At 50.7% G+C, this 115,343-nt stretch carries 98 protein-coding genes, 2 tRNA genes, 1 riboswitch and 2 other annotated features (1 of these 103 running past the window's edge); of the genes, 82 read left to right on the top strand and 18 right to left on the bottom strand.

Annotated elements, in window-relative coordinates; all coding sequences use genetic code 11:
* The 13 genes from nifH to AC0MA3_RS15120 form a co-directional block, all read left to right on the top strand.
* Positions 1 to 477, top strand: partial view of a nitrogenase iron protein gene (gene nifH, locus AC0MA3_RS15180; protein WP_474656776.1) — the 3' portion only. Its footprint begins 393 nt before the window's first position; only the last 477 of its 870 coding nucleotides appear in the window; its start codon lies off the left edge, out of view; the stop codon is at positions 475 to 477.
* Between the two features lie 134 nt (positions 478 to 611).
* Positions 612 to 2,069 (top strand): nitrogenase molybdenum-iron protein alpha chain, encoded by a 1,458-nt coding sequence (gene nifD / locus AC0MA3_RS15175; protein WP_474656775.1) that lies wholly within the window; start codon positions 612 to 614, stop codon positions 2,067 to 2,069.
* Positions 2,066 to 3,625 carry a nitrogenase molybdenum-iron protein subunit beta gene (gene nifK / locus AC0MA3_RS15170; RefSeq protein ID WP_474656774.1) on the top strand — a complete coding sequence of 520 codons (1,560 nt, stop codon included), beginning with the start codon at positions 2,066 to 2,068 and terminating at the stop codon, positions 3,623 to 3,625. The genes nifD and nifK overlap by 4 nt, the downstream gene beginning before the upstream one ends.
* A 59-nt stretch (positions 3,626 to 3,684) precedes the next feature.
* The gene (gene nifE / locus AC0MA3_RS15165; protein ID WP_474656773.1) at positions 3,685 to 5,049 is read left to right on the top strand and encodes a nitrogenase iron-molybdenum cofactor biosynthesis protein NifE; all 1,365 of its coding nucleotides are present in this window, start codon (positions 3,685 to 3,687) and stop codon (positions 5,047 to 5,049) included.
* Positions 5,039 to 6,367 (top strand): nitrogenase iron-molybdenum cofactor biosynthesis protein NifN, encoded by a 1,329-nt coding sequence (gene nifN / locus AC0MA3_RS15160; protein ID WP_474656772.1) that lies wholly within the window; start codon positions 5,039 to 5,041, stop codon positions 6,365 to 6,367. The genes nifE and nifN overlap by 11 nt, the downstream gene beginning before the upstream one ends.
* Complete coding sequence (gene nifX, locus AC0MA3_RS15155; protein WP_379159596.1) at positions 6,342 to 6,752, top strand: nitrogen fixation protein NifX; 411 nt, start codon at positions 6,342 to 6,344, stop codon at positions 6,750 to 6,752. Before nifN ends, nifX begins: the two co-directional genes overlap by 26 nt.
* The gene (locus AC0MA3_RS15150) at positions 6,736 to 7,311 is read left to right on the top strand and encodes a DUF269 domain-containing protein (protein WP_379159599.1); all 576 of its coding nucleotides are present in this window, start codon (positions 6,736 to 6,738) and stop codon (positions 7,309 to 7,311) included. Before nifX ends, AC0MA3_RS15150 begins: the two co-directional genes overlap by 17 nt.
* A 39-nt stretch (positions 7,312 to 7,350) precedes the next feature.
* Positions 7,351 to 8,103: a HesA/MoeB/ThiF family protein gene (locus tag AC0MA3_RS15145; protein WP_474656771.1), complete on the top strand. Its 753-nt coding sequence runs from the start codon at positions 7,351 to 7,353 to the stop codon at positions 8,101 to 8,103.
* Positions 8,100 to 9,242, top strand: a complete 1,143-nt coding sequence (locus tag AC0MA3_RS15140) for a homocitrate synthase/isopropylmalate synthase family protein (protein WP_474656770.1) — start codon at positions 8,100 to 8,102, stop codon at positions 9,240 to 9,242. The genes AC0MA3_RS15145 and AC0MA3_RS15140 overlap by 4 nt, the downstream gene beginning before the upstream one ends.
* Positions 9,243 to 9,461: 219 nt before the next feature.
* Positions 9,462 to 10,235 (top strand): Cof-type HAD-IIB family hydrolase, encoded by a 774-nt coding sequence (locus tag AC0MA3_RS15135; RefSeq protein ID WP_474656769.1) that lies wholly within the window; start codon positions 9,462 to 9,464, stop codon positions 10,233 to 10,235.
* Between the two features lie 190 nt (positions 10,236 to 10,425).
* Complete coding sequence (locus tag AC0MA3_RS15130) at positions 10,426 to 12,129, top strand: glycoside hydrolase family 13 protein (RefSeq protein ID WP_474656768.1); 1,704 nt, start codon at positions 10,426 to 10,428, stop codon at positions 12,127 to 12,129.
* 215 nt (positions 12,130 to 12,344) lie between these two features.
* The gene (locus AC0MA3_RS15125) at positions 12,345 to 13,091 is read left to right on the top strand and encodes a class I SAM-dependent methyltransferase (RefSeq protein WP_474656767.1); all 747 of its coding nucleotides are present in this window, start codon (positions 12,345 to 12,347) and stop codon (positions 13,089 to 13,091) included.
* Between the two features lie 41 nt (positions 13,092 to 13,132).
* Complete coding sequence (locus AC0MA3_RS15120; RefSeq protein ID WP_474656766.1) at positions 13,133 to 14,263, top strand: MBL fold metallo-hydrolase; 1,131 nt, start codon at positions 13,133 to 13,135, stop codon at positions 14,261 to 14,263.
* A 230-nt stretch (positions 14,264 to 14,493) separates the two neighbouring features.
* Here AC0MA3_RS15120 and AC0MA3_RS15115 read toward each other — a convergent pair whose 3' ends face one another.
* Entirely contained in the window at positions 14,494 to 15,297 is an 804-nt protein-coding gene (locus AC0MA3_RS15115; RefSeq protein WP_474656765.1) for a hypothetical protein, read from the bottom strand.
* 95 nt (positions 15,298 to 15,392) lie between these two features.
* Complete coding sequence (locus tag AC0MA3_RS15110; RefSeq protein ID WP_379159620.1) at positions 15,393 to 15,998, bottom strand: phosphatidylglycerophosphatase A family protein; 606 nt, start codon at positions 15,996 to 15,998, stop codon at positions 15,393 to 15,395.
* A 175-nt stretch (positions 15,999 to 16,173) separates the two neighbouring features.
* Between AC0MA3_RS15110 and AC0MA3_RS15105 the strand changes: the two genes are divergently transcribed.
* The 8 genes from AC0MA3_RS15105 to AC0MA3_RS15070 all read left to right on the top strand — a co-directional run bounded on the left by AC0MA3_RS15105 (position 16,174) and on the right by AC0MA3_RS15070 (position 24,538).
* Complete coding sequence (locus AC0MA3_RS15105) at positions 16,174 to 17,298, top strand: GerMN domain-containing protein (RefSeq protein WP_474656764.1); 1,125 nt, start codon at positions 16,174 to 16,176, stop codon at positions 17,296 to 17,298.
* A gap of 311 nt (positions 17,299 to 17,609) precedes the next feature.
* A complete protein-coding gene (gene rph / locus AC0MA3_RS15100) occupies positions 17,610 to 18,368 on the top strand; it encodes a ribonuclease PH (protein ID WP_379159626.1) in 759 nt (252 codons plus the stop codon).
* Between the two features lies 1 nt (position 18,369).
* Positions 18,370 to 19,014, top strand: a complete 645-nt coding sequence (locus AC0MA3_RS15095; protein WP_474656763.1) for an XTP/dITP diphosphatase — start codon at positions 18,370 to 18,372, stop codon at positions 19,012 to 19,014.
* 506 nt (positions 19,015 to 19,520) lie between these two features.
* Positions 19,521 to 21,179: a glycosyl hydrolase family 18 protein gene (locus AC0MA3_RS15090; protein ID WP_474656762.1), complete on the top strand. Its 1,659-nt coding sequence runs from the start codon at positions 19,521 to 19,523 to the stop codon at positions 21,177 to 21,179.
* A 281-nt stretch (positions 21,180 to 21,460) separates the two neighbouring features.
* Complete coding sequence (locus AC0MA3_RS15085; RefSeq protein WP_474656761.1) at positions 21,461 to 21,895, top strand: NfeD family protein; 435 nt, start codon at positions 21,461 to 21,463, stop codon at positions 21,893 to 21,895.
* Complete coding sequence (locus AC0MA3_RS15080) at positions 21,895 to 22,830, top strand: SPFH domain-containing protein (protein ID WP_379159638.1); 936 nt, start codon at positions 21,895 to 21,897, stop codon at positions 22,828 to 22,830. Before AC0MA3_RS15085 ends, AC0MA3_RS15080 begins: the two co-directional genes overlap by 1 nt.
* A 140-nt stretch (positions 22,831 to 22,970) precedes the next feature.
* Positions 22,971 to 23,429: a cupin domain-containing protein gene (locus AC0MA3_RS15075; protein ID WP_379159641.1), complete on the top strand. Its 459-nt coding sequence runs from the start codon at positions 22,971 to 22,973 to the stop codon at positions 23,427 to 23,429.
* A 272-nt stretch (positions 23,430 to 23,701) separates the two neighbouring features.
* The gene (locus AC0MA3_RS15070) at positions 23,702 to 24,538 is read left to right on the top strand and encodes an aldo/keto reductase (RefSeq protein ID WP_474656760.1); all 837 of its coding nucleotides are present in this window, start codon (positions 23,702 to 23,704) and stop codon (positions 24,536 to 24,538) included.
* Positions 24,539 to 24,725: 187 nt separating this feature from the next.
* On the opposite strand, the gene AC0MA3_RS15065 is transcribed toward AC0MA3_RS15070, so the two are convergent.
* Positions 24,726 to 25,553: a CPBP family intramembrane glutamic endopeptidase gene (locus AC0MA3_RS15065; protein ID WP_379159647.1), complete on the bottom strand. Its 828-nt coding sequence runs from the start codon at positions 25,551 to 25,553 to the stop codon at positions 24,726 to 24,728.
* Positions 25,554 to 25,689: 136 nt separating this feature from the next.
* Positions 25,690 to 27,534 (bottom strand): asparagine synthase (glutamine-hydrolyzing), encoded by a 1,845-nt coding sequence (gene asnB / locus AC0MA3_RS15060; RefSeq protein ID WP_474656759.1) that lies wholly within the window; start codon positions 27,532 to 27,534, stop codon positions 25,690 to 25,692.
* Positions 27,535 to 27,677: 143 nt separating this feature from the next.
* On the opposite strand from asnB, the gene AC0MA3_RS15055 reads away from it, so the two are divergent.
* Both AC0MA3_RS15055 and AC0MA3_RS15050 read left to right on the top strand, forming a co-directional pair.
* Positions 27,678 to 28,034: a hypothetical protein gene (locus AC0MA3_RS15055; RefSeq protein ID WP_379159653.1), complete on the top strand. Its 357-nt coding sequence runs from the start codon at positions 27,678 to 27,680 to the stop codon at positions 28,032 to 28,034.
* A gap of 240 nt (positions 28,035 to 28,274) precedes the next feature.
* Positions 28,275 to 28,348 (top strand) — tRNA-Arg (locus tag AC0MA3_RS15050).
* Between the two features lie 448 nt (positions 28,349 to 28,796).
* Here the strand turns inward: AC0MA3_RS15050 and AC0MA3_RS15045 are convergent.
* The 7 genes from AC0MA3_RS15045 to AC0MA3_RS15015 form a co-directional block, all read right to left on the bottom strand.
* Positions 28,797 to 30,650, bottom strand: coding sequence for an arginine--tRNA ligase (locus tag AC0MA3_RS15045; protein WP_474656758.1), 1,854 nt, complete (start codon positions 30,648 to 30,650; stop codon positions 28,797 to 28,799).
* Positions 30,651 to 30,726: 76 nt separating this feature from the next.
* Positions 30,727 to 30,946, bottom strand: a binding site (T-box leader).
* A gap of 252 nt (positions 30,947 to 31,198) precedes the next feature.
* Positions 31,199 to 31,537 carry a hypothetical protein gene (locus tag AC0MA3_RS15040; protein WP_474656757.1) on the bottom strand — a complete coding sequence of 113 codons (339 nt, stop codon included), beginning with the start codon at positions 31,535 to 31,537 and terminating at the stop codon, positions 31,199 to 31,201.
* A gap of 130 nt (positions 31,538 to 31,667) precedes the next feature.
* The gene (locus AC0MA3_RS15035) at positions 31,668 to 35,021 is read right to left on the bottom strand and encodes a DEAD/DEAH box helicase (RefSeq protein WP_474656756.1); all 3,354 of its coding nucleotides are present in this window, start codon (positions 35,019 to 35,021) and stop codon (positions 31,668 to 31,670) included.
* 154 nt (positions 35,022 to 35,175) lie between these two features.
* On the bottom strand, positions 35,176 to 38,634 hold the full coding sequence (locus AC0MA3_RS15030) for a cadherin-like beta sandwich domain-containing protein (RefSeq protein WP_474656755.1): 3,459 nt from the start codon (positions 38,632 to 38,634) through the stop codon (positions 35,176 to 35,178).
* 203 nt (positions 38,635 to 38,837) lie between these two features.
* Positions 38,838 to 39,539: a TetR/AcrR family transcriptional regulator gene (locus AC0MA3_RS15025; protein ID WP_474656754.1), complete on the bottom strand. Its 702-nt coding sequence runs from the start codon at positions 39,537 to 39,539 to the stop codon at positions 38,838 to 38,840.
* Between the two features lie 65 nt (positions 39,540 to 39,604).
* Positions 39,605 to 40,642: an ABC transporter permease gene (locus AC0MA3_RS15020; RefSeq protein ID WP_379159671.1), complete on the bottom strand. Its 1,038-nt coding sequence runs from the start codon at positions 40,640 to 40,642 to the stop codon at positions 39,605 to 39,607.
* Positions 40,639 to 41,370: an ABC transporter ATP-binding protein gene (locus AC0MA3_RS15015; protein ID WP_474656753.1), complete on the bottom strand. Its 732-nt coding sequence runs from the start codon at positions 41,368 to 41,370 to the stop codon at positions 40,639 to 40,641. The genes AC0MA3_RS15020 and AC0MA3_RS15015 overlap by 4 nt, the downstream gene beginning before the upstream one ends.
* A 197-nt stretch (positions 41,371 to 41,567) precedes the next feature.
* Between AC0MA3_RS15015 and AC0MA3_RS15010 the strand changes: the two genes are divergently transcribed.
* The 5 genes from AC0MA3_RS15010 to pstA all read left to right on the top strand — a co-directional run bounded on the left by AC0MA3_RS15010 (position 41,568) and on the right by pstA (position 46,472).
* Positions 41,568 to 42,011 carry a hypothetical protein gene (locus AC0MA3_RS15010; protein ID WP_474656752.1) on the top strand — a complete coding sequence of 148 codons (444 nt, stop codon included), beginning with the start codon at positions 41,568 to 41,570 and terminating at the stop codon, positions 42,009 to 42,011.
* 203 nt (positions 42,012 to 42,214) lie between these two features.
* Positions 42,215 to 43,633 (top strand): TolB family protein, encoded by a 1,419-nt coding sequence (locus tag AC0MA3_RS15005; RefSeq protein WP_474656751.1) that lies wholly within the window; start codon positions 42,215 to 42,217, stop codon positions 43,631 to 43,633.
* Positions 43,634 to 43,692: 59 nt separating this feature from the next.
* Positions 43,693 to 44,556: a phosphate ABC transporter substrate-binding protein gene (locus tag AC0MA3_RS15000; RefSeq protein ID WP_379159683.1), complete on the top strand. Its 864-nt coding sequence runs from the start codon at positions 43,693 to 43,695 to the stop codon at positions 44,554 to 44,556.
* A 93-nt stretch (positions 44,557 to 44,649) separates the two neighbouring features.
* Entirely contained in the window at positions 44,650 to 45,600 is a 951-nt protein-coding gene (pstC, locus tag AC0MA3_RS14995; protein WP_379159686.1) for a phosphate ABC transporter permease subunit PstC, read from the top strand.
* Complete coding sequence (gene pstA / locus AC0MA3_RS14990) at positions 45,597 to 46,472, top strand: phosphate ABC transporter permease PstA (protein WP_474656750.1); 876 nt, start codon at positions 45,597 to 45,599, stop codon at positions 46,470 to 46,472. Before pstC ends, pstA begins: the two co-directional genes overlap by 4 nt.
* Before the next feature lie 451 nt (positions 46,473 to 46,923).
* Here the strand turns inward: pstA and AC0MA3_RS14985 are convergent.
* Positions 46,924 to 46,997: transfer RNA gene (locus AC0MA3_RS14985), tRNA-Arg, on the bottom strand.
* A gap of 109 nt (positions 46,998 to 47,106) precedes the next feature.
* Between AC0MA3_RS14985 and AC0MA3_RS14980 the strand changes: the two genes are divergently transcribed.
* From AC0MA3_RS14980 to AC0MA3_RS14935, 10 genes are all read left to right on the top strand, one after another.
* On the top strand, positions 47,107 to 48,063 hold the full coding sequence (locus AC0MA3_RS14980) for a hypothetical protein (RefSeq protein ID WP_474656749.1): 957 nt from the start codon (positions 47,107 to 47,109) through the stop codon (positions 48,061 to 48,063).
* Between the two features lie 97 nt (positions 48,064 to 48,160).
* Positions 48,161 to 49,498 carry a trigger factor gene (tig, locus tag AC0MA3_RS14975; RefSeq protein WP_379159698.1) on the top strand — a complete coding sequence of 446 codons (1,338 nt, stop codon included), beginning with the start codon at positions 48,161 to 48,163 and terminating at the stop codon, positions 49,496 to 49,498.
* Positions 49,499 to 49,786: 288 nt separating this feature from the next.
* Entirely contained in the window at positions 49,787 to 50,377 is a 591-nt protein-coding gene (gene clpP / locus AC0MA3_RS14970) for an ATP-dependent Clp endopeptidase proteolytic subunit ClpP (RefSeq protein WP_379159702.1), read from the top strand.
* A gap of 12 nt (positions 50,378 to 50,389) precedes the next feature.
* Positions 50,390 to 51,646, top strand: coding sequence for an ATP-dependent protease ATP-binding subunit ClpX (clpX, locus tag AC0MA3_RS14965; RefSeq protein WP_379159705.1), 1,257 nt, complete (start codon positions 50,390 to 50,392; stop codon positions 51,644 to 51,646).
* Positions 51,647 to 51,758: 112 nt separating this feature from the next.
* On the top strand, positions 51,759 to 52,886 hold the full coding sequence (ispG, locus tag AC0MA3_RS14960) for a flavodoxin-dependent (E)-4-hydroxy-3-methylbut-2-enyl-diphosphate synthase (RefSeq protein WP_379159889.1): 1,128 nt from the start codon (positions 51,759 to 51,761) through the stop codon (positions 52,884 to 52,886).
* Between the two features lie 234 nt (positions 52,887 to 53,120).
* A complete protein-coding gene (locus AC0MA3_RS14955; protein WP_474656748.1) occupies positions 53,121 to 53,681 on the top strand; it encodes a hypothetical protein in 561 nt (186 codons plus the stop codon).
* 774 nt (positions 53,682 to 54,455) lie between these two features.
* Positions 54,456 to 56,165 carry an ATP-dependent protease LonB gene (gene lonB, locus AC0MA3_RS14950; RefSeq protein WP_474656747.1) on the top strand — a complete coding sequence of 570 codons (1,710 nt, stop codon included), beginning with the start codon at positions 54,456 to 54,458 and terminating at the stop codon, positions 56,163 to 56,165.
* A 286-nt stretch (positions 56,166 to 56,451) separates the two neighbouring features.
* Positions 56,452 to 58,815 carry an endopeptidase La gene (lon, locus tag AC0MA3_RS14945; protein WP_474656746.1) on the top strand — a complete coding sequence of 788 codons (2,364 nt, stop codon included), beginning with the start codon at positions 56,452 to 56,454 and terminating at the stop codon, positions 58,813 to 58,815.
* A 12-nt stretch (positions 58,816 to 58,827) separates the two neighbouring features.
* A complete protein-coding gene (gene yihA / locus AC0MA3_RS14940; RefSeq protein ID WP_474656745.1) occupies positions 58,828 to 59,493 on the top strand; it encodes a ribosome biogenesis GTP-binding protein YihA/YsxC in 666 nt (221 codons plus the stop codon).
* Positions 59,494 to 59,700: 207 nt separating this feature from the next.
* Positions 59,701 to 60,288, top strand: coding sequence for a non-ribosomal peptide synthetase module (locus tag AC0MA3_RS14935; RefSeq protein WP_379159722.1), 588 nt, complete (start codon positions 59,701 to 59,703; stop codon positions 60,286 to 60,288).
* 99 nt (positions 60,289 to 60,387) lie between these two features.
* Here the strand turns inward: AC0MA3_RS14935 and AC0MA3_RS14930 are convergent, their stop codons facing one another.
* Positions 60,388 to 61,500 carry an acyltransferase family protein gene (locus AC0MA3_RS14930; protein WP_474656744.1) on the bottom strand — a complete coding sequence of 371 codons (1,113 nt, stop codon included), beginning with the start codon at positions 61,498 to 61,500 and terminating at the stop codon, positions 60,388 to 60,390.
* Positions 61,501 to 61,740: 240 nt separating this feature from the next.
* Between AC0MA3_RS14930 and AC0MA3_RS14925 the strand changes: the two genes are divergently transcribed.
* From AC0MA3_RS14925 to AC0MA3_RS14910, 4 genes are all read left to right on the top strand, one after another.
* Entirely contained in the window at positions 61,741 to 62,844 is a 1,104-nt protein-coding gene (locus tag AC0MA3_RS14925) for a hypothetical protein (RefSeq protein ID WP_474656743.1), read from the top strand.
* On the top strand, positions 62,831 to 63,871 hold the full coding sequence (locus AC0MA3_RS14920; RefSeq protein WP_474656742.1) for an acyltransferase family protein: 1,041 nt from the start codon (positions 62,831 to 62,833) through the stop codon (positions 63,869 to 63,871). Before AC0MA3_RS14925 ends, AC0MA3_RS14920 begins: the two co-directional genes overlap by 14 nt.
* A gap of 38 nt (positions 63,872 to 63,909) precedes the next feature.
* Complete coding sequence (locus AC0MA3_RS14915) at positions 63,910 to 65,088, top strand: WD40/YVTN/BNR-like repeat-containing protein (RefSeq protein WP_474656741.1); 1,179 nt, start codon at positions 63,910 to 63,912, stop codon at positions 65,086 to 65,088.
* Between the two features lie 95 nt (positions 65,089 to 65,183).
* Entirely contained in the window at positions 65,184 to 65,747 is a 564-nt protein-coding gene (locus AC0MA3_RS14910; RefSeq protein WP_474656740.1) for a CueP family metal-binding protein, read from the top strand.
* A 163-nt stretch (positions 65,748 to 65,910) separates the two neighbouring features.
* Here the strand turns inward: AC0MA3_RS14910 and hpt are convergent, their stop codons facing one another.
* The 3 genes from hpt to AC0MA3_RS14895 are packed head-to-tail and all read right to left on the bottom strand — an operon-like array spanning position 65,911 to position 68,565.
* Positions 65,911 to 66,438: a hypoxanthine phosphoribosyltransferase gene (gene hpt / locus AC0MA3_RS14905; protein ID WP_474656739.1), complete on the bottom strand. Its 528-nt coding sequence runs from the start codon at positions 66,436 to 66,438 to the stop codon at positions 65,911 to 65,913.
* 19 nt (positions 66,439 to 66,457) lie between these two features.
* Positions 66,458 to 67,972, bottom strand: a complete 1,515-nt coding sequence (locus AC0MA3_RS14900) for an IMP dehydrogenase (protein WP_379159742.1) — start codon at positions 67,970 to 67,972, stop codon at positions 66,458 to 66,460.
* Between the two features lie 32 nt (positions 67,973 to 68,004).
* Complete coding sequence (locus AC0MA3_RS14895) at positions 68,005 to 68,565, bottom strand: phosphoribosyltransferase (RefSeq protein WP_379159744.1); 561 nt, start codon at positions 68,563 to 68,565, stop codon at positions 68,005 to 68,007.
* A 155-nt stretch (positions 68,566 to 68,720) separates the two neighbouring features.
* Positions 68,721 to 68,823: riboswitch (purine riboswitch) on the bottom strand.
* Between the two features lie 169 nt (positions 68,824 to 68,992).
* Between AC0MA3_RS14895 and AC0MA3_RS14890 the strand changes: the two genes are divergently transcribed.
* From AC0MA3_RS14890 to AC0MA3_RS14850, 9 genes are all read left to right on the top strand, one after another.
* Positions 68,993 to 69,835, top strand: a complete 843-nt coding sequence (locus AC0MA3_RS14890) for a protein phosphatase 2C domain-containing protein (RefSeq protein WP_474656738.1) — start codon at positions 68,993 to 68,995, stop codon at positions 69,833 to 69,835.
* A 227-nt stretch (positions 69,836 to 70,062) separates the two neighbouring features.
* Complete coding sequence (hemA, locus tag AC0MA3_RS14885) at positions 70,063 to 71,454, top strand: glutamyl-tRNA reductase (RefSeq protein WP_474656737.1); 1,392 nt, start codon at positions 70,063 to 70,065, stop codon at positions 71,452 to 71,454.
* Between the two features lie 5 nt (positions 71,455 to 71,459).
* Positions 71,460 to 72,284, top strand: a complete 825-nt coding sequence (ccsA, locus tag AC0MA3_RS14880) for a cytochrome c biogenesis protein CcsA (RefSeq protein ID WP_379159752.1) — start codon at positions 71,460 to 71,462, stop codon at positions 72,282 to 72,284.
* Between the two features lie 250 nt (positions 72,285 to 72,534).
* A complete protein-coding gene (locus AC0MA3_RS14875) occupies positions 72,535 to 73,182 on the top strand; it encodes a precorrin-2 dehydrogenase/sirohydrochlorin ferrochelatase family protein (RefSeq protein WP_474656736.1) in 648 nt (215 codons plus the stop codon).
* 166 nt (positions 73,183 to 73,348) lie between these two features.
* Positions 73,349 to 74,299, top strand: coding sequence for a hydroxymethylbilane synthase (hemC, locus tag AC0MA3_RS14870; protein WP_474656735.1), 951 nt, complete (start codon positions 73,349 to 73,351; stop codon positions 74,297 to 74,299).
* A 5-nt stretch (positions 74,300 to 74,304) separates the two neighbouring features.
* Positions 74,305 to 75,852, top strand: coding sequence for a uroporphyrinogen-III C-methyltransferase (gene cobA, locus AC0MA3_RS14865; protein ID WP_474656734.1), 1,548 nt, complete (start codon positions 74,305 to 74,307; stop codon positions 75,850 to 75,852).
* 203 nt (positions 75,853 to 76,055) lie between these two features.
* Positions 76,056 to 77,054, top strand: coding sequence for a porphobilinogen synthase (gene hemB / locus AC0MA3_RS14860; RefSeq protein WP_474656733.1), 999 nt, complete (start codon positions 76,056 to 76,058; stop codon positions 77,052 to 77,054).
* Between the two features lie 149 nt (positions 77,055 to 77,203).
* Positions 77,204 to 78,505, top strand: coding sequence for a glutamate-1-semialdehyde 2,1-aminomutase (gene hemL, locus AC0MA3_RS14855; RefSeq protein ID WP_474656732.1), 1,302 nt, complete (start codon positions 77,204 to 77,206; stop codon positions 78,503 to 78,505).
* Positions 78,506 to 78,525: 20 nt separating this feature from the next.
* A complete protein-coding gene (locus AC0MA3_RS14850; RefSeq protein ID WP_474656731.1) occupies positions 78,526 to 79,464 on the top strand; it encodes an RluA family pseudouridine synthase in 939 nt (312 codons plus the stop codon).
* A 181-nt stretch (positions 79,465 to 79,645) separates the two neighbouring features.
* On the opposite strand, the gene AC0MA3_RS14845 is transcribed toward AC0MA3_RS14850, so the two are convergent.
* Complete coding sequence (locus tag AC0MA3_RS14845; RefSeq protein WP_474656730.1) at positions 79,646 to 79,879, bottom strand: hypothetical protein; 234 nt, start codon at positions 79,877 to 79,879, stop codon at positions 79,646 to 79,648.
* Between the two features lie 263 nt (positions 79,880 to 80,142).
* Here AC0MA3_RS14845 and ypfJ point away from each other — a divergent pair, with 263 nt between their 5' ends.
* Positions 80,143 to 80,991, top strand: a complete 849-nt coding sequence (gene ypfJ, locus AC0MA3_RS14840) for a KPN_02809 family neutral zinc metallopeptidase (protein ID WP_379159774.1) — start codon at positions 80,143 to 80,145, stop codon at positions 80,989 to 80,991.
* Between the two features lie 126 nt (positions 80,992 to 81,117).
* On the opposite strand, the gene AC0MA3_RS14835 is transcribed toward ypfJ, so the two are convergent.
* Positions 81,118 to 82,359 (bottom strand): GGDEF domain-containing protein, encoded by a 1,242-nt coding sequence (locus AC0MA3_RS14835; RefSeq protein ID WP_379159777.1) that lies wholly within the window; start codon positions 82,357 to 82,359, stop codon positions 81,118 to 81,120.
* 316 nt (positions 82,360 to 82,675) lie between these two features.
* Here AC0MA3_RS14835 and AC0MA3_RS14830 point away from each other — a divergent pair, with 316 nt between their 5' ends.
* The 30 genes from AC0MA3_RS14830 to AC0MA3_RS14685 all read left to right on the top strand — a co-directional run bounded on the left by AC0MA3_RS14830 (position 82,676) and on the right by AC0MA3_RS14685 (position 114,955).
* Positions 82,676 to 83,962, top strand: coding sequence for a LysM peptidoglycan-binding domain-containing protein (locus tag AC0MA3_RS14830; RefSeq protein WP_474656729.1), 1,287 nt, complete (start codon positions 82,676 to 82,678; stop codon positions 83,960 to 83,962).
* 659 nt (positions 83,963 to 84,621) lie between these two features.
* Entirely contained in the window at positions 84,622 to 87,258 is a 2,637-nt protein-coding gene (locus tag AC0MA3_RS14825) for a valine--tRNA ligase (protein ID WP_474656857.1), read from the top strand.
* 6 nt (positions 87,259 to 87,264) lie between these two features.
* Positions 87,265 to 88,641: a bifunctional folylpolyglutamate synthase/dihydrofolate synthase gene (locus AC0MA3_RS14820; protein WP_474656728.1), complete on the top strand. Its 1,377-nt coding sequence runs from the start codon at positions 87,265 to 87,267 to the stop codon at positions 88,639 to 88,641.
* 7 nt (positions 88,642 to 88,648) lie between these two features.
* Complete coding sequence (gene murC, locus AC0MA3_RS14815) at positions 88,649 to 90,025, top strand: UDP-N-acetylmuramate--L-alanine ligase (protein WP_474656727.1); 1,377 nt, start codon at positions 88,649 to 88,651, stop codon at positions 90,023 to 90,025.
* A gap of 139 nt (positions 90,026 to 90,164) precedes the next feature.
* Positions 90,165 to 91,325: a GGDEF domain-containing protein gene (locus AC0MA3_RS14810; protein ID WP_474656726.1), complete on the top strand. Its 1,161-nt coding sequence runs from the start codon at positions 90,165 to 90,167 to the stop codon at positions 91,323 to 91,325.
* 169 nt (positions 91,326 to 91,494) lie between these two features.
* On the top strand, positions 91,495 to 92,553 hold the full coding sequence (locus AC0MA3_RS14805; protein ID WP_474656725.1) for a GGDEF domain-containing protein: 1,059 nt from the start codon (positions 91,495 to 91,497) through the stop codon (positions 92,551 to 92,553).
* A 192-nt stretch (positions 92,554 to 92,745) separates the two neighbouring features.
* Positions 92,746 to 93,927 (top strand): glycosyltransferase family 4 protein, encoded by a 1,182-nt coding sequence (locus AC0MA3_RS14800; RefSeq protein WP_474656724.1) that lies wholly within the window; start codon positions 92,746 to 92,748, stop codon positions 93,925 to 93,927.
* Between the two features lie 102 nt (positions 93,928 to 94,029).
* Positions 94,030 to 95,205: an SPOR domain-containing protein gene (locus tag AC0MA3_RS14795; protein WP_474656723.1), complete on the top strand. Its 1,176-nt coding sequence runs from the start codon at positions 94,030 to 94,032 to the stop codon at positions 95,203 to 95,205.
* Between the two features lie 330 nt (positions 95,206 to 95,535).
* Positions 95,536 to 95,781: a DUF4321 domain-containing protein gene (locus AC0MA3_RS14790; protein ID WP_074086580.1), complete on the top strand. Its 246-nt coding sequence runs from the start codon at positions 95,536 to 95,538 to the stop codon at positions 95,779 to 95,781.
* 35 nt (positions 95,782 to 95,816) lie between these two features.
* On the top strand, positions 95,817 to 96,431 hold the full coding sequence (locus AC0MA3_RS14785) for a Maf family protein (RefSeq protein ID WP_474656856.1): 615 nt from the start codon (positions 95,817 to 95,819) through the stop codon (positions 96,429 to 96,431).
* A gap of 15 nt (positions 96,432 to 96,446) precedes the next feature.
* Positions 96,447 to 97,136 carry a RadC family protein gene (gene radC, locus AC0MA3_RS14780; RefSeq protein WP_379159799.1) on the top strand — a complete coding sequence of 230 codons (690 nt, stop codon included), beginning with the start codon at positions 96,447 to 96,449 and terminating at the stop codon, positions 97,134 to 97,136.
* A gap of 40 nt (positions 97,137 to 97,176) precedes the next feature.
* Positions 97,177 to 98,211 carry a rod shape-determining protein gene (locus AC0MA3_RS14775; protein ID WP_379159803.1) on the top strand — a complete coding sequence of 345 codons (1,035 nt, stop codon included), beginning with the start codon at positions 97,177 to 97,179 and terminating at the stop codon, positions 98,209 to 98,211.
* 56 nt (positions 98,212 to 98,267) lie between these two features.
* Positions 98,268 to 99,146 (top strand): rod shape-determining protein MreC, encoded by an 879-nt coding sequence (mreC, locus tag AC0MA3_RS14770; protein WP_474656722.1) that lies wholly within the window; start codon positions 98,268 to 98,270, stop codon positions 99,144 to 99,146.
* Entirely contained in the window at positions 99,146 to 99,676 is a 531-nt protein-coding gene (gene mreD / locus AC0MA3_RS14765; RefSeq protein WP_379159809.1) for a rod shape-determining protein MreD, read from the top strand. Before mreC ends, mreD begins: the two co-directional genes overlap by 1 nt.
* An 81-nt stretch (positions 99,677 to 99,757) precedes the next feature.
* Positions 99,758 to 100,417, top strand: a complete 660-nt coding sequence (gene minC, locus AC0MA3_RS14760; RefSeq protein WP_474656721.1) for a septum site-determining protein MinC — start codon at positions 99,758 to 99,760, stop codon at positions 100,415 to 100,417.
* Positions 100,418 to 100,422: 5 nt separating this feature from the next.
* Positions 100,423 to 101,217: a septum site-determining protein MinD gene (minD, locus tag AC0MA3_RS14755; protein WP_474656720.1), complete on the top strand. Its 795-nt coding sequence runs from the start codon at positions 100,423 to 100,425 to the stop codon at positions 101,215 to 101,217.
* 255 nt (positions 101,218 to 101,472) lie between these two features.
* Positions 101,473 to 102,336 (top strand): peptidoglycan DD-metalloendopeptidase family protein, encoded by an 864-nt coding sequence (locus AC0MA3_RS14750; RefSeq protein ID WP_474656719.1) that lies wholly within the window; start codon positions 101,473 to 101,475, stop codon positions 102,334 to 102,336.
* Positions 102,329 to 103,171 carry a M50 family metallopeptidase gene (locus AC0MA3_RS14745; protein ID WP_474656718.1) on the top strand — a complete coding sequence of 281 codons (843 nt, stop codon included), beginning with the start codon at positions 102,329 to 102,331 and terminating at the stop codon, positions 103,169 to 103,171. Before AC0MA3_RS14750 ends, AC0MA3_RS14745 begins: the two co-directional genes overlap by 8 nt.
* A gap of 65 nt (positions 103,172 to 103,236) precedes the next feature.
* A complete protein-coding gene (locus tag AC0MA3_RS14740) occupies positions 103,237 to 104,478 on the top strand; it encodes an Rne/Rng family ribonuclease (RefSeq protein ID WP_474656717.1) in 1,242 nt (413 codons plus the stop codon).
* A 105-nt stretch (positions 104,479 to 104,583) separates the two neighbouring features.
* Positions 104,584 to 104,669, top strand: a sequence feature (ribosomal protein L21 leader region).
* 14 nt (positions 104,670 to 104,683) lie between these two features.
* Entirely contained in the window at positions 104,684 to 104,995 is a 312-nt protein-coding gene (gene rplU / locus AC0MA3_RS14735) for a 50S ribosomal protein L21 (protein ID WP_074086590.1), read from the top strand.
* A gap of 12 nt (positions 104,996 to 105,007) precedes the next feature.
* Positions 105,008 to 105,343, top strand: a complete 336-nt coding sequence (locus AC0MA3_RS14730; RefSeq protein ID WP_474656716.1) for a ribosomal-processing cysteine protease Prp — start codon at positions 105,008 to 105,010, stop codon at positions 105,341 to 105,343.
* Positions 105,344 to 105,361: 18 nt separating this feature from the next.
* On the top strand, positions 105,362 to 105,673 hold the full coding sequence (gene rpmA, locus AC0MA3_RS14725; protein WP_020429282.1) for a 50S ribosomal protein L27: 312 nt from the start codon (positions 105,362 to 105,364) through the stop codon (positions 105,671 to 105,673).
* A gap of 193 nt (positions 105,674 to 105,866) precedes the next feature.
* Positions 105,867 to 106,607: a Spo0B domain-containing protein gene (locus AC0MA3_RS14720; protein WP_379159829.1), complete on the top strand. Its 741-nt coding sequence runs from the start codon at positions 105,867 to 105,869 to the stop codon at positions 106,605 to 106,607.
* Between the two features lie 15 nt (positions 106,608 to 106,622).
* Positions 106,623 to 107,933 carry a GTPase ObgE gene (gene obgE, locus AC0MA3_RS14715; protein WP_379159832.1) on the top strand — a complete coding sequence of 437 codons (1,311 nt, stop codon included), beginning with the start codon at positions 106,623 to 106,625 and terminating at the stop codon, positions 107,931 to 107,933.
* Positions 107,934 to 108,266: 333 nt separating this feature from the next.
* Positions 108,267 to 108,704: an ACT domain-containing protein gene (locus AC0MA3_RS14710; RefSeq protein ID WP_020429271.1), complete on the top strand. Its 438-nt coding sequence runs from the start codon at positions 108,267 to 108,269 to the stop codon at positions 108,702 to 108,704.
* Positions 108,705 to 108,861: 157 nt separating this feature from the next.
* Entirely contained in the window at positions 108,862 to 110,148 is a 1,287-nt protein-coding gene (locus AC0MA3_RS14705) for a homoserine dehydrogenase (protein ID WP_379159835.1), read from the top strand.
* A 58-nt stretch (positions 110,149 to 110,206) separates the two neighbouring features.
* Complete coding sequence (thrB, locus tag AC0MA3_RS14700) at positions 110,207 to 111,187, top strand: homoserine kinase (RefSeq protein ID WP_474656715.1); 981 nt, start codon at positions 110,207 to 110,209, stop codon at positions 111,185 to 111,187.
* Positions 111,184 to 112,071: a prephenate dehydratase gene (pheA, locus tag AC0MA3_RS14695; RefSeq protein ID WP_379159841.1), complete on the top strand. Its 888-nt coding sequence runs from the start codon at positions 111,184 to 111,186 to the stop codon at positions 112,069 to 112,071. Before thrB ends, pheA begins: the two co-directional genes overlap by 4 nt.
* A 4-nt stretch (positions 112,072 to 112,075) precedes the next feature.
* Positions 112,076 to 112,957 carry a branched-chain-amino-acid transaminase gene (gene ilvE, locus AC0MA3_RS14690; RefSeq protein WP_379159844.1) on the top strand — a complete coding sequence of 294 codons (882 nt, stop codon included), beginning with the start codon at positions 112,076 to 112,078 and terminating at the stop codon, positions 112,955 to 112,957.
* A gap of 393 nt (positions 112,958 to 113,350) precedes the next feature.
* Entirely contained in the window at positions 113,351 to 114,955 is a 1,605-nt protein-coding gene (locus AC0MA3_RS14685; protein ID WP_474656714.1) for a LysM peptidoglycan-binding domain-containing protein, read from the top strand.
* The last annotated feature ends 388 nt before the right edge of the window (positions 114,956 to 115,343 follow it).

The raw sequence follows: 115,343 nt of genomic DNA, 5'->3' as shown, positions 1-115,343 counted from the left end.
TGCGGCGGTTTTGCAATGCCAATCCGTGAAGGCAAGGCACAAGAGATCTACATCGTGTGTTCCGGTGAGATGATGGCCATGTACGCTGCCAACAACATTGCACGCGGTATCCTCAAATATGCAACTAGCGGCGGTGTGAGATTGGGCGGGCTGATCTGCAACAGCCGTAACACTGACCGTGAAGATGAACTGATCATGGAGCTTGCCCGCCGCCTGAACACACAAATGATTCATTTCGTACCCCGTGATAATATCGTTCAGCATGCCGAGCTGCGCAGAATGACAGTAGCCCAATACAACCCTGCTCATCAACAAGCCAAGGAATATGAGATCCTGGCTGAAAAAATCCTCAACAACAAAATGCTGACGATCCCTACTCCAATTTCCATGGAAGAGCTGGAAGAGCTGCTGATGGAATTCGGTATCATCGAAGATGAAGAAGCAGCAATCAAGAAGCTGCAAGCTTCCGGCCAATAAGACTGCCAAGCCGTGAATACCCGGTCATCCGGTGAACGGGAGTGGAGAGGCGGCCTTCACCGGATGAACTTTCAGTGGCTAATGGCCACGCAGGCGGCTTAAGCGTCCTGCACCACGAAAAGGAGGGTCAATATATGGGACTGAATATCGAAGAGAATAAGCAAATCGTAGAAGAGGTTCTGGAAGCCTATCCCAAAAAGGCGAAGAAAGACCGCGAAAAGCATTTTCAGATTAATACCGAAGAAGCGCAATCCTGTGGCACCTGTGCCCTGAAATCTAATATTAAATCCCGACCGGGTGTAATGACGCCCCGCGGATGCTCCTATGCAGGCTCCAAAGGTGTGGTATGGGGCCCCATCAAGGATATGGTGCATATCAGCCACGGTCCCATCGGCTGCGGACAGTACAGCTGGGGTACACGCCGCAACTATGCCAACGGGACGCTGGGAATCGATAATTTTACGGCTATGCAGATCACTAGTGATTTTCAGGAGACGGATATCGTCTTCGGCGGTGATAAGAAACTGGAAGTTATTATGCGCGAGATCACGGAAATGTTCCCGCTGGCCAAAGGGATCTCCGTACAATCCGAATGTCCGGTGGGTCTGATCGGCGACGATATTGAAGCAGTATCCAAAAAAATGTCCAAAGAGCTGGAAATGCCGATTGTTCCGGTGCGCTGTGAAGGATTCCGCGGCGTCAGCCAATCGCTGGGTCATCATATTGCCAATGATGCCATCCGCGATTTCGTGCTCGGCAAAGCCGAGCTGGCAGAAACCGGCCCTTACGATGTTAATATTATCGGCGATTATAATATCGGCGGTGATGCATGGGCTTCCCGGATTCTACTGGAGGAAATGGGGCTTCGCGTCATTGCCCAGTGGTCTGGCGACGGTACTCTGAACGAACTGGAAATTGCCCATAAGGCCAAGCTGAACCTGATCCACTGCCACCGCTCGATGAACTATATGGTAGAGCATATGGAGAAGGCTTACGATATTCCGTGGATGGAGTACAACTTCTTTGGCCCAACCAAGACCTATGAGAGCCTTCGTGCGATTGCCGCCCGGTTCGATGAGACGATCCAGGAGAATTGCGAGAAGATGATCGCCAGACACCAACCGGAAATGGATAAAATCATTAAGAAATTCAAACCGCGGCTGGAGAACAAAAAGGTCCTGCTGATGATCGGCGGCCTGCGTTCCCGCCATACGATCGGCGCTTATGAAGATCTGGGCATGGATATCGTAGCCTCCGGTTATGAATTTGCCCATAAGGACGACTATGAAAAGACCTTCCCGATGATGAAGGAAGGAACCATCATTATGGATGACCCGACTGCCTATGAGCTGGAAGAGCTCGCCCAGAAACTGAATGTCGATCTGGTAGGCTCGGGCGTCAAGGAAAAGTACGTGTATCACAAGATGGGCGTACCCTTCCGCCAAATGCATTCCTGGGATTACAGCGGCCCGTATCATGGATTTGACGGGTTTAAGATTTTTGCCAAAGATATGGATATGACTGTGAACAGTCCGGTATGGAATCTGATCACCAAGAAGGAAAAAGTGCAAAAAGAGGGGGCGGGCGTATGAGTAAGGACAGACTGATTCTCCCGGACTATAACTCCTTGTTCTCGGAAGAACGCTACGTGCAGCAGCGGGAAAACAAAAAACAATTCGAGGCTCCCTGCAGCGATCAGGATACGGCAGAAGCACTCGCCTATTCCAAATCCGCTGAATATATGGAAAAGAACTTTGACCGCAAAGCTGTGGTCATCAATCCGCATAAAGCCTGCCAGCCGCTAGGTTCAGTAATGGCCGCACTCGGATTCGAGAAGACACTGCCTTTCGTTCATGGATCGCAGGGCTGCAACTCGTATTTCCGCAGCCATCTCAGCCGCCACTTCAAGGAACCTACGCCTGCGGTTTCTTCTTCGATGACTGAGGACGCTGCAGTGTTCGGCGGTATGAACAATCTGATCGACGGATTGGAGAACAGTATTGCCCTTTACAAACCGGAGATGGTAGCCCTCTGTACAACTTGTATGGCTGAAGTCATCGGAGATGATCTTTCCTCTTTTATCGGCAATGCCCGCATTAAAGGGGTGATCACGGAAGAATTCCCTGTAGCCTTTTGTAATACACCGAGCTTTGTGGGCTCGCATATCACGGGCTATGATTCCATGCTGAAGGGGATATTGAGCTACCTGTATGAACGCTCCGGAATGAAGGCTAACCCTGGAAGCGGGGAAGAGTCAGGGGAGAAGCTGAATGTAATGCTGGGTTTTGAGCCTTACACCGGCAACTTTGCGGAAATCCGTAAAATCCTTGATGCCTTCGATACCAAATATACGATCCTTGGAGATCACAGCGGTAACTATGACTCTCCTGCAACTGGCGAGTATGAATATTATTACGGGGGTACAAAGCTTGCTGATGTGCCTTTAGCAGCCAATGCACTAGGCTCGCTGTCTCTTCAGAAATATACACTGAAGAAGACCCAGGACTTCATCAGCGGAACCTGGAACCAGCAGATCACGGCAATGTCTACGCCTCTGGGAATCACCGGTACCGATAAGCTGCTGGAAGCAATCAGCGAACTGACAGGTCTTAAGGTTCCGGCTTCACTTACCGAAGAACGGGGCCGTGTGGTAGATGCCTTGACGGACAGTCATCCTTACCTGCATGGCAAACGGGTTGCACTCGTAGGAGATCCTGATCTGTTGATCGGACTGATTGGATTCTGCCTCGAAGTGGGCATGGAACCCGTGCATATCGTGTGCTCGAACGGTGATGTGGATTTCAATGAAGTGAAGTTCAAGGACGAAGCCCAGGCGCTTCTGGATTCAAGCCCCTATGGTTCAGAAGCTACCCTGTACATCGGCAATGACCTCTGGCATATGCGCTCACTGCTCTTGAATGATCCGGTTGATCTGGCTATCGGCAGCTCGCATCTGAAGTTTGCCGCCAAGGATGCAGGTGTGCCGCTAATCCGGGTAGGATTCCCGATTCTCGACCGTCATCACATGCACCGTTATCCGATTATCGGCTATCAGGGGACTCTGAACCTGCTGAGCCTGATTGTGAATACTGTACTGGATGAGCTTGACCGTAACAACTCCGGCTTTAACTATGATCTGGTCCGGTAATCCATTCATTTAAATCATCTACGTGAAGCCAGCGACTTTAGCGAAGGAGATGAAGAGCCATGGAACCTGTTCGAAAAGACGAATTTGACTCCGAGGCTTGCGGGAGCCTAGCCCCGAAAGTAAAGCCCTGTCCACGGCCCAAACCGGGTGAAGCGGCTGGAGGCTGCTCCTTCGACGGAGCCCAAATTACTTTGCTGCCGATAATGGACGCCGCACATCTTGTTCATGGTCCGATTGCTTGCGCCGGGAACAGCTGGGAGAGCAGGGGAACCCTCTCCAGCGGATCCTCAATGTCTCAATATGGATTTTCTACGGATCTAACCGATTCCGATATTATTTTTGGTGGAGAAAAGAAACTGAAGGATAGTATTGACTATATTGCCGGGCGCTTTGCGCCTCCGGCAATATTTGTATATTCAACCTGTGTGACTGCTCTGACCGGTGAAGACATGGATGCCGTCTGCAAGGCGGCTTCAGAACGGCTCGGTATACCGGTCATCCCTGTGAACAGTCCAGGGTTTGTCGGCAGCAAGAATCTCGGCAACCGTCTCGCCGGAGATGCGCTGCTGCAGTACGTGATCGGCACCGGGGAACCGGACCCTGGAATGTCTATGGGCATTAATCTTATAGGGGAGTACAATATCGCAGGCGAGATGTGGGATATCGAGAAGCTGATGAGCAGTGCCGGTATTTCGGTAACCTCACGTATTACAGGAGATGCCCGCTATAAGGAGATTACCTGGGCGCATCGGGCGAAGGTGAACATGGTTGTCTGCAGCCGCGCCTTGCTGGGACTCGCCAAGGAGATGGAGTCGAGATACGATATTCCTTATTTCGAGGGCTCCTTCTATGGTGCCAAGGAAACGACCTATTCGCTAAGGCAAATGGCTTATTTGATGAATGACCGCGAAATGGAACGCCGGGTAGACCGCCTGACCGAACGTGAAGAGGCCCGTCTCAGCCAGGAATTGCGTCCTTACCGTAAGATCTTGAAAGGAAAAAAGGCGGTGCTCTATACCGGCGGCGTTAAAAGCTGGTCGGTTATTTCTGCACTAAAAGAGCTTGGTGTTCAAGTAGTAGGCGTGGGTACGAACAAAAGCACGGAGGATGACGTCCGGCGGATTGCCGATCGTGTGGGGGATGATACCGAATATATTCCGGAAGGCGGAGCCAGCCGCATCCTCAAAACGGTTCGGGAACGCAAAGCAGATATTATGATCGCAGGCGGCCGCAACATGTATGTAGCCATGAAGGAACAGATTCCGTTCATTGATATTAATCAGGAGAGACATAAGGCATATGCGGGATATGAAGGACTCCTGCGGCTTGCCAAGGAGCTGACTTATTCCCTGGCTAATCCGATCTGGAAGCTGGCAGCAAGTCCGGCTCCATGGGATAAGGAGGCGCCTCCCTATGACCGTTAACAGAAGAAAGAAACCGGCTTCGGTCAATCCGATCAAGATCGGCCAGTCGCTCGGTGCCGTGCTAGCACTGCAGGGCTGTTACCGCGCCATGCCGATAATACACGGTTCGCAAGGCTGCTCTGCTTTTCCGAAGGCGCTGCTGACCCGCCACTTTCGCGAACCGATCGCCGTGCAGACCTCCGCGCTGCAGGAGATGGATGTGATCTTTGACGCCAACCGCAACCTGGAGGATGCCCTGAACGTGGTGCTTAGCAAGCACCGGCCTGACATTGTCGGGATCATCGGAACGGAATTGACCGATGTCGCCGGAGTGGATTATCAGAGCATGCTCAAGTCTTACAAACGGGAACGGAATATGCGCGGTGGGCTTGCTTTCTCCGTGGTATTGCCGGATTTCCGCGGTTCACTTGAATCCGGCTTCAGCGCTACCGTGGAATCCATGATCGATGAGATGATCCAGCAGGTAGGGCATAAGGGCCCGCGGAGCGTTAATACCCGGCAGATTACCCTGCTGCCCGGCTCATTTTTGACCCCTGCAGATGTAATGGAACTGAAGGAGATGATATCTTCCTTCGGGTTCGAGGTTATTGCGCTACCCGATATCTCAACCTCCTTGTCAGGGCATTTGCTGACCGGGTTCTCCCCGCTGACCCGTGGCGGTGTACCACTGGATTCCATGCTGCAGAGCCTGCAGTCCGGGCTAACGATCGCTATAGGCGGCAGTATGGAGCGTCCGGCAAGGAGACTCCATAATGCGCTCGGTACGCCGTACAAGGTATTCGAACGCGCGATGGGGCTTAAGGCTTCTGATGAACTGCTGCATTTTCTGCATCAGATCAGCGGAGAACCGGTGCCGCTACGGTATTGCTGGCAGCGGGAGAATCTGCTCGACAGCATGCTTGACGCGCATTTCCAGTTCGCTGGAATGTCTGTTATGGCTGCACTGGAGCCAGACCACCTGTACTCAATCTCCGGATGGCTTGAGGAGCTGGGTGTGGAACAGAAAGCACGGATTGCCTCCTATGAAACCCCGCTGATTGCAGGGATGGAGTGTGAGGTATGGGTAGGGGATCTGGACGATGCCGAAGTGCTGGGCAAAGGCGCTGATCTATGGATCAGCAACTCGCACGGCATTGCCGGAGCACAGAGGATCGGTGCTGCATTTATGCCGGCAGGGTTTCCGGTATGGAACGAGCTGGGTGCCTATATGTCAGTCTCTGTAGGATACAGGGGCGCCATGGAGTGGAGTAATAAAGCAGGGAATCTGTTAATGCAGAGGGAGGCTGAACACCGTGAAAGTAGCATTCGCCACAGATGATGGTACCCGAGTCAATGCCCATTTCGGGCAAAGTCCTATGTTCGCCGTATATAATGTGACCAAAAATGGCGGTGCACTGGTAGAGCTCCGCAAGGTGCCGGTTCTTCTCAATCAGGATGAAGCCGGCAAAATTGACAGCCGCCTGGTGACGATAGAAGATTGTACCTTGATTTTCATGATGCAGATTGGTGCTTCGGCCGCCGCGCGGGTGACCCGCCGCAAGATTATGCCGGTCAAGGTTCCATTCGGCAGCCCGATTGACGAGCAGGTGAAACGTCTGGTTGAGATGCTTCAGGGTAAGCCACCGATGTGGCTGGCCAAAGTCCTGCGTTCCGAAGAGGAAGGCATAGGGGAAGGGGAGGAAGCAAATGGAACCGCTGGCTAATAAGGAGATGCCGTCTCAAGCTGGGCTATTCCGTGAAGAGAGGGGGCTGGCGACGGTTAAACCCCGCCGCCGCAAGGCTGTAAAAGAACTGGATCAGGAGATGGCGGATGCTTTTGTCCGCCGGTTATGTCATCTTTTGGATACAGCCGACTTCTTCGGCCGTCATGCTTCACTGTCCCCGCAGGAGAAGATCACCAAGCTGTTTCTGGCTTCGGCCGAGGACAGGGATAAATCCGAATTCAACTGTGCGGTATCACCGAAGGTGCGCCAGCAGGTTCCGGTTCTGTTCCAGGCGATCGCCGGGGTCATGGAAGAGAAGAGCGGAGCCATGGTACAAAGTACTGCAGAGATTAATGTGGAAGGCTTTGGGCGAGGGCTCCTGTATACCGGGCGTGTGATTCTGGTGCTCAAAAGTCTCCGGGCCGGTGCTCCGTTCCCTTTCACCTCCGAGGAGAAGACTATCCGCTATGGAGTGGAATGTATCGAGGAGGGGCTTGCATTTCTGGAGAAATATAATGAAATGACTGCATTCCACGGTTTGCTGAGTCTGGAAGGCTAGCAAACGTAAATTCATGTTCAGTCACAGGGGGAATCAGGAATGGAGCAGCTTGCCGGTGGTTTGGAGATGGAACGTTATGCCCGCCAGCTTAAGCTGCTGGGAGAAGATGGGCAGAAGGCGCTGAAGGAAGCGGCAGTCATGGTGGCGGGAATTGGCGGACTTGGAGGAACGGCTGCCATGTATTTGGCTGCAGCAGGCGTCGGTAAGCTTATTTTGGCCCATGAAGGAATGATTGTGCCGCCTGATCTCAACCGGCAAATTCTGATGGACACGGATCATCTGGGGATGGAGCGGATGAGTACAGCTATAGCCCGTTTGAAGCGGCTGAACCCGCATGTCGAGATTGAAGGCTACAATGCGAGAATTGAATATGACCATGCCAAACCTTGGGTCCATGATGCGGATATTGTGATCGACGCGCGTTATGATTTTCCGGAGAGATATGCTCTGAACCGCCTGTGTGTAGATACCGGCACACCTATGGTGGAAGCTGCAATGTACGGCTTTGAAATTTCGCTTACCACCATTATTCCTGGAGTTACACCTTGCCTCGAGTGCTTGTACCCGGATGTGAAGCCTCAGTGGGAGCCGCTTGGATTTCCAGTATTGGGTGCAACTTCCGGAATTGCGGGTTGTATGGCTGCGCTGGAAGCCGTAAAATGGATTACAGGGGTAGGGACAACTTATGCGGGCGTGATGCATCGCTTCAGCTCACTCGACTTCGCCTGTTACAGCGTCCATATTTCCCGTAATCCGAATTGCGCTTGCTGCGGAGAAGGAGGTACACCGTGAAAAGTCTCAAGCTATGTGACACGACACTGCGGGATGGGGAACAGGCGGCTGGAGTTTCATTCACGAGGGCAGAAAAGCTGGAAATCGCAAAGTTGCTGTCGGAGAGCGGAGTTGAACAGGCAGAGGTCGGAATTCCTGCCATGGGTATACGGGAACAGGAGGATATTGCGGCGATTGCCGAATTGAATCTTCCCATGAAGCTGATGACTTGGAACCGCTCGGTGCGGGGAGATATCGACAAGGCACGGACCACTGGAGTCAACTGGAGCCATGTGTCGATCCCCGTCTCCGAGATTCAGCTTCAAGGCAAGCTGGGGCTAACGCTGGCGGAGGGGCTGAACAAGCTGCTGGGCGCAGCGGAATACGCCCTGTCGCTGGGAATGACGGTGTCGGTGGGGATGGAGGATTCGTCCAGAGCCAATATGGGCTTTCTGGTCCAGTTGGTGAATTCTCTCTACAAGGAAGGTATCCGCAGGTTCCGTTATGCGGATACCGTCTCAGCGCATCATCCGGGACAGATTGCCGAGCGGGTTAGCACACTGCTCGGTGAGGTTCCGGCAGATGTCGAACTGGAGGTGCACTGCCATAACGATTTCGGGTTGGCATGCGCGAATACGCTCAGCGGCATCGCCGCAGGGGCAGTCTGGGCCAGTACCACAGTGGCGGGAATCGGTGAACGCACCGGCAACGCAGCCATGGAGGAGGTCGCTATGGCCTGGCACCATCTGTATGGCGGAGAGAGCCGCATCAGATTTGATATGCTCAAAGGCTTGGCCGACAAGGTGATAGCGGCTTCCGGACGAAGTGTGGGCGATGCCAAACCGATTGTCGGGCAGCTGGCTTTTACCCATGAGTCGGGAATTCATGTGGACGGGCTAATGAAGGAAAGGGCTACGTACCAGACGTTTGATCCTGCGGAAGTGGGCCGAAGTCACCAATTTGTACTGGGCAAGCATTCCGGCACCGGCGGCGTATCCCATGTGCTGGACCAGTGGGGCCTCGTGATTACACCGGATACTGCCGGGCATTTGCTGGAACGGGTACGCGAATACGCGGAGTCCCATAAAGGCACAGTTCCGGAATATATGCTGGTGCAGTGGCTGATGGAGGAACAGCAGCGGGCTCAGAATGCTGTATAAGCGTGAGGAGTATTGCCTGGTACGGCTACAGATAAACGAAGAATGATTACGAGGTTTGAAGAAGGGGTAGTGCAAGCAGTGGTTGTCTTCTTGGAGGAGACGAGTGCTGCTTTTTTTCTGCTCCGCCGATTTCTATATTGAAATACACACGGCAAGCATCTACAATCTTGAGCAGGAATGCTAAGCAGAGAGAGCAAGGATAAGGAGAATGGAGCAGCCATGACTAAGAAAACAATCTTTTTTGATATTGACGGCACAATCTATGATGAGGAGAAGAGAATTCCCGCGTCCACGAAGGAAGCCATTGCTGAACTGAAAAGACGGGGCCATCATGTAGCGATTGCCACAGGCAGAGCTGCGTACATGTTCGAGGATCTGCGCGAAGAGCTGGACATTGATTCTTATGTGTCGCTTAACGGGCAGTATGTTGTTTTTGAAGGAGAAGTGATTTACCGCAATCCCCTGGATACCCCTTCATTGCAGGATCTAACCTTGTTCGCCGAAAAAAATGATCATCCGATGGCTTATATCGATGCCTTGGGCATGAAGGTGAATGTTGCGGAGCATGAATACATCAGAACCAGCATCGGCTCGCTGAAGCTGGCATTTCCGGCGCATGATGCGGAATATTTTTTGCAGCACGAGATCTATCAGGCGCTGGTTTTTTGCCCGGAAGAGAATCAGGCGTTATACGAAGAGGCGTACCCGCAATTTCATTTTATACGCTGGCACCCAGTGTGTATGGATGTGCTGCCGGGAAAGGGTTCGAAGGCGGGGGGAATAGCTCAAATGATGAAATTGCTCGGGGCCCGGAAGGAAGATATCTATGCGTTTGGTGATGGACTGAATGATCTGGAGATGCTGGGCTTTGTGGATCATGGTATCGCGATGGGCAATGCAGAAGAGGAAGTGAAGGCTGCTGCGCGCTATGTTACCAAGCCAGTCAGTGAGAACGGTATTCTTGAGGGTTTGAGAATGGTGGGGCTATTGTAGTCAGAAAAGTATGAAGTGAGATGTCCGGCGAAAAATGATGTGCTGAAGCGAAGGTTTTATCAGAAATTTGTTATTCCCTTCCTCTGGAGTGGTTAAGATATATAAATATGTCCGCAATGGGCCGGGAAGGCCTTGATGTCGGAACAAATTTCTTATCCAAGCAGGAATCGCAGAAGCGGAGGGAATCCTTGTGAACCCAAAATGGTGGAAAGAAAGTGTAGTGTACCAGATTTATCCAATAAGCTTCATGGACAGCAATGGTGACGGGATTGGTGATTTGCGCGGAATTATGTCCAAGCTGGATTATCTGCAGGATCTCGGTGTAGATGTCATCTGGATCTGTCCGATTTATAAATCGCCGAACCATGACAACGGATATGATATCAGTGATTATTGCGATATTATGAAGGAATTTGGGACAATGGACGATTTTGACCTGCTGCTGCGGGAGATGCACTCCAGGGGGATGAAGCTGATGATGGATCTGGTGCTGAACCATACTTCCCATCAGCATCCCTGGTTTATTGAATCCAGAAGCTCGAAGGATAACCCCAAGCGGGATTATTACATCTGGAGAAAAGGCAAAAACGGCGGTCCGCCGAACAACTGGGAGTCCTACTTCAGCGGTTCGGTCTGGGAGCTTGATCCCAAGACAGATGAATATTATCTGCATCTGTATTCCAAATTCCAGCCGGATTTGAATTGGGAGAACCCCGCAGTAATTGACAAGCTGCATGAAATGGTACAGTGGTGGCTGAAGAAGGGAATTGACGGGTTCCGTTTTGATGCAATCGCCCATATTGTGAAGAAAGAAGGCTTTCCCGATGCTTTGAATCCGGGAGGGACGGCGACTGTGCGGGCGTATGATATGTTCTCCAATCTGGAGCATGTCCACACACTGCTGCGTAATTTGAACGAAAAGGTGCTCTACTACTACGATATTATGACGGTCGGTGAAACTTCGGGGCTTGGTCCGGAACAGGCGCTGGATTATGTCGGGGATGGACGCCGCGAGCTGAATATGACCTTTCAATTTGAGCATATGAATCTGGATTGCGCCGCTCCGGGCGGTGGGAAATGGGATACGATTCCATGGAGTCTCCTGGAACTCAAGAAGATCATCAGCAATTGGCAGACCGTCCTGCATAACAGAGGCTGGAACGCCAATTATTTGTGCAACCATGACCAGCCGCGTTCGGTATCGCGGTTCGGCAACGATATGTATTACCGCATCCCTTCGGCAAAAATGCTGGCTACCTTTATTCATATGCTGGAGGGTACTCCATATATCTACCAAGGTGAAGAGATCGGTATGACCAATGCGGGCTTTGAGTCGATTGATGATTACCGTGATGTGGAGACTCTCAATTATTATGAGGAAAAACGCACGAATGGCGTTCCCGAAGCTGACATCATGGCTGCTATCCATAAAAAAAGCCGGGACAACGCCCGCACACCGATGCAATGGGATGATGGAGAGGACGGCGGATTCACGAAAGGTGTGCCATGGATCCGGGTGAACTCCAATTCCCGGGAGATTAATGCAGCCCGTGCGGTCAAGGACCCGGACTCGATCTATCATTATTACAAGAAGCTGATTCAGCTGCGAAAAAAGCATCCGGTCATTGTCTACGGTGAATATGCTCTGCTGCTGGAAGAGCACCCGGAAATCTATGCGTATACGCGCACGCTGGAGGATCAGCAGCTGCTGGTGGTATTGAACTTTTTTGAGCGGGAGCCCGTGTTTGAGCTGCCGGAGGAATTCCGGCAACAGAAGCTGGAGCTGCTGATCTCCAACTATACACCGACCAAAGAGGAAGATCTGATGAATCTGAAGCTTCGGCCCTATGAAGCAAGAGTCTATTTGCAGCGGCAAATGGTCAAAACTGAATAGAGTCCAAACATTCAGAATTAGAGACAAAGCCAAATGAAGATAAATTTTAACTTATATAGAATGGCTAAAGAGTTGCCATGGCGCGGGAAGTATGGCGAAATGGCGACTCTTTTTTGAGTTTAGTTATAAAGGGCGGTACAATTGCGTTACATCAGGCGATGTATTTGCATACATAGAGAGGTTTGTACAGGTGCTGCTGCGGGAGGAGAAGGAACATGGGTGAGTGGTATGAGGAGAGCTTTGGTGAGGATTACTTAATTGTCTACAGACACAGGGATTTCGGTGGAGCGCGGCGCGAGGTGGAGCGGATGATCGGATGGCTGGGGCTGCCTCAGGGGGCCAGGGTGCTTGATCTATGCTGCGGGATGGGTCGCCATTCCCTGGCTCTTGCAGAGGCGGGATATAAGGTTACCGGTGTGGATCTGTCTGAGTCGCTGCTGCGCGAAGCACGGGCGCAGACCGGAGCCGAAGCTGTGACCTGGATACGTTCAGATATGCGGAAGCTGCCGCTTGAGGGTGGTTTTGAAGCTGTGGTGAATTTGTTCACTTCATTTGGCTACTTTGAAGAGGACGAGGAGCAGGTGAAGGTGCTTCGGGAAATCCACCGTATGTTAGTGCCTGGAGGCAAATTCATTGTGGATTTTCTGAATCCGGCCCATGTCATCCGTCATCTGGTTCCACACTCCGTCCGTGAGGCTGGGGATACCCTGATAGACGAGTCGCGGCGGATTGAGGATGGCTATGTCAAAAAGGATATCATCCTGACCTCGAAGTCCGGTGGAGCTCCCCGTGTATACCATGAGCGCGTCAAGCTGTATCCGCTGGATACATTCCGCGGGATGATTGCAGCCGCAGGTCTTCAACTGGAGGCTGTCCACGGCAGCTATGAGGAAGATGAATATGTGGCGGAGAGCTCCGGGCGGATGATTTTTACAGGTGTACGCCCAGTGACAACATCGTGAAGAAGACAGACCGAACCCCAGGGGAAGGCGGTGATGACAGCATGAAGAAGACGGGCCTGACCCGAGGGGGAGGTGGGGACGACAGCATGCGAAAGGCGGAACTGACCCGAGGGGAAGGGGGCGACGATAGCGTGAGGAAGATAGAGCTAACCCCAGGGAAGGGTAGCGACGGTAATATGCGAAAGGCTAATCTGACCTCATGGGAGGAGGGCATTATTCAGGTCTCGGTTCCGATGGACCCGCCTCTGCGCCAGGTGAACAGCTATATTCTCCCTGACCGGAACGGCCAGCTTACGGTTATCGACCCTGGTCCGCATACGCCCGAAGCGGAGCTTGCCTGGGAGAATGTTCTGGAGGAGCTGGGCTATTCATGGGGCAGAATCCGGGATATTGTGGTCACGCATCATCATCCGGACCACTACGGTCTTGCCGGATGGCTGCAGTCCCGCAGCGGGGGGAGGGTGTGGATGTCGGAACGGGCCCATTCCGAAGCCCGGATGACCTGGGGAGAAGCGGCTACTCTGAATGAAGCGTTGCCGCTGTTCTTCATCAGCCATGGCATGCCTGGGGATTGGGTGGAGGGGATCAGGGAGCATTTGGAGCGCTTCTTGCCCCAGGTCACCCCTCAGCCTGAGGTGACATATCTCAATACTATCGATCCGTTCCCCATGGGGCACCGGGAGTGGCAGCCGCTAGTGACCGGCGGGCATGCGCCGGGGCACCTGTCCTTTTACCACGGCGGCAGCGGGCAGATTCTGTGCGGCGACACCGTGCTGCCGCAAATTTCGCCCAATGTCAGCCTGCAGCCGGGCAGCGATCCGCAGCCGCTGCTGACCTTCATGGAGGGGCTGCGCGAGCTTCGCAGTCTCCGGGTGACCCAGGCGTTTCCGGGCCACCGGAAACCGTTTGCGGGTTTCACGGAGCGGGCGGACAGCCTGCTGCGCCATCATGAGGAGCGGCTGTATACGACTGCCGCTCTGCTCGAAGGTGGCCCGCTCAGCGGCTTCGCGGTATGCGAAGCGCTGTTCCGCAGCCGCGTGTCGAACGCGCACCAGATGCGGTTTGCCATGAGCGAGGCGTTGGCCCATCTGGCCGAGCTGGTGCGCCGGGAGCGGGCGGAGGTCATCCAGCCGGTGTCCGGCGGTGTAACCACGTTCGCGGCAGTGAAGTAAGCTGCGCGTAGACGAGCAGCAGAAGATGAACAAGGCCAGGCCACGTATGGACAGGGGGAACCCCATGTATACGTGGTCTGGCCTTTTTGAGAAACAACGGCAGAAGTGCCGTTGTTGAGGCACCGTGGGCGGGTTTGCTCAGAAACAACGGCAGAAGTGCCGTTGTGGAGTCGCCCGAGGCGGTTCCTTTGTTGCCGAGGCGCTCTTGGCTGAACCACCCGGCACAACGCTCAGCCCAGCTTTTTGATCTTGGATGGGTTATTGATTTTGTACTTAACTGGATGCTGAGTGAGCTTCTTAGCCACGACCTTTGCTTCAAAGGACACGGTATCGCCGACAGCGAGCTCCAGTTTTTTTAGCGTTGCGCTGTGGCTGGACCAGACTTCTTCGATCGCAAGATCGTGACCCTCCACAGACACCCCCTCGTAAATGATTACCTCATCATCGTTATCGGAGAAATGATTGGGTACGGTTGTGAATTCTTTGACGACAGCCGTCATCTGCAGCTTCTCTTCAGGTAGAACTAGGGCCGTCTTCTTTGGGGATTTGGCCGGCTTTTTCTTTGGAGCATCTGGCATATCGTCGGCTACAACGGCTGCATCTTCTTCAGCCCCCAATCTCACAGCCATTGAAGGTGTGACCTCTGCGTCTCCGTTTTCTTCCGTACCGGCTGCTGAATCTGCTGCCCCCTCTTCCACCATGGCCTCTTCAGGATCAGTTCCGGAGTCCTCCGTCTTCGCTGCTTCGGATACAGCGCCTGCTCTTGAGCCGAACGAGGCAGTCTGCATTTCTTTTAGATAAGCAGGGTGAATACAGTGCTGCTGTTTGTTCTCGAATTGAATTACAACGGTCTGAGGATCCACATAACCTACAATTTCACAGGGCAAAGAAAGCCCTTGCCGCTTATACAGATAGGTTTTGACCCTGGTCGCTGTGGTGGATAATAGATTCCACTCCTTGCAGCGCTCGATCAGCTCATCTTCACTCTCAAAATCCTGTACCAGCACAGGGCTGATCACAAAGGAATAGGTCATCCTGTCCTCACCTTCCTTACCCTCAATTATTCGGAGCAGACCAGCCATATGTGGTGGTCTGTCCGAAGTCGGCAGATCCAATATCCGGCAATCCGCTATTCCGGCTGCGTTCCCTCTTGCGCTGTCTTCCGTGACGCGGCTTCAAGATCTTCAGGCTCATGCGGTAGGCCAAGCTCCTGCTCGCGTTCGGCCTGCTTCCGGTGCGCGATGCGCGAGCTAGCTGCAGCAGCCACAGCCCCCACAATGTCGTCCAGATAAGTGTGGATTTGGCCGGTAGTTTTGTCGTTCAGCCGTTCAAGCACACCGGGTTTCAGCTTATCCACATAGCCGTAGTTGGTGAAGCCGATACTCCCGTATACGTTCACAATGGAAAATGCCAGGATCTCATCGACGCCATATAAGCTCTCATCATTTTCGATCATATCCTGCAGTGGGGAGAATAGCTTGCCCTCTTCAGCCAGAACATCCAGCTGGATACCTGTGAGAACGGCGTTCTGGACTTCACGTTTGCTGAGCACCATCTCTACGTTATGCACACATTCTTCCATCGTGAGGTTCGGATAATATTTCTTCTGCAGCAGCATCACCAGCTCGGCGATTTCTTCCAAAGATACTCCGCGTTTTTGCAGCCAGAACCTGGTTGCTTCCGCGACTTTTTTGCTGTTTAGACTGTAAGGTATTTTTGCATTAGCATCAGCCATGATCAGTCACCCCATAAATGTGTCTTAGTTTGGATAGCTTAGAAAATTGTACCCTGCCTGCGCTGCAATTGTCCAGAAACCGGGAATTCAGGATAAGCTGTTGTTATTTTTTGAGCAGAGGGCTCGTATACATAGCAGTACAACTGATCTCAAGCGTTGAAAGGGGTAATCATTCATGAAACATATGAAACACATCCGCGGGCTCTCCGCAGCATGTCTGCTCGCAGTTCCGTTAACCTTGTCCGGCTGTACGCTGTTCGGCTCGGAATCGGCAGCGGTGGATCCGCCGCCAAGTGAGGTCGAAGCGCAGATGCTGCAAGTCAGCGGTGATGGGACACTGGATACAGGAGTATTCGGACCCGTAGCGCTGGAGGGGGCTGACCTGTCGGCCGGGGTAAGTACGGATAATTCTAAGGCTGCTGCAGCCGGAGAGCGGACAACCGTCTTTCTGGAAGATGGAAATGGCCTGCTAGCCCCGGTGTCCCTGAGCCTGCAGGAAGGCAAGGATGAAGCCATGCTGAAAGATTCGCTCACTGCACTGGTCAGCAAAGGGAAGTATGCATCAGCATTGCCTGAGGGCTTCAAGGGTGTGCTTCCTGCCGGAACGGAAGTGAAGAACATCACCGTGGATAAGGATAAGCTGGCCGTGGTTGAGTTCAACTCCAAGTTTAATGATTACGAAGCGGAAGATGAACGCAAAATACTTGAAGCGGTCACCTGGACACTGACCGGACAGGACGGAATTCAGGGCGTGCAGCTGTGGGTGGACGGGAAGAAGCTTACGGAGATGCCGCTGCTCGGCACACCGCTGGACCGCCCGTTAACCCGGACCTTCGGAATCAACCTGCCCCAAAATGGACCGTTGCTGATGAATTCGAGCGCGGTCACGGTATACTTTTCTGCAGCTTCGTCTGACGGCAGTTATCAGTATTATGTACCTGTTACCCGCTTTGTACCCGCAGGACAGGAACCATTGAAGGCGGCGCTGAATGAGCTGATTGCCGGTCCGGAGACGCAGAAGGGGCTGGAGATGGTAATGACCCAGGAGACAGTGCTGGACTCGGTTGAAGCCGGGCAAAACGGGGTGGTCACCGTTTCCCTGAAGGATGATATGTTCGCGGACGGTAAGGGAGTTCCGGCGGAAATGCTGGAATCCGTTGTGCTTACCGTTGCGCAGAACGCCGACGATGCCCTGGTGCAGATCCGCATGAACGGGCAAAAAACAGTAACCGGCACCAATAACGTTGACTACGGACAGCCGGTATCGGCCCCTGAATATGTGAATGTGCTGCCCCTCTAGAATCGAAGGTAAGGGCAAAAGATGCTTTTGTGCCTGCTCTTTGGTAGAATAAACTTGCTAAGAAGAAACGGCTGCTACAGGGAGTCAGAAATCTACTGAACCGGCTACCGTAAGCGTTACAGGTATCTATGCCTGGCTTTTCCGAATCTTATAGATGGAATTTCAAGGCGATGCCGTCCTGATTCTTATGGGGATGGCATCCCTTTCTGCTTAGAATGTAAGAGGGCAGACGCTGAGGCTAATGGAGTGTTATTTTCCTGTAAATGCAATTCACAACAAACTTAGAGCTAGAGATGTAGGAGGCAGAAAAGATGAGATCAAACGGGCGCAATGCAGATCAGCTAAGGCCGCTGACAATAACGACTCAAACCAATAAATACGCGGAAGGTTCCGTGATCATTGAAATGGGGGACACCAAGGTCATTTGTACCGCTACGGTGGACGAGAAGGTACCTCCATTCCTGAAAGGACAGGGTAAAGGCTGGGTAACCGCCGAGTATTCCATGCTCCCCCGTGCGACGCAGACGCGCAATCAGCGTGAAGCGGCACGCGGCAAGCTGACCGGGCGTACGATGGAAATTCAGCGTCTGATCGGCCGCGCACTACGTTCTGTAGTGAACCTGCATGCTCTCGGCGAGCGCAGCATTACGCTGGACTGCGATGTCATCCAAGCGGATGGCGGAACACGGACAGCTTCGATTACGGGCGCTTTTGTCGCTATGGCCTTTGCGATCAACAAGATTGCGCTCCAGCATAAACTGAGCGTGTTTCCAATCACAGACTATCTGGCAGCGATCAGTGTCGGGGTTGTCGGTGATGAGACTCTGCTTGATCTGAACTATGAAGAGGATTCCAAAGCGAAGGTCGATATGAATGTAGTCATGACCGGCGGCGGAGCTTTTGTTGAAGTTCAGGGTACCGGCGAAGAGCGTCCTTTTACCCGCCAGGAGCTGGATCAGCTGCTGGGTCTGGGTGAGAAGGGAATCCACGAATTGATTGCCGTACAGAAGGAAGTGCTTGGAGCGATAGCACTCAAAATCCCCTCCGGCCAGCCCGGCCAAGAGGTGTAGCATGGATTCCCGCGGCGGTATTCTGATTGTTGCGACGAAGAACAAGGGGAAGGTACGGGAGTTTCAGCATGCATTTGCACCGCTCGGCTTAACCGTTAAGAGCATGTTCGATTACCCGGACTTGCCCGATGTGGTGGAGGATGGGGTTACTTTTGCCGAGAATGCGCTGAAAAAGTCCCAAGCCGTCGGGGATGCTCTTGGCCTACCCGTTCTGGCGGATGACTCCGGGCTCTGTGTGGATGCCTTGGAAGGAAGACCCGGAGTCTACTCCGCCCGTTATGCGGGTGAAGGTGCCAGCGATCATGAGAATAATCTGAAGCTGCTGAATGAGCTGGAAAAGCTGAAACAGGGTGAGGATACAGACCAGCCCCTGCTTAGTACGGCCCGTTTCGTCTGTGCGTTATCCCTTTACGACCCTTCGACGGGTAAAGAATGGACCGCTGAGGGAACTGCAGAAGGCTGGATTACCTCCGAGCAGGCGGGGGCAGGCGGCTTCGGTTATGATCCCCTCTTTTACTTGGCGGAGTACGACAAAACTATGGCCGAGCTGACGCTGGAAGAAAAGCAGGCCATCAGCCACCGGGGGAAGGCATTGCGGTTGTTAACCGGGAAGCTTGCAGCGCACCAGGAACCGCAGGGTCAATAACAAAATACAAATCAGGCGGGGATTTTGATGTATCCCATCTAGTTATAGGCTCGCCTGTGCCCTTCAAAAAGTCTGTCCGCGAGAGTTGCGGCAGGCTTTTTTTATACAGTGATAAATGGAAATTAGATGATATTACCCCCTAAGTATGGAAATTTCCCCCTAGCTTAATGTTATGCATTGTATGAAAATAAGAATTGCCTTCATCCTTTCTTTTGTTATAAATCCTCTTCCTCTTATTAGATGTGGACTATCCCTCCTGTACTTCTTATGCACAAGACCAGCCCTTACACCAGACAACATTACCGAGATTGCAGCTATGAAAAGATTACAAGATTAAGAGCACAAATGATCATTTTTCGTGTGCTTTTTTGTGTACTTAATCTAGCATCCGGATGTCGTGAATTTGATAGAGACGATGGATGAAGGTAAATCCCAATATGGAGGTGACACAAAGAGCTTTGCCTGTGAAGCAGGATTACAAGCTATGTACCGAACCGAGGAGGTAAATGAAAATGAGGTCGACAAACAGCAGATTTCGTAAAACCTTTGCGCTTGGCATGGCCGTTGCTCTTGTGATTGCACTCTTATCAACGATAGGCACCAATATTAAAACGGCAAATGCTGCTGCGGGCTACAAGCTCGTCGGTTATTATGCTTCCTGGGCTGCCTATGGGCGGGCCTACAATGTAACGGATATCGATCCTAGCAAAATGAATGTGATTAACTATGCGTTTGCAGATATTTGCTGGAATGGGGTTCATGGCAATCCCGACCCTACCGGACCGAATCCGGTCACCTGGACCTGTCAAAATGAACAAGGTCAGACGATTAGCGTTCCGAATGGCACGATTGTGCTGGGTGATCCTTGGATTGATGCCCAGAAAAGCTTCGGGGATGACAAGTGGGATGACCCGATTAAAGGCAATCTAAAGCAGCTCTGGAAACTGAAAGAGAAGAACGCCAACCTGAAAACGGTGATATCCGTCGGGGGCTGGACCTGGTCGAACCGCTTCTCTGACGTTGCCGCCACGGCAGCGACCCGTGAAGTATTCGCGAATTCCGCAGTTGATTTCATCCGGAAATATAAAATGGACGGTGTCGATCTGGACTGGGAGTATCCGGTCAGCGGCGGTCTTGCAGGTAACAGCTACCGTCCGGAGGATAAGCAGAATTACGTTCTGCTACTGCAGAAAATCCGTGAAAAGCTGAATGCAGCCGGAACTGCCGATGGTAAAACCTACTTGCTGACCATCGCCTCGGGAGCAGGCCCGGCATACATTCAGAACAATAACCTTAGCGGCATTGCTGCCGTTGTCGACTGGATCAATATTATGACCTATGACTTCAACGGCAGCTGGAACAAGACTACAGGACACAATGCTCCGCTCTACTACGATCCGGCTGCAGCCTCATCAGGTCTGACTGAGCCGGCGAATTACAATATTGACAAAGCCGTCACAAGCTACCTCGCAAGCGGAGTCCCGGCGAATAAGCTCGTACTGGGCATGCCGTTCTATGGACGCGGCTGGGGCGGTGCGCCGGGTACAGGAAACGGACAATATCAGGTATCAGCCGGTATTTCGTCCACAGGCACATGGGAAAAGGGAAGCTATGACTTCTACGATCTCGAAGCCAACTATATTAACAAAAACGGCTATACCCGCTATTGGAACAACACCTCAAAAGTGCCTTATCTCTATAATCCGTCTGCACAAACATTCATCAGCTATGATGACGTAGAGTCCTTCGGCTACAAAACCAGTTATATCAAAACCAAAGGACTAGCAGGAGCGATGTTCTGGGAGACCAGCGGCGACCGTAACAAAACTCTGCAGAACAAGCTGAACACCGATCTGGGCGGTGGAGTGGTGCCTACACCCACGCCAACAGCTACGCCAACAGTGACACCGACATCATTACCAACAGCTACCCCAACGCCAACCGCTACAGTGAAACCGTCAGCTACACCAACGCCAACGCCCACTGCTACAGTTACCCCAACTCCAACAGCGACTCCGGGAGTAACCGCCTGGGCAGCAGGAGTCGCTTACAAAGTGGGCGACAAAGTGAGCTATGGCGGCAATGTGTACACCTGTCGCCAGGCACATACCTCGCTGCCAGGCTGGGAGCCGGTTTTGACACCTGCTCTCTGGCTGTTGAATTAACAATCTTGAATAACCAAAAGCTTGCTGAGAAGGCTGCGCCGACTCTGCAGGCTTTTTGCCGATTGATAATTTCCGGCGGATCAAGCGAATGCCGTTCCATCTATTTTCGTATTCTCCGCCGCTGCATTTTCAGACAGGAAGAATGTATTGTCATCATAAGCTACCATCGGATGAAATATAATGGTTATGGATGCCTAGATCCATGCCTTCAAAAACTTATTGCAACGCGAGGCCGTTTTTTTCGTTATAGTAGTATATAGCGGAAGGTGGTGGGTTCACCGATGGTGTTCTGGGTGTTTTGGCTAGTTGCAGCCGGTGTCCTGTTTGTAGTCGAAATGATGACGCTTACGTTTTATCTGCTCTGGTTAAGCATCGGTGCTCTGGCAGCATGTCTTGTGTCCCTTTTGCTGCCGGATGCGGTATTACTGCAGGTCTTGGCCGGTTCGATCGTTGCCCTGGGGCTGACGATTTGCTCCAAGCCGCTGGTGGCGAGATTCCGCAGTTCGCGGGGTTTCAAGGATACAGGGACTGAGATTGTGGGCAGGCAAGGGGTAGTCATTGAACCGATTGAGCCGGGAAGATACGGCCAGGTTAAGGTCGGCGGCGATACCTGGAGTGCAACCTCCATAGAGCCGCTGGGCAAGGATGAAGTGGTCAAAGTAGTTGGAAGAAGCTCGACAATTATTGAAGTAGTACGATGGGGGGATATGTTCTAATGCAATGGGCTATTATTGGGATTATCATTTTTGTTGTTGTCGTATTTGTCGCACTAACTGTCAAAATCGTACCGCAACAGCGGGTAGGGGTTGTAGAGCGTCTCGGTAAATTCCACCGTTTGCTCACACCGGGACTTAATATTCTCATACCGATTATCGATCAGGTACGGACGTATCATGATTTGCGGATTCAGCAGGCCAATGTGCCGCCGCAGACAGTGATTACCAAGGATAATGTACAGGTTCAGATCGATACGATTATTTTCTATCAGGTGGTAGGTCCGGAAGAAGCAACCTACGGTATATCCGATTATGTATACGGGGTACGCAATATTTCCACAGCTACCATGCGGCAGATCATTGGTAAGCTGGAGCTGGATGAAACCTTATCAGGCCGGGAAAAGATCTCCTCGGACATCCGCCTGGCGCTGGATGAGGCCACGGAGAAGTGGGGCGTTCGGATCGAGCGCGTAGAGGTTATCGATATCAAGCCGCCGCTCGATATCCAGGAAGCGATGGATAAGCAGATGAAGGCAGAGCGCAGCAAACGCGCGATCGTGCTGGAAGCCGAAGCCGCTAAGCAGGATATGATCCTGCGTGCCGAAGGTGACAAGCAGAGTAAGATCCTGAAGGCGGAAGGCGATAAGGAAGCGCGTATCCGTCAAGCGGAAGGATTAGGTCAGGCGCAGGAACTGGAAGCACTGGGTCAGGCCAAAGCCATTCAGGCCGTAGCCGAGGCCGAAAAGGCCCGTATTCAACTGATCGGCAGCGCCGGATTGGATGAACGGGTGCTGGCGTATCAATCCTTTGAAGCATTGACCGAAATGTCCAAGGGTGCGGCCAACAAGGTGTTCCTGCCTACCAGTGCTGTGGATACGCTTGGTGCACTCGGCGCCATGGCTGAGGTGTTCAAGGCGAGCAAAGAGAGCAAGTAAGAGGGATATTTTACAATTGCGCCACATTCCGTTAAAGTAAAAGCAAAACGAAGGGTACACTGATGAAGCCAGTTTTACTGCGCAACTTAGGTGTACCCTTACGAAGCCAGTTTTGCTGGGCAAAACTTTAAGGAGAGAATATGGTGACGCACAAAGAAATTTCGCCACTGGTGGAAGCGCTGGGGCTGCAGCCCCACGTAGAAGGCGGCTGGTACAAGAGACTATGGAATGCTCCTTTTGAAATTCCACAGGATACTCTGGGTGAGAGCTACTCGGGGCCCAGAGCTTCAGCCTCTTCAATCTATTTTCTGCTGCATGCGGATGAAACCTCAGAATGGCACACGGTGCTCTCGTCTGAGATCTGGCTGTGGCATTCCGGCAGCCCGATTGTCCTGAGCCTGGGAGGCAGCGGTGATAAGCCCGAGAATGTAACTGAGGTCGTTCTGGGCCTCGACATTGCAGCCGGCCAGCAGCCGCAGGTGGTTATTCCGCCGGGTGTATGGCAGGCAGCTCGGCCGCTCGGCGAAGAACCGGTACTGGTCTCCTGTATTGTCTCTCCGGAATTCCATTTCGATGATTTCAGGCTGATCGGAAAATAAAGTGAGCGGCAATGGAGTATGGCTGTGTAGGCAGCCATACTCCATTTTTTGCATTAGGGGCATGAACTGCTATACTGATTTTTGAAAAGGGCTGATTCCTATGCCGGATTTAAGGTTAAAGGAAGTTTGTTAAAGGAAGTTTGTAAGAGGACGAGCACGCTGACATGCAGCGGTTTGGATTATCTTTATGTTATCGCCGAGACGGACACTAACCTGTGTATAGGGTAGCGGGCCGTATCCGCTTAATACCATTACGTTTGGAGGGCTATATGATGACTGAAGCAAACGGGCCATTTTCTGGAGGACCTACGTTAAATGACGGTGCAACCATGCCTTGGCTGGGGCTTGGGGTGTGGCAGACCAAGAATGGTGAAGAAGTCATTCAGGCTGTGAAGTCGGCAGTGGAAACGGGCTATCGCAGTATCGATACCGCTGCCGGATACAAGAATGAAGAAGGTGTCGGACAAGCTATCCGTGAAAGCGGAGTGGACCGGAATGAGCTGTTCATTACGACGAAGCTGTGGAATGGTGACCAGGGGTATGAGTCGGCGCTGAAGGCTTTTGAGGTCAGCCGCAAGAAGCTAGGCCTGGATGTTGTGGATCTGTACCTGATCCATTGGCCAGTGGCCGGCAAGTACCGGGAATCCTGGAAAGCCCTGGTTCATCTGCAAAAGGAGGGGCTCGTCAAATCCATCGGCGTGAGCAACTTCCAGCCGCATCATCTGCAGGATATTATCGACGATACGGGAGTGGTTCCTGCCGTAGATCAGGTGGAGTTCCACCCGTTGCTGACCCAGCGCGAGCTGCTGAAGTATGCGAAGGAGCATGACATTCAGGTAGAAGCCTGGAGCCCGCTCATGCAGGGCAATCTGGATCTCCCGCTGTTGAAAGAACTGGCTGGTAAATACAACAAGACCGTAGCACAGATTGTGCTCCGCTGGGATCTCCAGCAAGGCGTTATCACGATTCCAAAATCGGTGCATGCTGAGCGTATCGTGGAGAATGCGGGATTCTTCGACTTCACCCTCAGCGATGAGGATGTCAAAGCGATTGAAGACCTGAATCAGAATCACCGCTTCGGTCCGGACCCGGATAATTTCAACTTCTAAGCTACTAAATACATTAGATAAAATATTGCACACAAAAAAGAGCAAGTCTCCTCCGCGGGACTTGCTCTTTTGGCTTATCAGGACAGATGGCGTACAGCCTCTAATTCCGGTAGTTGGCAATTACTGTAAAATGCCGTGAAAGCCGGTCGATTCTGGAAGAACAAACTTGTTTTCGGCAGAGGGGGCTTTACTGTGTGGGCGGGACGCTACGGCGTCTGCCGAGGATTCGCATCAGCAGAATGCCTTGGATAATAACCAGCATACTACAGACCATAGCCATCACCTCGGCCGCTTGGTCGCTAGCGGTAAGCAGATCAAAGATGCCATGCCACAGGATCACGGGCAGAATACTCCAGCGGCTTCCAGCACAAATCCAGGCCAGCACGACCGAGCCGTAGGTGAGGCTGATGGCCCAGCCGATCACACCAAAGCCCATCCCCAGATAGCTTTCATTGAACCAGAAGGCCGGTAAATGCCAGGCCATCCAGATAACGGCAACCAGCAGGGCTGAGGTGAACAGAGAGTATCGTGTGTGCAGTTCAGGCAGTAGATAGCCGCGCCAGCCGCTCTCCTCCCCAATCCCGAAGGTAAGCATCCACACGAGTGCGGTCGTCCAGACACCGAACTGCGGCGGCAGATCAGAGGTCAAGCCGAATTGGTGCATATCCGGCGCACTGCCGGTAATCAGGGTATGGGCCAGAATGGCCACCGCCCCATAGGCCAGTGGCAGACCTGCAGCCAGAGCCAGCCACTTTTTGGGGAAGCTAGAGGAAAAAGCAGTTCTGAACCAGGCAGCTAAGCCGCCTGCACCCGGCATTCTCACGCTCACCAGTGTGCCAAGCAGCGGTCCGAAGGAGCCAAGATAGAACTGTCCGGGCAGCACTGGCAGACCAGCGGCATACTGCTTATTGAGCAGCAGCGGCAGCCAGCATAGCCAGGTGAAGCCAAAAGTCACCAGAATAAAGACAGTCAGCTTTTTGGTGAACAGAGGATCACGGTTAACAGAGGACTTCATCTGGATAAAACCCCTTATGCCAAGATATGTTTCACCTATAGTTGTAGAGGTTTTCCTCTTTACCGGCTGTGGGAATGATCACGTTGGCCCGTCTGTGCAGCTACAAAGTCCCGGGAATGCTGATCCGGCAGCTATTTTACCTGATCGAAACGTTATACTTGCGCAGCCAGAGATTGACTTGGGTCAGATAAGCAAACAGCTGCGGGCCGGACATGAGCTGACCGAACCAGGGAAGATTGCTGGAAGACTCTGGTGAAGCGGCGATTTCCCGGATTTTGGCGGCGTCTATTAAAGGTAGTATAGGTGAGGATGAATCATCCAGGATGTTCAGCATCTGTGACCGAACAGCATTTAAGTATGCCGGATTATGCGTTTTGGGATACGGGCTTTTTTTGCGGTAGAGTACATCGTCCGGGAGAACGCCTTCCAGTGCTTTCCGGAGGATTCCCTTTTCCCGGTTGCCTACGGTCTTGATTTCCCAGGGAATATTAAATACATACTGCACGAGACGGTGGTCGCAATAGGGCACCCGGACCTCCAGGCCTACGCCCATGCTCATCCGGTCCTTGCGATCCAGCAGGGTAGGCATGAAACGGGTAATGTTGAGGTAGGACATCACGCGCATTTGCGCCTGTTTGCCGGTTTCGCCATCCAGTTGTGGCACCTCTGCAACCGCATCGCTGTATCTGTCGCCCAAATACTCCAGCGGACGAATCCATTCACGGATCTCTGGGGACAAGAGCTCTGCGCGCATTTTGGGCGCTACCGACCAAGGGAAGGTGCCTGATGACAGCATCTCCTCACGGTGGAACCACGGGTATCCGCCGAATATTTCATCGGCCGCTTCGCCGGAAATGGCGACGGTCGCATTCTTTTTGATCTCCTGGCAAAATAAATAGAGCGAAGAATCCACATCAGTCATTCCCGGCAAATCACGCGAATAGAGGGCGTTATCTAGTGCCTTCACCAGTTCAGGGGTATCAAAGGCCACATAGTGGTGGTTCGTCTTCAGTTCATCGACCATCCGCTTAATCCAGGGGCCGTCTGCGCCGGGCTGGAAGGTATGGCTTTTGAAATGCTTGTCGTTATCGACATAATCTACAGAATAGGTGTCTACCCGGCCTTGACCGGTGCGGTTGTAGTAATCTACGGCGAGTGCGGTCAGCGCACTGGAGTCCAGCCCTCCAGAGAGCAGCGAGCATACCGGAACATCGGAAACCAGCTGGCGCTCCAGTGTATCCTGCAGCAGTTCACGAACCCTGGCCGCCGTTTCATCCACATTGTCCGTGTGATTGTAGCTCTTAAGCTCCCAATAAGCGTACTTACGAATTCCATCCCGGTTATAAATCATGGCATGACCTGGACGAAGCTCGAATATATCTTTGTATACCCCATGTCCCGGTGTACGGGCTGGGCCGATAATGAAAATTTCCGCGAGCCCTTCCGGTCCGACCTCCGGTTTCACTTTGGGATGCTGCAGCAGCGCTTTGGGCTCAGAGCCAAAGATGAACACATCGTCGACTTGACTGTAGAACAGCGGCTTCACCCCGAGACGGTCCCGTGCCAAAAACACCTGATCACGCAAGCTATCCCAGACAGCAAAAGCAAAAATACCGTTCAGCTTCTCCATGCAGTCCGGTCCCCACTCGATGTAAGCGTGGAGCAGAACCTCCGTATCACATTCCGTGAGAAAATGATGCCCGCGCTGCTTGAGTTCGTTTTTGAGCTCAGGGGCATTATATAATTCGCCGTTATACACAATCGCGTACATCTTATCGTCATGGCGGGCGATCATCGGCTGGGCGCCGTTCTCGGGATCGATAACGCTAAGTCTCCGGTGTCCGAAGGCGCATGGGCCAGAGATCCAGGTTCCGGCTGCATCCGGTCCGCGGTTCTCCAAGGTTTCTGTCATTTTTACGAGCAGTTGCGAGTGCTGTGTAAGGTCGCCGCGCCACTGGATAAATCCGGTTATTCCGCACATGATGCTTCATCCTCTCTTTTGTGCGATTGTTGTCCTTTCTTTTTTGCCAAGTAATACAGATATATGCCGAAGGAAGGCATAAAATGTATGTCCTTATCCGAACACTAGAGATGAGGAAAATTTGCCAGGAGGGATGATGACCCGTGTATTACATTAAAGACGCCAAAATCCGCAGAATGACCGAATACGACGGTGCGCCATGTGCAGAGGTTGGCGTATTGCCCGGAGCTGTTGGTGACTCCGCACTTTTGGTGTACATTGTTGAGGACCAGCGCGAGGAAGGCTATGAAATTGTACGCATTCTGACAAATGACGCTGATACCGCAACCGACTGGTTTGATAATAATTTGCACAATGCATTTCAGGATGTAACGTACAGCGGGTTCACAGGCAGTGCCATTATGACCCCGGAAGATGAACGCTCGAAGTTCCAGCAGGAGCTGCTTATTTTTGGAGATCTGAAAAAACAGCTGGGGGCACATTTTCATAGGTTGTCTTGAGGAGCGGATTGAGGCCGGCAAAGGAACAGACAAAGGAGTAGGATGAAGAGCAGCGGCAGTGAGATTCATGCCGCTGGGCCTGCCCCGGCACGATATCTCGAGGAAAGAATGTATGGATTTCCTCCAATGAGAAAAGGATAGGTGATTTTTAAGCAGCCTCTTGAAATATTTGATCAATAAGGTATAATAAATAACGTTGCATTAATACATATATCTTATAAACCTTCATTTTTCACATGTGTCCCGGTAGCTCAGCTGGATAGAGCATGCGCCTTCTAAGCGCACGGTCAGGGGTTCGAATCCCTTCCGGGACGTCACTAAGCAGCCTTCCTTCGGGAAGGCTGTTTGTGCGTCTGGGGGATGAAGATGCTCCGATGAGGAGGGAGCATTTTTACGGTATAAGCCCTTATTACGTCTAATAAAAATTAAGCGGAAACAGACCCGCTATTTCCGGTGAATCCCTCTGTATGATAGGGTTAGTGGGAAATCCTCCCTCTAACATCGTTAGAAGTTCATTGGAAGAGCTTATAGCCCAAATTAGAGGGGGGATTTCCCTCTATTCACCTAAAAAGCATCTTCTAACGCAGAATAGAGGGAGTTTTTCCCTCTATTCCAATTTCCGATCGTTTTTGCCGGGACTCTGCTTAATATCCTTACGTACCAGCCTCTGTCCAACTCAACCCGTCTATCACTCTACTATGGACGCTATCCATCATCCGAATTATTCAACCGCTTATAAAACCTTTTCATCAACGATTTTGTCTACATCCGGTCAGGCTTCGGCAGTCCGATTACCTCCAAGGCCTCTCCGAGGGTATTCTGAAAACGCAGCGTTAGCCAGACCCGGAAGCGGATGGAGGCATCTCCTCCCTTAAGGATCGGGCAGGTGGAATAGAAGTTGTTGAACAACGAGGCCAAGGTATGGGCGAAGTTGCAAATACTATTGGGCGTGAGATCGCGGCTTGCCGTGTAGAGAGTATCCTCCCAGGTGCTGAGTTGTCTCAGCAAGGCTAGCTCGGCTGTCTCCAATCGTTCCGGAAACTGGGGAACCGCTGCCTGTTCCACCGGACAGTCTGCTTTGCTGAGCACACTGCCTGCACGCGCGAAGCTGTACATGAGATAGACTCCGGTATTACCTGAAATCTCCATGGCCTGCTTGAAATCGAACACAATCTCTGTGCCCAGATTGAAGCGCAGCAGGTAATAACGGATTGCAGCAGTGGCGATGATCCGGCTGGAGAGGCCGGTTTTGTCGGAGCGTGTGGCTTCGATGCTGTCCTCCATGAGCTGAACCAGATCGCTTACCTTCACGCCAATGCCTTGGCGGCCGGACATGGCGTAGGAGCTTTTGCCCTCTGAAATATCGATGCCAAGCTCGGCGGCGGAAGCTGGACTGAGTGATACGACTCCGTAACTGACATGCTGCAGCTTCTTTGCCTGCTCTGCATAACCCAGCACCTCAAGTGCCTGCTTCACCATGGCCTGCGGATACTCCTGCCTGTAGTCGATGACATTGACCACTCGATCCGCTTTGCCAAATTGCATAGGTCCTCCAGTCAACCCGGTAGTCCATAGACCTGCATTAAATTCGCTGTATTTGAAATCCTTGTCCAATAATCCGAATTTCCAGAGGTGATAGGCGATATCTTTGGCAGTGTAGGTCAAAATTCCGTTGGAACGCACCAGTACCTTGTCCTTCTGATGGTCCTCGGAATCGCCTTCAGAAGCCGGTTGTTTCAGAATCCAGCACCCTGCCAGTTTACCCTCTGTCTCCTGGATAAACACTGCTGTCTCTTCTAGCAGACGGAAAGCGGATGACCAGAAGCCTTCTTGCAAAATACTGCTCTCCCAGACCAGAAGATCATACCCGATATCGAAGTTTTTCATTTCTGCGACATGTTCTTTTACGATACGTTCCGCAACCAGTTGGCCGAGCCAGGCCTTATTGCCGTGCCCTTTCTCCAGTTCATGTAGAATGTCCGTCCTTTTATGGACCATTTCCGGCTGCTGTGCATACTCTTTGTTGATGGCGGCATAAATATCCCAGCAGTAATCCCCGAAACGGAGATGCTCTCCGGCTAGCGGCACATGAAGTAGACCGGCTACTGTATCTGCAAGTTGATTGCCCAGATCGTCCACATAGTTGTGGACTTCTACGTTATGCCCCGTTTTCCGCAAAACTCTTACCAGCGTATCCCCGATACAGGAGTTTCTTAGGTGGCCTATATGCATGGATTTGTTCGGATTCACGCTCGTATGCTCGACAATAACTTTCTCCCCATTGCCCGGAGGGAGCCCAAAAGAATGCCCCGCCCACTGCTGCCAGTTGATGTACATATTAATAAATCCCGGAGCGGCGATCTCAATGCGATCAAGCCATCCTCCGGTAACTCCCATTTGCTGAAGCTCTACAGTGATCAGTCCGGCGATGACCATGGGGGCTTTGCGCAACTTTTTGGCTAACTGCATGGCAATGTTACTAGAATAATCCCCAAAATCCGTATTCGCCGGCTGCTCCAGCACGACGGTTATCGGTTCTGCCAAGTCTGCGCCGAGGCTGCTGATTACGTTGTATACGCTTTGTTCCAGTTGCTTGCTGATCTGTTGACTTAACAATGATTTCTCCTCCTCCAAGACTAGAGTCCAACCGCAAATTCAAGGGGCCCGTTAAACACAAAAAAGCCCCGTCTCTAAAAGAGACGAAGGCATAAGCGCTCGCGGTACCACTCTCGTTGCCGAACACAGGGTTCAGCCACCTCACAGGTTAACGGCCTTCAGCCGGGGCTTCCTACTGCAAGTTCAGAAGTCCATCTCCCGGGTGCGCTTCATGACAGGATCTGTACCGGCTTACACTCTCCCGGCTCGCTGGGGACTAGATCGAAGATCACTACTTTCCCGTTCATTGAATGTATATTGATTTTTATCAGTATAGCGAATTATTGGAAATAAGCAATAGCCTTTTGTGGTGAGGTCAAACAGAGGCATCAACCCTCCCAGAGGATAAACGATCAATCTGCAGCAGGTGCACCGGTCAGATTCTTAATGTCTGTCGAGCCGTAAATCAGCAGGGCAATCACGATTATTAGCAAAATAGCGCCGGCAAATTCCTCTCCGTCAAAGTCATCCATCTGTAGTATGCCTCCCTTTTGTCATCCTCTCCGGCTTCAGGTGTTATCAGATTTTTTCTTCAAGGCAGTCATTATTTCGTTTAAGGTCAAGCTGTTGTTATCATCCAAAAAATTGACCAGCTTATCTACATTGTTTGAATTGCCGGGGCTTGTGTCGCTCAAAGTTTTATACTTTCCCACCAAACTGACGAATAAGGAAGCATCGGTGTACATCTGGACAGAATCAACCCGCAGTTTGCCGGTCAGAAGCAGCGCAGCCACTGTATATTCCAATCCTTTTGGAATCTGTTTGTTGGGATTTACCGGTGGTTTTTTGGTACCGGTCTTTTTTCCCTTTCCAGGAGGGGGCATGGAACTCCCTTCTTCCGTAAACAATCTATTTGTATACTTTATGCTCTTCCGCTGATATGGTGCATGCAGCCAGTCTTTTGTCTACCATGGTTATCCGTTTGCCCGAATAATAGGCATATTGTGCCGTTGAGATTGATTCTGCCTAGGTAAAAGATCAGATCATCAGAATCTCACGGATATCCTGCTCAGTTAGGGAGGATAAGGCTTCCTGCCCAGGCTCGATGACTTCATCGATCAGATTCTTTTTCTTCTGCTGCAGCTCGTACATTTTATCTTCTACTGTGCCTTGAGCGATTAGCCGGATCACCTGCACTACCTTCTTTTGTCCGATCCGGTGTGCCCGGTCAGCGGCCTGTTGTTCGACTGCGGGATTCCACCACAGATCATAGAGAATAACAGTGTCTGCTCCCGTCAGATTCAGACCCGTACCGCCTGCTTTGAGCGAGATGAGGAACAGGTCACGTTCCCCCTCATTGAAAAGTCCACACAGTTCAACCCTCTTTGCAGCAGGAGTGTGACCATCCAGATAGAAATGAGAAATTCCCTGTAAGCCCAGCTCACGGCTGATCATCCCCAGCATCTCAGTGAATTGTGAGAAAATCAACATACGCTTGCCGGAGCTGCGGCATTCCTCAATGATCTCCAGCAGCTGCTCGAATTTGCCCGATCCACCGGTATAACCTTCCACAAAAAGTGCAGGATGGCAGCACAGCTGGCGCAGACGGGTCAGACCGGCAAGCACCTTGATCCGCCCATTGCCGAACCCATCGCTATCCAGATGCTTCAGCGCTTCCTTCCGTAGTCTGGCGAGATAGGCGACGTACAGCTTTTTCTGTTCCGGCAGCAGCTCGGAGGCCTGAAGGGACTCGATCTTCTCCGGCAGCTCTTTGAGCACATCACTTTTGAGGCGGCGCAGCAGAAACGGCCGGATTCGCCTTGCGATAGTCTCCCGGGGCAGATCGTGAAAGGCTTTTTTGCCCGGGAACAGTCCAGGGAATACGACGCCGTAGATCGACCAGAGATCCTCTAGCGCATTTTCGACAGGAGTTCCTGTAAGGGCGAAGCGGTAGCGAGCCTGTAATGCTTTTACCGCCTGTGCAGTCTGGGTGGCATGGTTCTTAATGACCTGCGCTTCATCCAGAATGAGTGTATGGAAAGAACGTTTGACGTACAGCTCCACATCACGACGCAGCAGCGGGTAGGAGGTAATCAGAACATCACAGCCAGCCGCATTCCGCAGAGTCCGGCTCCGCTGGTTCAGGTTTCCGTCGGCGATAGCCGCTTTGATCTGCGGAGCAAAGCGCTTTAGCTCATTCTGCCAGTTGTAGAGCAAAGAGGCAGGAGCAACGATAAGTGCAGGCAGCCCGGTCTTGCGGATATCCTCCAGCTCTGAGAGCAGGAAGGCGATGCTCTGCAGCGTTTTGCCCAGCCCCATATCATCTGCTAGGATGCCGCCGAAACGGTAGTGAGCCAGCGTCTTCAGCCACTGGAATCCATACTGCTGGTAATCCCGCAGCACAGGAGCCAGGGTCTCCGGAATCGCAAAGTCGAGGTTCTCGGGACTGTGTATGTTAGCTAGAAGCCGGCGGAAGGAGCGTCCAATGCGGATTGCATCGGTGCCTCCTTTGCCAGTACTTTCATCCAAGTGAAGCCCCCGGATTAAAGGTAGGGAGAATTCTGCACCTGGAATATCGGTATTCGCCATTCCGAGCTCGTTAATCAAAGTAATGATCTCCTGGAACTCGGCGGTTTCCAGCGGCAGCAGTGCCCCGTCCGGTAGGCGGTAATATTTGCGCTTTTCCTGCAGTGATTTCAGTATAAGTACGATATCCGACTCAGGAATACCGTCCATACCGAATTTGAAATCAAGCCAGTCGGTTTTTTCATTCCAGGTCAAACTGGCCTTGGGGACATAAGTGCCAGCAGGCATCCTCATCTTGACTGCGGTGGTCGCATATACCTGCAGCAAGGGCTCAAGCAATGGAATCGTATGGTACAGGAAGTCATATTCCCCTTCTTCGTCGTTCATAATATAGCCGCTGTCTGTCCGGGCAAAAGACTCATGAGACATCAGCTCCAGAATCCGCTGCTCCGTTTCAATATCCCTCATGAGGATGACTTCATCACCACGGTCACGAGTTTGTTCCTCCAACGGATTGATTACAATCGTTCCGTATTGGAATTCCAGCCCGGCCAGCAGCCGGTCACGCACCCGGTCCAGATAGAGTCTGGCTTGCAGCTGCGTCTGTACCACCCGGTCAGCGATCGCTTCAGCGATATGAACCTGTCCCAGCTTTTTGAGGCCGGGAATTACCTTGTCCATAAAAGTCTCCATCTGTCCGGGGGAGATAATGATCCCGTTGGTTCTAGACTCGGCCAGCATCTTCTTCAGCTCGGAGAGACGTATGCATTCCTGTGCCGGCAGCTTCAGCAGCTTATTTTCAGACAACACTAGCCCGTAATCCTCCATGACCGTGATGTGTGCTAATCCTTGAATGTCCAGCCGGTAGCCTTTTTCTTCAGCCTCATCAAACTGAAAGCTTAGTGCGGGGAGCCCGTTTTCTATGGGAATACCTGCGGTGACCGTACCGCCAACCTGCCAATGGACAGAAGGGGCTGCTTCCAGAACAGGTAGCAGAGACTCCCAGAAAAAGGGCGGAAGGGCCAGCACACGCTCTCCGCCAATGCTTCCGGAATAGGAAGAATAAGAGGAGGTACTGTCACGATAGACCCGTTCATTCTGAAGGATCTCAATCAGCTTCAGCAGCACTGCATTGTCTTCCTTCTTAAAGCTGTGCAGGGCAGGGTCATAGATGAAATGCTTGGAGAATTCAAAGGGCTTGCCCCGGTGAACGTGTTCCAGAAACGCTCTTATTTTCTGAACAATGTAGAGACGTCTCGGACCCACTTTCAGTTCAATACCGAGCATGCGGCTGCCAAAATGATAGGAAACTGGTTTGCAGATGATTTCCAGCTCTAGCGGGATTCTGATGTCGATATAGGCTCCTGCCCCGCTCGGGCGTCGGCGGCTGTTCCCGAACAATCCCAGCATGCTGCTTACAAGATGCCGGTCATTGGATTCATCAGGTAAGTTTGGTGAGGTCGTGTTAAGCTGACGCGGAAACAGTATGCCTGTCTTTCCAGTAAATACCTCATGCTGCTCCCGGGCGGTATCCGGTCCTGTTACGGATAACTGTCCATCCACGTCATCTCCGGTATAAAGGATGGATACCAGAACTGCGGCAATATGCTTGCAGAACGGTCCGCCGTGGTAATATGCGGGGCAGGTACATTTGCCGTTCACATCCCCGTCGCTGTCTATGGTGAGCGTGATATCGTAAGGCTCCAGCCCGTAGACTATAGCCTGATACTTTGAATATTCCAGTCCTTCGTTATCCTCTGCCGAGACCAGCCGGACCTTCCCCGCCTCATAATCCTCTGAGCCCTGTTCAAAAGCTGCCTTGCCGCATAACAGCCTGATTACCCGTTCCGGTACATAATAACTCACCGCTTGATCACTTCCTTATACATATCCTTCGTCCTGAATCGCTATAGCTCCCATAATAACAGAACGTGCGTACGCCTTCAAAGCAGTATACGAAAAAGCCATCCATAACCCGCATAGCTGCAGGTTATGGATGGCCGTAGACCGGGTGATATGTTTATTTCGCTTGGATGAGCCCGGATTTCTGAAGCAGTCTTTGCAGCATCACGGCTACCTCGGCTCTTGTAACATGTGCTTGGGGAGCAAGCTCAGTTCCGCTGCGGCCTGAGATCAGACCAGCCTGAAGGCTGGCGGCGATATTATCCAGCGCCCACGCGGAAGCTTTGTCCGCATCTGTGAAGCCTCCCAGAAGTTCAGCTGCGCTGCCGCTATTGAGGTTTGCTGAAAGACCGGTGAGATGCATTGCCTGTGCAATCATGGTCATTGCCTGCTCGCGGGTGATGGAAGCATCCGGCCGGAAGGTACCGTCTTCGAATCCGCCTACCAACTGGTGACGGTAGGCGGTTTGTACTGCGCTGCTGTACCAGCCGGAGCTGCTCACATCCGTGAAAGGAGAAGAGCCGCCAACTGTTTTTAGACCGAGTCCGCGGACCAGAATTGCTGCGAATTCGGCGCGTGTAATCTCACGGTCCGGAAGGAACTGTCCGTCTCCGTTGCCCTCTAGAACCATCCTTGCCCCCAGGTCATGTATGGCAGCTTTTGCCCAGTGACTGGACATATCCTTGAATTCCGCCGGGTGGGAGATAACAGCATAGGTGCTATTGGTGAGACTGCTGATGACCGCAGCATACCCGCCTTCCTGTTGTACAAATCGGGTAGGGACATGGCGCACGGTTCCGCCCGGTTCAATAACAATACCGGTAGCATTGCTTATATCTGTACCCACTGGGAGCGTGAAGATCCGCTGGACATAGGTGCTGAAGCCGGACAGATCGGTGGTTTGGTTCCCGTGAACAAGCTTTACCGAGAAGTCGAGCGGGTCGGTAAGGAATGTGAAGCCATGCTCGGCAGAGGCAGCTTGGGCAGTGCTGGCCAGACTTGTGTCCAGAGCGGCCATTTCAATTTGGATGCGGATCTCTGCTGCGGGTGTGTTCGCGCCGAGTTGGCCTGTTATCGTATCCCAGCTGATCTGCTGTAAGGGAATACTGTATGTTGCTCTGCGATTGTCCATGGATATAGTTACCTGACTCTGCTGTAAATATTGAAGCAGTTGTCCGTTAAGCTCTACAGTCTGTATATCCGAATTGTTGCCGCCAAATTCTATGGAGATTTTGGCTCCAGGCGGTTGTACATTAAGGATTTCTTCGAGCTTGACTTGATCCAGGGTAAGGATGGAATGATTCCTATTATTCGTATGGAGAATGGATATATCGCCCAGATCTACTGTCTTGCCGTTAACATACATAAATACGGTGGGTACTGCCGCGGCAGGTGTTGACGTTACAACCGGCGTCACCGGTGCTGCGGGTGCTCCACTGGTATGGGCGATAGGTGTGATGGGACTGGAAGAAGCAGACTTAGCACTCTTCCCTGCTCCGTTTATAGCTGTGACTGTAAAAGTGTAGGCTGTTCCGTTCACTAGTCCGGTTATGGTTATCGGACTGGCAGTTCCAGTTGTAATACTGCCACCAGGTGAAGCAGTGATCTCGTAGGAGGTGATGGCGCTCCCTCCGTTGTCTGCAGGAGGTGTGAAATCAATGGTCGCCTGTCCGTCTCCCGCAGTGGCGCCGAGTATAACCGGTGCTGTAGGGACCGTCCGCGGCGTGGCACTGACTTCGGCGGAGGCTTCGCTATCGCCGCCTCCATTCACGGCCTTGACGACGAAGGAATAAGTCGTCCCGTTCGTGAGGCCGGCTGCCGTATAGCTGTCGGCAGTCGCGCCCAAGGTCGCCAGTGCGGTTCCGTAGGTTCCCGGAACCGTGCTGGCGAAGACCTTGTACCCGGTCGCACCGCTGACCGGGCTCCAGGCCAGCGTAACCGCCGCATCCCCGGCGGTCGGCGCGGCCAGCACCGGCGGTGTCGTGTCCTTCACCGCTATGGTGAACACAGGATGGCTGCCTGCATCCGTGACAAGTTCAAAGGCATACTCTCCTGCCGCCAGGGTGGAGAGGTACTCTTTATGGAGGGTCAAAGTGCTACCCGACACTGAATAGGCATTAGTGTCGACTGCAGCTTGCCCCAGCTTTAAGCCGTTCAGCAGATTGCCGTTCAGGGTCAGCTCTGCCTGAACATCCTGATAATGGCCTGCTGCGGAACTGGAGGCATTTTTATCAAAGCTCCCCGAGACAGGGGTTATAGTAGTATCCGCTACTCTCTTAACTATTAGGCTGTAGACGTTGGAATAGCTGGAGTCCTCGGCAGACACCTTAACTAGGATGGTGTTGCTGCCGACTTTCAGAGGGACGGCTGCACCCTGCCCATCCGGTTTGGTCTCATAGCTCCCGCCATTGACGCTGACCTCTATCTTGCCAGCGATATCCGACAGGGCAGGCGTTACCGTCAGGCTTCCGGAGGTAACATCAGTCAGTGTATAAGTGTTTATTACGCTGGAGAAGTTTCCACTCAGTCCCCCTGGGGAGACAGTGAGCTGGGACAAGAGTGCATTGTTGTTTTTACGGTGAACATTCAGACTGTAGAGCTTCTCGGTGACCCCATCCTGGGCAGTTACCTTAAGCACAATCGCATGATCTCCCGGGCTTAATGCCAGAGGAACGCTTGTAGAGCCGGTGGTTATAGTATCGTAGCCGCCTTGGCTGTTTTGAATACCTAGGGTTGCTGTGGAATCTGAACTTGTAGGGATGACAGTAATGTTTGTGTCATAACCGACATCAGGTAACGTGTAGCTCGTCACACCGGACTGAAAAGAAGGGGTCAAGCCGAGACCTTGGACGGACAAGGTGCTTAGATTAGCATTGGTTGAAGGCAATGCGCGGGTGACGGTAAGAGAATAGGTCTTACTGATCGATTGGTCCTGTGATATGACATCAATGTACACCATATTGCTTCCCACATTAAGCGGGACAGAGGAAGGGATTCCGTCTTGGGTGTTGTTCCCGTTAATTCTCATAGATGCGGCCGGATCATCCGCTTCTGCGGTTACCTCCAGACTGCTTGCCGAATAAGGAACATTCAAAGTGTAACCAGTAGTGAAGGAGTTGAAGGCAGGAGATAAACCTCCTGGGCTAACGTTCAATTTCCGTAGATCTGCATCATTAGTCTGCGGACAATAGACCTGGACAGTATAGATTTTAGTCGTCGAGTTGTCAGATGAAGTGATTTTGAACTGGAAAATATTATTTCCCCGGTTGGTTGCTAGATAACCGGTTGAGGTGTAATAAGCAATGGACGTCCAAGAGCTTCCATTCATCGAATACTCCGTAGTTGCGCCCGAATTGGCCGGCCTGGCCGCGGCGTAATATCCAATGTCCGAACTGCGCATATGTACTGTGTATTCTGTGATCTCCGGGGAAAATGCAGGTGAGAGTTCACCCGCTGCCTGATAAAAAAAGCTCAGAGTAGCATCCGAATCCGAAGCATCGGCCTTGGCAACCCAAGGCAGGATGACAGCCAGCAGAAAAACGGCCATACCTGCGGCTAAAAATCTCACTTTTCTCATTAAAGACCCTCCTTATGTATTGATAATAATAATTGCTATGATATTTATCATTATATACTATCGGATATTGGAGGGAATTAGGTTATAAACAAAATATTCTGTGGAGTATAAGGCTTGTTATTACATATCAAAAAGGCAGCGGGAGTATTGCATTCTCCTGTGGACAATGCAATACTCCCGCTGCCTGCTTCCGGACTGTTGATTTACTGTCGTTCTCCACGCTGTAGTGCTGGACCGCCGATTCCATGCAGCATGAATTCGAGGGTCAGGTCGATTTCGGCTTCATCATCCCATTCCTTGTCAGGCATGAGCAGCAGCCGTGCCAGCAGATACCCGATAACTGAGGAGATGGTGAAACGTATGATCGATGAGGTAGGCACATTGACCACCTCTCCCTTTTCTTTGAAATGGTCAGTGATATTCGTTACCCGTTCCAGCACATTGCCCATAACATTTTCAATGAATTGTTCCCGGAGAACCGGCTGAAAGGGGATTTCCTGTACGAAGATCCTCAGAATCTTGAAGTTTTTGCGTGCGAACTCCAGGCGGTTCACCATAAAGGCACGCAGGAACGCTTCATAGCTCTCAAAAGGAACATCCAGCACTCCACCGAAGTTACGCAGTACGAAAGGTGCAATCATTTTGGCCATCGCCGGACTTACAATAGACAGCAGCAGCTCTTTTTTAGTCTTGTAGTAGCGGAATATGGTTCCTTCTGCCACTCCCGCCCTTTGGGCAATTTCACTGGTAGCGGCAGCCGCGTAGCCCTTCTCGGAAAAAATCTCTATGCCTGCCTGCAGAATGGCCAGCTGCTTGGGTGTCATCTTTTGTTCTTCACTGATAGCCAGCAGCTCTGCAATCCACTCTTCCTGACCTTGCTGCTCTGCCGCTTTGTTCTTATCCATCCCGTTTATCCTCCGAATCTTTTCCTTCAATATAGTCTACCTAGTCTACCACAAGGGATTGAAGTTTACATTTTACGGTGCTTGCGCAGAGCCAGCACATTCAGCAGCATGAACAAGAGGGAGAAGCCGATGAGCGCATAGACATCCAGGTCGATGGCGTCCCAGCCTTTGCCGCGGATCATGATGTCTGTCAGCGCGTCCGAGCCATAATAGATCGGCGTTGCCAGTCCGACACGCTGCAGCCACAGAGGAAGGGTATCCAGCGGGAACAGTCCGCTCAGGAAAATCTGAGGAACAATGATCAGCGGAATGAACTGAATCATCTGCAGTTCATTGGCGGCATACGCTGAGAGCAGCGTGCCCAGGGTCAGCGCTGACATTGAGAGCAGGAGAGTCATCAGTAACACATAGCCGAAGCTTCCCGCCATCATAATGCCGAGTACCTGGATGGAGAACCAGGAGATGAGCAGCGCCTGGAATACAGTGAATATACCGAAGCCGCAGACATAACCAAGTACAATCTCCCAGCGCTTCAGCGGGGTGGAGAGCAGACGCTCCAGTGTTCCGGTAGTCCGTTCCCGCAGGAAGGAGACACCGGCAATCAGGAAGACGAAGAAAAAGATAAAGACACCGATCATTATCGGACCAAAGCGGTCGATGGTCTTCATATCCTCCGCACCGAACAAATAGCTGATCTGGGGGTGCACCTGGCTCTGTCCGGCAGCAGCCGGGTTGAGATTCTGTATAGCTGCAGTTAAAGCCATTAACACCGCACGGTTTGCGGTTGGATTGCTCCCCTCAAGCATAACTTCGGGTGTCGTTCCACTTAGAGTAATTAGGGCATCCAGCTTACTTTCCTGAAGGTCCGCTTTACCGAGGTCTGCTGACTTGTAGGCTATAACCGTGGCGTTTTGTGATTCCAGTGCGCTGGTGAAAGGGATGGCAGCGCCGGAGACACCGATTTTCGGCTCATAGGCCTCTCCATTGAATACTAGGCTCATCAGGCTGAGCACCAGAAGCGGGGCGATGAACATGAGCGCCATGGTTCTTTTATCATGAATGAATTGTTGCAGGATTCGCAGGGTAATTGCACGTACTCTCATCGCCGGACACCTCCATAATATAGAAAAGCTTCTTCCATCGAAGCGGCTCCGGCAGATTGCAGCAGTCCCTCCGGCGTATCCACAGCCAGCAGTTGTCCGTCCCGGATCATCGCCAGCCGGTCACACTTTTCCGCTTCGTCCATCACATGGGTGGTCAGCACAATGGAGGTTCCTTTTCCGTTCAGTTCCCGCAGCTCTTTCCAGATGGACTGGCGCAGAACCGGATCGATGCCCACAGTAGGCTCATCAAGAATGAGTAGCGGCGGTTCGTGTAACAGGGCGATAGCCAGCGACAGACGCCGTTTCATTCCACCCGAATATTGATCCACACGTTTACGCAAATGCTCCTGCAGGTTAACAATCTCCATCACATCAGCGATACGCCGGGTACGGTTTCCGCCTTTAAGCCCGTACAGGGATGCGAAGAACTCCAGGTTTTCTTTGGCACTAAGCTCGGTGTAGAGTGCATCCGATTGTGCCATATATCCGATTTGCTGCAGTAATGAGAGTTGGGGGACACGGGTACCCAGCACCTTCACCTCTCCTGAGTTAACTTCATCGATGCCGGTCAGTAGCTTCACGAGAGTGGTTTTACCCGAGCCGGAAGGCCCAAGAATGCCAAAGGTTTCTGCCTGCTTCACCTGGAGTGAAATATCTTTCAGTACCTCTTTACTGCCGAATGCCCGGTGAACATGAGTGACAGCAATCACAGGATTCACTTGGTTCATGATAATCTCCTCGATTCCAAAGATATGAGTGAGTACTCACTCATTATTCTAGATCAATCCGTTGCTGAAGTAAATTTCTTTTTTGGAAAAACATTATCAGGTAAGCCGATACTTGGTTTTAACCTGTGGAAGTACAGGGTAATTATGGGTATGAGTATAGGTGCTAATCCTATAGTCCATACAGGAGGGGTTGGAAGATGGTTTACATAAAAGGTGTGCTACCCTTGCTGGTGCTGGCAGCAGCCACAGTGCTTGGCGCGTGCAGCAATGGGGGAAGTGGAGCTTACGGAGGGCATTTCCGCACTCTGGCAGAAGAAAGTGTAGACCAGCCGCAGTATCTTCCCGGGGATTTGCCGATTCCAGCCGGTGCGGGCATTACCTTTACAGAGGGTGAGACGGCACACGGGAAAAAGTCCTCCATGCTGATCTACGAAACGCAGGAAAGTATGGACGAGCTTGGCAGCACCTACCAAAAATATGTGAGTGACAAAGCGCTGAAGCGCGGGACACAGATTGTGGACAGCAATAACTTGATTATTAATGGCAAGGTTCCCAATGCCTACTCTTATTCTATTATTGGTACCAGTTCTGCTTCGGATCCCGGCACTGCCGAAATTATCGTAACATGGATTGAGAATTAACCTAATTCACCGGAATTTTATCTAAAGACCGGCCTTGAATATTCAGGGGCGGTCTTATTTTATGTAAAAATTCGCAGGTTTGATGCCGTTAATTCTTTTTACTTTGCCCAGTTAATATTTCCATAACATTCCTCTCGAACAGAATTGACACTCGTAGATGAAAATAACATTAGCAGTTACCTATAGGAAAAGGGTGAATCTAATTGAGAAATAGTAAATGGTTCAGCGCGGCTTTGGCTTCAACACTTCTCGTAGCAGGAGGAGCGGGAAGTATTTTGGCAACAAGCAGCAGTGCTAATGCTGCCGCCGTCACAACCGCAGCAGTCAAGGCAGGCAGTACAACCTGGACTGTGAACGGAACGCCGGTGACCCTCAGCACCATTGATAAGGGCGGGTATAAGCTGTATTCGCTAAGTCAAGTGGCAGGAGAGCTTGGCGCCAAGCTGATCTTGGGCAGCAGCGGTTTTGAACTGAATGACAGCAAGGGGTTACATAATGTAGTAATTCAGGCAGGTGCAAAAAGCTATCAAGTAGATGGTGCGGCACAGCAATTCACCGTAGCTCCTGTTATCTATAACGGTAAAGCCTATGTAGAACTGACTAAGCTGGTTACTGCGCTTGGCGGAGAACTGCAGGCTGATGACCACACGATCCTGAGCTTTGCCCGTCCGGAAGGCCAATTCGATACTCTGCACTTTAGTGCTGACGGAAGTATTATTGCGGATAAAAGCGATTCCGATACAGCACAGCTGTTCAAATTCCGTACTTTCCCTGGCGACTATGAGGTTTTCTCTTCTAATGATAGCGCACTGGATTTCGCAGTTTCTGCTGATCAGAACTGGGGTGCCTTCACCGATGAGACAGGCCAACTGAAGCTGATCAATCTTGTTAGCGGAGCGATATCCTCACTTGGGACCGACACCAGCGTGAAGACGGATCTGGTCTGGTCTCAAGATGGCAAGACCCTCTACTTCATTCAAGGCGATAAGCAGGAGAAGATTGCTCAAATGTCAGTAGATACAGGAACCGTCAAAACTCTGCTTGAAGATAAAGTAGAGAACAAATCGGAACTGCGTCTGTCATCGGATGCCAAAAGCGTTGTCTACATTGTTAACGTAACCGGGGTCGCCAAGAATGATACCGACAGCACCGAAGATTCGCTTACTGTAGATTACAGCAAAGCCGGCGAACAGCTGTATAAGCTGGACCTCACTACTAAAGATGCGAAGCCTGTAGCTCTGACTACTGCACTGGATAATAAACTGTATCCGGAAATTCTGGCTAACGGCGGAGTAGTGTACCTGAGCGCGGATCCGGATGGCAATGCAGCCAATACCCTGAAGTCTATCGGAGTTGACGGTACAATTACAAACATCGCTCTTGATGTGGAAGCTTCGTGGTCTACCGGCGTAGCGAGTGGCCTGATCGTCTCCGGTACGGCAGCAGACGGAAGCACATCTATCTATTCCATTGATGCGAATGGCAGCAAGACAGTTCTATTCCACACTGCTGAAGATGTTTCTGAAGTAGCCGTATCCAAAGACGGCAGCAAGCTTGCGGTTGTCAGCGATGGTAAAGTGCTTCTGATTCAGAACGGCAAAGCGATCCAGCTCTCCAAATAAACGACTAAGGCAACACCCACATCATATAACGGCGCAAACGCCGAGAGGAGAAATTGTTCATGAAGGTTTTTAAAAAATTAACAGTCACAGCTTTGACCGCAGTTATCGCGGTAACTGCATCTTTTGCCGGAATTGCGGCCGCTGCAGATTCACTTAAGGGAAAAATCACCGTCAACGGATCGACCGCATTGCTTCCGCTGACATTGCAGGCAGCTAAGGAATTCCAGAAGCTGCATCCAAAAGTCAAGATCGCTGCTTCCGGTAAAGGTTCCGTCACTGGTCCGCAAGCCGTAAAGAAGGGCATTGCTGACATCGGCGCATGCGACTGGGATGCAAGCATGGACGTACCGGGCTTCAAAGCTTTTGACGGACAAGTAGCCAACAAAGTAGCAGTGATCCCTTTTGCCACTATTGTTAACAAAAATGTGGGTGTAGACAACCTCACCACCGAGCAACTGCAAGGTATTTTCTCCGGCAAAATCACGAACTGGAAAGAGGTCGGCGGTTCGGATGCCAACATTGTGGTAGTTACCCGTGCCTTCGGTTCCGGTACACGTGTTAACTATCAGGCTAAAGCATTGGCTGGCGGAGATATTACGAAAAAAGAGAAAAACTACAAAGAAACCGGATCAAGCGGCGACATGAAAACAGCTGTGGCTACAACTCCTAACGCCATCGGTTACATCGACCTTGTCTATGTTAGCGGCAGCGACATCAAAGCTGTGAAGTTCAATGGTGTAGCAGCAACTTCGGATAATGTCATCAATGGTTCGTACAAGATCTGGGCTTACGGATATTATATGACCAAAGGCCAGCCTACCGGCGCAACCAAAGAATTTATTGATTATGTACAAAGTAAAAAGTTCCAGAATGGTTCCCTGAAGAAGCTTAAATTCATTCCGATTTCCGCAATGAAGGGCTAATCGTAAGTCTTTACAAATATCAATATATATTGAACGGTAACAGCGGCCAGCTCCGGAGTATATGCGGGGGTGGCCGCTTACAGGAGGGAAAGTATGGGGGCACCGGTCCAGGACCTGGCATCGCGGGCACAGAATAGCAGTCTTTCAGAAGGCGGCTTAAGCACCAAACGCCACAACAGGCATTTATTCAGCAACACCATGTTCCGTTATTATTTTTTATTCAGTATCCTTGCACTTTGTCTGGTGCTCGGACTTGTCATTGTATTCATCGGCAAAACGGCGCTGCTTCTGTTCGCTCATCTCTCGCCGCTTGAGTTCTTCTTCTCATTCAATTGGAGCCCGGAAGAGGAAGCCTTTGGCGCCGCTGCCTTTATTGTAAATACATTATCACTGACGGCATTGACACTGCTCATTGCGGTGCCTATCTCGGTTGGAATGGCTGTGCTGTGTGCGGAGATTGCTCCGAAATGGCTCAAGAGCTTCATCCGGCCGGTACTGGATTTGCTTGTAGGGATTCCTTCTATTGTATATGGATATCTGGGGCTTACCGTGCTGTTACCTTTTCTGCGCAGAGTCAGCGGTGAAGGACTGGGAGACGGTCTGCTTGCCGCTGCACTTGTCCTTGCCCTGATGGTGCTACCGACCATTTGCCGGATCAGTGATGATGCAATCATTGCTGTTCCCGGCAAATACCGGGATGCAGCTTACGCCCTCGGCTCCACCCGCCTGCAGGTGATTATGCGTGTAGTTCTGCCTGCAGCCAGCAGAGGGATTATCTCGGCAATTATTCTGGGCATGACCCGCGCGGTCGGAGAGACGATGGCGGTTGTGATGGTAATCGGCAACACGCCGCAGCTGGCCAAAACCCTGTTCACCCCTTCATCCGTACTGACCAGTAACATCGTGATGCAGATCTCCAATGTGGAATTTGACTCCACCTGGAACTATGCGCTTCATATGATGGCATTTCTCCTGCTGTTGATTTCGTTTGTGCTGATCCTTATCATCCGGATTTTAGGCCGTAACAGGAGGGATGCAGCATGAATTTCACCCGAACACGCCATTCGGCCCGTTCGCAACGGAACAACAAAATCGCCACTATTGCCTTTTACACACTGGGCGCTCTGGTCATGCTGCTGATTTTCTGGCTGCTCTTCACCATACTGAGCAAAGGCCTGCCTTCGCTTAGACCAGACTTCCTCATCAAGCAGCCGGAAGAAATCGATGCCGGAGGCGGTATTGGACCGGTTTTATTCAACTCCTTCTATATTCTGTTCATCTCGCTGCTGATTTCTATTCCGATTGGTATCGGTGCCGGGATCTATATGGCAGAATATGCGCCGGATAACCGGTTCACCGGTGCACTGCGTATCTGCGTGGAGTCGCTATCCTCGGTGCCTTCAATTGTATTCGGGCTGCTGGGTCTTGCAGTTTTTGCCGAATACTTCGATGTCGGACTGACCATTCTCGGCGGTGGCGTCAGCTTGGCGCTGCTTAATCTGCCGATGCTGGCCCGTGTTACGGAGGAAGCGGTTCGCTCTGTTCCAGGAGAGATCCGTGAAGCCGGCTACGCCCTCGGAATGACTAAGTTCCATGTCATCCGTAAGGTAGTGCTGCCGGTAGCTATGCCGGCAATTGTGACCGGCGTCTGCCTGGTGGCAGGACGCGCCTTCGGGGAGTCTGCAGTTATTATTCTGACTGCGGGCCTCAGCACTTCCGGGGAAATGTGGGATTTCAATCTGTTCTCACCAGGCGAGACACTGGCTGTTCATCTGTGGTATGTACAGTCAGAGGCTATTGTTGAGGATGCACGGCAGATCGCCGACAAGTCTGCAGCCGTGCTTGTGTTTGTGGTGCTGTTGATTAATTTCATTTTCCGGTTCCCGCTGTGGCTCGGACGCCGCCGGGGACGCTAAGTAGCTGAAGATCTTTATATTATACAGAAACGGATGCCAGCCTGGGTTAAGGAGGGGATCCGTTTTTGCTCGCCATACGGGGTAGTATGAATTTCACTCCGGAATCTCTCCCATTTACTATGTTATGGACGCACAAACAGCCTCCCCGAAGGGAGGCTGTTGTATGACGTCCCGGAAGGGATACAGCCGAAACCCGGCTGATTGCGAAGCGTATGCTCCCGAAGCGTATGCTCCAATGCTCCAACGAACCCGTCTCCGGGTTCTCATCTCCTGGACGCACAAACAGCCTCCCCGAAGGAAGGCTGTTGTATGACGTCCCGGAAGGGATACAGCCAAAACCCGGCTGATTGCGAAGCGTATGCTCCCGAAGCGTATGCTCCAACGAACCCGTCTCCGGGTTCTCATCCCCTGGACGCACAAACAGCCTCCCCGAAGGGAGGCTGTTGTATGACGTCCCGGAAGGGATTCGAACCCCCGACCGTGCGCTTAGAAGGCGCATGCTCTATCCGGCTGAGCTACCGGGACATGAGATAATACTGAAAAGCAAGCAAAAATTATGTTATCATATATAGATAACTTTTTCAACTTGTTTTTTTGAAACCGCAGTGGGATATGCTATAATCTACAAATGATCATGGTTCGGAGAAAAGGAGGTGCCCTCATTAATCATTCGAATTCCCCCGCCAAAGAGAATATCGTGCTGTTTCCGAAGACATTGGATTATTATCAGATCCAGTTGACGGTAATGCTGGAGAGTGAACGTTACGGGGAAGCGATGGAACTGCTGAGGTTTCTACTGCAATGCCAGGGACAGGAAGAGCGGCACTACGAAGAATGGCAGTCGCTTTTGGAATGGCTGGAGGCGGCCTTCCCCTATGCAGCACAGAACGGAGATGAGCACACAGAGCTTTCGGCCGGTGAGCAGGATCTGAAGGAAGAAGACATGGCCCGCATTCTGGCAAAATCCAAACTCGAAGAAGATGCGGATTATCCTAACAAACTCCTGCAGAAGATAATGCACGAGCCTTTGTCGGAGTCGACGATCCTTGCGCTGGAGCAGTTGTCTTATCTGGAGGGCAGTCACATTGATGATTCGCTGATCAGTTGGCTGGAGCAGACGGCGGTTCATCCGTTGCTGCAGTTCAGGGCTTTGCAAACACTGCGACGACGAGGAGCACAAGGTACTGTCGGGTTGCCGCGCTCAGGTGAAATGTCCTATGTTGAGATCGATACGGTGCCTCTGTCTAATGAAGAGTTCCCGCCGGAGGTGAGCCAGGTGCTTGAACGGGTTGCTGAGCAAGCTGAGGTGCATGAGCCGACACTGTATTATTTTGCACAAGAACTGTGGGGCCAGTTCATGATGTCGATTTATGGCTCAGAGGAATACCTTAAACTGCTCATGGGGGAGGACGCTCAGCTCGACATTTGGGCAGGTGCGCTCCATCAGATGGTGTCCGAGAGCTTGAACGGAACCCGCCAGGAGGAAGAAACACGGGCCATGTACGGGATCACAGGCAGCATGCGCTTTCAATTCGAAGGGGCATACCGCTCTCTCAAAGGATTTGTAAAGAGTTCTCTACTTGATAAATAGAGTAATGTTGTATATAATATAATGGTTATTCTGTGCGTGAATTGCGTGATTATTTTTAAGAAAACATGTAACCTATTTTTGGAGGGAAAAGTATAATATGAAAGCAACCTGGGAAAAAATAGAGAAGAACCTTGGAGTTCTTGAAGTCGAAGTAGAAGCAGAACGTGTAGCTGCAGCACTCGACAAAGCTTTTAATAAAGTAGTTAAGAAAGCGAACGTACCTGGTTTCCGTAAAGGTAAAGTACCGCGGCCAATTTTTGAATCCCGTTTTGGTGTAGAAAGCCTTTATCAAGATGCTATCGACATTCTTCTTCCTGAAGCTTATGGTGAAGCGGTTGAAGAAACCGATATCTTCCCTGTAGACCGTCCTGAAGTGGATATCGAGCAATTCGCCAAAGGCCAGCCGTTCATTTTCAAAGCAAAAGTTACTGTTAAACCAGAAGTAACTCTGGGTCAGTACAAAGGCGTAGAAGTTCCAGTACAGAAGGCTGAAGTTACTGATGAAGAGCTGGATGCTGAACTTAAACGTCTGCAAGAACGTCATGCTGAGCTTGTTGTTGTTGAAGATGCACCAGCAGCTAACGGCGACATCACAGTGATCGACTTTGACGGATCTGTAGATGGCGTGCCATTCGAAGGCGGCAAAGCTGAGCGTCATTCGCTGGAACTGGGAAGCAATTCCTTCATTCCAGGATTTGAAGAACAAGTAGTAGGCATGTCTACTGGGGACTTCAAAGATGTTGAAGTAACATTCCCTGAGGCTTACCACGCTGAGAACCTTGCTGGCAAAGCAGCAGTATTCAAAGTGAAGCTGCATGAAATCAAACGCAAAGAGCTTCCTGCTCTGGACGATGAATTCGCTAAGGATGTAAGTGAATTTGATACTCTTGAAGAATACAAGGCGGATTTGAAGGCACAGCTGGAATCCCGCAAACAGGAAGAACTCAAAGGCGTTCGTGAAACTGCAGTAGTTGACGCAGCAGCAGCCAATGCTGATGTTGAAATTCCTGACGCAATGATCGCAAGTGAAGTAGCGAACATGGTTCGCGATTTCGATAACCGTCTTCGTCAGCAAGGCATGAACATGGACATGTTCCTAAGCTTCTCCGGCCAGACTCGTGAAGATCTCGAGCTTCAGATGAAGGGCGACGCCGAAAAACGTGTGCGCAACAATCTGGTTCTTGAAGTAATTGCCAAGACCGAAAATATTGAAGTTTCTGAAGAAGAAGTTACAGCAGAACTCGCTACCATGGCTGAATCCTTCAAACGTACTCCTGAAGAAATCCGCAGCATTCTTGCGGCCAATGGTTCACTGAGCAGCCTGAACGATGAGATTTCGCTGCGCAAGACTATTGATTTCCTCGTGGAGAACAGTGTAGAAGTTGAAGCTCCGGCTGTAGCTGAAGAAGCTAAAGAAGAAGCTAGCGCTGAGTAATCATTTTTGAGGGCTGCAATCCAACTAGAACGGCCAAGCAAGGCGGCCTCCATAAACATAGATAAGGCACGTAATGTCTGTTACGTGTCTTATTTTTATCGGTGGAGGTATATATCTTATACATAATCACAGTCAGGAATTGGCATTCTCATGGGATTTGCGCTATAATGGCATGCACATGAACAATGCGATATCTGCCACAGTGAAAAAATGACATAGCGCCTTGAACGTGTTAAAATATTTTTGAAACGGAAAGACTAATCTGTACAGAGAAAAGAGGTTGGTGGCATGAGTCTGGTACCAATGGTTGTAGAATCAACAAGTCGGGGAGAACGGTCATACGATATCTATTCCAGATTGCTGAAGGACCGCATCATTTTCCTGAGCAGTGCGATTGACGATGATGTCGCCAATCTGGTCATTGCCCAATTGCTGTTCCTGGCAGCAGACGACCCCGAAAAAGACATTCACCTGTACCTCAACTCGCCCGGTGGTTCTGTGACAGCCGGCATGGGTATATATGATACGATGCAATACATCAAACCGGATGTCTCGACGATCTGCGTGGGCATGGCGGCAAGTATGGGATCGCTGTTGCTTACTGCAGGGGCTCCAGGCAAAAGATTCGCGCTGACTAACAGCGAAGTAATGATTCACCAACCGCTCGGCGGCGTTCAAGGGCAGGCATCCGATATCTGGATTCATACCGACTGGATTCTCAAAACGAGACAGAAATTGAATCAAATATATGTGGATCGCACAGGTCAACCCCTTGAAAAAATCGAACGGGATACAGACCGCGACAATTTTATGACCGCGGAAGAAGCGAAGGAATACGGGCTTATTGACCAGGTGCTCTCTTCACCGATCAAATCTTAAAGGGGTGGTTAGATGTTTAAATTTAATGATGAAAAAGGGCAATTGAAATGTTCTTTTTGCGGCAAATCTCAAGAGCAGGTTCGCAAGCTTGTAGCAGGACCTGGCGTTTATATATGTGATGAATGCATCGAGCTATGCACGGAAATCGTGGAGGAGGAGCTCGGCCATGAGGAAGAGCTGGATCTGAAGGATATTCCGAAACCGAAGGAAATCCGTGACATTCTTGATCAGTACGTCATTGGTCAGGAGCAAGCGAAAAAATCACTCTCTGTTGCCGTGTATAATCACTACAAACGTGTCAATAGCCAGAGTAAGATCGAAGATGTTGAACTGACGAAGAGCAATATTCTGCTTCTGGGTCCAACAGGTTCCGGTAAGACACTTTTGGCTCAGACTATGGCTAAGATTATTAACGTTCCTTTTGCTATTGCAGATGCCACCTCTCTTACGGAAGCGGGTTATGTTGGTGAGGATGTCGAGAATATCCTGCTAAAGCTGATTCAGGCTGCAGATTACGATGTGGAAAAAGCGGAACGCGGTATTATCTATATCGATGAAATTGATAAAGTAGCACGTAAATCTGAGAATCCGTCCATTACCCGTGACGTTTCCGGTGAAGGTGTACAGCAGGCATTGCTGAAGATTCTTGAAGGTACTGTTGCTTCTGTTCCACCACAGGGCGGGCGCAAGCATCCGCATCAGGAATTTATCCAGATCGATACTACGAACATTCTGTTCATCGTTGGCGGTGCTTTTGACGGTCTGGAACAAATGATCAAACGCCGTATCGGTAAAAAAGTCATCGGCTTCAACGCAGCGGTTGAAGGGCAGAAAGATCTGAAAGCAGGCGAATATCTGTCGATGGTATTGCCGGAAGACCTGCTCAAGTTCGGTCTCATTCCTGAGTTTGTCGGCCGTTTGCCGGTGATCTCGACTCTGGAACCCCTTGATGAGAACACGCTGGTTCGCATTTTGTCCGAACCGAAGAATGCCCTCACCAAGCAGTATATCAAGCTCCTGGAAATGGACAACGTAGCACTCAAGTTTGAACCGCTCGCTCTGGAAGCAATCGCCAAGGAAGCGATCAAACGCAACACGGGAGCGCGTGGACTGCGTGCCATTATTGAGAGCATTATGCTTGATGTAATGTATGAGGTTCCTTCACGGGATGATATCAAAGATTGTGTCATTACAGAGCAGGTCGTACAAGAAAAGTCGCTGCCTGAGCTGAGCCTGAAGAAAGACAAGAAAAAAGAGGAAAGCGCCTAAGCGGTTTCCTTAGCCATATAAGTGATTTATAATACATGTCATTGTCTCCACCTTACAACCGCCTATATGGCGCAGGGAGGGTGGAGCTTTGATCGTTATGGGGGAGAAAACCATGTTCTTGAGACACCAGACCCGTCCCGTCAATGTTGGCGGAGTAATTATTGGGGGAAACAACGAGGTAGCTATTCAAAGCATGTGTACAACCAAAACAGCTGATGTCGAAGCGACTGTAGCCGAGATTCTGCGGCTGGAGGAAGCAGGTTGTCAGCTTGTGCGCGTGACGGTCAATAATGAAGAAGCTGCGGCTGCCATCAAGGAGATCAAGCAACGGATTCATATCCCGCTGGTAGCAGATATTCACTTCAACTATAAGCTGGCCTTGCTTGCGATTGAGAACGGTATCGACAAGGTCCGTATTAATCCGGGAAACATAGGCCGACGTGACAAAGTCGAAGCTGTAGTTAAGGCTTGTAAAGACAAAGGTATTCCGATCCGCATCGGTGTCAATGCAGGTTCACTGGAGAATCATCTGCTGGAGAAATACGGCTATCCGACTCCTGAAGCGATGGTAGAGAGTGCATTGTATCATATCGGTATTCTGGAAGAACTCGATTTCCATGATATTATCGTATCCCTCAAAGCCTCCGATGTACCAATGGCGATAGAAGCTTACCGACAAGCAGCAGAGGTAATTCCATACCCGCTCCATCTTGGGATTACGGAGTCGGGCACGTTGTTTGCCGGCACTGTGAAGAGCTCTGCGGGGATCGGCGCGCTGCTCTCCATGGGCATCGGTAACACTGTGCGTATCTCGCTCAGTGCCGATCCGGTCGAAGAAGTTAAGGTGGCACGGGAGTTGCTCAAGACCTTCGGACTGATCTCCAACGCTCCGACACTGATTTCCTGCCCAACCTGCGGCCGCCTGGACATTGATCTTTTCTCCATCGCCAATGAAGTGGAAGAGTATATCTCAAAGCTCAAAGTGCCGATCAAGGTATCCGTGCTGGGATGTGCAGTGAACGGTCCAGGTGAAGCCCGGGAGGCAGATATCGGGATTGCGGGTGCGCGCGGAGAAGGTCTGCTGTTCCGCTATGGCCAGATGATTCGCAAGGTTCCTGAAGCGGAGCTGGTTTCGGAGCTCAAGAAGGAAATCGACGCCATTGTTGTTCATTTTGAACAAACCGGCGAAATTCCAGGACGTAAGCATGCAGCAGGACTGGCTCCACAACCGAACTTATAAGTTGAGTCCTTTTATTATGCAATGAATATAAGCAGGTGACGTAGAACGTCCCATCCTCCTCCGGATCATCCGGTGGTGCGATGGGGCGTTTTTATTTTTGAGGAGGGGTAATGTGAACGCAGGTAGAGATTTTGAGAGAGTGCATGAGGAGTTTATTCGGTATCATCTTTCTTGCCGTTCCGGGGAACGTAAAGGAAGACTGGAGAGAGGGCACCAACACGCAGAAGGATTATTTTGCAGAATGTTTGGTGGCCACTTCGCGGCAATTTCTGTGACCTGCATCCGGAATACGAGGTTATGGATTGGCGAGGGCGATCTTATTTTGCCGACTTCGCCTTTCTGCCGGGGCCGGTGAAATTACTTTTTGAGATCAAAGGATACACATCCCATGTCAAAGAGATGGATAGGCACAAGTACAGCAATGAATTGAATCGGGAGACTTTTCTATGTGCCATGGGTTATCAGGTGCTGTCTTTTGCCTACGATGATGTTGAGCGGCATTCTGAGTTGTGCATTACCTTGTTGCGCATGGTGCTAAGCAGATATATTACCTCGGCTGTACCAGTCAATAAAGCTTTGCTTGCCGAGAGGGAAATAATCCGGTTTGTGATTCGTCACTCGGGTTCAGTCCGCCCACGGGATGTTGCTCAATATTTTACATTGGACCCCAAAACGGTGCGGATTACACTTAACAGGCTGTGCGAAAAAGGCTGGCTGAATCCGGTCACTCGTGGAGCTGGAATCCGAAAGGTGCGATATGAGCTGGCACGTAACGTTCTAGATTATTGGGACTGAGATAAGTCAAGCCCAAGCCCAAAAGTATTGTTGATTACTGAAAATCTATGCTCTGAAATGAGTAGTTCTATGCGCTGAAAGAAATATATCTATGCGCTGAAAAGAGTAGAATAAAGGGATTTTCCCCCTATAAATTAGCTGAATTGAGTGTTTTTCGGCCATTAGGGGGAATTACGCCCCCTAATCTCTAAGAAAGCTCGGTTTTAGAATATTATTAAGAAGTTACAGGGTATAAATCCCTCTATTCGCTCAAGTTTAAGGGGATCAACTGAATTACAGGGTGGATTTCCCTCTAAATGATAAAAGATAAGCATAGAATTCACGCTCCCGCCAGTTCAGCAAGCATAGATCGAGTGTCTAGCATAGCTCACCCTCCCTGGCACAGTTCAACTGTATACTTCAACATGCAAATTTCAACACGCTAGCTCAGCACGCTAGCTCAGCACGCTAGCTCAACCAATCGCAGAGCACCCCTGCACATCTCAACCACACATCTCAACTACACATCTCAACCACACATCTCAACCAGATTGCTCCAATCCTAAATACAGAATTTCTACAAAGGCTAAGCTACATCATCACGCTCACATCAGACTCATTTCATGCGTATATCCAGCAACTATGGTACTGCGTACAGTCTTCCTAAGAAGCCAGTTTATTTCAGTTCATCCATAAATCCCTCGCATGGGCGTTTATGAATGAACGAAAAGGCTATACTACCTAGTAGTAGCCAAATACAGGACAGGTAGACTATGGCGAACAGGAGGATGACCTATGGAATTAAGTATATTGCTGATGATTGTGCAGCTCTTTTTCGCGCTGGTCATCGGTGTTTATTTTTGGAATCTGCTGCGGGGACAGAAGACCAATAAAACGGCGGTGGACCGCGAATCGCGTAAGGAGCTCGACAAGCTGCGCAAAATGCGGATGATTTCCCTCACCAAGCCGCTATCAGAGAAAACCCGGCCAGCCTCCATTGGAGATATTGTCGGGCAGAAGGATGGGCTGCGCGCATTGAAGGCTGCACTATGCAGTGCCAATCCGCAGCATGTTATCATTTATGGACCACCGGGCGTCGGCAAGACTGCCGCTGCGCGTGTGGTTATGGAGGAAGCGAAGAAAAATGCGCTCTCGCCCTTTAAAAGTGATGCGAAATTCACAGAAATTGATGCTACGACTGCCCGTTTTGATGAGCGTGGGATTGCTGATCCGCTTATTGGTTCGGTGCATGATCCCATTTATCAAGGAGCCGGAGCTATGGGGGTGGCCGGTGTGCCACAGCCGAAGCCGGGTGCAGTAACCAAAGCGCATGGCGGGATCCTGTTCCTGGATGAGATCGGTGAGCTTCATCCGATTCAGATGAACAAGCTGCTTAAGGTGCTGGAGGACCGCAAGGTGCTGCTGGAGAGTGCTTATTACAACTCCGAAGACAATAATACGCCTGCGTATATCCATGATATTTTTCAAAATGGCCTGCCTGCCGATTTCCGGTTGGTAGGTGCTACAACCCGATCACCGGATGAAATTTCACCAGCGCTGCGTTCCCGCTGCATGGAGATCTACTTCCGCCCGCTTCTGCCGGAAGAGATTGCTGTTATTGGTCGCGATGCGATCCAGAAGATCGGCCTGAAGCCAAGTCCCGAAGCCATTGAGGTAGTACAGCAATATGCCACGAATGGACGCGAAGCGGTTAATATGATCCAACTGGCTGCTGGACTTGCATTAACGGAAGGCCGGGATACGCTGAGTGCGGCAGAAGTGGAATGGGTAGCCAGCAGCAGTCAGCTGCCTATGCGTACTGAAAGGAAGATTCCGTCTTCGCCTCAGATTGGATTGGTCAATGGGCTTGCTGTATACGGACCAGGGATGGGCACATTGCTAGAGATTGAGGTATCCGCAGCGCCAGCCAAGAACGGCCAGGGAAGAATTAACGTTACTGGAGTGGTTGACGAAGAAGAAACCCGGGGCGGTTCAAGAACCATTCGGCGCAAAAGCATGGCCAAAGGCTCCGTGGATAATGTGCTGACGGTTCTCCGGATGATGAATCTGGAGCCTGACCGTTATGATCTTCATGTGAATTTCCCTGGAGGAACACCGATCGACGGCCCTTCTGCCGGGGTGGCCATGGCGGTGGCCATTGTTTCTGCGATCAGGCACCTGCCGGTGGACAATAAAGTCGCTATTACCGGAGAGATCGGTATTCATGGGCGGGTAAAGCCCGTAGGCGGAGTGATTGCCAAGGTTGAAGCAGCTTTTCAGGCGGGGGCTACCACGGTGCTGATTCCCAAAGAGAACTGGCAGTCGCTGTTTGCTGATCTGGCACCCCTGCGGGTGATTCCAATGGAAACCGTTGAAGAAGTTTTTCGTCACCTGTTCGGGGCTGACACTGCGGATGTACGCCTGCCGGCAGTCTCCGGGGAGACATTCTCTGCCTCACCATCCATGTTAAAAGCAGATGCCAGTGGTGACGGTCCAAAGGGCTGATCCTCAGTATAAAAGGGAAGCCAGACGTTGGTCGGTCCTAGTAGATCGCCGGAGCCATCCAGCAGGCCTTTTTCACACGAAGCGATGTGTGTCAGGGGCCTGCTTTTTGCATTAGGAGAGGGCGGACATATTCAGGGTAGATGTAGTGAATAATAAACCAGGTCTGGCAGTGCGCGATGTAAGGGCTGAGGGCTACGGGAATGTGCGTCTAGTTGGTGTTTTGATGCCGTATTTGTTAGAATGAAATATATGACACTACTTGAGAACCATGGGAGGTGCGAAAGCGATGATACAAAGCAAAGCCAAAGGTCGTCGTTTTCCTTTATTACCGCTTAGAGGTCTTCTTGTATATCCCAGCATGGTTCTTCACTTGGATGTGGGACGCGAGAAGTCAGTTCGGGCGCTGGAAAAAGCTATGGTTGAAGATAACCTGATTCTCCTCTGCTCACAGTCAGAAGTGAATATTGAGGAGCCGGGACAAGAAGATATTTTTCGGGTGGGTACTGTCGCTAATGTGCGGCAGATGCTGAAGCTTCCTAACGGTACGATCCGTGTGCTGGTTGAGGGTGTAGAGCGCGCCGAAATTATTAACTATACGGATAATGAGGAGTATTATGAGGTCATGGCCCGCGTGCTTCCGGAGGAAGAGGATGTGGACCAGCAGAGTGATGCCTTGATGCGCACCGTGCTGAACCAGTTCGAGCATTACATCACTCTCTCCAAAAAAGTCACCCCGGAAACACTGGCTGCTGTCTCCGATATCGAAGAACCCGGTCGGCTTGCTGACGTCATTACGAGCCACTTGGCGCTGAAGATAAAAGATAAGCAGGAAATCCTGGAGACGATTGATGTCAGCAAACGTCTGGAGAAGCTGCTGGATATCCTCAACAATGAGCGCGAAGTGCTGGAGCTGGAACGCAAGATCAATCAGCGGGTAAAGAAGCAGATGGAGAAGACACAGAAGGAATATTATCTTCGCGAGCAAATGAAAGCGATCCAGAAGGAGCTTGGTGAGAAAGAAGGCCGGGCTGGTGAAGCCGAAGAATTGCGTAATCAGATGGAAGAGATGCAATTACCTGAACGCGTGAAGGAAAAGATTGAGAAGGAGATTGACCGGCTCGAGAAAATGCCGGCAAGCTCGGCTGAAGGCGGCGTGATCCGCAATTATGTCGATATGCTGCTAAGTCTGCCGTGGAGTGAGTCTACGGAAGATGACCTTGATATTCTGAAGGCGGAGCAGGTGCTGGATGAGGACCACTATGGTCTGGAGAAGCCGAAAGAGCGTGTACTGGAGTATCTGGCTGTCCAGAAGCTGGTCAAGAAGCTGAAGGGCCCGATTCTCTGTCTCGTAGGTCCTCCGGGTGTAGGTAAAACCTCGCTCGCGCGTTCCATCGCCCGTTCGCTGAACCGGAAATTTGTGCGTATTTCATTGGGTGGTGTACGTGATGAAGCCGAGATCCGGGGCCATAGACGAACTTATGTCGGAGCAATGCCAGGCCGGATCATTCAAGGGATGAAGACCGCAGGCAGCATCAATCCTGTATTCCTTCTGGATGAGATTGATAAAATGGCGGCTGATTTCCGCGGTGATCCCTCGGCGGCACTGCTTGAGGTACTCGACCCTGAACAGAATAATACATTCAGTGACCACTTCGTCGAGCTGCCGTTTGACCTGTCGAACGTCATGTTCGTGACTACGGCTAATACGGTGCATAACATTCCGCGGCCGTTGCTGGACCGGATGGAGATGTTATACATTCCCGGTTATACGGAACTGGAGAAGCTGCAGATTGCCAGCCGCTACCTATTGCCGAAGCAGCGCAATAACCACGGTCTGGAGGATGCACAGCTGTCTATTGAAGATGATACCTTGCTGAAAATTATCCGTGAGTATACACGTGAATCCGGAGTACGTAATCTGGAACAACAGATTGCAGCGCTGTGCCGCAAAGCTGCGAAGCAGATTGTATCCGGTGAGAAGGAGCAAGTGAGTATTCTTCCGGCGGAGGTCAAAGATTATCTGGGTGCTTCGAAGTACCGCTACGGTATGGCGGAGCTCGAAGATCAGATCGGTACGGTTACCGGACTTGCTTGGACTGAGGTTGGCGGTGATACACTTCTGATCGAAGTCACGGTAGTTCAGGGAACCGGTAAGCTGACTCTGACCGGCCAGCTGGGCGATGTGATGAAGGAATCGGCACAGGCCGCCTTCAGCTATACGCGTTCCAAAGCCGAGGAGCTGGGACTCGCACCTGATTTTCATGAGAAGAACGATATTCACATTCATATTCCCGAAGGTGCCATTCCCAAAGATGGCCCGTCTGCAGGGATCACTATTGCTACAGCCCTGATCTCTGCACTCACGAAACGTTATGTCTCCAAGGATGTAGCAATGACAGGCGAGATTACGCTGCGCGGCCGGGTTCTGCCGATTGGCGGATTGAAGGAGAAGTCACTAGCCGCCCACCGGGCCGGTTACAAAAAAATCCTTCTGCCGAAGGACAACGAGCGTGACCTGAAAGAGATCCCCGAGAGCGTCCGCAACGATGTGGAGTTCGTGCCGGTCTCCCATATGGATCAGGTACTGAAGCATGCGCTTGTCGAGCACCACAACGAAATCAGCAGTGAAGCGCAGAGTAGTGTGCATTAGAAAGGAAGTCCTATGAAAGTAAACAATGCCGAATTTATCATCAGCGCCGTAGGCCCTGATCAATACCCTGTTGACGCCTTGCCGGAGATTGCTCTGGCAGGGCGCTCCAACGTCGGGAAATCTTCCCTCATCAACCGTATGATTAACCGTAAGAATCTGGCCCGTACCAGCTCCACACCGGGTAAGACGCAGCATATGAACTATTATCTTGTGAATGACAGCATGTACTTTGTTGATTTTCCTGGTTACGGCTATGCAAAGGTATCAAAGACGCAGCGTGCCTCTTGGGGCAAGATGGTGGAGAAATATCTGGCTGAGCGTGACACGCTGAAGCTTGTTCTGCTCATTGTAGACCTCCGTCATCCGCCTACCGGTAATGACAAGATGATGTTTGATTGGCTGAAGCATTACGATTTACCTTTATGCGTAGTAGCAACCAAAGCCGACAAGATTCCCAAGACCCGTTGGCCCAAACATATCAAGATCATGAAACAGGAGCTTGGTGTGCTGCCGGGGGATAATTTTATTTCCTTTTCTTCGGAGATAGGACTAGGCAAGGATGAACTATGGGAGCTTATTGAACGGTATAATCAAATCTCGGAAGAAGAGGCTTCAACAGATTCTGAGATTGAAAATGCTGGAAGTGAACCTCAGCCGGAAGATTCCCCAGAAGCCTAGGGAGCAGCTGGGTGATGCGCAATCGCTAGGATCAGCGTGTATTACTCATAGAATAGTGAGGAATACATATGTAATGCTTGGCTCTTATTCATTTCTCCCGATATAAGGTGGATTATCGGCGTATATCCTGTTCTTTCTGATGAGAAGCCTACTGCTCTTCATTGTATAATCATGCTAAAGGCTGTTACACAGAATTGAGGGATAGACATGGCTCAGAGACTGGCTACAGAATATGTGAATGCGACTTTGCAAATGACAGAATTTCAGATGAAGCAATTTCTGCTTACCGCCGATACCTGCTTCATCAGCCACCGGGTAAAGATTCTTGGCGGCGGAGAACAGGAAGTTGTCCTGGAGGAAGCCGGAGGCGAAGAGGTTCATTTATCCTTCCAGCAAAGAGGCAGCATCTACGTATGCGCCCTGTCCTGTACCATTGTGAACGCGCATCTGAATAATGCTATCCGCAAGCTGTTCGTTACCTACAAGGGGAGCGGAACAGTGAATCGAATATATCGTGGATTCACCATGGTCTATGTGTACGAGAGCGGTTCAGTTCGCAGAATCTCTGAAGTTACACCACTAGGGAGCAAGCTGGTCTATCAGCACAAGCACTCGCTTGCAGAGATGATGCGTCTCTACCAGTCTGATGCGATTGAGCGGGAGATTGCGAGTCTGCGCGGAACTATTGATAATCTGCTGGATCAGCGTAACCTACTATATAGAGATGAAGCGATTCACGAGATTGATCATTTGCTGGAACATCTCACCCGTAAACTGTTTGAACTGGAAGCATAAAGGATAGTTAACGGGAAGTGAAACGGAGGTTTAGTGTACCTCCGTTTTTTTGCGTTCTCAGCTAAGGATATTCAAATGTATGTAATTTGTATGAGTTTGTTAAGAAGCCGCCGCTCTCTCCAGAGAGTTTTTCTTGGCGGTAGCCTTCTGCCCTGCTCTCCCCAGTAAAAAGCCAAGCCCCGGTACCCGCTTCACCACGATACTGAGCAATAGCGAACCCGCCACAGCAATTACCGCAGTCGGGAACCATCCCAGGTAGCTGTCATAGACGTAGCGTTCCATGAAATTCAAGAGCAGGATGAAGACTCCGTAATGGAAGATCAGGATCGCGAGAGATTCCCGGCCAATGTAGGTGAGAAGTGCGGCGAAGAATCTGGATCTGGAGAGGAACTGGGTCATTTTAATAGCGAGCAGACTTCCAGCGATACCGGCTATATAAAATAGTAGCAGATTGCCGTACTCCCTGTTGTTCATGTCTACATAGCTGTTGAAGTAGGCAGCAGCGAGGAAAATGGCCATTAACACCAGGGTACCCAGGTTGAAGATACGGATCTTACCGAGCAACTGGTATTGCTTAAGCTGGTAACCGATGAACATGAAGAGCTGGGCGACCAGTGCGACATCGATGTTCCAGGGCAGATAAGCAACAGTGCTTAGTGCATATCCGGATAGGCTTAAGGCTAGCATGGCGGCAAACTGCAGTATAAGCGGGATTTTGCTTAGATAACGCATACTGAGGCAGAAGATAATCTGGGCTGCGAACAGGCAGGTCAGGAACCAGATGGGAATGTTCAGAAGCAGACCGCCGGAATAGGTGCCGTAAGCGATAGCCAGCAGGGGTTCATACCAGGTAATATCCATGCTGTGATTGGTTTCGATCGTGCGGAGGGTCAACCAGAGCAGGTAGCACAAGAGTCCGGCGGATAGATAGGGAATAACGAGGGTAAGGATGCGGGTACGCAGCAGTCCCCGGAAATTATCGAAATATTTGGCTGCGCTGAACAGGTACCCGGAGACGATGAAGAATAGCGGAAGCCGGAAGTCCCGGAACATATCATTTAGAACCACAGGCGTTAGGCCGGCATGTCCCACTACAACGAGCAGAATCGTAATCCCTCTTACCATATCGATTACTTTAAGCCGTGGGGTTCTTACAGAGGCGGAAGTCGAATCCGCTGCAGTTATCACTTTAGAAGCTTCGGGAGCTTGCATGGCTTGACGGCAGCCCCTTTCCATATAAGTTATTCTTTAGGTTATAGGAAATAATAGGTAAGAACAATGGTACAAACTAGTTATTTCAAATACTACCTTAGTTGGTTGATATATTTAAGACTGAATTTATATCAAATCTTATACTTTAGAGGGATGGGGAATACTGAAATGCCAATTATACTCAATATACAAACATTCTCTGCATAGAGAATTACACCCTAAGGAAAGGATAGTGAATGGATGAAGGAATATGACTATTCATTGGATGCGATCAAGGGGATTAGCTGTATTTTGATGATTATGGCGCATATTCCGCTTTATTTTAACGGCAATGAACGTGTGTTTCAGATTGTTGCCGGTCTGGCTCCTGTTCTTTTCTTTGCAGTATCGGGAGTAACAACCACGCTTCAGGCACGCAGGCGAAGCTTCAGATCTATGTTTAGCTTTTATGCGCTATTCGCTGTTATCGGTTTCTCTTATAATCTCATGTGGAGACCGGATATGCAGGCGTTCAAGATTATGGATGTTCCCCAGATCATCGCACTCGGCGTGCTTAGTGTATACCTCCTGGAGAAATACCTCAAACCCCCACTCTATTTATATCTTCTATTGTCGCTGCTTGCGTATTCGGTACATGGTGTTATCAGTCAGCGCTTGCCGGACTTCCCTCTAAAGTCTATTTTGTTCACAGAGACGGTTGGGTTTACGTATTTTCCCTGGATGTTTGCCTTTGTGGCTGGGATCTTTGCCTATCGATGCAGTAACCGGGTGAACCTCATCTTAACTCTGGTATCGGGGTTACTGCTTGCCGCATTCAGTTACGGAGGTGTGTACGAAGCGGATTTTGTTAAATATAATATGTCCGTACAATATCTGCTGTTGTCACTGGTGGTGTTGTTCGGCACCTTTTATCTCTTCAGACGAAAAAAAAGATACTCTTCCTCCAACAATCTGATTCTATATTTCGGTAAGCATTCGTTTCTGTTTTTGTTTACCCATCTGTTCCTGATCCTTGCATTTGACCGCGGGGGGCTGGGTGGCTTGTATATTGTGTGGATGTGGGGGCTGGCCCTGGTCTGCACTTATGTGTCGATGAGAATCCTGCTTCGGCTGAACTGTTACATAGAAAATTACTTGGATCATCCGGTGCCTTGGGTTCTTATTGTCATAGGTGTTATTGCGATTCCGCTGCTGATCTCCAATAGGGATTTCATCATTCTTGCAGAAGCTGCACTGGGTATCCTCTTCTCGCTGAATTACAAAAAACTCTCCGGCTTAATGCCTGCAAGCTATTCTTCCCGCCCGCAGCCGGTCATTCAGGAGGCCCTTCATGAGCAAGCTTAATTACAAGCTGATCAGCACGTACCGCACCCAGCTCATGGGGCTGGCGATTCTATGGGTGATGCTCTATCACTCGACGGTGGATTTCTCTTCCATTCCTGTGCTGGGTACCCTGCAGGCTTATGGATATGGCGGGGTAGATATTTTTCTGCTGGTGTCGGGGTTGGGGCTATATTATGCTTACTGCAAAAACACCGGCACAGGTCTATTTTATCAAAGAAGGCTGCAGCGGATTCTGCCCACATATCTTCCCATAGTGCTGTTATTTTGCCTGCTGTATTGGGTGATGGGTGAGATGTCCCTGCTGGATGTGCTGTTGAATCTGACTACGCTTAGCTTCTGGCTTGGTCTGGATGGCCGGTTTGATTGGTATGTTCCTGCACTGCTTGTACTTTATCTGCTGACACCGTTGTTTATGCATTTTTTCAAGGTACGTAAAAAGGTGTTAGTTGTCGCTGCGGCCAGTCTTATTGGACTTCTGCTCAGCGTGGTACTATCTGGAACACCGCTCTCTTATTTACTTATTTTTACGATAAGAATTCCGATTTTCTTCGTTGGGGTGCTTGTGGGGTATCTAATCGACAAGCAAGAGGTCATCTCGCGTCGGAATGGAATGGTGTATCTCGGGATGCTTCTGACGGGTGCAGTGCTGCTGGCAGCAAGCCAAAAATATATGAGCGGCTACGTGTGGAGCTATGGACTGTGGTGGTATCCTTTTATCCTGATTACACTGCCCTTATGTCTGCTCATGGCGGGGATGCTGCACTTGGTGCCGGAATACAAAGGGTCGCGGTTTCGCTTCCTTTCGTTCTGTGGAACGCATAGCCTGGAGATTTACCTGATTCATGAACGAATGCTCAAAATTACAGCGGATCTCCGGCAAAACCTGGACTTGCAGATGAACGACCTTATGCTTAATGTGATAAGTATCCTGCTTACCTTGGGACTTGCTATTCTGTTGAAAAAAGCGGTCACTGTGCTCAGCACCCGAATGAAGTCCGGTACGGCACCTGTGCCTTCCGCTTCGTGATGGCTAAGCAGGGTAAATATACCCTAGGAGGTGTCACTATGTATTTGACCAAACGTTTACGGCAAACCTCGTTAACTCTGCTCTCTGTGGGTCTGCTCACATGTGCAGGATGGGGGATAGCAGCTTCTCCGGCAGCAGACGCGGCACCAGCAACACCAACAAAGTCCTGCAGTAGCGGGGATCATGGCATTCTGCAGGGTCTGCAGAAAAAGCATACAGATGGGAGCTCGGAGCCGCTTACCTTCGCCACTGTAGATTTCTTGAGCGCAGATACGGGACGGGCGGCTGGAAACGGTTTTCTTATCGGGACTTCGGATGGCGGATGCGAATTTCAGGAGATCTATCAGGGACAGTGGAACTTTAAGCAGATAGAATTTCCGGATAATGTGCACGGCTGGGCACTGGCAACTATACAGGATACTCAAGCCAAATACCTGATTCTCACTACGGATGGAGGCTCCTCCTGGAAGCGGCTGGGGAATAACGCGGTAACCTTTGAACGCATAGAATTCCTGGACAGTAAAACCGGGTTCGGCTATAACCGCGCATCTACGTATTATACGAACGATGGTGGGGTTAGCTGGAGCAAAGTCGCTACACCGGCCAATACTCGCGGAGCTGATTTCACAAGCCGTAACAGCGGCTGGGCGGTTGTTATCGTTCCGGGCAACGGCTATCAGGTGATGCGGACCACCGATGGCGGGACTAGCTGGAAGCGGATGATGAAGGCGGCTTATTCCGATCCGCAGTATGCTAGAGTCTATGCTAATGCATCACAGGTATATACGGTTCTCTACGGCGGTTCGGGAATGTCACAGACCTCGTATTCACTCTATGGGAGCTCCAATGCAGGCAGCAGCTGGACCCGGGTCATTGCTCAGGAAACTGCCGGCGGCGGCCCTGCTCCAGGGAGCGGGGCGGCCAAAGTGAAGAAGGGGCCGGCTTCGGGCAGTCCCGGAAATCTCCAGCTGATCGGCAAAACGACGGCCTTCATGGTTGGCTATCAGCCTGCGGCACAGATGGTGGGCACAGGTATGACCAAGAATAACGGCCAGGTATGGAGTAATTCCAAGACGGTGTTGGGCTTTGAAGGTGTGATCTCCTTCGTAGATCATAACCAGGGCTGGATGGCGGTGCGTGATCTGAACAGCTCGACCCTGTATTTCACCAAAGATGGCGGCTCGAATTGGAGTGCCAAGTTTTCTTTTGAATTCTAGGGCTCTGCTTCATAGATTTGTCACGCTTTCGTCTTGTCTACAGCTGTCTTGGCTCGCTTATAATAGGGGAAAGAGACAGGAGGATGATTGCCCAGATGAGAAAAAAATTCCTGATAGCCGCTGGTATAGTGGCTGTTATTGCCATAGGAACATATACGTTAGCGGAGTCTACGGACAAGAACGAGAGCGGCAAGCTGAATACAGTAGCTGTTGAACTGGACACGGCGAGCTTCAAGCAAATGGTACAGAGCTTCAGCATGCGGACCGCACAAGCTGAGTCGGCGTCTATTTCCTCCACGCAGCTTATTGTTAAAGAGAGCGATACTAAATCTACGACTTATTCATTGCCTAAAGACGAATTTTTCGTCTCCATCGCACCCTACGTCGAGAAGACTCATCCCTGTGCAACCCATAGTCTGACCGGCTGCCAGGGCGAGATGGTCGGGGAGGACTTCAACATTTCGGTCAAAGACTCGGATGGCCACATGGTGATGGACAACCAGACTGTGCAATCCCAGCCCAACGGGTTCATTGATTTGTGGCTGCCGCGGGACCGGACTTTCCAAGTGACGATCGAGCATGATGGTAAAAAGGCCGATTCCGAGATTTCTACGTTTGAGACGAACGATACTTGCGTTACGACGATGCAGTTGGGGTGAAGAAAGAGAACTTCTGAACGGCTTATAGCGGGCGAATTCCTGTTTTCGACGGGGGTTCGCCTTTTTTGGCGGACAAATAACATAGGCAAAGCCGGGTCCCCCATCTTTCCTGATGTTCACTGGCATGAACGCTTGAAAGAAGGAGGACCCGGTTGTCTCTAATCTATTCGCCTGACTCTACGATCCACACTTCCGGCAGGTTGCGGTACTGCTCTGCATAGTCCAGGCCGTAGCCGACGACGAATTCGTCGGGAATTTCGATGCCGCAGTAGTCGATAGGGACGTCTACGAGCCGGCGGGAGGGCTTGCTTAGAATGGTACAGATGCGAACGCTGGCGGCCTCGCGCATGAGGAACAGCTCGCGGAGATGCTGGAGGGTCTGGCCGGTATCAATCAGATCCTCTATAAGCAGGACATGCTTGCCGCGGATGTCAGTATCGATGTCTTTTTTGATCGTGATGACGCCAGAGGAGGTGGCGCTGGCGCCGTAACTGGATACGGCCATATAATCGATTCCTACCGGGAGGGTGATCTCGCGCATCAGATCGGACATGAACACAGCCCCACCTTTAAGGATGCCGACCAGCACCAGTTCCTGTCCCTTGTAGTCTTGCGAGATGGCTGTGCCTAGTTCTTTGACTTTCTGCTGCAGTTCGTGTTTGGTTATCAGTATTTCCTTGAGTGCGTTCATGGGGTACGCTCCTTATGGATCAGGATGATGATCTGTCCTTTTCCTTCAGCATAACATCATGGGCGCCACCTTCAAAGATGGTTGTCGAGGAGACAAGAGTAATCTTCGCCTGCTTCTGCAGCTGCGGGATGGTCAGTGAGCCACAGTTGCACATGGTAGATTTGATTTTGCTGATGCTGAGATCCAGATTGTCTTTGAGGCGGCCGGCATAAGGGATGAAGGAATCCACGCCTTCCTCGAACTCCAGCTTGCTCTCCTTGTCGGCGTTCCCGAAGTCGTAACGCTGCCAGTTGCGTGCCCGGCTGGAGCCCTCGCCCCAATACTCTTTGACAAAGTTGCCGCCAACGAGCAGCTTGCGGCCCGGGCTCTCGTCGAAGCGGGCGAAATATCGTCCAAGCATCACGAAGTCAGCCCCCATGGCCAAGGCGAGAACGATATGGTAGTCATGTACGATACCGCCGTCAGAGCAGATGGGGACGTAGATACCTGTTTTCTCGTAGTATTCCTGGCGGGCTGCGGCGACTTCGATAACGGAGGAGGCCTGACCGCGGCCGATGCCTTTTTGCTCACGGGTGATGCAGATCGAGCCGCCGCCAATACCGACCTTGATGAAGTCTGCCCCCGCTTCGACCAGATAGAGGAAGCCTTCTTTGTCCACGACATTACCTGCGCCAACTTTTACGTTCTCACCAAAGGTCTCTTTAATGTAGCGGATCGTCTCAGCCTGCCATTCAGAATAACCGTCTGAGGAATCGATACAGAGCACATCAGCACCGGCTTCCACAAGCGCCGGAACCCGTTCCTTATAGTCTCTGGAGTTGATGCCTGCTCCGACAATCAGCTGTTTGTTACTGTCATGCAGCTCCAGAGGGTACTCCTGGTGGCTGTCATAATCCTTTCGGAAGACCAGATGCACCAGATGACCGCTGCTATTTACGATGGGCAGACAGTTCAGCTTGTGATCCCAGATCATATCATTGGCTTCTGTCAAGGTGATGCCTTCATTAGCATAGATCAGCGAAGCCAGAGGTGTCATGAACCTTGTGATCGCACAATCCGGAGGCAGACGGTTCTCGCGGTAATCCCGGCTGGTGACAATACCCATCAGCTTGCCTGTGGGCTCCCCGTTGTCGGTAATGGCGATAGTGGAATGGCCGCTGCGGGCTTTTAACTCCAGTACATCCTTCAGGGTATCTTCGGGACGCAGATTGGAATCGCTAAGCACAAAGCCGGCCTTGAATTTTTTGACTCTGCGGACCATCTCGACTTGCTGCTCGACAGACTGGGAACCATAAATGAAAGAAATCCCACCGCTTTTAGCCAAGGCAATCGCCATGTTATGATCGGAGACGGCCTGCATCACGGCAGAAGTTACGGGAAGGTTCATCATAAGGGCTGGAGTTTCACCCTTGCGGAATTTGGTTACCGGGGTTCTAAGATCGACATTCCCCGGAATGCATTCTTTGGTCGTCAGATTCGGCACCAGCAGGAATTCGCTGAACGTTCTGGACGGTTGATCATAATAGTAAGCCATGTTCGGTCACTCCCTTTCTAGGTTTGCTGTTCCTATACTTTAGATAAGAATCGTACCGGTACGCCTATATCCGTTTCCAGTTGTTTGTAGAATTCACCTTTGGCCAGTATCGCCTGTACGCCGACAAGCTGAATCCCCATATGGTCCATTTGCTGGGCGATACAGCGGATCGTTGCCCCAGAACTGATCACATCATCCAGAAGCAGCACCCGGTCTCCGGCAGTGAATCCGTCAAAATAAATATAGTTCTCATTATACGCCGTTTCGCGTCTGATGCTGACCTCGTAATTGTCGTATAACTCGGTGCTGAGACGAAGAATATTCATCGGCTTCATCAGTTTGTAGGCCGCGAGCATGCCCCAGGTATGCCCGCCCGGCTCGGGAGATACGATATAATCAAAAGCAGGGAACTCTACCGTAATGCTCTCGGTAAGACTGTCCGTGATTTCACTGATCAACTCGGGATCTATATAGGTGCCGCGTTCTCCGAAGGGATAGAGCTTGAAATCATAGGCGGTTTCTTTATTTTTATAAATTCTCACATTTTTGGCTTTGCTGATAGATTCGCTGAGTTTTGCATAGGATGCGCTCATGATCTTCACTCCTTATAAGTTTAAAGTTAGTATGAACCTCATTCGCTTCACTTCGTTTCAAACAAAAAAACCAGACTACAAGAGGCACCGGGAGGACAATCGGCATCATGGACGAGCGCACCAAAATCATGCAGGCTCTCGCCTTGAATATCCTTCAGCCTTGCGGTGCCTCCTGTAGCCTGGGGCAATTTACGGTTGCCTGTAGAAACGCTCAAACCAAATTAATGAGCTTATACAAGAGGTATGAGATTAAAATGCGAATAAAACATGACATCAAATGGGGAATGGGTAGACTTAATTTACACTAATGTTAGAAACAATGACTTTAATCATTTGTTATATGCTATCATTCGCAATATTGTGTGTCAATCATTGATTTATATGTTAGATTTAATTACATATATGGCGAATGGGAAGGAAGATTGAGATGCCGGAAGCTTCTGAATGGCAATTGGATACTTGTTCGTTAAAAGGTGATGGAGAATGGAACGAAGATGCGCTGGTCATCCATAAAAAAGCATCTGTGTATGGTGTTGTGGATGGCGCGACCTCGCTTTCGGCATACCGGAATTCGGAGGGGCGGACAGGAGGATATATAGCGGCGCAACTGGCGGCGGCACATTTCATGGGAATGGACCCGGACGGGAAGCTGGACCAGACTACTGCTGAAGCGAACCAGGCTCTATCGCAGCGGATGGTGGCAGAAGGAGTAGATACAGTGGAGGCGTCCAATCGGTGGTCAGCCGCTTTGGTCATGGTGCAGATCCGTGAATACAGCATTGATTACGTGCAGGCAGGGGATTGTATGCTGCTTGCAAGGTATAAGGATGGAACGGTGAGAGCGCTGACTCATCCCCAATTAGCACATGTAGACCGGAGGACACTGGAGACAATGGCTCATTTGCGCGCGGAAGGCATAGGCGATCCGGCAGAGCTCCGCAAAAGGCTTACACCGCACTTGATGGGTAACCGTGCCCTGGCCAATACGATGGGCGGATACGGAATTTTGAACGGCGATTCGCGGTTTCCTCTATTTTTGGAGAAAGGTACGTTCAACCGGGCTAATCTGGAGAGTCTATATATGTTCAGCGACGGCCTATACACCGAAGAAACCGGTTGGACGGAATTGACAGGGACTCTGGATAAGCTTGGGGTTGAAAGGTATGCCCGGGCTTTGTATGAAAAGGAACAAAATGACCGCATGCTGCTGGAGGTGCCGCGCCTCAAGGTTTCTGATGATAAAACATGTGTGGTGCTGCGTCTGGGATAGATCTGCTGAACGGATTACGATGTAAGAGGCGACAAAGTCTGCAGCTTAATTATAATTATTATTATCTGGATTTCATAAATAGTTCAAAGGTTTTATCAAAAGGTGCTTTTTCATGTGATATACTTAACACAGCGTTTATAGAACTTGTGAAAGTGGCAATAGCGAATTTTGGATGAGCGGCAACAGTGTCTGCACCAATGAATAGAGATTAGGATGGTGAACAAACGATGCATATTGTCGTCGTTGGCCTGAATTACCGTACGGCGCCCGTAGAAGTCAGGGAACAGTTCGCTTTTGCCGAAAGGGATCTGCCTGCGGCGCTGCATCAGCTGATGCAGACCAAAAGCGTACTGGAAGGGGTTGTCGTTGCCACCTGCAACCGGACAGAGATTTATGTGGTTGTAGACCGGCTTCATATGTGCGGATATTTCATCCGCAATTATATGGAGCAGTGGTTTGGAGTGAAAAGTGATGTGTTTGCACAGCATATGTATATATATGAAGACGAGCAGGCGATCACCCATCTTTTCCGCGTAACCTGCGGACTGGATTCGATGGTGATCGGTGAGACGCAAATCCTTGGACAAGTACGAAGTGCTTTTTTAACTGCCCAGGGGGAAGGTGTGACGGGAACCTGGTTCAACCAGCTGTTCAAGCAGGCGGTAACGCTGGGTAAACGGGCTCACAGCGAAACATCGATTGGCGAGAGTGCTGTATCTGTCAGCTATGCGGCTGTAGAACTGGGCAAGCGGATTTTTGGCATGTTCTCCGGCAAAAGAGTACTCATTCTTGGCGCCGGTAAAATGAGTGAGCTGACGGTGAAGCATCTGTACAGCAGCGGTGCAGCGGAAGTGATCGTTGCTAACCGTACGCTGGCGCGTGCTGTGGAACTCGCTGAGAAGTTCTCAGGGAAGCCGAGCACGATTGAGCACGCGCTACAGCATCTCGATGAAGTAGATATAGTGATCAGTTCGACCGGGGCCGAGGGCTATGTTCTCACAGCCGATCAAGTGGCCGAGAACATGAAACGCCGCCCATCACGTCCGCTGTTCATGATTGATATTGCCGTCCCTCGTGACATTGATCCTGCAGCAGCTAGCGTCCCAGATGTGTTCCTATACGACATTGACGATCTGGAAGGCATTGTAGAGACTAACCTGGAGATGCGCCGCTCAGAAGCTGCCAAGATTGAAGTGATGATTGAAGCTGAACTGGAGGATTTCCAGATGTGGCTGAAGACGCTGGGTGTCCGTCCTGTGATCCGTGCGCTGCAGGATAAGTCCAATGGTATCTATGAAGATACGATGGATAGTCTGTTCAACAAGCTGCCGGAACTGGACGAGCATCAGCGCAAGGTGATCCGCCGTCTTACGAAAAGCATTGTCAACCAGATGATGCACGATCCGATTAATGTCATCAAGGAACTGTCCGGCGGCAAGCAGGGGAATGAAGCGTTGGAGTATTTCACGCAAATCTTCGCGCTCCAGGAGCAGCTTGGTGCAGGGACGGACGACGGAAGTCCTGCAGAGACTGAACGAAAGGAAGCTGAACGCGCCTCCGCCAGTGAGTTCACGCTGCCGAAGTCGGTGTTTGCTCCGGCAGGCCTGCTGGGCGGGTGAACCTAATGCAACTGCTGAACGGAATATATGATACAGCTCTGCTGCTATATGCCCTGAGCCTGCTGTTTGTTTTCTCGGATTGCCTTAAGCGGAATCCGGGCGGGAAGCGGCTGGGCACAGGGCTTCTTGTTTTTGTTGGCCTATTGCAGGCCTCAGGTCTGGCGATCCGCTTCTCTCAGGAGAAAGGCTTGCCAATTTTCACACCGTATGATTTCCTGTTCTGGTTCTCCTTCATTATTGTACTGACCTCACTTGCGATTGCTTACACCCGCGGTGGAGAATTTACGATTCTGCTGCTCAGCATGGCGGGGTTTAGCGTTTTTCTACTGAACCGGTTCTGGTTGACCGCTGAGGATCATACGCTCCAGAGCTGGAGTGCGGTGCACGGATGGCTGGCGATGCATATTATTTTGGCCAATCTGAGCTTTGCCGCACTGACACTGGGAACGGTATTTGCCATAATGTATCTGTTCCTGCATACACGGCTGAAGCATAAGAAATGGGATGACCGCATCCGCCGCCTGCCCAGTCTGGAGACCATGGACAAATATTCATATACTGCGATTCTGGCCGGGGTTCCCCTTCTGCTGGCTTCACTGGTGCTGGCCGGAATGTCGATTGTTGCTGAAGGACAGACACCACTGTTTCAGGATTCGAAAGTGTTAACCACCTTGTTAGGGCTTGGGGTTTACATTGCCTACATTATTCTCAAGCGCTCTGCCCGCCGCAGCGGCACCTCCATGGCCCGCTGGGCCATTGCCGGCTACGGATTCATTATTCTTAACTTTCTGCTTAATTCCTGGTCGGAATTCCACGGCTGGGGAGGTTAGAAGTGGAACAGGGAGTAACGGGTGTGGAAGGGATTGCGGACGTAAATTGGATATAGCTTAAAGCCATAACAAGAAGCAGAACTTAGGTTGACAGGACGCCGGACTAGGTTAAGTATAAAAAAGAATGATAGTGTTGAGGGATTCTATTCGGCCTTGGCAGTAGTAAAATTGAGATTGGATTAAGGGTTCTGGATATTGATGTAAATGGTTAGGATAGAGGGGTTCATGGCAGAAGTAGGAGTGTGGCTGCATGGTGAAGTATTTTCCCGTCATGCTGGATCTGCAGGACCAGCGTGTGGTTGTCATTGGCGGCGGCGCGGTGGCAGAGCGCAAGGTAGGCGCACTCATGGAAGCCGGGGCGGCTGTAGTTCTGATCAGTCCTTCGCTGACCAGGCCGTTAGCCGCCTTGGCTGAAGCGGGGCGGCTGAGATGGAACAGCCGCCCGTATGCCCCCGGTGATATACAGGGGGCAGTGCTGGTCTACGCCGCAAGCAATGATGCGGCGGTGAATGAGGCGGTGGCCTTGGAGGCGCGCAGCCTCGGCCTTCCGGTAAATGTAGCCAGCCGGGCTGAGGCTGGCAGCTTCATTACCCCCGGCGTGCTTCGCCGGGGGCGGCTGACGGTCGCCGTGTCGACCTCAGGCGCGGGACCGTTGGCAGCTGCGAAGATCACGGAGCAGCTGGCTGAGATATTGGGCGAAGAATATGAGCCTTATCTAGATTGGTTGCACAGCCTGAGGACCGAGATCAAGCGCAGGGAGTTGCCGCAGGATCAACGTGGACGGCTGTTGCGCAGACTTGGGGATGTTGATGTGTTGAATGAGATGCGACAGGGCACCTTTATAGAGTGGAGTAAGGACGAGATTGAAGACTGGATTGCCCGGAATTTAGAAGCATAGTCAGGGACACTGCAATATGAAGGAAGCCGGCAGGCTGGAGAAAGATATTAGGCTAAGGAAAATTAGGAATGCATGATCTATGAAATGGAAATCTGCGTTGAATAAAACGCAGGTGCATGCGCGGAACACGGCAGAGCCAGTTACCAGGTACCAGGAGGGATGAAGCATGAGGAAGATTATGGTAGGCAGCAGGCAAAGTGCGCTGGCGCTCACGCAGACGGGACAGGTGATTGCCGATCTGGAGCGGCTGAGCGGGGAGCATGGGTTTGGGTTTACTTTTGAAGTTCATAAGATTGTAACTAAGGGAGACCGGATTCTCGATGTGACGCTGTCGAAAGTCGGCGGCAAAGGGTTGTTCGTCAAGGAAATTGAGCAGGCGATGCTGGCTCATGAGATAGATATGGCTGTACATAGCATGAAGGATATGCCCTCTGAGCTGCCTGAGGGTCTGATGAATGGTGCGGTTCCGAAACGTGTGGACCCCCGGGATTGTCTGATTTCAAACGGCGGGCTTGCACTCGAAGATCTTCCGCAAGGTGCGCGCTTAGGCACAAGCAGTTTGCGCCGTTCCAGCCAGCTTGCCGCACTTCGGCCGGATCTTCAGATTGAGCCGGTACGCGGCAATATTGACTCGCGCCTCCGCAAGCTGGAGAGCGGTGAATATGATGCTATTCTGCTGGCGGCAGCGGGGCTGGCCCGGATGGGCTGGAAGGACCGGGTCACAGCCTATCTGCCTCCGGAGATCTGTCTGCCTGCTGTAGGGCAAGGCGCACTCGGGATAGAGTGCCGGGTGGATGACGCCGATCTGCGCAAGCTACTGGCGTTATACAATGATGAGCAGACCGCGCTTACGGTAGCGGCGGAGCGGACTTTTTTGGGAGCTTTGAATGGCGGCTGTCAGGTGCCGATTGGCGCTTTTGCCGTGCTGGACGCTGAAGCTTCGAATTCTGACTCCCCAAGGCTGATTACATTGACAGGAATGGTGGGAACGCCGGACGGTTCTGTCATTCTCAAAGAAACCTGCAGCGGGCATAACCCTGTAGAGCTGGGTGAAGAGGTGGCAAGAAAGCTCATCGCCAGAGGAGCGGAACAGATTTTGGCGGATGCAAGGGGATGAGGGAATTGAAGGGGAAAGTTTATCTGGTTGGTGCGGGACCTGGGGATGCGAGGCTGATTACGGTTAAAGGGCTGGACTGCATCAAGAAGGCGGATGTACTGGTGTACGACCGTCTCGCCAGTCCCAGACTGCTGAAATGGATGAAGCCCGGCGGGCAAAAAATATATGTAGGCAAGCTGCCGGACCGTCATACGATGAAGCAGGAGGAGATCAACCAACTACTCGTTGATTTGGCGCTGGAAGGCAAAACGGTAGTCCGGCTGAAGGGCGGGGACCCGACAATTTTTGGCCGTGTGGGTGAAGAGGCCGAGCTGCTGCGCAGGCATGGTATTTATTATGAGATTGTGCCGGGGATCACCTCGGCGATCAGTGTGCCGGCGTATGCCGGTATTCCGGTCACCCACCGGGATATGGCTTCTTCGCTGTCCATTATCACAGGGCATGAAAGCCCGGATAAGCTGGATCATTCCATTCACTGGGATAAAGTAACCAATGCAACGGGTACACTGGTATTCTTGATGGGCGTGGCCAAAATCGGCTATATCAGCTCTCAGCTGATCAAACATGGCCGGCCGCCGGAGACGCCGGTGGCGCTTGTCCGCTGGGGGACACGTGCAGATCAGGAGACGCTGACAGGGACGCTCGCCGACATTGAGGCGAAGGTGAAGGCGGCTGATTTTCAGTCGCCGGCAGTGATTGTTGTCGGCGAGGTGGTACTGCAGCGTGAGCAGCTCATGTGGGCAGAGGCGCTGCCGCTGTTCGGCAAGCGCATTGTGGTTACACGGGCCCGCAGCCAGGCAAGCGAGCTGGTGGACCGGATTGAGGAGCTCGGCGGCGAGCCCTACGAGTTCCCGGTTATTGAGACGAGGATGCCCGAAGGCACCGAGCAGAAGGCAGCTATTGCCGACGCGCTGGCGGCGCTGAAAGAATACGATTACGTATTCTTTACAAGCGCGAACGGCGTGGAGTTTTTTTGGCGCCACCTGGCGGAGCTGAAGGTGGACGTTCGTGGGCTGCACCGCGCCCGGATCGGCGCGGTGGGCCCGGGCACAGCCGCGGCGCTTGCGCAGCGCGGGCTGATGGCCGAAGAGCTGCCTGGACGCTTCCAGGCAGAGGGTCTGCTTGAAGCCTTCGGACCTGGGCTGCAGCCGGGGCAGAAGGTGCTGCTCCCGCGCGGCGACCTGGCCCGTGAGTGGCTGCCGGACAAGCTTCGGGAGCTCGGCCTGGAGGTGACCGAAGTGGACACCTATGAAACTGTGGTGACGGGTGAAGATGATATAGAGCTGCTCAAGCTGCTGGAAGAAAAACGGATTCATGCGGTTACTTTTACCAGCTCTTCGACGGTGCGCAACTTTATCAGTATTTTGCGGCGTATGGGACTTAAAGATCCCCTTCCGCTGCTGGCGAACGTCAAGATTGCCTGTATCGGTCCAGTCACTGAACAAACCGCCGTAGAGGTCGGGCTGACACCAGGACTTCTTCCTGAAGAAGCGACGATCGAAGCGCTGGTACGGGAGCTCTGCGACTGGAATGAGAGCACGAGGCTGAAATAGACAGCACGTTGAGGCAGACAGCAGGTCTGCCGCAGGCTGGAGAGCTCTTGTTAACAGGCTGTGCCAACCCTTTCTAAGCTAACGGATTTAGCTGACGCTCAGACAATACGACCAAATGATCCGGGTTTGCGTATGAGCGCTTCTTATGCTGTATCCACGACTCTATTTGTGTTTATATATCTACTGTACAGGAGGATATACTAATGGGTTTTCCAATTACAAGACACCGCCGTTTGCGCGGAACAGCAGGAATTCGGGGTATGGTCAGGGAGACGATCCTGAATACGCTGGATTTCATCCAGCCGATTTTTGTTACCTATGGAACAGGTGTAAAAAGTGAGATCAGCTCGATGCCGGGTGTGTATCATTTTTCCCTGGATACGCTGAAGGCGGAAGTGGACGAGATCGCGTCGCTGGGCATCCCAGCCGTGCTGCTGTTCGGGATTCCCGAAACGAAGGATGCGGTCGGCTCCTCTGCGTTTGCTGAGGATGGCATCGTGCAGGAAGCCACACGGCTGATTAAAAAATGGTATCCCGAGCTGCTCGTGGTTGCCGATACCTGTCTGTGCGAATTCACGGATCACGGCCATTGCGGGATGGTTCATACCCATACGGTTGACGGCGTGGTGCATGGCGATGTGATTAACGATGCTTCGCTGGACCTGTTGACCCGCACTGCGGTATCCCAGGCTGAGGCGGGTGCCGATATTATCGCACCATCGAATATGATGGACGGGTTCGTGCATGCTATCCGTGCCGGACTGGATGAGAATGGATTTGAGCATGTGCCTATCATGTCTTATTCGGTAAAATATGCTTCGGCCTTCTACGGTCCGTTCCGTGAAGCTGCAGACTCCGCACCTCAATTCGGAAACCGCAAAACCTACCAGATGGACCCTGCCAACCTGCGTGAGGCGATCCGGGAAGCGGATTCGGATGTGCTGGAAGGGGCAGACATGCTGATGGTAAAACCGGCCCTGGCCTATCTGGATGTAATCCGCACGATTCGTGACCAGTTCGATCTGCCGCTGGTAGCTTACAATGTGAGCGGTGAATATTCTATGGTCAAAGCAGCAGCCCTACAGGGCTGGATCGACGAGCAGGCAGTTGTGCTCGAAATGCTGACGGGTATGAAACGCGCCGGAGCGGACATCATTATCACCTATTTTGCCAAGGATGCAGCCCGATGGCTGCGCGGATAATTGGACTGAATGCTGCTCTCCTGGGGGCTGCCGGGTCAGAACTTTTCATTAAATGTATCCATCGTCTATCACCGGAGAAGGCCACCGCCTGCTACGGTTTATCGTTGTAATTCAAGCTGCACAATATGAACTGGACAGGAGTGGTGACAATGAGCAATTTGCCTTTGGCACGGCGGGAAGAGGCTTCCCGCAAGGCTTTTGACGAGGCTAAACAGTACATCCCTGGGGGTGTGAACAGTCCGGTACGGGCGTTCAAATCCGTGGGGCTGACCCCAATTTATGTAGATCACGGTGCGGGTTCACGCATTTATGATATCGACGGCAACAGCTTTATTGACTATGTCTGTTCCTGGGGTCCGCTGATTATGGGCCATGCCCACCCTGAAGTGGTCAAGATGCTGCAGGAGACGGCAGTCAAAGGGACAAGCTTTGGCGCACCGACACTGCTGGAGACAGGAATGGCCAAAACTGTGGTGGAACGAGTTCATTCGGTTGATATCGTACGCATGGTCAATTCCGGTACAGAAGCCACAATGAGTGCGATCCGCTTGGCGCGGGGCTATACCGGACGCAGCAAAATCCTCAAGTTCGAAGGCTCTTACCATGGACATGCGGACAGTCTGCTGATCAAAGCCGGTTCGGGTGTAGCTACACTTGGATTGCCAGATAGTCCTGGTGTGCCTGAAGGTGTGGCTATGAATACGATCACTGTGCCTTACAATGACCTGGAGGGAGTCAAAATCGCCTTCGAACGCTTCGGCAACGAGATTGCTGCTGTAATTGTAGAACCGATTGCCGGAAATATGGGCGTCGTGCCTCCGCTTCCGGGATTTCTGGAAGGTCTGCGCAAGGTGACTACAGGTTATGGCGCGCTGCTCATTTTTGATGAAGTAATGACCGGGTTCCGGGTGAACCGGGGCTGTGCCCAGGGACTGTTCAGCATGGAGCCGGATCTTACCTGCTTCGGCAAAGTTATTGGCGGAGGCCTTCCGGTAGGCGCCTATGGCGGCAAAAGAGAAATCATGGAGCAGATTGCCCCAACCGGCCCGATCTATCAGGCGGGGACACTCAGTGGTAATCCGCTGGCGATGGCAGCGGGTCTGACAACCCTTAACCTCCTGACACCGGAGGTGTATGACCGGTTGGAGATTCTCGGTGCGCGTCTGGAAGCTGGACTAAAGCGCAATGCGGCCGAGACGGGTATCCCGCTCACAGTTAACCGTGTCGGTTCCATGGTCTGTCCTTTCTTCACCGAAGGCCCGGTGACCAATTACGATACGGCCAAAGCCAGTGATCTGGAACGGTTCCGTACCTATTTCGGTAAAATGCTGGATCAGGGCATCAGTGTTCCGCCATCACAATTTGAAGGCATGTTCGTCTCTGCCGCACATAGCGAGCAGGATATCGATGATACGCTGGAGGCCCACTACCAGGCCTTGAAATCCCTGTGACGGCAGAGAAGGAGACATCCGTGACAGGCGGCGGGTCCTGGACACGCCGCGGGGAATGGCTGGAAGCCATGCCAGGGCGGGTGATTACCTCTGCTTCAGATCCGGCGGCTGCCATTGACAAGTGGCTGCTGGAGACCGTGGGCATTCCCGCTAAGCTTCATACAAGATTGCACCGCGAGGGCGGTATTCAGTGGAAGGGAGACCGCCTGCGGCTGAGAATGTTCCCTTTTCGTGAGGCAGGAATCGAGCCGGTGTGGGCGGCGCTTGAAGTGCTGTTCGAGGATGACTTCTGCCTTGTCGTCCATAAGCCTGCGGGTATGGCTGTCCACCCGGACGGCACCGGCAGTGAGATCACTCTGGATCATGTAGTTGCCGGACATTATGCGGCTTCGGGCGGGGGAGTGGCCGTACGCCATATTCACCGTCTGGACAAGGACACAACAGGCCCGGTAATGTACGCGAAGAATGAGTATGCACAGCTCGTACTTGACGAGGATATGCGTGCCAAATCCGTCTCTCGGCTGTACGCCGCGATCGTCCAAGGCATCGTACCGCCCGGACTGAAGGTTGTGGATGCCCCGATTGGCCGCGACCGCCATCATGCTTCGCGCCGGCGGGTCTCTCCGGGCGGTCAGGATGCAGTAACGCGGATCATTGACCGCGAGGTTCTGCAGGGCGGTACCGTGCTTAAGGTGCAGCTTGAAACCGGGCGGACGCATCAGATTCGTGTTCATTTAAGCCATGCGGGCCATCCGCTGTTCGGGGATGCTTTGTACGACGGACCCTCCTGGAGTGCAGGCGGACTTTCCCATTCCAGCGGAACCGAAAGACAGGCACTGCATGGTGAACGGCTTGCATTCAGTCATCCATGGACCAAAGAACAGCTGGAAGTAGCCGATCCGTGGCCTGAAGATATGCTGCATTTGCGTGAACAATTGGCACCGGGGCGGAAGCCATAAGTGTCCTGTGAGAACCATGACTGTTCGATAAGATCCAGACTCATGCTGTTCTCGTGGTTCAGCATATCATGTGTACTCTAATAATTAAGTCAAAAGCCCTGCAAGGCTGCGCTCCGGCACAGCTTTGCGGGGCTTTTATTCATGTTATGGCACATTAAACGGATTACTGTTCGAGTGGTACCTAAAGTGGATTCTGCTGCGTCTCGTGCTGACTGGAGGTGAACCTGCGTTCATACGCCTGAATGTAGCTTTGACCGGCTTGAGTCAATTTACCGGCAGAGATATAGCCGGCTTCATGAATATGCTTCAGCACAGTTTGGAAATCTCTTGGGTCCACTCCTGCTTGCTGGTGTACGGGCTCCATCTCTTGATCAAATACTTTCAAAATCTGATATACAGGATCAGCGCTTATCATGCCATCAGCCTCCTTTTTAGTGTCGGAGCTTAAATTTCTGGAACAAACAATGCAACAGCATATTCAAGTCCGCCGTAGAGGGTGACGCCTTGAACTACAAGACCAAAAGCTTTTTAACCTGGATGGAAACAGAAAGCTAACTGCATGTAAGAAACTGGCTGCTGTGATGATAAGCAAGCTAACGGATTTTGGGTATAACACTAATAGGAATAGGATTTGCTTGCATGAGAATAGACGATGCATATATGACGGGGGGATACATCATGAAGTGGCAGGGCAGAAGAGGAAGCTCAAATGTGGAGGACCGCCGTGGAATGGGCGGAGGCGGGAAAATGATCGGGGGCGGAATAGGTGGCATCATCATTGTTGTAATAGTGACACTGCTCAGTGGTGGGAATGTCGGAGATATTCTTGGAGGCCTCTCGTCCGGCGGCACCAATACTTCCGCACCTTATGAACAAACGGCTCAGGAGAAGGAGCTGGCGGACTTTGTATCTGTTGTGCTGGCGGATACGGAGGAGGTGTGGACGGGGGTTTTCCAGGAAGAGGGGAAGACTTACACAGATCCAACACTTGTGCTCTATAGCGGCAGTGTAGATTCGGCCTGCGGAACGGCAACTTCAGCAGTGGGGCCGTTTTATTGCCCAGGTGATGCCAAACTGTACATTGACCTCAGCTTTTATGACGAGTTGCAGCAGCGGTTCAAGGCCCCGGGGGATTTTGCTATGGCCTATGTGATTGCCCACGAAGTGGGACACCATGTGCAGACGCTGCTGGGCACTACGAAGAAATTGGACTCGCTCCGCCAGAGCTTGAGCGAGAAAGAATATAATAAATACCAGGTGCGTTTTGAGCTCCAGGCCGATTACCTGGCTGGTGTCTGGGCCAAGCATGCACAGGGGATGAATTTGTTGGAAGAGGGAGATCTGGATGAGGCGCTGACGGCAGCGAGCGCGGTCGGAGATGACACGATCCAGAAGCAGGCTCAAGGCTATGCGGTACCCGACAGCTTCACCCACGGCACTTCGGAGCAGCGGAAGCGCTGGTTCTACAAGGGCTTCGATTCCGGTACTATTGAAGGCGGCGATACCTTTAATGCGGCCCAGCTTTAGATAAAGCAGGCGGTGGAACCTCTGCTTCATCCGGTGATCGGCTGCAGCTTGAGGGATAACCTTATACTCAAAACGGCTGCGCTGTCCAGCGAAGGACAGCGCAGCCGTTACATACATACTTTCAGTTTAGGATTCAAGCTCATTTTTGTAAGACAGCCGGTTGCGGCCCAGCCTTTTGGATTCGAGAAGCAGCTGATCGGCATATACATATCCCTTTTCCATAGAGGTCTTCTGACCGGCTTCCGCCTTGTAATAATAGAGCCCGAAGGAAGCTGAATACACCACCTGGATCCGCTCGTCCTCATACTCCGCGGTGACGCTGTGTCCGGTAATGGTGTCAAGAATCCCCTGAATCTGCGCATAGCAATCTTCGAAGGATTTATGTCTAAGGAACATGGTGAATTCTTCACCGCCGCTGCGGAACAGAATGTCCTCTTCCTGCATATGTGAATTTAGCGTATTGGCAAAGTGGATGATCACCCGGTCGCCGACGGCATGGTTGTAGGTATCGTTGATTTTTTTGAACCGGTCCAGGTCCGCCACAACGATACCAATACATTCCCCGCTGTGGTTCAACTCTTTCATCATTTTATCCATATGAGCACGGTTGAAGACTCCGGTCAAAAAGTCACGGTAGGCCATCTGCTCAAATTTGTCCCGTTCAAATTTATGCTGGGCGCTTTGGGATTTGGAATAGAAGGAGATGCTCACGATATAGTTCAGCATGAAGAGCGCTATGAGCATTTCCCACTTTCCCATCAGGAGCAGACGCAGTAGCAAGGCATTGGTCAAGGCCACCTTGCTGAAGTCCAACAGATTTCTGCTGCGTAGCAGAAGGTTGATGGCTTCTTTGCGGGTGGTGATATCACCTGAGAGTGCAAAGGTAATTGTCAGGAAACTCGAGGACACCAGCGTAGTCACACAGACTACCAGGAGAAACAGCAGCCAGTAGCCCAAAGGCACATGAGCGGCATAAGGATGGAGCAGAGTGTAGAGGTAGTATCCCGCCGAGCCGCCAATCGTGAAAGAACCGATATTGTAGAAAGTGTCCAGGAATTCTCCGGGGTCTGCAGTTTTGGTCTTCTTTTTATAGATAAACACGGTAAACCGGTACAGCACCTCGAACAGAAACGTCCCCAGAGGCCCTGCAAAAATCCCGAATGACGAGGTGTAACTGATCGCATAATCTATATTGGAGTTGCCGCTTCGGGTCACAATACGCAATTGATAATAGAAACTGGAGAAAGCCCAGTATAATAACAGAGCCGTGAAGTATGTATGGTCTAACACCACAGCGTGCCTCGCACTGAAAGCGATGGCCACAGAGGCGGTAAATAGAAAAAGGTCAAATACCCTTGCTTTGGACATAACGTTGACTTCCTTTCAGGAGTTATACCGATTATAACCGAAATTTGGGGTTGTGATAAAAAGTTATTTATAGAAAGTTTGTCATTTATCCATGTCTCGGTCCGGGAGCTGTTCATATAATATTTTGTTCGTCACGATGAATATATTCCAGGGTACCCAAATGGCTTAAGGAGAAGGCGTTCTCTAATCACCGAGGCTGTGTCCAAAGTTGTCATGCCTAAGGGATTTAAGCATATACATGAGGGGAGTAACATTTTGGGCTTATGCTCTGGGCTTGTCTCAGGGTTAGATTATGCCAAGAAGGAGGACATTTCCCGTGTTTGACCAGTCCCATGGCTTGCGGTTTGATATTTATGAACGCATTCATCTGCCTGCAGAACTTCCGGGAATCGCTGAGCTGGAAGAGGTTGAGCTGATTCCGGATATCCAGGTAATTCAGCGGGAGGATCGTGCCGAGCTGTACGGCCAATTGCTGCTTACCGGACTCTACCGCGGAGAAGATGACCGGACCCAGCGTCTGGAACATGCGATTCCCGTAGAAATCACAGTTCCGCTGACCCGGGTCAGCTCGCTTGAAGACATAGGGGTGGAGATCGAGAACTTTGATATTGACCTGCTTACGATGCGCACGGTCAATATCACAGGTGTACTTTCCCTCCGCGGAATCGGGAGTGGTGATGCGCAGCCAGCCTGGCAGCAGGAAGAGTATACAGTAGCTTATTCTGCCGAAGACGAGGAGAAGCTACAGGAAGCTCCTGCTGACAAGCGTGAACGTGAAAATGATGCACTCTATGAGAATTCGCTCTGGACCTATGGTGAAGGAGCGACGGATATCCCTGCACACGATCAAGGAAGCGGACATGGCAATGTTGCCGCTGTGGAAGCTCCTGCTCTTGGGTCAAATCCAGTGTTTCCGGAAGAATCGGAATACACCCAGCCTGCTGCGGTTTCCGAGCCGCAGCAAAAGGACAAGGAACCCAAGGTACGGACCCACAGTCTCGATGCCCATTCAGATAATGCGGGCAATGCGGAGGTGTGGGAGTCTATGGCGAGCGGACCGGTTGCAGAAATCCATTCTGTGGATCGGGAAGAGCCTTCACACCTCCAGGAAGCTGCTGAAAACGCAGCAAGCTTACCGGCTGAAGCTGAATCCGTATCGGAAGCGGAATCCTTGCCGGAGAAGGAGAACAATGGGGCATTTGCAGCCCCTGATGTCGAGCCTGCAACTGAGGAGAAACCTGATCTGAAGATTGGCCTTGGCAGCAAGAAAGAACAGAAGGAAGAGGAGCGGGAGCATCTTACATTCTCTTCCCTGCTCAGCTCCAGCCGGTCACGCAAGGAACAGGAGGACCAGCGCGCCCAGGAGCTGGCTCCTCCAGCAGCAGCTTCAGATGCCGGCAATAATACAGAATGGAAGAGCCGGTTCATCGGGGGCCGGGGTAGCGCGGATTTATTCCGCAAAGTCCGGCTCTGCATTGTCCAGCGGGAAGAAACACTCGACACGATTGCCGAGAAATATCAGTTAAGTGCAAGGGAATTGGTGATGTACAACCGCCTCACCGGACAGAACGTGGAGGAAGGTCAGGTGCTTTACATTCCCTGAACCAAGCTCTAATAGGAATCCCGGCCGCATATGGCCGGGATTTTTGTATGGGTGCGGAATATGGTATAAGACCCGCAGTTTGTGCATATGCTGGTTGACTAGGAATAGTCCTGAATGTATTATGGGATTAAGTAAAAGCGAAAGACTGGGAACGGGAAGAGTAGGCGGTCAGCCCTTCAGAGAGCGGAATATGTAATTGCTGTGAACTTCCGCAGGATGCAGCCCCCGAAGTCGCCCCGGAGTCGCCCTTCTAAGCCTGCTGCGCAGATATGATGCACAGGTTAGGATGTGGCCGGACGCAGCCGTTATCTGCATGAGTGTCGCGCTAAGCTTTCGGAACCGTGAGGAACCGGGGCGAAGGTTTATTTTTGTATAGTGCGAAACAAAGGTGGTACCGCGAAAGAATGACCTTTCGTCCTTTGAGACGAAGGGTCTTTTTGTGTTTAAATATAAGGATTTATATGCTTCACGCTATAAAGAGTCCTTATATACCCAAGAAACGGGTGCCCCTTCTTTCAGAGGGCGGCTGGCCGTTCTTTTTATAACATGCTATTCAAATGGAGGGTTCAACAATGGCTGATCACAAGAACAAAACGGCTGAGCTGCCTGATTTGCAGGATACCGCACAGCCGCAGGCGCCGGGCAGCAAACAGAGCGATATGCCGACCACATACGATCCGAAGGCGGCAGAGCAGAAATGGTATGCATACTGGATGGAGAATGGCTTCTTCGAAGCCGGCAAACGCCCGGAAGCGGAAGCCTATAGTATTGTTATTCCCCCGCCGAATGTGACGGGTATGCTGCATATCGGGCATGCGCTCGATTTCACACTGCAGGATATTCTGATCCGCACGAAGCGGATGCAGGGCTTCGATACGCTATGGCTGCCTGGAACGGACCATGCGGGTATTGCTACCCAGACCAAGGTGGAGCAGAAGCTGCGCCAGCAGGGCATTTCCCGGCATGACTTGGGACGTGAAAAATTCCTGGAGCAGGTATGGGCCTGGAAGGATCAATATGCGGAGACGATTCATGAGCAGTGGGCCAAGATGGGCTTGTCCCTGGATTATTCACGCGAGCGGTTTACACTGGATGAAGGATTGTCCAGTGGGGTGCGGCAGGTATTTGTTGAGTTGTACCGCAAAGGCTTGATATACCGCGGGAAACGGATTATTAACTGGGACCCGGCCGCACGTACGGCTTTGTCGGATATCGAAGTGGAATATAAGGAAGTTAACGGACATCTGTATCACCTTCGTTACCCGCTTAAAGACGGCAGCGGCTTCATTACTGTAGCGACCACACGTCCGGAGACGATGCTTGGCGATACAGCGGTGGCGGTACATCCCAAGGATGAACGTTATAAAGATCTTATTGGCAAAACCCTGATTCTGCCGATCATTGGCCGTGAGATTCCGATTATTGCCGACGACTATGTGGAGAAGGACTTCGGAAGCGGAGCGGTGAAGATCACACCGGCCCATGATCCGAATGACTTTGAAGTAGGTTTGCGCCACAACCTGCCACAGATTAATGTGATGGACGAGAGCGGAACCATGAATGGGGAAGCGGGTCCATATCAAGGTCAGGACCGCAGTGAATGCCGCAAGAATATCGTTGCGGACCTCAAGGAACAGGGCGTCCTGGTTTCCATTGAAGACCATATACACCAGGTTGGACACAGTGAACGTTCAGGAGCCGTAGTTGAGCCTTATCTGTCCACCCAGTGGTTTGTAAAAATGCAGCCGCTGGCTGAAGCCGCTATTACTGCACAGAAAAATGGTGAAGGCGTCAACTTCGTGCCTGAACGTTTTGAAAAGACCTATTTGAACTGGATCGAAAATGTGCGTGACTGGTGTATTTCCCGTCAATTGTGGTGGGGACACCGCATCCCTGCCTGGTACTCAGAGTCTACGGGTGAAGTGTTTGTAGCCTATACCGAAGAGGAAGCCCGCGAAATCAGCGGTCTTGATGACCTGAAGCAGGATGAGGACGTTCTAGATACCTGGTTCAGCTCCAACCTGTGGCCTTTTGCCACGCTGGGCTGGCCGGATGAGAGCAGCAGCGACTATCAGCGCTTTTATCCGAACAATGTGCTGGTTACCGGCTATGACATCATTTACTTCTGGGTAGCACGTATGATCTTCTCCGCGCTTGAATTCACCGGTCAAAAGCCGTTCTCCGATGTATTCATGCACGGTTTGGTACGCGATGCTGAAGGACGCAAAATGTCCAAATCCCTCGGCAACGGGATTGATCCGCTGGATGTTATTGAACAATATGGTGCAGATGCCATGCGCTATATGATTTCTACGGGGATCACGGCGGGCCAGGATCTTCGTTTCCGTATAGAGAAGGTAGAGCAGGCTCGTAACTTTGCCAATAAAATATGGAATGCCTCACGCTTTGCGCTTATGAATCTGGAAGGCGTGAGCTTTGCAAATATTGACATTACAGGTGAGCTTTCGACAGCAGACCGCTGGATTTTACATCGTCTGAACGAAACTTCTCGCGATATTACGCGTCTAATTGACGCATACGAGTATGGCGAGACTGGCCGTCTCCTGTACAACTTCATCTGGGATGACTTGTGCGACTGGTACATCGAATTCTCCAAGCTTACGCTCTATGGAGAGGATGCTGCTGCCAAGGCCAAGACCCAATCGGTGCTTGCTTATGTGCTTGACCGTACGCTGCGTCTGATTCATCCGTTCATGCCGTTCATCACCGAAGAAATCTGGCAGCATCTGCCGCATGAAGGGGATACCATCACTCTGGCCGAATGGCCGAAGTACGAAACTTCCCTGGAGCAGCCGCAGGCTGTGGCGGAAATGAATCTGCTGATGGATGTGATCCGTGCAGTCCGTAATGTCCGTGCTGAAGTTAATGTTCCGATGAGCAAAAAAGTGGAGCTGATCATTAAAGCTTCCAGCGAGGAAACCCTGAGCATCATCACCAAAAATGAAAATTACATTGGGCGCTTCTGCAATACCTCTTCTTTTGAAGCTGGACTTGAGCCAATCACACCGGATAAGGTCATGTCCGCTGTGATTACGGGAGCAGAGCTTCTGCTGCCGCTGGCAGGTCTGATTGATATCGATCAGGAAATTATCCGTCTGGAAAAAGAAGTGGAACTCCTAAACAGCGAAGTAGAACGCGTGGAGAAGAAGCTTGGCAATCAGGGCTTTGTCGCCAAAGCACCGGCTAAAGTCATCGAAGAGGAACGGGCAAAGCAGGCGGATTACTCTGCCAAACGTGAAAAAGTGCTGGCCCGCATCGCAGAGCTGAGAGGATAAACGACTATGGATGAGTGGATCGGGAGCGGCGGAACCGCTCCCTTAAGTTCTTATACAGAAGCAGTGGATTGGATTAACGGGTTGATTCCTTTTGGCATCCGTCCGGGTCTGGAACGGATTGAACGTCTGATGGAGCTGCTGGGCCAACCTCAGCGTAAGCTGAAATTCATTCATGTGGCGGGTACGAACGGCAAAGGCTCGACCTGCGCTTTTTTGACCAGCGTGCTCTTGAACAGCGGGTACAGCGTAGGAACTTTCACGTCTCCTTACATCACCAAATTCACGAACCGTTTTCAGTATAATGGAGCGGATATTCCTGAAGAGGTGCTGACAGAGCTTGCGAACAAGCTGCATCCGCTGGTCGAAGAGATTGCACAGAGTGAGATGGGCTCGCCTACAATGTTCGAAGTCGCTACCGCTCTGGCCATTCTCTATTATGCGGAAGTCTGTTATCCCGATGTAGTCGTATGGGAGACTGGTCTTGGGGGAAGGCTGGATGTAACGAACATTGTCACTCCGATTGTGTCTATCATTACCAATGTCGGTCACGATCACACCGATGTTCTGGGGGACACCGTGGAAGAGATCGCGGGGGAAAAAGCCGGAATCATCAAACCGGGTGTTCCTGCGGTTAGCTGTGTAAGCCAGCCGGAGGCGATAGCGGTGCTCAAGGCAAAAGCCTCCGCCAGCAGATCCACACTCTATCTCGCCGGAGAAGATTTCAGCTACAGCAACGCTTCAGTGACAGAGGGGCTGCAGTCTTTTACCTTCCATGGTCCTTTCAGGTCGCTTGAGCTTGATATCGCTATGAAGGGCGAGCATCAGATCGGAAATGCAGCCGGAGCGATGATGGCGCTGGAGGTCTTGCGTCAATACATGGCATTTATGCTGGAAGACGAGGATGTACTTAAAGGCTTTCGCAGCACCTTTTGGGCGGGAAGACTGGAGGAAGTGAACACTTCTCCTAGAATTGTACTGGATGGGGCTCATAACCCCGAAGGTGCGGAGAGTCTTGCCAAAAGCTTGCCGCAGTTTTATAAGTACGAACATTTAAATTTGCTAATGGGGATGCTGGCAAATAAGCATCATGAGTCATACTTTAAGCATATACTGCCTATAGTGGATACGCTCATCCTGACCGAGCCGGATTTCCGGAAGAAAATGGACGCAGAAGATCTGCAGGCTATCGCAGAGGGTTTGCGTGAGAAATATGCCAAGGAAAATTTGAAAATCATAGTAGAACATGATTGGGGCCGGGCGCTGCAGCTTCTGCAGTCGATCACAGCGGAGAAAGACCTTGCAGTCGTCTCCGGAACGCTGTATTTGATTTCTGATGTGCGCAGTACGCTTTTACGGCAACCCAATTCTGAAAAAGGCTGGTGACGAACTGTTGGATACTACTGAACGTGTGCATTTTATAGGGATCGGCGGCTATGGTATGAGCGCGATTGCCCGGGTAATGCTGGAAATGGGATATACGGTTACGGGCTCCGACGTGGCGGCTCAGGAATTGACCGAGAAATTAATAGCCAAAGGTGCCAAAGTATATATTGGACATACGGCCGAGCAGGTAAAAGGCGCGGACCTTGTCGTATACTCTACGGCCCTTTCAAGTGATAATGTGGAATGGGTAGAAGCGGAGCGGCTCAAGATTCCGGTCCTTCACCGCTCGCAAATGCTGGCACGGCTGCTGAACGAACGGAAGGGCGTGGCTATTGCTGGTGCTCACGGCAAAACCACCACCTCTTCCATGATTGCACTGATTATGGAGGATTGCGGAGTAGACCCTACCTATATCATTGGCGGGGAAATTATGAATGTCGGCACGAATGCCAAAGCGGGACAAGGGGAGTTCGTCGTAGCCGAGGCAGATGAGAGTGATGGCTCCTTCCTGCAGTACCATCCTTGGCTGGGGATCGTAACGAACATTGAAGCGGATCATCTGGAGAATTACGGTGGGGATTTCGGCCGCCTGAAAGCTGCTTACGTTCAATTTATGAATCAGATGCGTGAGGATGGGACGGCAATTGTATGTGCAGATGACGAAACAGCAACCGCGTTATTGCCTGAGGTCAAGGGCAACGTCATCACCTACGGTATTCATTCGGCGGCTGCGGATTACATTGCGACGGACATCGTATTAGGTGACCGCCAGGTAGCCTATACTATGAATTTTGGCAGTGAAGTACTGGGACGCATTGAGCTGTCCATTCCAGGAAAATACAATTTGTACAACTCCATGGCGGCAGTGATTGCTTGTCTGAAAGCCGGAATTCCATTCCAGGCGATTGCAGAGTCCATCCTGAAATTCCATGGGGCCAAACGTCGCTTTCAAGTGCTTGGGGAGGTCAATGATATTCTAGTCATTGATGATTATGCCCATCATCCCACAGAAATTCAAGCAACAATCAGCGCAGCCAAGGCAACGGGTAAAAGGATTATTGCCGTATTCCAGCCGCAGCGCTATACACGGACCTTTTTCCTGCTGGATGCCTTCAGCCGTGCTTTCAGTGAAGCGGATGAAGTGATACTCACTGACATTTATTCACCAGCCGGAGAGAAACAGATTGAAGGCGTAAGTTCCGCCAAACTGGTAGAATTAATCATCCAGAACAGCAATGCCAGTGCAAGACATCTGCCGACGAAGGAAGCTGTATTGGCTGACTTGCAAGGCCGGATTGCTCCAGGCGATCTCGTGATTACGATGGGAGCAGGAGACATTTGGAAGGTTGGGTATGCACTTGCAGAGGAATTGAAAAAAAAGTAAATCACGATTCTACAATCTAATATTTGTACATTTTACACAGAAACGGATACTGCTCTTTATACTGAAGGAGCGGCTATGCCGTTTCTGCTTGTTATGGGACATGCATTCATTTATTCCCGCGCACATGGTGGTGTGACTAATGGTACTTGAGCTTGATATTCGAACACTGTTATACCTATTTATTTTTGGAAATCTATTTATTGCCTTACTGACCAGCTTCTATCGTCTGGATTCATCCAGAGACAAGGCTTCCGCCCTTTTTATAGCAGCGAAATGGCTGCAAGTGGCCTATTGGTCCTCGTTCCTGCTATGGGATACGGTGCCGCGTTATCTGGCAATCCCGCTCAGCAATGCTCTTATTCTTGCCGGGGGAGGATTGGAGATTGCTGCGCTTCTTCTGATGATGGGTCTGCTGGGACGCAGGGCTAAGTTGTATTATTGGACCCTTTCGGTTTGTAGTGTGATCAGTTACGGAATAGTTGGGCTTTATTTTAACAGACCGAATATAAGGGTCGCGACCACATCGCTGTGGGTAGTTTTGTTTGTGATTTATCCCGCCTACCATTTGACGGCTAACCGGAAAGGCTCCCCATTGCAGAGAATGTTGGGCTTCATATTTTACATTTTTGCGGCGGCGATGCTGATCCGGTCTATGGCTGCACTATTTCTGGATCCCGGTATGGGGGCACTGTCGCCCAACCTGCCACAATATCTATATTTTCTGGGTATGTTCTTTCTGCTGATCGTAGGATCATCCTCCTTTATTCTGTTATCCAATGAGCATGCCTATGAGAAGTTGAAGAGAATGGCAACTTATGACGGGCTGACCGGTATTCTGGGCCGCAGGGCTTTTATGCAGAAAGCAGAACAGAAGCTGCTGCATGCAGTAAAACAACAGGAGCTTTACTCGCTGCTGCTGCTGGATCTTGACCATTTTAAAAGAGTGAATGACACACAAGGCCACGACGTTGGCGATGCAGTCCTGCAGGATTTCGTACTCACGATCCAGAATAATCTCAGTACCTATGACCTGTTTGGCAGAGTGGGCGGAGAGGAATTCGCTGTTCTGCTGTGCGGACTGGACCAAGAGGGCAGCAGCCGCAAGGCTGAACGGCTCAGGCAAGCTGTTGAGGAGGGCGCCTCCAGCTTTACGTATCCTGGGGAGTACACAGTCAGCATTGGTATCGTCACAGTCCTTCCGGATCCCTCCACTAGCCTGGACAGGCTGTATAAGCTTAGTGACCTGGCATTGTATCAGGCGAAGCAGTTAGGCCGAAACTGTGTAGTGCATTCCAGTTAGAATGGCTGGGACTCCGGCACGCCTGCGATTCCATGAACAAGGAGTGAGTTGGATAGCCGTTCATCTGGATCTGAAGACATTGCTGGTTTGTTTGTTTTTCGGGAATTCTTTTACAGTGCTTCTTGTAATAGCTTACCGTTCACGACGGTCAAAGGATGAAGCCTCCCGAATGTTTGTGGTGGCCAAGCTTCTTCAACTGGTCATCGTACTGCTCTTGATACTTGAGCCTTTTCTGGACCGAAGGTTCACTCTACCGGTTAACATCCTCCTGGGGTTGGCAGCGGGTACAGCGGAAGCTGTCTCCCTGCTTAAGCTGCTGGGTGCCTATTCGGGCCGGGTCAAAAGCTATTATTTTTCCCTGACAGGGTTATCTGCGTTTGCCCTGATTCTTATGTATATCCTGTTTCCTTACCGGCCGCTGAATATCCCCTTGGCAAGTCTGTCCGGGGTGTTGTTTATAGTGTATCCCGTCTACATTTTAAGCGTAAAAGGCAAAAAAACACCGTTGCAGGAAATGATGGGCCTGCTCTACGGAATAGTGATCCTGATTTTGCTGGGGCAGGCAGTTTTCACGTTCTCTACACCGTCGGCTGGTAACTCTTTCATACCTGACTTCCTTCAAACCTTGTACTATATCGGTATTTATTTGCTGATGTTTCTGGGAACTTCAGGATTCATGCTCCTGTCCCGCGAACAATCCTATGCGGAGCTGGAACGGGTCGCCACTTACGATGAACTGACCGGTATTCTTAACCGGGGGGCATTCGTACAACGGGCCCGCAACAGGCTTGCCGATTCGGTTAAAGGGAATATGCCTTTTTCTTTTCTATTGCTCGATATCGATCATTTCAAAAAGGTGAATGATACCTATGGACATGATACCGGAGATAAGGTGCTTGGGGATTTTGCCCGCAAAATACAAGGCCAGCTTGGCGGTAACGATCTGTTCGGCAGATTTGGCGGTGAGGAATTTGCTGTACTGCTGCATTGCGCGGATGAGGAAGCCAGCGGCAGCACCGCTGAACAGCTGCGCCGCTGTGTACTGGATGCGGTGATTGATGGCGTTCCGATGCCATACACCGTGAGTATCGGAATCATCACGGTCTACCCGGGGGAGCGGGCAGCTTTGAACACTTTGTACAGACTGAGCGATGCAGCGTTGTATCAAGCCAAGCAGCAAGGAAGAAACCGAGTGGTACGAAGCCGTGAAACAGCCGGTAGTCCATAATCTGCATAATGAGAATAACAGGAGCGTTCCTTCACCTCAGCCGGGTCAGGAGCGCTTTTTCGTGTGGAAATCCATATTTTTGAAATTATTTTTGGAAAATACATGAAACGACAAAAAAACGATGCAGTTTGGGGTAATATATCCTAAACACATAGATAGATAAAGACTATAGGAGAGTAGGAGACATTAATAATGAGGGAGAAATTACTGTTCATATCTGCCGAGAATCCTTTTCCCCAGGACAGCGGCGGCAAGCTGAGAACTGGCAATATCCTGAATATTTTACTGGTCAAATATGATGTGGATCTGCTTACTTACAGCAATACAAGGTCTTCAGCAGAAAAGGAGGAAACTCCGGGACTTGCAATATATGAAGTAGAACGAACCATGAATTACCGCAAAGCCATGCTCCGTTCGCTATATAAATGGCGCAACAGTTCCTATATGAGTCATGTGGACGTAGACATGCGCAGTAAGATCACGGAGTTGTGCCGTGAGAACAGCTACAGCCATATTTTCATATCCCATAGCCTGCTGGGAAGCTGCATTGATATCGTTCGTCAAGCACTGCCAGATGCCGTAATTACGACGGATGCCCACAATTTCGAGAGCGGACTCTCCGGACAGCTGGCTGCCGGGAAGAAGGGGGCTGCAAAGCTGTTTTATACCCTTAATGCAGTATGGACGAAGCGGGATGAGCTCAAGCTGATGGACAAGACGAATCTGCTGCTGACCACATCGGAGCAGGATGGCCTGGCGTTCAAATCACTATCTCTCGGAAATTCACATAAGGTCCATGTGATTCCCAACTTTATACGTATGGGCGACTACCAGGCTAACGTGAAAAGTCTCAAAGAAAAATGGATTATTTTACCTGGTAATATGAACTACTTTCCGAATGTTAACGCAGCAGTCTATTTCAACCGCGAGATTTACCCGCTCATCAAATTGAAGGTGCCGGGAATCAAGTGGTACATCGTAGGCAGGGATGTGCACCCGGAGGTCGCAGCATTGGCTGACAATGATCCTTCGATTGTGATCACCGGTTATGTTGATAGTGTTGCGGATTATGTGCGCAAAGCTCAGGTTGTCATTGCCCCCTTATTAGAGGGAAGCGGTACCCGCCTGAAAATTCTGGAGGCCTGGGCGCTGAAGACCCCCGTCGTCTCAACCACGAAAGGTGCAGAAGGACTGCTCTATGAACATTCCCGGAACATTATGATCGCCGATGATCCCGCAACCTTTGCGGACAATGTGGTTCAGCTTCTTCAGCATCCTGAACGCGGAATAGCGCTTGCGGATCAAGCTTATCAAACCCTGCTTGCCAATTATGAGGCCGAAAGTGTACGCACGAAACTCCTGCGTTTGGTCTGAGTCTACACTAAAGATAATGAATGTAATTATATCAAAATAGCATATCCTTCTCTCGTCTATCATATATTTCCTTATAGAATAGACGATAGTGAGGTGTGTGCTTTGAATAACGGAAGAATGACTTTCAAGTTTGACGTGGATCACACCAGAAAGCCAGGGTCAATCGAGCACAGGGCAGGAGCAGGGCTTGGTACTGCCAGGGATTACACGGAAATAGAGCGGAAGCGTGATGGAACCGGGACATATGAAGAACCGCTGCCATTGTTTCTCCAACCCGATTCAAGGCTTGATTTATGGGAACAGGAACCACAATTTGCTGTTGCTCCAGTACATGAGCATGAAGACAGGAGGTCAGGGGAACGCAGCTATGGTCCAGAATGGGCAACAGAGTCTGATGCTTATGGTGATCTTTCCATGCCGGGAAGGGATTACGGGGGTTCCTACCACACCCGGCGTCCCTCCTATTGGTGGAAACTTGCCATTTCCATTGCCGGAGCACTGGGGATCGGCATACTGCTTGGCTACGCAGCATTGTCTTTTATAGGCGGCGGAAGCCTTACAGGCAATTCTGACATTCCTAGTGCGAACCCAGCCGTCGTTCCGGGTGAAAAGGATACAGCGGCCGTACTGCCGCAGGATACGAGCGGGAAGGCTGGATTGAACTACATACCGGTGCAGGTGGCAGCGCAGACTTATTATCTCCTGCAGTACGGTGTGTTCAGTACTCCGGAGGGGGCGGAGCAGGCCCGTCAGGAACTCCTGACGGCGGGGCTTGCCGCCGGTCTTGATCCAACGGACGGCAACCGGGTATATGCCGGGATGTCGCCAGACCGTGAGCAGGCCAAGCTGCTCAGCAGCGGTCTGAAGAACCAGGGTATTGAGCTTTATGTCAGGGAAGTATCGCTCCCTGCTGCGGAGAAAGCCGTCTATACCGGAAAGGCTGAGACTGTGAACAACTACTTCGCGGCCAGCGGGAAGCTGCTGGGTGAGCTCAGCAGCTTATCCGCGTCCGAATTAAGCGGGCCGGGTAAAGCGGTGGATACTACAGACATTAGTACTCTTCATATGCATTGGTACGAAGCGGTCAAAGCACTGGAGCCGGGACTTCCGGCTGAAGCACAGAAGCTCTGTTCCGGACTGGAGAAATCCATGAGCCAGGGGATTTCTGCGCTGAATGAGTATAATAAGAACCAAGCACAAGGTTTGTTGTGGGAGGTGCAGGAGGCGATGATGAGCTTCCTCACCGGTCAGAAGAGTCTGCTCGCTTCCCTGTCTTGAATGCTTTGATCCCATAAATAGGAATCAGTAATCCCCCGTTTCCGGCAACCCGTCGGCCGGGGGATTGCTGTTTTTTTGAAATATAGACCGTTCCTAGAAGGCCAGTGAAGGCACCTTCACTGGGGGGCTGATTGGTTCGCTGGTGCATAGTAGTCAAATCCGCAGGTCCCAAGTCATACTTCCCTACGTCAACTGCCAAATGGCTGGTGTGCTGCTCAGAATACTCATGGGTGGGTGGTAATCATTTCCGGACTGGATTTTACGTTTGTGTTGAACTCCGTTTCACCGTATAATAATTAGGGTGTCAAAAAATGGCGAGGGAAGACTTAGATGAAGAAGAAAAATGTGGGAATACTGCTGTTATTTCTAATTCTGGGCTGGCTGGCCGGGGCGTGGATCGCCAAACTGCTGGAACCTGTAAAAGCTTTGTCTTTTCTTACAGCCTCGACTGTACTCAAATGGTCGCCGCAAGCCGATTTGGACATCATAACCTATGACATCACTATTCATTTGAAATTGTGTCTGCTCAGTCTTGCAGGAATTATTACGGCCCTATGGCTCTACCGGAGACTGTAGCATTCGCTGCTAACTTCAGAAGGGACGTTACTACAGTGGAGTATGATAACTCAAGACTGATTATTCTTGCCTCAGGTTCTCCGCGCCGCCGTGAGCTGTTAACACTGCTCGGCTTGCCCTTCGAGGTCATATCAAGCGATGCGGACGAGAGCACACCTCCAGGTCTTGCACCTGAGGAGATTGTGCGCAGCCTAGCGCTCCGCAAAGCAGAGGCAGTCCTGCCTTCCGCTGGTGAACGTGCTGCCATTGTCATTGGCAGTGACACAATCGTAGTGCTGGACGGCCAAGTGCTCGGCAAGCCGGTAGACCCGCAGGACAGCACAGCTATGCTTAAGCTTCTTCAGGGCCGGACACACCAGGTGTATACCGGAGTAGCCTGCATAGGGTTGCCTGAAGAGAAGGCCGTGGTCCGGCACCGGGTAACCTCTGTAACCATGAGAGCGATGAGCATGGATGAAATCTCCGCTTACATAGCGACCGGAGAGCCTGCTGATAAGGCCGGCTCCTATGCGATTCAAGGACTGGGTGCCACCCTGGTGGAACGGATTGAAGGCTGTTATTTTAACGTGGTCGGATTGCCGCTGTCCCTGCTTGGGGAGATGTTGTCCGATTTTGGCATCTCGGTGCTTGATCTTCAAGGATCGCATTAGGAAAGAGGGATAGGGATGGAGTCGCAACCATTTATGCTGCGGGACCTCCCCCATGAAGAACGACCACGAGAGCGCATGATGCATTATGGGGCAGAATCACTAAGTCAAGCAGAGCTGCTGGCCATTCTGCTGCGTACAGGTACGCGGGCGGAATCGGCTATTCATATTGCCCAGCGGATGCTGGGACAGGCAGGCAGTCTTCGTGGGCTGGCAGACCTGAGCATTGAAGAACTGACGAATATCAAAGGCATCGGCCCTGCCAAGGCGGTGCAACTCAAAGCTGGCATAGAGCTGGGAAGACGAATGGCAAATTCCCGGCTGACCGAGCCGGTCATCATCCGCTCCCCACAGGACGCGGCGGAGATATTGACCGAGCAGCTGCGCTACCTGCAGAAGGAGCATTTTGTCTGTCTCTTTCTGAATACGAAAAATCATGTTATTGCGCAGGAGACATTATCCATGGGCAGCCTCAACGCCTCCATTGTACATCCCCGTGAGGTGTTCAGGGCAGCTATGAAATGCAGCAGCGCAGCTATCATATGCGCACATAATCATCCCAGCGGTGATCCTACGCCCAGTCCGGAAGATATCTCCTTAACCTCAAGATTGCTTCAGGCTGGGGAGATCGTCGGAATAGATGTGCTGGATCATCTGATCATTGGAGACAGCAGTTTTGTAAGTTTGAAGGAAAAAGGGTACATGTAATATAATCGTCCAGAGATACAAGGAAAAGGAGAATACAAGCATGTTAGGTGGTTTTACGAAAGATTTAGGAATTGATCTGGGGACAGCGAATACGCTAGTCTATGTACGCGGTAAGGGGATTGTTGTCAGAGAGCCTTCCGTAGTGGCCATTAATACAGATACCAAGACCATTGAAGCCGTTGGCGAATCTGCCAAAAAAATGATCGGCCGTACGCCGGGGAATATCCGTGCCATTCGTCCAATGAAGGATGGAGTGATTGCGGATTTTGATACTACTGCAACTATGATTAAATATTTCATCCGCCAGGCGCAGAAACAGCGCTCGATGTTCCAGCGCCATCCGAATGTAATGGTATGCGTACCGTCCGGCATCACAGCGGTGGAGCAGCGTGCCGTGGAGGATGCCACCAAGCAGGCGGGTGCGCGCGAGGCCTATATTATTGAGGAACCTTTTGCTGCTGCCATCGGTGCAGATCTGCCGGTTTGGGAGCCTACAGGCAGTATGGTTGTTGATATCGGCGGAGGGACTACTGAGGTAGCTGTTATCTCCCTTGGCGGTATCGTGACTAGCCGTTCTGTGCGGGTTGCCGGTGACGAAGCGGATGAATCGATCATTCAATACATCAAACGCCAATATAATCTCATGATCGGGGAACGTACCTCCGAACAGCTCAAGATGGATGTGGGTTCTGCCCTGCCTTTGGAGATGACCGAGACTATGGAGATCCGCGGACGTGATCTTGTAACCGGGCTGCCTAAGACGTTGACCATTACCTCTGATGAAATCTGCGAAGCACTGTCAGATACCGTAAATGCCATTGTAGAGGCCGTAAAGGTAACGCTGGAGAAATGTCCTCCTGAGCTTGCTGCCGATATTATGGATCGGGGAATTGTACTTACTGGCGGCGGCGCTCTGCTGCGTAACCTGGACAAGTTACTGGCCCGCGAGACTGGTATGCCTGTCATTGTTGCTGAGAATCCGCTGGATTGCGTAGTTATCGGAACAGGCAAAGCCCTGGAGAATATTCATCTCTTCAAGAGCCGCAGCAACTCAAGCCTCCGTTCCAAGCGCTAAATTGTCTGCTTGTGAACGTCAAACCCCTGATATGGGAGAAATACGTTTGTTAGAGGGTGTTGGAACTGTTTAAACTGTTTAACAATAAACGTCTGTTCATTTTATTGATTTCACTGGTCATGTTTATCGTTGTTATGGGTTTCAGTCTGGCAACCAGGAAATCCTTGTCATGGCCGGAGAATTTCCTTAGAGACACGACTGGTTTCGTACAGAATTTGTTCTACAAGCCCGCTGGATATGTAGCGGGCTTGTTCCAAGATATTGGGAATCTGAAGGATCTTGCCGCAGAGAATGAGGAACTTAAAATTCTGGCAGCGCAATATGCACGTGACAAAGCCCAATATAATTTCATTCAAGCCGAAAATGAAGATTACAAGATAAAACTTCATTTTACTGATGCCCAGAAAAATCTGTACAATTATGAGTACCATATTGCTAACGTTGTCAGCGTGACTACCGAGCCTAATAATAACACACTTGTTATTGATCTCGGGTCCAAGGACGGAGTTAAGCCTAATATGTCCGTGACCTCTGTAGAGGGATTGGTTGGTGTGATCAGCAAAGTAAGCAATTTCACCTCCACGGTGAAACTAATGACCATGATGGATGCGAATGATCCGAACTCCCAGCCGCCAATTGCGGCTACGGTTTTTAACAAGGAAGGCGAGACCTTTGGGATGATTGAGAGTTACGACCAGCAGACCGGAATGCTGATGATGAACAAGATCCCCGTAGGAAATCCAGTTGCCAAAGGGGATACCATCATCTCCTCAGGCATTGGGGGACTGTATCCGCGTGGAATGACCATCGGCACGGTCCAAGAGGTAAAGACAGGGGAGTTTGGTTTAACTTCTACTGCAATCATTAAACCGGCGGCGGGTTTTCAAGACTGGAAGGGATTGTTCGTTGTCTTTACGGAGGAGCGTGCAGAATAGTGAAGATGCGCAGATCCGTATTAATTCTGTTATTATTTCTTTTATTTATTGTAGAAGGCACTATAATGCCCTGGTTGCTGCCGGATGCATGGGAGATGCGGGTTATTCCCAATCTCGTGTTTATTGTGATCCTGTTTGTAACGATATATCATCACCGTCATACAGCACTTATTCTTGGCTTGTCTTTCGGTATGCTGCATGATGTGGTGTTCTATGGACGTATTCTTGGTGCCCACTCTTTTGCTATGGGATTGTCCGCTTATCTGATTGGCCTGATATTTCAGATTCCGCGCGCTCCGTTGCCGCTGATGATGACGGTGGTGCTGCTGGGCAGCCTGCTTGAGGATAGTGTGCTTTTTGCCATTTACAGTGTATTTAATTTAGGCCAGGTTCCTTATAACTGGGCATTGCTGCATCATATGCTGCCTACCATGTTATTTCATTTTGCTATCGCCCTCCTCCTCTATGTTCCTCTCCGGCGGCAGATTGAACTGCTGAAGAAAGAGACCCGCAAGGAAGAGGCGGCGTGAAGCCGGACTGCATTTTCTTACATGGGAAAGAAGGAATTTGCCTGGCCCGGCACGAATGAATGAGAATGGGGGGACAGGCAAATGACAGTACAATCCAAGCATGTAAGGATTAAGGGCATCAAGGATGGCCTGGTATTCCTGCTAGACGACAAGTGTCCCTTTGAAGATCTCCTGAGCGAACTTCGCTATAAGCTGGAGCACAGCCATCAGAATATATTGACCGGACCAATTGTGCATGTGGACATTAAGCTCGGCAGCCGTACAGTAACTGAAGAAGACAAGGAAGCCGTGTTAGACATTCTGAAGAGCCAAGGCAATCTGTTAATTCGTTCTGTTGAAGCCTTGGAAGAACCCGGGGGTAAGGACAGTGATGCCCTGTTTCTGATCAGTGGAATTATTCGCTCGGGCCAAGTACTGCACCATGAAGGGAATCTTCTATATTTGGGCGATGTGAATCCCGGAGGGTCGATTACCTGTACGGGTGATATTTATATTCTCGGAGCGCTTCGCGGAATGGCTCATGCCGGAGTAGACGGCAATCAGGAGGCAATTATTGCTGCATCTTTGCTGTCACCTACACAGCTGCGGATTGCCGATGTGATTAGCCGTCCGCCGGATGAATGGGAAACCCGCGAGAGCAGCATGGAATTTGCTTATTTATCAAGCGGTGCTATGCAGATCGACAAAATTCATAATATAGTCAAATTACGTGAGGGTTTAAATGTGTTTAAAGGGGTGTAGCCTCCATGGGAGAAGCGATTGTCGTAACCTCGGGCAAAGGCGGAGTTGGCAAAACAACTACAACGGCCAATATTGGCACCGCGCTTGCATTGCAGGGCAAAAAAGTATGTCTGGTCGATACGGACATTGGACTTCGGAATCTGGATGTGGTTATGGGGCTGGAGAACCGCATCATCTATGATCTTGTGGATGTAGCGGAAGGACGCTGCCGCCTGAACCAGGCACTGGTCAAGGACAAACGTTTTGAAGAACTGTACATGCTGCCTGCAGCGCAGACCAAAGACAAGACCTCTGTTACACCGGAGCAGGTGAAGGATATTATTCTTGAACTCAAGAAGGAATACGAATATATCCTGATCGATTGTCCCGCTGGGATCGAGCATGGCTTCCGCAACGCCATTGCCGGAGCGGACAAGGCCATTGTCGTCACTACGCCGGAGCATGCCGCGGTAAGGGATGCAGACCGGATAATTGGCCTTTTGGAGCAGTCCCATGTAGAGTCTCCGAAGCTGGTGGTTAACCGGATTCGGCCGGGACTTGTGAAATCAGGGGATATGCTCGATATTGAGGATATCCTGCAGGTGCTGAATATTGATTTGATCGGCATTGTTCCCGATGATGAGCTGGTCATAAAGGCAGCGAACAGTGGGGAACCGACCGTAATGAATCCTGATTCGCCAGCAGCGATCGCTTACCGCAATATCGCCCGGCGTATTCTGGGTGATGCGGTACCGTTAATGCAGCTTGACCGGAAACCGGGTGCCTTTAAGAAGCTGAAGAAGTTTTTCGGTATGGGCTGAGGCGGAGTCATTATTCAAAGTGTTATACCAAGAGTCAGCAAATGTCCCGTCTGCAGATAATCTGCGGCGGGATTTTTGCTTCGGATTCAAAGGATTTCAAAGGTTCGCGTTATCCATTCTCAGAAATGGTTCAATAAAGTTGCCCGCAATAAGGGATCTTTCCCATTTCTGTTTTCCATCCCGGCAGGGCTTGTTCTAAAGCAGCTTGCGACTTTCATAAAATGAAAGTAAAACAAGCCCGCCGGAGGGATCGATATGGAACAGAAATCAGATTTAAAAGGCCGCCGCAAGCAGCGTATCCGTAGCCTGCTGGAGCAGGATGATGCTTCGCAGGGGACTGCTGTACCCCCGTTGTTCGAACTACCTGCCCATACAACAACTTACAAGGAATGGGGAGAAAGAGCCTCACATGATTTTTCCAAGATTCCTGAACCCGACCCAGAGGCCCTATGGAAGCAGCGGCGTAACAACTGGGTGGATGAAGGAGGAGGAGACAAGCCACGGTTTGCTTCGGGCTTTATGCGGAGGACTATTGCGAGCCTCATTGTGTTTGGTGCAGTATGGGGGATCTTTAACGTTCAACAGCCATGGGCATTGAAAGCACAGGTGTTTATTGCCGATGCCCTCACCAAAGATATGGATTTTGCTGCCGCCCAGGTTTGGTATGAGGAACATTTCAATGGAGCGCCGGCGTTTATTCCGATTTTTGGTGATAAAAACCAGCCAGCAGTGAAAGTGAACGCTGCTCATGATCTGAATGCCCCGCTTGAAGGAAGCATTGTCCGTCCTTTTGCAGCAACATTAAGAGGTGTGGAGATTATGCCTGCGGAAGATTCAAACGGTATACTCACGGTGAAAAGTGTAGATACGGGGCGTGTATTATCTGTCGCCAAAGAAGCGGAAGGCGGAATTCGGATTACGGTAAGGCATACGGGGGATGTAACGGCTGAATACGGACATTTGAGCGGTACAAAGCTGGCAACGGATGATTGGGTCCAGAGCGGGGATGCCGTGGGCTGGATTCAGGAACAGGAGAATGCTTCAGTTCCTCTGCTTTTTTTTGCCATTATGAAAGACAAGACTTATATTGATCCCGCTGAAGTGGTATCGTTTGATTAGGATCAGAGGCATTGAACTGTCGCTGCATCCCCTGTTCGTGCTGATTATGCTACTCTCCGTGATTACCGGGCAGTTTCTGGAGCTATTGACGCTGTTCACCATTGTGTTCATCCATGAGCTAGGACATGTGTGTGCTGCGCTGCTCTGCGGAGTAGGTGTGAAATCCGTGCAGTTGCTTCCTTTCGGAGGTGTAGCAGTTATGGAGGATCATGGGCGGCTTAACGCAACACGGGAGATCGGTATTGCGGCAGCCGGCCCTTTGCAGAATCTGATGCTGATATTGATGGCCTACGGACTCCAGCAGACTGGATATGGAAATAGTGGCTTTCTGACTTATTTCATACAGGCCAATGCCATTATCGCGATGTTTAATCTGCTGCCTGTTCTTCCTCTGGATGGCGGTAAAATTTTTCAGGCGACGCTTAGCCTGCTGCTTCCCTATTATGTCACATTGCTATGGTGTGGCCGAGTGAGCATCGCGGCGAGTGTGCTGGTGTTGTTATACTCCATACTGCCGCTGGGTACGGGTGGAGGACTCCGCCTAAATCTCCTGATGATCGGTGCCTTTCTTCTGTATTCTAACCTTACAGATCAGCGGAATTTGCCTTACCGCTTTGTCTCTTTTCTGATGAACAGGGAGGCTGTTTATGAACGCTACCGGCAGTCGGGGAGCGCAGTGCGTCCGATAGTTGCCTTTTCCGCGAAACCTTTGGATGATATATTGCGTCTATTTAAACGTAACCAATATCATTTTATCTATGTAATGAATGAAGATAAAGCCATTGTGGCCGTTGTGCCGGAGCAGAAATTGATCTCATCTTATTTTGGAATGTAATTAGGGACATGATCGTCCAGCTAGAAATGAACTATGGAATTTTGATTCAAACCAGAGGTGAAGCCATGAAACAAATGATCGTTCACTGCTCGCAGCATGTTACCCGGATGGCTCTTCTGGACAATGGGAGCCTGGTGGAATATGCGGCTGAACGTGATCAGCAGCAAGGACTGGTCGGGAGCTACTACAAGGGGCGGGTTATGAATGTATTGCCGGGCATGCAGGCAGCTTTTGTGGACATCGGACAGAAGAAGAATGCCTTTTTATATGTAGATGATGTGCTGCATCCCCATCTGGACAAGCAGCCGGAGGTGAAACCCTCCATTGAAACGCTGCTCGAGCCCGGCCAGGAAATTGTGGTGCAGGTGAGAAAAGAACCGCGGGGCGGTAAAGGTGCACGCGTCACAACCCACTATACACTACCGGGACGCTGGATGGTGTACATGCCCTTTGCAGAATATGTTGGTGTATCCAAAAAAATCAGCCGTGAATCGGAACGCAATAGGCTGAAAGGTATTGGTGAAAGGCTTCGACGGCGTGAAGAGGGGATTATCATGCGTACCGTCTCGGAGGACGAACCCGTGGAGGCAGTGGAAGGCGACCTTTCTTTTCTTAGGGCACAATGGGAAAAGATCATCCGCCGATCTCAGGAGACAGTAGCACCGGCACTGCTTCACTCAGATCTCAGTATTGTCCAGCGCTTTATCAGGGATGCCTTTAATCCGCAGCGCGATGAACTGATGATTGACTCTGGTAAGGCGGTCCGGGAGGCAGAAGCCTTCCTGAATGACATGGCTCCTGGAAAGTACAAGCCTGTAGGGTTCTATCATGGACAGGAATCTATCTTTGCAGCTTACGGGGTGCAGGAGCAGCTTCACAAAAGTTTTGGCAGGAAGATTACGCTGGAGGGCGGGGCAACCCTGATCTGGGATGAGACGGAGGCGTTGACCGTAATTGATGTCAATACCGCCCAGTACACCGGCGGATCTTCGCTCGAGGAGACCGTAACTCGTACGAATATCCTTGCGGCAGAAGAGATCGGACGGTTGATTCGTTTGCGGGATACGGGAGGCATCATCATCATCGACTTTATTGATATGCAGCAGGAGGCGCACCGGCGGATGGTTATGGAACGGCTGGAGGGGGTCATCAGCCGGGACCGCACACAGACGCATATTCTTGGCTGGACACACCTTGGTCTGCTGGAGATGACACGCAAGAAGGCGAGACATGATTCTGCAGGCTTTGCTCCAGTGATTTGCCAATGCTGCGGGGGGACGGGTAAGATTGGTTCGTGGCTGGAATGAAGCCGCTATACGCCCGGAACTCGCTATTTAACTTTTTTGTACCATTGACTGTATGTGATATGTGTGCTATTATCTTCAAGTATGTGTTTGGTTGTTCTAATCCTGCACATGCTGCAACCGCTCCGATCGGGTACATAAGCGCGTTTCCTCCGGGAAATTGCCACCTAGACTAGGCGAGTCTGAGACATGAGGAGGTGCAAGTACAATGTATGCAATTATCGAAACTGGCGGTAAACAATACAAAGTCCAAGAGGGCGACGTGTTGTTCATTGAGAAGCTGGAAGCTGAAGACGGCGCAAGCGTAACGTTTGACCGTGTATTGGCTGTTTCTAACGATGGTGGTCTGACTGCAGGAACTCCGCTGGTAAGCGGCGCGTCTGTAACAGCTAAAGTCGAGAAACATGGTAAGGGTCAGAAGGTTGTAGTCTACAAATACAAACCGAAGAAGAACTACCACAAGAAACAAGGCCATCGTCAACCGTACACCAAAGTAACTATCGAGAAGATTCAAGCGTAAGAAGGTGCGTTAATGATTAACGTACGGATTACACGGGCTTCTGCTCAAGGTGCGATTGTCGGTTTTGCCATTAAAGGGCATGCAGAATACGCAAAGAATGGCAGGGATATCGTCTGCGCCGGCGTTTCTACCGTCACGGTTGGAACGGTGAATTCGATTGAACGTCTGACCGGCGTGGTTCTGGATACTTCGATGAAGGATGGATTTCTTAGCGGGACCCTCGTTCCCATAGATCATCCTGAAGTGTCTGCCAAGGTCCAGCTTCTGCTGGAGTCCATGGTACTTATGCTTGGTGATATCGCAGATTCATACGGGAAGTATATTAAGATACAGGAAGTCATTATTTAAAGAAGGAGGTTGACCAACATGTTGAAATTGGATCTTCAATTGTTCGCATCGAAAAAGGGTGTAGGTTCCACAAAGAACGGACGTGATTCCCACTCCAAGCGTCTTGGCGTGAAACGTGCTGACGGTCAAGCAGTTACCGGCGGCAACATCCTGGTTCGTCAACGCGGAACCAAAATCCACCCGGGAACAAATGTAGGCATCGGTAAAGATGATACTTTGTTTGCTCTGGTTGATGGCGTAGTGAAGTTCGAACGTTGGGGCCGCGATCGCAAAAAAGTGAGCGTGTACCCGGTTGATGTCGCTCCGGTAGCAGCGGCACTGGAAGCGTAAGCTTTCGGAATCAAATTGCAAGTAGAAGCCTCCGGCATGAGTGCCGGGGGCTTTTTTTCAAGAGAATCTGTTTGAATTTGAATTGCTGGTGATTGCAGAGAAACCCTGTGTTATACTGGAAAATGGTAAATATCAAGTGAAGAGAACGGCTAAATGGGCATGAATTTTGCGAACTGAGGGACGGGGAGAAAGAATGAAATCCTGGAAATGGTTAATCTGGGCAGTCATGTTATCCGTATTGTTTCCTTTAGGTCTCTTGTATTGGCGAACTACCCTTTTCACATTTCTGCTGCTAAGCGTATGGATAGCCGCAGTGCTTGCTTTTAGTTCTGTATACAATCGGCGCCATTTTGAAAAGGAACTGCGAATACAGGAGAAGACGCTGCAGCAAGCGGCGAACCGGACACTCAATCATCATCGTCATGATTGGATGAATGATCTGCAGGTACTTTACGGATATATCCAGCTCGGTAAGCCTGATAAATCTCTGGAGTGTGTGGGAAGAATAAAGGAACGGATCGAATTGGACAGCCGTATCGCTAAGCTCGGTATTCCTTCGCTCGTGTTCTATCTGCAGTCTTTCCGAACCTTCAGAAGCGGCTTAGAGCTTGAGGTACAGGTTGAAGAAGGACTGCAGCTCAAGGACAAGCTTGGCGGGGACATGGGTGAAGAGCTTACGCAGGTAATCATGCAGACGGTGAGGGCTTATCAATACAGTGGACTTGCCTTGCATGGCGATACAAGAAAGCTCCGGCTTGGTTTTACACAGGATGGAGGAGACATTCTTATCTCTTTCGAAGGCGACGGTGATCATGGCAATCCCGAGCTGCTACAGGGGCAAATTTATAATATAGTACAAGGGAAAATTATCAAAGCGGAACAGCCTGGAAGTAACAAAAGCTTTGTAGCGTTACGGCTGCCGCTGGAGATGTAAGGAAGGTGAACTAGAATGTTCGTAGATAAAGCTAAGATTTATGTAAAAGGCGGGGACGGCGGTGATGGTCTTGTGGCCTTTCGCCGGGAGAAGTATGTGCCGGAAGGCGGACCAGCCGGAGGTGACGGCGGCCGTGGAGGAGACGTTATTTTCCGGGTAGATGAAGGTTTGCGTACATTGATGGACTTTCGCTATCAGCGCCATTTCAAAGCGGAGCGCGGGGTTAAGGGGCGCAACAAAAGTCAGCACGGAGCGAACGCTGAACACATGATTGTACGCATTCCTCCGGGAACCGTATTGATAGACGATGACACCCAGGAAGTGATCGCCGACATGACCCGGCATGGACAGCAGGTCGTGGTTGCTCGCGGTGGACGGGGCGGACGGGGAAATACTCGGTTTGCCACGGCTAATAATACAGCTCCAGAGCTGGCGGAGAATGGTGAAGAAGGCCAGGAACGCTACATTGTGATGGAACTGAAGGTTATGGCAGATGTAGGGCTCGTGGGTTTCCCGAGTGTGGGTAAATCCACTCTACTTTCGGTCGTGTCCGCTGCTCAACCTAAGATTGGAGCTTACCACTTTACAACCATTACACCGAACCTGGGTGTCGTGGATGTAGGTGACGGCCGAAGTTTTGTCATGGCCGATCTGCCGGGACTTATTGAAGGGGCAAGTGAAGGCGTAGGCTTGGGACATGAGTTCCTGCGTCATGTTGAGCGCACACGGATCATCATTCATGTGGTGGATATGTCCGGTTCGGAAGGCCGTGATCCTTTCGAGGATTGGGTGAAAATTAATGATGAGCTGAGACAATATAATGCGGGGCTTGTTGACCGCCCGCAGATCGTAGCAGCCAACAAGATGGATATGCCTGAATCGGAGGCTAATCTGATTGCTTTCCGTGAGAAGGTATCAGAGCTCCGGCCGGAGATGGAGATTATGCCGATTTCTTCTCTGACCCGTCAAGGAGTTCAGGAACTTCTCTACCGGGCAACAGATATCCTCGATAGTATTCCTGTAGCACCGGTTGTGGAGGAAGTGGCCGAAACCAAAGAACGCAAGGTATACAAGCTTGAAGCTGAAGAGGATAACTCTTTCACTATTACGCGAGACAATGATGCTTTTGTTGTCAGCAGCCCTCGGATTGAGCGGATGCTGAAACGGATGCAGCTCAGTACACACGATGCTATACTGAAGCTTGCCCGCACGTTGCGCCATATGGGTGTGGACGCAGAACTCCGCAAACGGGGTGCTGTGGAAGGAACCATTGTCCGAATCGCTGATTTTGAATTCGAGTTCGTTGAGAACAGCAGCTATTATTAAGCTGTGGATTGACGCATAAATCTCAAACGCCGACTGTGCTTTCCCCGAAAAGGGAGGTATAGCCGGCGTTTTTTGTAGAATTCTAGAGAAGCTGACTTCAATGGCTTTGTGATTAATACGGAACGACAATAGCGATTGATTCCTGATTGGTGACTGGTTACTTTTATGTGGAGCTAAAACTGAAATATCATGGGATTTGTTGTATTCAGTGCCAAATATGAGCTTGCCGCAACGGGTGAGGGCGTTGTATGTGAAAAGTTGTTGCATTATACAGCGGCCATCCCGTATAATGTCCACTATATAAACACAAAAGTCTTTGAGGTGAGGACGTTCGTGAAAGAACGCTATTATTTGGTCCGAGAGGACATATTGCCTGACGCTGTACTGAAGACCATGCAGGTCAAACAGCTGCTTGAGGCGGGAGACGCCAAGACGGTACATGAAGGTGTAGAACAGGTTGGGCTTAGCCGTAGTGCATTTTATAAATATAAGGATGGCATTCATCTGATCCATCAGCTCGAACGGGAACGTATAGTCACAATCTCCATTGATTTGGAGCACGAGTCCGGTATGCTGTCCAAGGTGCTAGGGTCTGTGGCAGTTCATGGTGCCAATGTACTGACGATTCATCAGAGTATTCCGCTGCAGGGGCGGGCCAATGTCGTTATTTCTGTGGAGATATCGCATTTGAACGAAGAGTTGGGAGATATGCTGGACAGTCTAAAGGCAATACCCGGAGTAAAACGGGCCTTAATTATCGGGCAAGGGTGACTTGGCTCGAGAAATTTATGCTTTCGAAGCGAGTTTTATTACGGAGTATAACCAAGAAGTATTGCTTCATAAAACTTAGGCATATGCTTTCGAAGCGAGTTTTATTGCAGAGTATAACCAAGAAGTATTGCTTCATAAAACTTTTAGGAGGATTCAAATGAAGCCGGTCAAAGTGGGGTTACTGGGTCTGGGAACAGTAGGTACGGGCGTAGTCCGTATCGTAGAAGGGAATCAGGAGGATCTGAGCAGCCAGGTGGGTTCGCCGATTGTTATTGAGCGCATTGCAGTGAAGAATACTGAGAAAGCCCGGGATATCGATGTGGATGCCGCTATAATCACCGATGATCCGTGGGCAGTTATCCGTGATCCGGAGATTGACGTTATTGTAGAAGTGATGGGCGGGATCGCCGGAACGAAGGAATATATTCTGGAGGCTTTGGAACGAGGCAAGCATATCGTGACCGCCAACAAAGATTTGATGGCGCTACATGGTTCGGAGATTCTGGCCAAGGCGCAGGAGAAACAATGCGATGTATTTTATGAAGCCAGTGTGGCCGGTGGAATTCCAATTATACGTACATTGATCGAAGGCTTCTCCTCTGATAAAATCGTAAAGATTATGGGCATCGTAAACGGGACTACCAATTACATACTAAGCAAAATGAGTCAGGAAGGCGCATCCTACCTTGATGTGTTGAAAGAAGCTCAGGAGCTGGGATATGCTGAATCAGATCCGACCTCGGATGTGGAGGGCCTGGACGCTGCGCGCAAAATGGCCATTCTCGGCACACTTGGTTTTCGGACCAATGTTGAGCTAAGTGATGTCAGTGTCAGCGGCATCTCTGGTGTGAGCAAGGAGGATATTGCTTTTGCCAAAAGACTGGGCTATGAAATGAAACTACTGGGCATCGCCGAGAGTCACGAAGATGAATTCAGTATTAGTGTGGAGCCCACGATGATTCGGGCAAGCCATCCGATTGCTTCCGTGAACGGTGTATATAATGCGGTATATGTATATGGTCAAGCTGTGGGAGAAACCATGTTCTATGGTGCAGGAGCCGGTGCAATGCCAACAGCAACTTCCATCGTAGCGGATCTGGTGGCCGTTATTAAGAATCTTAAGCTGGGTGTTAACGGGCTGAAACAGATTGTTCCGTACAAACAGAAGAAGCTCAAAAGTGATGAAGATATCTTCTATAAGAATTTCCTGCTGCTGCATGTGGATGATAAAGCAGGGGTTCTAGCCAAAATCACGCAGGTATTTGCTGAGTACGATGTAAGTCTGGATTCCGTAGTACAACAGGCGAATCCTCATAATCCGGACGCTGAGATCATTATCGTGACACACAATGCGAGCAAGGCAAGTATGAATAAAGTAATGCGGCATCTGGAGCAACTTAAGGTTATTCACCGTATTAAGAGCCACTATCGCGTAGAAGGCTGAACCTTGAATCCTCTATGACAGCTCCGCTCCAAAAATAAAGAAGGAGATTTTACCAGCTATGAGTATGTACGGAAGGTCTAGAGTTAAAGTACCCGCCAGTACCGCTAATCTGGGGCCGGGTTTTGATACGCTGGGCATGGCACTATCCCTATATGCCTGGATTGAAATGGAGGAAGCCGCAGAAACTGTATTTCATCTTTATGGAGATGAGATGGCAGGTGTAGCTAAGGATAAGAGCAATTTACTCTACCAGGTGGCACAAATGGTCTTTGCTGAAGCGGGTGTAGAGATTCCCGAGCTTTCCATTACCATGTACTCCGATATCCCGCTTACACGTGGACTTGGAAGTAGTGCATCGGCGATTGTTGGGGGAATGGCAGCAGCAAATACATTGATTGGTTCCCCCTTGAGTCTAGCCAAGCTGTTCGATATGGCAACAGCCCTAGAGAAGCATCCCGATAATGTGGGAGCCTCACTCTTCGGTGGGATTATCACAGCTGTATGGGATGGCAAGCATGCGGAATATATCCGGATTGAGCCTCCCCGTGATCTTGAGGTTCTTGTAGTTATTCCAGAATTCGAGCTTTCTACCACCAAAGCACGTGGTGTGCTTCCATCTGAGATCTCGGTGGGGGATGCTGTCCATAACATCAGCCGGACCTCACTGCTGACCGCTGCCTTGGCCACAGGCCGGCTCGATCTCATCGGCCCTGCCATGCAGGATCGTCTGCATCAGCCTTATCGGGCGCCTCTGGTGCCTGGTATGGGGAAGCTGCTGGCTGAAGCGACAAGTCATGGGGCACTGGGTATTGCCCTAAGTGGTGCCGGACCTACACTGCTTTGTATGGTTGAGCGAAATGGGGACCGTAAGCAGGAGCTGGAGCTTTTTCTAAAACAAACAATGATGGAGCATGGTATTCCCGCTCTAACCTGCTGGCTGTCGCCCTGTACTTCAGGGGTTGTCTCAGAGCTGATCGAAACAAACCAGATGCAAAGTAAGTCATTTTTGGATATGATAAAAGGGGAAAAACAGTTATGAAATCAATAGCAGTGTTGCCGCAGGGTTCAGTCTCACACGAAGCGCTGCTGCATTTATTCGGTGATGAGCCTGTAAATATTGAGCATCATAAGCTTATCTCTGATGTTTTTCTGGCCACAGCTAATGGTGTGACGGACTACAGCGTGATTCCTATTGAGAATACGATCGAAGGTTCGGTGAGTCTGCATATTGACTGGCTCATTAACGAAGTGAACCTGCCAATGCAGGCGGAGTGGATTTTTCCGTCCGTTCAGAATCTGATCAGTAATCCCAAGGAATTCACGGATGCTGAAGGCCGTAAGGATTACTCTAAAGTGGTCAAAATCCTTTCTCATCCTGTTGCCATGGCACAATGCCTGCACTTTATCCGCAATCACGCTCCTTGGGCTGAACTGGAATCGGTCGGAAGCACATCCGAAGCCGTTGAAATTGTGTCTAAGAATCCCGGTAGGGGCTGGGCGGCAATCGGTACAGCGCTTGGCGCAGCGACGCACGGGCTTGAGATAGTAGAGCGGCAGGTTACAGACCATAATAACAATTACACCCGGTTTGTGCTGGTAGGTCATCAGAAGCTGGAACTTCCACGAACAAGCAGTGGTGACAAGACAAGCATTCTTGTGACTCTTCCAGAAGATTTTCCGGGGGCGCTCCATCAGGTGCTGGCTGCATTTGCTTGGCGTCGGCTGAATTTATCGCGTATTGAGTCACGGCCGACGAAGAAGAAATTAGGCACTTATTATTTTTATATTGATGTGCTGGAACCGATAGAATCGGTCCTGCTCCCGGGGGCAATTGAAGAAATCAAAGCCTTGGGCTGTCAGGTGCGGATTCTGGGCTCGTATCCCACATACACCTATGAGGAAGAGAAAGCGGAGGTGCAGTAAGTTCATGGCTGAGCAATGGATCTATCTAGATGGACAACACGTAACGAAGGAAAATGCAAAGGTGTCCGTGTTTGATCACGGATTTTTATACGGAGACGGTATTTTTGAAGGCATCCGTATCTACAACGGCAACATTTTTAAGTGCAAGGAACATCTGGACCGGCTGTATGATTCAGCGAAATCCATCATGCTGGACATTCCGCTGAGCTATGATGAGATGCTGGAAGCCATGGCTGAAACTATTCGTCTGAATGAGATGCGTAACGGATATATCCGTCTGATTGTATCCCGCGGTCCCGGCAATTTAGGTCTGGATCCCCGCCGTTGCCCCAAAGCCAGCGTTATAATTATTGTAGAACAGCTAGCTATTTATCCGGAACAGGCTTACTTGAACGGACTTCGTGCGGTTTCTGTCTCGCAACGCCGCAATATCCCGGATGCGCTGAATCCGAAGATCAAATCTCTGAACTATCTCAATAACATCCTTGTCAAAATCCAGTCCAATCTGGCAGAGGCAGACGAAGCAATCATGATGAATGCTCAAGGGTATGTAACCGAAGGTTCAGGAGACAATATTTTCATCGTCAAAAGAGGCGTTGTCTACACTCCGCCTTGCTATCTGGGAGCGCTTGAAGGTATAACTCGCCTGGCCATTATTGAGCTGTGCGAAAAGCTAGGTTTAACCCTGAAAGAAGAACCGTTCACTATGCATGATGTGTATATTGCGGATGAAGTTTTCTTCACCGGTACAGCAGCCGAAGTTATTGCAGCTCGTGAAATTGACGGCCGGGTTATTGGTGCAGGACATGCAGGGCCAATTACACTGCAGCTGCTTGAAGAGTTCCGCAATGTTGTGGACAAAGACGGTTACAAGGTTTGGGAATAAAACGCGTTTAGAACAAAACCAAATGTTACAGCAAAAATCCTCTCATGCCATGCATGAAAGGATTTTTTTTGTTTAAGGGATGTCAATCGCCTATGGGCTGCATAAGATGTAGTAACGAAGGGGGCGGCTGCTCTGCATATGAGGAAGCAGGGAGGCAGAATACCTAGCAAGGCACTCAGCATCAGAGATTGCAGCTAGGCTATTGTAGTGCACACGCCGTTCATAGAAGTATGAGCCCGCAAAACCTGGCATATGCTTTTCGGAGTTGCGTTTTGAACAAAGTTGGTTCGGGAAGCCATGCGAAATAAATTCTAGCTATGATTTCGAACCGAGTTTTGCGTGAGACGGGGCTTGGGAGTAATGCTCACAAAACTTATAGGAGGTTATTGCTGCGTGAAAATACACATTGTCAAATCCGGCGATACGCTATATGCATTATCGCAAAAGTACGGAGTACCTCTGCAAAAAATCATCGACGCCAATCCACAAATCAGTAATCCGGATGTGCTTGCCGTTGGCGATAAGGTCAAAATTCCAACATCAGCCGTTCAGGTTCCCGAAAACCATGAGGTCTACTACAAACACACTGTTAAGCAAGGGGATACCTTGTGGAAGCTGTCCAAAGCATGGGGAATTACACTAAAGGATATGATTGATGCTAACACTCAACTGAAGAATCCTAATGCACTCCTGGTTGGCGAAATGGTCAATATACCTAAAAAGGGCAACCCTTCTGCTATGGATCCACAATCTGAAGCAACGGCTATAATTGACAAAACAAAACTGGGATCCAAAGATTATACCGGAGTCAAAGAGCAGCCATCCAACGAAGTTTCACCAGCAGTGAATAATGTGCCTCAAGTTGTGCCTGTACAGCCTGAAGTCTCACCTATAATGAACAAAGCACCAGAAGTCTCACCTATAGTGAACAAAGCACCAGAAGTCTCACCTATAGTGAACAAAGCACCAGAAGTCTCACCTATAGTGAACAAAGCGCCAGAAGTCTCACCTATAGTGAACAAAGCGCCTGAAGTTTCACCTATAATGAACAAAGCACCAGAAGTTTCACCGGTTCATGAAAAAATTCATGAAACACAAAGTTTGTTTGTGCAAATTTCAATGCCTACACAGGAAGTCATGAAGCATGAAACGCCTATGGGAAAGTCATATTCAGAAATTCAGCCCACTTTCTGGTATGAAAACAAAGCTCCGTCATGTGGTAACACGTTAGGATACCCCGGTCTAAGTGGAAATCCATATTTCGGGGATTGTCCACCGGCTTATTCGCAATATGAGCCTATGGGTGTAATGGGGATGAACTCAGCTCCAAATTTCGTTCAGCCAGCAAACTATATGCCGGAGTATGCTTCCCCATACGACATGTATCCGGTATCCGATTTTACGGGAGCATGGTATCAGAATTCTACGCCGGAATATCCCAATATCAGTCCTTTCAGCGAGAATTCCTCATATGGTATGCCTCAGTATGAAGAACAGGCCGTTAATTTGCCATGGCCCTCCTGCGGCTGCGGTCCAGCAATGCCGTTACAGCAGGCTCAGCCCTATTCCTATGAGCAGCCGATGATTAATCCATATCCTGACTATATGCAGCAGATGCCAGGGATGATTTCACCTTATGGAGTAGCTGAGGCCCCGCAAGGAAATGTGATATCACCCAATATGTTTACAGCTCCTATGGTCTCGCATATTCCGGCATATCCTATGTATCCGGGCCTAGAGAATGATGCACATAATCGGGTACCTGAGATTCAGGAGCCTGAATTTATTCAGCAGGAAACGATACCATCAGTGGAAGCGGAACTTTCTGGACCAGCAATGAAGAGTAAAGGAGGAACAGCAAAAGCATCTGCAGCTAAAGTGAAAACTTCAGCGCAATCTACTACTTCCAGCCCTAAAACCTCCAGCAAGCAGCGCCCCCATCAGAATTCTCGTAAAGGGGTAACGAAAAAGGGCAGAAATCCATGGATTTCAAACTAACAATCCTTTAGGTTGTCTTTTAAAAGCATACTGACCTGCATTGAATAATGCTGGACAGTATGCTTTTTTCTTGTGGGTATGAAGTCATAAATAGTGATACTAAGTGGCTTAAAGGCTATTTTATATTGGTGAAAATTAATGTTGTATTTAGCAATAGATTCGTGTTATATTATAAATCCAGTCGTAGACAGGTAACAATAGTTTGATGATTGGAGTTATGGATACTTAATCAATATACTAACATGGTTTATTGAAAAAAAGTGTTGCAATTGATTGAAGAACATGATATATTATAAGAGTTGCTGGTGACAAGATAAACGGCGCCGACAACGAGCTTGATCTTTGAAAACTGAACAACGAGTGAGTGGGATTTCACGCAAGTGAGATC

Source organism: Paenibacillus sp. LS-5, from assembly GCF_056121505.1.
The sequence above is the reverse complement of the archived record's forward strand: the minus strand, read 5'-3'. Positions and strand labels throughout refer to the sequence as shown.

Bases quoted from the DNA above. Each gene is read 5' to 3' on its own strand.
- nifD (WP_474656775.1), top strand. From the start codon at position 612: ATGGGACTGAATATCGAAGAGAATAAGCAAATCGTAGAAGAGGTTCTG.
- nifK (WP_474656774.1), top strand. From the start codon at position 2,066: ATGAGTAAGGACAGACTGATTCTCCCGGACTATAACTCCTTGTTCTCG.
- nifE (WP_474656773.1), top strand. From the start codon at position 3,685: ATGGAACCTGTTCGAAAAGACGAATTTGACTCCGAGGCTTGCGGGAGC.
- nifN (WP_474656772.1), top strand. From the start codon at position 5,039: ATGACCGTTAACAGAAGAAAGAAACCGGCTTCGGTCAATCCGATCAAG.
- AC0MA3_RS15150 (WP_379159599.1), top strand. From the start codon at position 6,736: ATGGAACCGCTGGCTAATAAGGAGATGCCGTCTCAAGCTGGGCTATTC.
- AC0MA3_RS15145 (WP_474656771.1), top strand. From the start codon at position 7,351: ATGGAGCAGCTTGCCGGTGGTTTGGAGATGGAACGTTATGCCCGCCAG.
- AC0MA3_RS15135 (WP_474656769.1), top strand. From the start codon at position 9,462: ATGACTAAGAAAACAATCTTTTTTGATATTGACGGCACAATCTATGAT.
- AC0MA3_RS15125 (WP_474656767.1), top strand. From the start codon at position 12,345: ATGGGTGAGTGGTATGAGGAGAGCTTTGGTGAGGATTACTTAATTGTC.
- AC0MA3_RS15120 (WP_474656766.1), top strand. From the start codon at position 13,133: ATGAAGAAGACGGGCCTGACCCGAGGGGGAGGTGGGGACGACAGCATG.
- AC0MA3_RS15115 (WP_474656765.1), bottom strand. From the start codon at position 15,297: ATGACCTATTCCTTTGTGATCAGCCCTGTGCTGGTACAGGATTTTGAG.
- AC0MA3_RS15110 (WP_379159620.1), bottom strand. From the start codon at position 15,998: ATGGCTGATGCTAATGCAAAAATACCTTACAGTCTAAACAGCAAAAAA.
- AC0MA3_RS15105 (WP_474656764.1), top strand. From the start codon at position 16,174: ATGAAACATATGAAACACATCCGCGGGCTCTCCGCAGCATGTCTGCTC.
- rph (WP_379159626.1), top strand. From the start codon at position 17,610: ATGAGATCAAACGGGCGCAATGCAGATCAGCTAAGGCCGCTGACAATA.
- AC0MA3_RS15095 (WP_474656763.1), top strand. From the start codon at position 18,370: ATGGATTCCCGCGGCGGTATTCTGATTGTTGCGACGAAGAACAAGGGG.
- AC0MA3_RS15090 (WP_474656762.1), top strand. From the start codon at position 19,521: ATGAAAATGAGGTCGACAAACAGCAGATTTCGTAAAACCTTTGCGCTT.
- AC0MA3_RS15085 (WP_474656761.1), top strand. From the start codon at position 21,461: ATGGTGTTCTGGGTGTTTTGGCTAGTTGCAGCCGGTGTCCTGTTTGTA.
- AC0MA3_RS15080 (WP_379159638.1), top strand. From the start codon at position 21,895: ATGCAATGGGCTATTATTGGGATTATCATTTTTGTTGTTGTCGTATTT.
- AC0MA3_RS15075 (WP_379159641.1), top strand. From the start codon at position 22,971: ATGGTGACGCACAAAGAAATTTCGCCACTGGTGGAAGCGCTGGGGCTG.
- AC0MA3_RS15070 (WP_474656760.1), top strand. From the start codon at position 23,702: ATGACTGAAGCAAACGGGCCATTTTCTGGAGGACCTACGTTAAATGAC.
- AC0MA3_RS15065 (WP_379159647.1), bottom strand. From the start codon at position 25,553: ATGAAGTCCTCTGTTAACCGTGATCCTCTGTTCACCAAAAAGCTGACT.
- asnB (WP_474656759.1), bottom strand. From the start codon at position 27,534: ATGTGCGGAATAACCGGATTTATCCAGTGGCGCGGCGACCTTACACAG.
- AC0MA3_RS15030 (WP_474656755.1), bottom strand. From the start codon at position 38,634: ATGAGAAAAGTGAGATTTTTAGCCGCAGGTATGGCCGTTTTTCTGCTG.
- AC0MA3_RS15025 (WP_474656754.1), bottom strand. From the start codon at position 39,539: ATGGATAAGAACAAAGCGGCAGAGCAGCAAGGTCAGGAAGAGTGGATT.
- AC0MA3_RS15020 (WP_379159671.1), bottom strand. From the start codon at position 40,642: ATGAGAGTACGTGCAATTACCCTGCGAATCCTGCAACAATTCATTCAT.
- AC0MA3_RS15015 (WP_474656753.1), bottom strand. From the start codon at position 41,370: ATGAACCAAGTGAATCCTGTGATTGCTGTCACTCATGTTCACCGGGCA.
- AC0MA3_RS15010 (WP_474656752.1), top strand. From the start codon at position 41,568: ATGGTTTACATAAAAGGTGTGCTACCCTTGCTGGTGCTGGCAGCAGCC.
- AC0MA3_RS15000 (WP_379159683.1), top strand. From the start codon at position 43,693: ATGAAGGTTTTTAAAAAATTAACAGTCACAGCTTTGACCGCAGTTATC.
- pstC (WP_379159686.1), top strand. From the start codon at position 44,650: ATGGGGGCACCGGTCCAGGACCTGGCATCGCGGGCACAGAATAGCAGT.
- pstA (WP_474656750.1), top strand. From the start codon at position 45,597: ATGAATTTCACCCGAACACGCCATTCGGCCCGTTCGCAACGGAACAAC.
- AC0MA3_RS14980 (WP_474656749.1), top strand. From the start codon at position 47,107: ATGGTTCGGAGAAAAGGAGGTGCCCTCATTAATCATTCGAATTCCCCC.
- tig (WP_379159698.1), top strand. From the start codon at position 48,161: ATGAAAGCAACCTGGGAAAAAATAGAGAAGAACCTTGGAGTTCTTGAA.
- clpP (WP_379159702.1), top strand. From the start codon at position 49,787: ATGAGTCTGGTACCAATGGTTGTAGAATCAACAAGTCGGGGAGAACGG.
- clpX (WP_379159705.1), top strand. From the start codon at position 50,390: ATGTTTAAATTTAATGATGAAAAAGGGCAATTGAAATGTTCTTTTTGC.
- ispG (WP_379159889.1), top strand. From the start codon at position 51,759: ATGTTCTTGAGACACCAGACCCGTCCCGTCAATGTTGGCGGAGTAATT.
- lonB (WP_474656747.1), top strand. From the start codon at position 54,456: ATGGAATTAAGTATATTGCTGATGATTGTGCAGCTCTTTTTCGCGCTG.
- lon (WP_474656746.1), top strand. From the start codon at position 56,452: ATGATACAAAGCAAAGCCAAAGGTCGTCGTTTTCCTTTATTACCGCTT.
- yihA (WP_474656745.1), top strand. From the start codon at position 58,828: ATGAAAGTAAACAATGCCGAATTTATCATCAGCGCCGTAGGCCCTGAT.
- AC0MA3_RS14935 (WP_379159722.1), top strand. From the start codon at position 59,701: ATGGCTCAGAGACTGGCTACAGAATATGTGAATGCGACTTTGCAAATG.
- AC0MA3_RS14930 (WP_474656744.1), bottom strand. From the start codon at position 61,500: ATGCAAGCTCCCGAAGCTTCTAAAGTGATAACTGCAGCGGATTCGACT.
- AC0MA3_RS14925 (WP_474656743.1), top strand. From the start codon at position 61,741: ATGAAGGAATATGACTATTCATTGGATGCGATCAAGGGGATTAGCTGT.
- AC0MA3_RS14920 (WP_474656742.1), top strand. From the start codon at position 62,831: ATGAGCAAGCTTAATTACAAGCTGATCAGCACGTACCGCACCCAGCTC.
- AC0MA3_RS14915 (WP_474656741.1), top strand. From the start codon at position 63,910: ATGTATTTGACCAAACGTTTACGGCAAACCTCGTTAACTCTGCTCTCT.
- AC0MA3_RS14910 (WP_474656740.1), top strand. From the start codon at position 65,184: ATGAGAAAAAAATTCCTGATAGCCGCTGGTATAGTGGCTGTTATTGCC.
- hpt (WP_474656739.1), bottom strand. From the start codon at position 66,438: ATGAACGCACTCAAGGAAATACTGATAACCAAACACGAACTGCAGCAG.
- AC0MA3_RS14900 (WP_379159742.1), bottom strand. From the start codon at position 67,972: ATGGCTTACTATTATGATCAACCGTCCAGAACGTTCAGCGAATTCCTG.
- AC0MA3_RS14895 (WP_379159744.1), bottom strand. From the start codon at position 68,565: ATGAGCGCATCCTATGCAAAACTCAGCGAATCTATCAGCAAAGCCAAA.
- AC0MA3_RS14890 (WP_474656738.1), top strand. From the start codon at position 68,993: ATGCCGGAAGCTTCTGAATGGCAATTGGATACTTGTTCGTTAAAAGGT.
- hemA (WP_474656737.1), top strand. From the start codon at position 70,063: ATGCATATTGTCGTCGTTGGCCTGAATTACCGTACGGCGCCCGTAGAA.
- ccsA (WP_379159752.1), top strand. From the start codon at position 71,460: ATGCAACTGCTGAACGGAATATATGATACAGCTCTGCTGCTATATGCC.
- AC0MA3_RS14875 (WP_474656736.1), top strand. From the start codon at position 72,535: ATGGTGAAGTATTTTCCCGTCATGCTGGATCTGCAGGACCAGCGTGTG.
- hemC (WP_474656735.1), top strand. From the start codon at position 73,349: ATGAGGAAGATTATGGTAGGCAGCAGGCAAAGTGCGCTGGCGCTCACG.
- hemB (WP_474656733.1), top strand. From the start codon at position 76,056: ATGGGTTTTCCAATTACAAGACACCGCCGTTTGCGCGGAACAGCAGGA.
- hemL (WP_474656732.1), top strand. From the start codon at position 77,204: ATGAGCAATTTGCCTTTGGCACGGCGGGAAGAGGCTTCCCGCAAGGCT.
- AC0MA3_RS14845 (WP_474656730.1), bottom strand. From the start codon at position 79,879: ATGATAAGCGCTGATCCTGTATATCAGATTTTGAAAGTATTTGATCAA.
- ypfJ (WP_379159774.1), top strand. From the start codon at position 80,143: ATGAAGTGGCAGGGCAGAAGAGGAAGCTCAAATGTGGAGGACCGCCGT.
- AC0MA3_RS14835 (WP_379159777.1), bottom strand. From the start codon at position 82,359: ATGTCCAAAGCAAGGGTATTTGACCTTTTTCTATTTACCGCCTCTGTG.
- AC0MA3_RS14825 (WP_474656857.1), top strand. From the start codon at position 84,622: ATGCCGACCACATACGATCCGAAGGCGGCAGAGCAGAAATGGTATGCA.
- AC0MA3_RS14820 (WP_474656728.1), top strand. From the start codon at position 87,265: ATGGATGAGTGGATCGGGAGCGGCGGAACCGCTCCCTTAAGTTCTTAT.
- AC0MA3_RS14810 (WP_474656726.1), top strand. From the start codon at position 90,165: ATGGTACTTGAGCTTGATATTCGAACACTGTTATACCTATTTATTTTT.
- AC0MA3_RS14805 (WP_474656725.1), top strand. From the start codon at position 91,495: ATGTTTGTGGTGGCCAAGCTTCTTCAACTGGTCATCGTACTGCTCTTG.
- AC0MA3_RS14800 (WP_474656724.1), top strand. From the start codon at position 92,746: ATGAGGGAGAAATTACTGTTCATATCTGCCGAGAATCCTTTTCCCCAG.
- AC0MA3_RS14790 (WP_074086580.1), top strand. From the start codon at position 95,536: ATGAAGAAGAAAAATGTGGGAATACTGCTGTTATTTCTAATTCTGGGC.
- radC (WP_379159799.1), top strand. From the start codon at position 96,447: ATGGAGTCGCAACCATTTATGCTGCGGGACCTCCCCCATGAAGAACGA.
- AC0MA3_RS14775 (WP_379159803.1), top strand. From the start codon at position 97,177: ATGTTAGGTGGTTTTACGAAAGATTTAGGAATTGATCTGGGGACAGCG.
- minC (WP_474656721.1), top strand. From the start codon at position 99,758: ATGACAGTACAATCCAAGCATGTAAGGATTAAGGGCATCAAGGATGGC.
- minD (WP_474656720.1), top strand. From the start codon at position 100,423: ATGGGAGAAGCGATTGTCGTAACCTCGGGCAAAGGCGGAGTTGGCAAA.
- AC0MA3_RS14750 (WP_474656719.1), top strand. From the start codon at position 101,473: ATGGAACAGAAATCAGATTTAAAAGGCCGCCGCAAGCAGCGTATCCGT.
- AC0MA3_RS14740 (WP_474656717.1), top strand. From the start codon at position 103,237: ATGAAACAAATGATCGTTCACTGCTCGCAGCATGTTACCCGGATGGCT.
- rplU (WP_074086590.1), top strand. From the start codon at position 104,684: ATGTATGCAATTATCGAAACTGGCGGTAAACAATACAAAGTCCAAGAG.
- AC0MA3_RS14730 (WP_474656716.1), top strand. From the start codon at position 105,008: ATGATTAACGTACGGATTACACGGGCTTCTGCTCAAGGTGCGATTGTC.
- rpmA (WP_020429282.1), top strand. From the start codon at position 105,362: ATGTTGAAATTGGATCTTCAATTGTTCGCATCGAAAAAGGGTGTAGGT.
- AC0MA3_RS14720 (WP_379159829.1), top strand. From the start codon at position 105,867: ATGAAATCCTGGAAATGGTTAATCTGGGCAGTCATGTTATCCGTATTG.
- obgE (WP_379159832.1), top strand. From the start codon at position 106,623: ATGTTCGTAGATAAAGCTAAGATTTATGTAAAAGGCGGGGACGGCGGT.
- AC0MA3_RS14705 (WP_379159835.1), top strand. From the start codon at position 108,862: ATGAAGCCGGTCAAAGTGGGGTTACTGGGTCTGGGAACAGTAGGTACG.
- thrB (WP_474656715.1), top strand. From the start codon at position 110,207: ATGAGTATGTACGGAAGGTCTAGAGTTAAAGTACCCGCCAGTACCGCT.
- pheA (WP_379159841.1), top strand. From the start codon at position 111,184: ATGAAATCAATAGCAGTGTTGCCGCAGGGTTCAGTCTCACACGAAGCG.
- ilvE (WP_379159844.1), top strand. From the start codon at position 112,076: ATGGCTGAGCAATGGATCTATCTAGATGGACAACACGTAACGAAGGAA.